84 protein-coding genes, 1 tRNA gene and 1 pseudogene are annotated in these 87,633 nt (G+C 66.0%); 27 read left to right on the top strand and 59 right to left on the bottom strand.

All coding sequences use genetic code 11. From position 1 onward, the window contains the following. Both AWC06_RS10325 and AWC06_RS10320 read right to left on the bottom strand, forming a co-directional pair. Positions 1-98 (bottom strand): annotated as a pseudogene (locus AWC06_RS10325) (WXG100 family type VII secretion target); the annotation flags it as partial. Between the two features lie 170 nt (positions 99-268). Then, the gene (locus AWC06_RS10320; protein ID WP_085197034.1) at positions 269-568 is read right to left on the bottom strand and encodes a PE family protein; all 300 of its coding nucleotides are present in this window, start codon (positions 566-568) and stop codon (positions 269-271) included. 380 nt (positions 569-948) lie between these two features. On the opposite strand from AWC06_RS10320, the gene AWC06_RS10315 reads away from it, so the two are divergent. Further along, entirely contained in the window at positions 949-2,577 is a 1,629-nt protein-coding gene (locus tag AWC06_RS10315; protein WP_085197032.1) for a serine/threonine-protein kinase, read from the top strand. A 1-nt stretch (position 2,578) separates the two neighbouring features. On the opposite strand, the gene AWC06_RS10310 is transcribed toward AWC06_RS10315, so the two are convergent. The 7 genes from AWC06_RS10310 to eccB form a co-directional block, all read right to left on the bottom strand. Further along, complete coding sequence (locus AWC06_RS10310; RefSeq protein ID WP_139820001.1) at positions 2,579-2,980, bottom strand: hypothetical protein; 402 nt, start codon at positions 2,978-2,980, stop codon at positions 2,579-2,581. 223 nt (positions 2,981-3,203) lie between these two features. Continuing rightward, a complete protein-coding gene (locus AWC06_RS10305; RefSeq protein WP_139820005.1) occupies positions 3,204-4,439 on the bottom strand; it encodes a PPE family protein in 1,236 nt (411 codons plus the stop codon). Between the two features lie 13 nt (positions 4,440-4,452). Beyond that, positions 4,453-4,752, bottom strand: coding sequence for a PE family protein (locus AWC06_RS10300; protein WP_085197026.1), 300 nt, complete (start codon positions 4,750-4,752; stop codon positions 4,453-4,455). Between the two features lie 318 nt (positions 4,753-5,070). Further along, positions 5,071-6,282 carry a PPE family protein gene (locus AWC06_RS10295; RefSeq protein ID WP_085197024.1) on the bottom strand — a complete coding sequence of 404 codons (1,212 nt, stop codon included), beginning with the start codon at positions 6,280-6,282 and terminating at the stop codon, positions 5,071-5,073. Positions 6,283-6,675: 393 nt separating this feature from the next. Continuing rightward, on the bottom strand, positions 6,676-7,911 hold the full coding sequence (locus AWC06_RS10290; protein ID WP_139820004.1) for a PPE family protein: 1,236 nt from the start codon (positions 7,909-7,911) through the stop codon (positions 6,676-6,678). A gap of 379 nt (positions 7,912-8,290) precedes the next feature. After that, entirely contained in the window at positions 8,291-12,478 is a 4,188-nt protein-coding gene (gene eccCa / locus AWC06_RS10280; RefSeq protein ID WP_085197018.1) for a type VII secretion protein EccCa, read from the bottom strand. Beyond that, complete coding sequence (gene eccB, locus AWC06_RS10275) at positions 12,475-13,995, bottom strand: type VII secretion protein EccB (protein WP_085197016.1); 1,521 nt, start codon at positions 13,993-13,995, stop codon at positions 12,475-12,477. The genes eccCa and eccB overlap by 4 nt, the downstream gene beginning before the upstream one ends. Before the next feature lie 291 nt (positions 13,996-14,286). Here eccB and malQ point away from each other — a divergent pair, with 291 nt between their 5' ends. Genes malQ through AWC06_RS10260 form a run of 3 tightly spaced genes read left to right on the top strand, consistent with a single transcriptional unit; the run spans position 14,287 to position 17,847 of the window. Continuing rightward, positions 14,287-16,455 (top strand): 4-alpha-glucanotransferase, encoded by a 2,169-nt coding sequence (gene malQ / locus AWC06_RS10270; protein WP_085197014.1) that lies wholly within the window; start codon positions 14,287-14,289, stop codon positions 16,453-16,455. Between the two features lie 43 nt (positions 16,456-16,498). Then, positions 16,499-17,380, top strand: a complete 882-nt coding sequence (locus AWC06_RS10265) for an LLM class F420-dependent oxidoreductase (protein WP_085197012.1) — start codon at positions 16,499-16,501, stop codon at positions 17,378-17,380. Then, positions 17,377-17,847 carry a nuclear transport factor 2 family protein gene (locus AWC06_RS10260; RefSeq protein WP_085197010.1) on the top strand — a complete coding sequence of 157 codons (471 nt, stop codon included), beginning with the start codon at positions 17,377-17,379 and terminating at the stop codon, positions 17,845-17,847. The genes AWC06_RS10265 and AWC06_RS10260 overlap by 4 nt, the downstream gene beginning before the upstream one ends. Here AWC06_RS10260 and AWC06_RS10255 read toward each other — a convergent pair. Continuing rightward, a complete protein-coding gene (locus AWC06_RS10255) occupies positions 17,844-19,031 on the bottom strand; it encodes a glycosyltransferase (RefSeq protein WP_085197009.1) in 1,188 nt (395 codons plus the stop codon). The two genes, AWC06_RS10260 and AWC06_RS10255, sit on opposite strands and share 4 nt — an antisense overlap. A 289-nt stretch (positions 19,032-19,320) precedes the next feature. Here AWC06_RS10255 and AWC06_RS10250 point away from each other — a divergent pair, with 289 nt between their 5' ends. After that, positions 19,321-21,099 carry a molybdopterin-dependent oxidoreductase gene (locus AWC06_RS10250; RefSeq protein WP_372458169.1) on the top strand — a complete coding sequence of 593 codons (1,779 nt, stop codon included), beginning with the start codon at positions 19,321-19,323 and terminating at the stop codon, positions 21,097-21,099. A 12-nt stretch (positions 21,100-21,111) separates the two neighbouring features. On the opposite strand, the gene AWC06_RS10245 is transcribed toward AWC06_RS10250, so the two are convergent. Further along, complete coding sequence (locus AWC06_RS10245) at positions 21,112-22,416, bottom strand: NAD(P)/FAD-dependent oxidoreductase (RefSeq protein ID WP_085197005.1); 1,305 nt, start codon at positions 22,414-22,416, stop codon at positions 21,112-21,114. Between the two features lie 26 nt (positions 22,417-22,442). Continuing rightward, positions 22,443-23,297, bottom strand: coding sequence for a maleylpyruvate isomerase mycothiol-dependent enzyme family protein (locus tag AWC06_RS23600; protein ID WP_227371112.1), 855 nt, complete (start codon positions 23,295-23,297; stop codon positions 22,443-22,445). Positions 23,298-23,398: 101 nt separating this feature from the next. Between AWC06_RS23600 and AWC06_RS10235 the strand changes: the two genes are divergently transcribed. Both AWC06_RS10235 and AWC06_RS10230 read left to right on the top strand, forming a co-directional pair. Further along, a complete protein-coding gene (locus tag AWC06_RS10235; protein ID WP_085197003.1) occupies positions 23,399-24,013 on the top strand; it encodes a TetR/AcrR family transcriptional regulator in 615 nt (204 codons plus the stop codon). A 50-nt stretch (positions 24,014-24,063) separates the two neighbouring features. Further along, complete coding sequence (locus AWC06_RS10230) at positions 24,064-24,282, top strand: hypothetical protein (protein ID WP_085197001.1); 219 nt, start codon at positions 24,064-24,066, stop codon at positions 24,280-24,282. Between the two features lie 8 nt (positions 24,283-24,290). Here the strand turns inward: AWC06_RS10230 and AWC06_RS10225 are convergent, their stop codons facing one another. The 3 genes from AWC06_RS10225 to AWC06_RS10215 are packed head-to-tail and all read right to left on the bottom strand — an operon-like array spanning position 24,291 to position 26,800. Then, positions 24,291-25,751 (bottom strand): aminotransferase class I/II-fold pyridoxal phosphate-dependent enzyme, encoded by a 1,461-nt coding sequence (locus tag AWC06_RS10225; RefSeq protein ID WP_085197054.1) that lies wholly within the window; start codon positions 25,749-25,751, stop codon positions 24,291-24,293. Between the two features lie 14 nt (positions 25,752-25,765). Next, positions 25,766-26,194 carry a type II toxin-antitoxin system Rv0910 family toxin gene (locus AWC06_RS10220; RefSeq protein ID WP_085196999.1) on the bottom strand — a complete coding sequence of 143 codons (429 nt, stop codon included), beginning with the start codon at positions 26,192-26,194 and terminating at the stop codon, positions 25,766-25,768. 42 nt (positions 26,195-26,236) lie between these two features. Then, positions 26,237-26,800 carry a hypothetical protein gene (locus AWC06_RS10215; protein WP_085196997.1) on the bottom strand — a complete coding sequence of 188 codons (564 nt, stop codon included), beginning with the start codon at positions 26,798-26,800 and terminating at the stop codon, positions 26,237-26,239. A 141-nt stretch (positions 26,801-26,941) separates the two neighbouring features. Between AWC06_RS10215 and AWC06_RS10210 the strand changes: the two genes are divergently transcribed. Continuing rightward, positions 26,942-27,967, top strand: a complete 1,026-nt coding sequence (locus tag AWC06_RS10210) for a DNA topoisomerase IB (protein ID WP_085196995.1) — start codon at positions 26,942-26,944, stop codon at positions 27,965-27,967. Positions 27,968-27,989: 22 nt separating this feature from the next. Here AWC06_RS10210 and AWC06_RS10205 read toward each other — a convergent pair whose 3' ends face one another. Next, complete coding sequence (locus AWC06_RS10205; protein WP_085196993.1) at positions 27,990-28,337, bottom strand: aminopeptidase; 348 nt, start codon at positions 28,335-28,337, stop codon at positions 27,990-27,992. Between the two features lie 243 nt (positions 28,338-28,580). On the opposite strand from AWC06_RS10205, the gene AWC06_RS10200 reads away from it, so the two are divergent. Both AWC06_RS10200 and AWC06_RS10195 read left to right on the top strand, forming a co-directional pair. Continuing rightward, positions 28,581-30,131: a DUF4407 domain-containing protein gene (locus tag AWC06_RS10200; RefSeq protein ID WP_085196991.1), complete on the top strand. Its 1,551-nt coding sequence runs from the start codon at positions 28,581-28,583 to the stop codon at positions 30,129-30,131. Positions 30,132-30,306: 175 nt separating this feature from the next. After that, positions 30,307-30,930: a peptidoglycan endopeptidase gene (locus AWC06_RS10195; RefSeq protein ID WP_372458167.1), complete on the top strand. Its 624-nt coding sequence runs from the start codon at positions 30,307-30,309 to the stop codon at positions 30,928-30,930. 4 nt (positions 30,931-30,934) lie between these two features. Here the strand turns inward: AWC06_RS10195 and AWC06_RS10190 are convergent, their stop codons facing one another. Further along, positions 30,935-32,179 (bottom strand): sulfotransferase family protein, encoded by a 1,245-nt coding sequence (locus tag AWC06_RS10190; protein ID WP_227371110.1) that lies wholly within the window; start codon positions 32,177-32,179, stop codon positions 30,935-30,937. 28 nt (positions 32,180-32,207) lie between these two features. Here AWC06_RS10190 and AWC06_RS10185 point away from each other — a divergent pair, with 28 nt between their 5' ends. The 6 genes from AWC06_RS10185 to AWC06_RS10160 all read left to right on the top strand — a co-directional run bounded on the left by AWC06_RS10185 (position 32,208) and on the right by AWC06_RS10160 (position 36,766). Beyond that, entirely contained in the window at positions 32,208-32,783 is a 576-nt protein-coding gene (locus tag AWC06_RS10185; RefSeq protein ID WP_085196987.1) for a TetR/AcrR family transcriptional regulator, read from the top strand. Then, a complete protein-coding gene (locus AWC06_RS10180; protein WP_085196986.1) occupies positions 32,780-33,895 on the top strand; it encodes a DUF1214 domain-containing protein in 1,116 nt (371 codons plus the stop codon). Before AWC06_RS10185 ends, AWC06_RS10180 begins: the two co-directional genes overlap by 4 nt. A gap of 87 nt (positions 33,896-33,982) precedes the next feature. Continuing rightward, the gene (locus tag AWC06_RS10175) at positions 33,983-34,825 is read left to right on the top strand and encodes an SH3-like domain-containing protein (protein WP_085196984.1); all 843 of its coding nucleotides are present in this window, start codon (positions 33,983-33,985) and stop codon (positions 34,823-34,825) included. Then, entirely contained in the window at positions 34,822-35,529 is a 708-nt protein-coding gene (gene scnC, locus AWC06_RS10170; protein ID WP_085196982.1) for a thiocyanate hydrolase subunit gamma, read from the top strand. The genes AWC06_RS10175 and scnC overlap by 4 nt, the downstream gene beginning before the upstream one ends. A gap of 17 nt (positions 35,530-35,546) precedes the next feature. Then, positions 35,547-35,918 (top strand): thiocyanate hydrolase, encoded by a 372-nt coding sequence (locus tag AWC06_RS10165; RefSeq protein ID WP_085196980.1) that lies wholly within the window; start codon positions 35,547-35,549, stop codon positions 35,916-35,918. 89 nt (positions 35,919-36,007) lie between these two features. Further along, a complete protein-coding gene (locus AWC06_RS10160; protein WP_085196978.1) occupies positions 36,008-36,766 on the top strand; it encodes a cutinase family protein in 759 nt (252 codons plus the stop codon). A 15-nt stretch (positions 36,767-36,781) separates the two neighbouring features. Here AWC06_RS10160 and AWC06_RS10155 read toward each other — a convergent pair whose 3' ends face one another. Next, the gene (locus AWC06_RS10155; RefSeq protein WP_085196976.1) at positions 36,782-37,996 is read right to left on the bottom strand and encodes a cytochrome P450; all 1,215 of its coding nucleotides are present in this window, start codon (positions 37,994-37,996) and stop codon (positions 36,782-36,784) included. A 165-nt stretch (positions 37,997-38,161) separates the two neighbouring features. Between AWC06_RS10155 and AWC06_RS10150 the strand changes: the two genes are divergently transcribed. Together AWC06_RS10150 and AWC06_RS10145 are read left to right on the top strand one after the other, a co-directional pair. Further along, positions 38,162-38,716 (top strand): TetR/AcrR family transcriptional regulator, encoded by a 555-nt coding sequence (locus AWC06_RS10150; protein WP_085196974.1) that lies wholly within the window; start codon positions 38,162-38,164, stop codon positions 38,714-38,716. A 37-nt stretch (positions 38,717-38,753) separates the two neighbouring features. Further along, positions 38,754-39,842: an NAD(P)H-dependent amine dehydrogenase family protein gene (locus AWC06_RS10145; protein ID WP_085196972.1), complete on the top strand. Its 1,089-nt coding sequence runs from the start codon at positions 38,754-38,756 to the stop codon at positions 39,840-39,842. A 3-nt stretch (positions 39,843-39,845) separates the two neighbouring features. On the opposite strand, the gene AWC06_RS10140 is transcribed toward AWC06_RS10145, so the two are convergent. The 5 genes from AWC06_RS10140 to mbp1 all read right to left on the bottom strand — a co-directional run bounded on the left by AWC06_RS10140 (position 39,846) and on the right by mbp1 (position 43,885). Further along, complete coding sequence (locus AWC06_RS10140) at positions 39,846-40,709, bottom strand: SDR family NAD(P)-dependent oxidoreductase (RefSeq protein WP_085196970.1); 864 nt, start codon at positions 40,707-40,709, stop codon at positions 39,846-39,848. 2 nt (positions 40,710-40,711) lie between these two features. Next, positions 40,712-41,788, bottom strand: coding sequence for an NAD(P)H-dependent amine dehydrogenase family protein (locus AWC06_RS10135; protein WP_085196968.1), 1,077 nt, complete (start codon positions 41,786-41,788; stop codon positions 40,712-40,714). Then, the gene (locus tag AWC06_RS10130; RefSeq protein WP_085196966.1) at positions 41,785-42,789 is read right to left on the bottom strand and encodes a 3-ketosteroid-9-alpha-monooxygenase, oxygenase component; all 1,005 of its coding nucleotides are present in this window, start codon (positions 42,787-42,789) and stop codon (positions 41,785-41,787) included. Before AWC06_RS10130 ends, AWC06_RS10135 begins: the two co-directional genes overlap by 4 nt. Positions 42,790-42,868: 79 nt before the next feature. Beyond that, positions 42,869-43,495 (bottom strand): TetR/AcrR family transcriptional regulator, encoded by a 627-nt coding sequence (locus AWC06_RS10125; RefSeq protein WP_085196964.1) that lies wholly within the window; start codon positions 43,493-43,495, stop codon positions 42,869-42,871. Between the two features lie 153 nt (positions 43,496-43,648). Continuing rightward, positions 43,649-43,885: a microaggregate-binding protein 1 gene (gene mbp1 / locus AWC06_RS10120; protein WP_085196962.1), complete on the bottom strand. Its 237-nt coding sequence runs from the start codon at positions 43,883-43,885 to the stop codon at positions 43,649-43,651. Positions 43,886-44,165: 280 nt separating this feature from the next. Between mbp1 and AWC06_RS10115 the strand changes: the two genes are divergently transcribed. Next, positions 44,166-45,959: a thiamine pyrophosphate-requiring protein gene (locus AWC06_RS10115; RefSeq protein WP_085196960.1), complete on the top strand. Its 1,794-nt coding sequence runs from the start codon at positions 44,166-44,168 to the stop codon at positions 45,957-45,959. A 77-nt stretch (positions 45,960-46,036) separates the two neighbouring features. Beyond that, entirely contained in the window at positions 46,037-46,621 is a 585-nt protein-coding gene (locus AWC06_RS10110) for a hypothetical protein (RefSeq protein WP_085196958.1), read from the top strand. Positions 46,622-46,628: 7 nt separating this feature from the next. On the opposite strand, the gene AWC06_RS10105 is transcribed toward AWC06_RS10110, so the two are convergent. The 8 genes from AWC06_RS10105 to AWC06_RS10070 all read right to left on the bottom strand — a co-directional run bounded on the left by AWC06_RS10105 (position 46,629) and on the right by AWC06_RS10070 (position 55,712). Beyond that, complete coding sequence (locus tag AWC06_RS10105; RefSeq protein WP_085196956.1) at positions 46,629-47,393, bottom strand: SDR family NAD(P)-dependent oxidoreductase; 765 nt, start codon at positions 47,391-47,393, stop codon at positions 46,629-46,631. 15 nt (positions 47,394-47,408) lie between these two features. Then, complete coding sequence (locus AWC06_RS10100) at positions 47,409-48,347, bottom strand: catalase family peroxidase (RefSeq protein ID WP_085196954.1); 939 nt, start codon at positions 48,345-48,347, stop codon at positions 47,409-47,411. Continuing rightward, on the bottom strand, positions 48,347-49,615 hold the full coding sequence (locus tag AWC06_RS10095; RefSeq protein ID WP_085196952.1) for an amidohydrolase family protein: 1,269 nt from the start codon (positions 49,613-49,615) through the stop codon (positions 48,347-48,349). The genes AWC06_RS10100 and AWC06_RS10095 overlap by 1 nt, the downstream gene beginning before the upstream one ends. A gap of 75 nt (positions 49,616-49,690) precedes the next feature. Then, the gene (locus tag AWC06_RS10090) at positions 49,691-50,464 is read right to left on the bottom strand and encodes a class II aldolase/adducin family protein (RefSeq protein ID WP_085196951.1); all 774 of its coding nucleotides are present in this window, start codon (positions 50,462-50,464) and stop codon (positions 49,691-49,693) included. Continuing rightward, positions 50,451-52,046 (bottom strand): class I adenylate-forming enzyme family protein, encoded by a 1,596-nt coding sequence (locus tag AWC06_RS10085; RefSeq protein ID WP_085196949.1) that lies wholly within the window; start codon positions 52,044-52,046, stop codon positions 50,451-50,453. Before AWC06_RS10085 ends, AWC06_RS10090 begins: the two co-directional genes overlap by 14 nt. Before the next feature lies 1 nt (position 52,047). After that, positions 52,048-54,288 (bottom strand): molybdopterin-dependent oxidoreductase, encoded by a 2,241-nt coding sequence (locus AWC06_RS10080; protein WP_085196947.1) that lies wholly within the window; start codon positions 54,286-54,288, stop codon positions 52,048-52,050. A 48-nt stretch (positions 54,289-54,336) separates the two neighbouring features. Then, positions 54,337-54,816, bottom strand: a complete 480-nt coding sequence (locus AWC06_RS10075) for a hemerythrin domain-containing protein (RefSeq protein WP_085196945.1) — start codon at positions 54,814-54,816, stop codon at positions 54,337-54,339. After that, positions 54,813-55,712 carry a Rieske (2Fe-2S) protein gene (locus AWC06_RS10070; RefSeq protein WP_085197050.1) on the bottom strand — a complete coding sequence of 300 codons (900 nt, stop codon included), beginning with the start codon at positions 55,710-55,712 and terminating at the stop codon, positions 54,813-54,815. The genes AWC06_RS10075 and AWC06_RS10070 overlap by 4 nt, the downstream gene beginning before the upstream one ends. A 214-nt stretch (positions 55,713-55,926) precedes the next feature. Between AWC06_RS10070 and AWC06_RS10065 the strand changes: the two genes are divergently transcribed. Next, positions 55,927-56,772, top strand: coding sequence for an SDR family NAD(P)-dependent oxidoreductase (locus AWC06_RS10065; protein ID WP_085196944.1), 846 nt, complete (start codon positions 55,927-55,929; stop codon positions 56,770-56,772). Positions 56,773-56,914: 142 nt separating this feature from the next. Then, positions 56,915-57,748 (top strand): alpha/beta fold hydrolase, encoded by an 834-nt coding sequence (locus AWC06_RS10060; protein WP_227371109.1) that lies wholly within the window; start codon positions 56,915-56,917, stop codon positions 57,746-57,748. 9 nt (positions 57,749-57,757) lie between these two features. On the opposite strand, the gene AWC06_RS10055 is transcribed toward AWC06_RS10060, so the two are convergent. From AWC06_RS10055 to AWC06_RS10025, 7 genes are all read right to left on the bottom strand, one after another. Further along, positions 57,758-58,843 carry a BTAD domain-containing putative transcriptional regulator gene (locus AWC06_RS10055; RefSeq protein WP_085197046.1) on the bottom strand — a complete coding sequence of 362 codons (1,086 nt, stop codon included), beginning with the start codon at positions 58,841-58,843 and terminating at the stop codon, positions 57,758-57,760. Between the two features lie 106 nt (positions 58,844-58,949). Next, positions 58,950-59,945 carry an alpha/beta fold hydrolase gene (locus AWC06_RS10050; protein ID WP_085196942.1) on the bottom strand — a complete coding sequence of 332 codons (996 nt, stop codon included), beginning with the start codon at positions 59,943-59,945 and terminating at the stop codon, positions 58,950-58,952. 150 nt (positions 59,946-60,095) lie between these two features. Then, a complete protein-coding gene (locus AWC06_RS10045; RefSeq protein WP_085196940.1) occupies positions 60,096-60,869 on the bottom strand; it encodes a class II aldolase/adducin family protein in 774 nt (257 codons plus the stop codon). A 10-nt stretch (positions 60,870-60,879) separates the two neighbouring features. Continuing rightward, a complete protein-coding gene (locus AWC06_RS10040) occupies positions 60,880-61,974 on the bottom strand; it encodes an amidohydrolase family protein (RefSeq protein ID WP_085196938.1) in 1,095 nt (364 codons plus the stop codon). A gap of 88 nt (positions 61,975-62,062) precedes the next feature. After that, positions 62,063-62,863, bottom strand: coding sequence for an MOSC domain-containing protein (locus AWC06_RS10035; RefSeq protein WP_085197044.1), 801 nt, complete (start codon positions 62,861-62,863; stop codon positions 62,063-62,065). A 77-nt stretch (positions 62,864-62,940) separates the two neighbouring features. Next, complete coding sequence (locus AWC06_RS10030; RefSeq protein WP_085196937.1) at positions 62,941-63,219, bottom strand: hypothetical protein; 279 nt, start codon at positions 63,217-63,219, stop codon at positions 62,941-62,943. Between the two features lie 97 nt (positions 63,220-63,316). Next, positions 63,317-63,958, bottom strand: a complete 642-nt coding sequence (locus tag AWC06_RS10025; RefSeq protein ID WP_085197042.1) for a VldE C-terminal domain-containing protein — start codon at positions 63,956-63,958, stop codon at positions 63,317-63,319. A 267-nt stretch (positions 63,959-64,225) separates the two neighbouring features. Between AWC06_RS10025 and AWC06_RS10020 the strand changes: the two genes are divergently transcribed. Beyond that, a complete protein-coding gene (locus AWC06_RS10020) occupies positions 64,226-64,405 on the top strand; it encodes a hypothetical protein (RefSeq protein ID WP_085196934.1) in 180 nt (59 codons plus the stop codon). 639 nt (positions 64,406-65,044) lie between these two features. Here AWC06_RS10020 and AWC06_RS10015 read toward each other — a convergent pair. Further along, a complete protein-coding gene (locus AWC06_RS10015; protein WP_085197040.1) occupies positions 65,045-65,383 on the bottom strand; it encodes a hemophore-related protein in 339 nt (112 codons plus the stop codon). Between the two features lie 1,003 nt (positions 65,384-66,386). Further along, positions 66,387-66,463 (bottom strand) — tRNA-Pro (locus AWC06_RS10010). Between the two features lie 117 nt (positions 66,464-66,580). Here AWC06_RS10010 and AWC06_RS10005 point away from each other — a divergent pair. Both AWC06_RS10005 and AWC06_RS10000 read left to right on the top strand, forming a co-directional pair. Then, entirely contained in the window at positions 66,581-67,030 is a 450-nt protein-coding gene (locus tag AWC06_RS10005) for a helix-turn-helix transcriptional regulator (RefSeq protein WP_085196932.1), read from the top strand. Between the two features lie 5 nt (positions 67,031-67,035). Then, positions 67,036-67,446 (top strand): VOC family protein, encoded by a 411-nt coding sequence (locus AWC06_RS10000; protein ID WP_085197038.1) that lies wholly within the window; start codon positions 67,036-67,038, stop codon positions 67,444-67,446. 21 nt (positions 67,447-67,467) lie between these two features. On the opposite strand, the gene AWC06_RS09995 is transcribed toward AWC06_RS10000, so the two are convergent. Next, a complete protein-coding gene (locus AWC06_RS09995; RefSeq protein ID WP_085196930.1) occupies positions 67,468-68,487 on the bottom strand; it encodes an NADP-dependent oxidoreductase in 1,020 nt (339 codons plus the stop codon). A gap of 80 nt (positions 68,488-68,567) precedes the next feature. Between AWC06_RS09995 and AWC06_RS09990 the strand changes: the two genes are divergently transcribed. Further along, positions 68,568-69,224, top strand: a complete 657-nt coding sequence (locus AWC06_RS09990) for a DUF3060 domain-containing protein (protein ID WP_085196928.1) — start codon at positions 68,568-68,570, stop codon at positions 69,222-69,224. A 16-nt stretch (positions 69,225-69,240) separates the two neighbouring features. Here the strand turns inward: AWC06_RS09990 and AWC06_RS09985 are convergent, their stop codons facing one another. Genes AWC06_RS09985 through AWC06_RS09955 form a run of 7 tightly spaced genes read right to left on the bottom strand, consistent with a single transcriptional unit; the run spans position 69,241 to position 75,280 of the window. Then, positions 69,241-70,023 (bottom strand): sulfite exporter TauE/SafE family protein, encoded by a 783-nt coding sequence (locus AWC06_RS09985; protein ID WP_085196927.1) that lies wholly within the window; start codon positions 70,021-70,023, stop codon positions 69,241-69,243. Between the two features lie 33 nt (positions 70,024-70,056). Then, positions 70,057-71,460: a ribosome biogenesis GTPase Der gene (gene der, locus AWC06_RS09980; RefSeq protein ID WP_085196925.1), complete on the bottom strand. Its 1,404-nt coding sequence runs from the start codon at positions 71,458-71,460 to the stop codon at positions 70,057-70,059. After that, a complete protein-coding gene (gene cmk / locus AWC06_RS09975) occupies positions 71,457-72,143 on the bottom strand; it encodes a (d)CMP kinase (RefSeq protein WP_085196923.1) in 687 nt (228 codons plus the stop codon). The genes der and cmk overlap by 4 nt, the downstream gene beginning before the upstream one ends. Next, entirely contained in the window at positions 72,140-72,895 is a 756-nt protein-coding gene (locus AWC06_RS09970) for a pseudouridine synthase (RefSeq protein WP_085196922.1), read from the bottom strand. Before AWC06_RS09970 ends, cmk begins: the two co-directional genes overlap by 4 nt. Further along, the gene (gene scpB, locus AWC06_RS09965) at positions 72,892-73,578 is read right to left on the bottom strand and encodes an SMC-Scp complex subunit ScpB (RefSeq protein ID WP_085196920.1); all 687 of its coding nucleotides are present in this window, start codon (positions 73,576-73,578) and stop codon (positions 72,892-72,894) included. Before scpB ends, AWC06_RS09970 begins: the two co-directional genes overlap by 4 nt. Next, a complete protein-coding gene (locus AWC06_RS09960; RefSeq protein WP_085196919.1) occupies positions 73,575-74,420 on the bottom strand; it encodes a segregation/condensation protein A in 846 nt (281 codons plus the stop codon). The genes scpB and AWC06_RS09960 overlap by 4 nt, the downstream gene beginning before the upstream one ends. Continuing rightward, positions 74,417-75,280: a ParA family protein gene (locus tag AWC06_RS09955; RefSeq protein ID WP_085196917.1), complete on the bottom strand. Its 864-nt coding sequence runs from the start codon at positions 75,278-75,280 to the stop codon at positions 74,417-74,419. Before AWC06_RS09955 ends, AWC06_RS09960 begins: the two co-directional genes overlap by 4 nt. Before the next feature lie 148 nt (positions 75,281-75,428). Here AWC06_RS09955 and AWC06_RS09950 point away from each other — a divergent pair, with 148 nt between their 5' ends. Further along, on the top strand, positions 75,429-76,181 hold the full coding sequence (locus AWC06_RS09950) for an O-methyltransferase (RefSeq protein ID WP_085196915.1): 753 nt from the start codon (positions 75,429-75,431) through the stop codon (positions 76,179-76,181). 25 nt (positions 76,182-76,206) lie between these two features. Here AWC06_RS09950 and xerD read toward each other — a convergent pair whose 3' ends face one another. The 11 genes from xerD to AWC06_RS09900 all read right to left on the bottom strand — a co-directional run bounded on the left by xerD (position 76,207) and on the right by AWC06_RS09900 (position 87,408). Next, positions 76,207-77,154, bottom strand: a complete 948-nt coding sequence (gene xerD, locus AWC06_RS09945; protein ID WP_085197036.1) for a site-specific tyrosine recombinase XerD — start codon at positions 77,152-77,154, stop codon at positions 76,207-76,209. Next, on the bottom strand, positions 77,151-77,774 hold the full coding sequence (locus AWC06_RS09940; protein ID WP_085196913.1) for an NUDIX domain-containing protein: 624 nt from the start codon (positions 77,772-77,774) through the stop codon (positions 77,151-77,153). The genes xerD and AWC06_RS09940 overlap by 4 nt, the downstream gene beginning before the upstream one ends. Beyond that, on the bottom strand, positions 77,767-79,524 hold the full coding sequence (locus AWC06_RS09935; protein ID WP_085196911.1) for a CTP synthase: 1,758 nt from the start codon (positions 79,522-79,524) through the stop codon (positions 77,767-77,769). The genes AWC06_RS09940 and AWC06_RS09935 overlap by 8 nt, the downstream gene beginning before the upstream one ends. A gap of 125 nt (positions 79,525-79,649) precedes the next feature. After that, entirely contained in the window at positions 79,650-80,600 is a 951-nt protein-coding gene (locus AWC06_RS09930) for a copper transporter (protein WP_085196909.1), read from the bottom strand. Positions 80,601-80,613: 13 nt separating this feature from the next. Next, positions 80,614-81,795, bottom strand: a complete 1,182-nt coding sequence (gene steA, locus AWC06_RS09925) for a putative cytokinetic ring protein SteA (protein WP_085196907.1) — start codon at positions 81,793-81,795, stop codon at positions 80,614-80,616. Positions 81,796-81,898: 103 nt separating this feature from the next. After that, positions 81,899-83,665 (bottom strand): DNA repair protein RecN, encoded by a 1,767-nt coding sequence (gene recN, locus AWC06_RS09920; protein ID WP_085196905.1) that lies wholly within the window; start codon positions 83,663-83,665, stop codon positions 81,899-81,901. 12 nt (positions 83,666-83,677) lie between these two features. Further along, positions 83,678-84,601 (bottom strand): NAD kinase, encoded by a 924-nt coding sequence (locus AWC06_RS09915; RefSeq protein ID WP_085196903.1) that lies wholly within the window; start codon positions 84,599-84,601, stop codon positions 83,678-83,680. Then, the gene (locus AWC06_RS09910; RefSeq protein ID WP_085196901.1) at positions 84,598-85,407 is read right to left on the bottom strand and encodes a TlyA family RNA methyltransferase; all 810 of its coding nucleotides are present in this window, start codon (positions 85,405-85,407) and stop codon (positions 84,598-84,600) included. Before AWC06_RS09910 ends, AWC06_RS09915 begins: the two co-directional genes overlap by 4 nt. A 7-nt stretch (positions 85,408-85,414) precedes the next feature. Next, positions 85,415-85,591 (bottom strand): hypothetical protein, encoded by a 177-nt coding sequence (locus tag AWC06_RS23285; RefSeq protein ID WP_169715331.1) that lies wholly within the window; start codon positions 85,589-85,591, stop codon positions 85,415-85,417. A 22-nt stretch (positions 85,592-85,613) separates the two neighbouring features. After that, the gene (locus AWC06_RS09905; RefSeq protein ID WP_085196899.1) at positions 85,614-86,618 is read right to left on the bottom strand and encodes an HAD-IIA family hydrolase; all 1,005 of its coding nucleotides are present in this window, start codon (positions 86,616-86,618) and stop codon (positions 85,614-85,616) included. 1 nt (position 86,619) lies between these two features. Next, positions 86,620-87,408: a hypothetical protein gene (locus tag AWC06_RS09900; protein ID WP_085196897.1), complete on the bottom strand. Its 789-nt coding sequence runs from the start codon at positions 87,406-87,408 to the stop codon at positions 86,620-86,622. Between the last annotated feature and the right edge of the window lie 225 nt (positions 87,409-87,633).

The following is an 87,633-nucleotide window of genomic DNA, read 5'->3' as shown; positions in this document are numbered from 1 at the left end:
ATCTTGCGGGCCTCGTCCTCCACCGTCTGGGCGTGCACATCAAAACGGCCCGCCATCGCCCGCATCTCGTGCGGGTCCGTCATAAAACGCGTGGTCACCTGAATGTCTCCTTAACTGATCGGTGATCGACTGCAATGGACGCGCGGATAGCCGGACCGGTTACGCGATGGCGTAACTGCCGACCTGAAACACAGCGACAGTTCCCCCTTCCCCGCTACCCGGCTGCCGCCGGTGGCGCCACATTGGGACGGACATCATCTACTCGCGCTCAGCCCATCGCGACGCCGTTGGCGCCCTCGGTGGCCGCATACGAGAGACCGCTGGTGGTAAGGGTGTTCACGAACATCTCGTGAATCGCCGTCGCCTGCGCGCTGACCGCCTGATACATCTGGGCGTGTGCGGCGAACTGAGCCGCCGTCAGTGCCGACACCTCATCTGCTGCAGCTGGAACCACCCCGGTCGTCGGCGCCGCCGCAGCCGCATTCTGGGCGCTCATTGCCGAGCCGATCCCTTGCAGGCTGCCAGCCGCCGACGCCAGGGCCTCCGGCTGTGTGGTCACGAACGACATTCAGCTTCCTCCTTGCTTAAGTCTCAGCAATCGTTCCAGGCATGAGAATAGATCCGCTCATCGCTTTGCGCCGCCGCCGACGCCCTGTGTTCGCAACTGTTCACCCGGCGGCAACGAGTGTTCACCTGCGGTAACAGCGCAGTAACAAGCGGTGTCCACGAGCTGGCCGGGGGCCCACCGAAAGCGCACCGACCTGCGCGAACCCTGCTGGCCCGGATCGGTGCGCGGCCCGGCATCGGCGAGCGCAGGTTAACGGCTCAGAAGGCACAAGGGCCGCAGCATCGCCACCCTGCATAAAAATCTTGCCGCAGATAACCCGTCGGCCGTTACTTGTACACGCGTCCAGCAACGATCGGCTAGACGGCAGCTAGTATCTGGGCATGCCGTTGGCCAGCGGCGCGACTTTCGCGGGATATACGGTCCTGCGACAACTGGGCTCCGGCGGGACGGGCGAGGTCTACCTCGCCCAGCATCCGCGGTTACCGCACTGGAGCGCGTTAAAAGTGTTATCCGCTTCGCTGTCAGTCGACCGCGAGTTCCGCGATAGGTTCATGCGGGAAAACGACATAGCGACAACGCTGTATCACCCGAACATTGTCGAAGTCCATTACCGCAGCGAATTCGACGGTCGGCTGTGGATTGCGATGGACTACATCAACGGCACCAACGCCGCGCACCTCACCGCCAACCGGTTTCCGACAGGCATGCCGGCCGGCGAAGTGCTGGCAACCGTCACCGCCGTCGCCGACGCGCTCGATTACGCCCACAGCCGGGGAATGCTGCACCGCAATGTCAAACCGGCCAACATCCTGTTCGCCAGTCCCGCCGGCGGTGAACCGCAAATTGTGTTGACCGACTTCGGAATTGCCCCCCCGCCCGATCTCACGTTTGACCCGTACGCCTATAGTGCCCCCGAGCAATTGACGGGATCCGACATCGACGGGCGCGCGGATCAATATGCGCTCGCGGCCACCGCATTTCATTTGTTCACCGGGGCGCCGTTCGACCGGATGAACCCGACATTGCGTGATCGGCACCGGGAGCTTGCGCGGGTAGACGAGGTGCTCTCGACAGCGCTTGCCCCCAACCCCGACGACCGGTTTGACAATTGCCGCGACTTCGCCGACGCGCTCAGCGCGCACGCCGGAGCCTGGAGCGGTGATCGCAGCCCGGAGGCCTACCTCGACGTCTTGGACTACCCGGACGACGAGGTGCGCGACGGACGGGCCCAGGCGCATGGACGTGCGCGGTCAACGGGATCGGGCCGCGTCGCGGCGTGGCCGACGGTGATGCAGCGTCGCAGACGGCGGCGTGCGCTCGAAGCGGCGCGTCGCAGAGCCCGGTGGCCGTGGATCGCGGGGCTGGCCGCGGCAGGCGTGATGCTGTGCGTCGGCCTGCTCACGCTCGGCATCATGATCGGCCGCAAGACCGACACCGCCACAGGGCCGGCCGGCCCCACGACCGGCAGCCACGCGTCGACTCCTGCCGCCACACCGACCACCCGTCCCCACAATGTTCCCGGCCCGACAGAGATGCTCGACGGGTCCTACCGCGTCGACGTCAATCGCGCGCAGCAGAGCTATAACGACACCCCTGACCCTCAACCGCCCAACGTGAGCACCTGGTGGGCTTTTCGCACATCCTGTGTGCCCGCCGGTTGTGTCGCCAGCGGGATCCTGCTCGACGACGTCGACCATGACCGGGTGAGCGCGAAAGCCGACGCCAAGCCGCTCGTGCTGGATTTCCGCGACGGCGCCTGGAAGTCGCGGCCTGAAACGGTGCCGTTCCCGTGTGTCGGGCCGAACGGAACAGCTGCCAAACAGAGCACCACGCAGGCGATTTGGTTGCATGAAGCACATGGTGCGCTGCGCGGCGTGATGACGGTCACCGTGGAAAGCGACGAATGCGGCCAGCAAGGAGCGACGATCCAGATCCCCGCGGTTGCTGCACGTGTCGGCAAGGTGCCCCCGGGGGTGGAGGTACCCACACCGCCGACGCCGGGCCGCTAGTTCACTCCGGCAGAAGTTCGCCGTCCCACCGGGGTTGTGGAAACCGGCCCTGCAACGCCTGAATAAGGCGATGAACTTCGTTCATGCGCTCACGTATTCGTAGTAAATCGCGAGGTGGCTCAGTAGGCTCGGCGCCGGGTTGCCGGTCCAGCGATCCCGCCATGCGGTAGGCGAGTTGGGTCAGTTCAGCGAACTCGGCTTGCAGAATCCCCTCGAAGAGCCGAGCCTGAGCTACCTCGGCGGGCTGCACCGCGCGCGCGAGCATGTCGATCCGATGGCCGTTTGTAGCTTTCGGCAGGATGCTGCCGCTGTTGTGTTCGACGGCTGCAACCCATGGTCTTCGATCGGTTGGGGATCGGTGCGGCTGAGTTAGAAAATCAGACGACTCTATGGGCTGCGCCACGTGACCCTCCTAACCCCGAACACCAGCTGTTCACCAAGCCGAAACCTACTCCCATGGCGCTCGACCTCGTAACGATATCCCCTAATCCCCCAAAGCTTTTCCAGTTGTTCACGGGGGCGACACTCTGGACGCGGACGATTTACCTTCGTCATGCCGCAGACAGGCAGGCCAAAGACCGCACTCGACGATTGACACGTCAAACGTCGGCCGTGCGCCGTGGGATCTAGCCGGCGAAGGGTGGGCGCGCCATCACAGTGGGCCTGAACCCGTAACGAGGCCCTGCGCTACCGGCCCCCCCGGCACCAGCGCCTGCCAGTGGCATGCCGCCCAACAGGTTTCCGGCGCCCGTGCCTTCCGGTGCCGCGGCAACACTACTGATTGGTAGCGGAGTCTGAGGGGGCGCCAACGGGGCTGATGCTCCGAGCCAGGAGGGCGGGACGGCCAATTTACCAACCGCACCTGCGTTGCCCAGCGCCGCCGATACCCCCGCGCCGCCGCCCAAGCCTCCTAGGCCGCCTAAGCCGCCGGCCGCGGCCCCGGCCCCGGCCGCGGCTCCCTCCGCAGCCCCCTTCGCGGCGGCGGCCGCCGGCGCCAGTCCCTTTGAGATTGACAGCATCGTGTTCGCCATACCGGTCGAGAAATACGGCAAACCTAGGACGTTGTATGCCGGGCCGGCGAAGTTTCTGAACGCGGTAATGAACCACTGCGGGCTTACGGTGCTGCTCCCGCCTATCCCGGTAAGGATCGACCCGATGATCGAGTCCGACGGGAAGGTGAAGAAATTACCTGATCCCGGGTCCGCGGGCCCCGCGAGGGCCGCCTGCAAGCCGTTCAGCGCGGAGATCTGTTGCGACAGCGTCGACTGCGCGGACGTGCCGGTCGCGGTGCCGGCGGCCTGGGTGACCGCAGCGGACTGAATCGCCTGTCCGGCCGGGTTGGTGGTTTGCGCGGGCGGGCTGAACGTTGCCATTTTTGTGGCGGCCGCCGACTGACCGGCATAGCTGTACATCGCGGCGGCATTCTGGGCCCACATCTCGCCGTATTGCGCCTGGAGCTGCGCGATCGCCGGAGTGTTTTGACCGAGAACATTCGTCGACATCAGCTGCGCCGTCTCGGCGCGATTAGCCGCGACGAGCGGCGGGGGCACCACAGCGGCGCGCGCGGTTTCATAGGCGGCGGCCGCCGTGCGGGCGCTGGTGGCTGCCTGCTCGGCCTGCGCGGCGGTTGTGTTCATCCACGCGACATACGGTGCGGCCGCCTGCGCCATCGACGCCGACGCCGGGCCTAGCCATTCCTCATTGGCCAGCTGTGTGATCACCGTGTCGTAGCCCAAGGCGGCTGAATTCAATTCGGCGGCAAGCCCATTCCAGGCCGACGCGGCGGCTTGTAGCGACGCCGAGCCGGGTCCGGCGTATATGAGGGCAGAGGTTATTTCTGGCGGTAACGCCCCGAGATCCAGCACTAAATCCTCCTTAGCCCATCGCGACGCCGTTGGCGCCCTCGGTGGCCGCATACGAGAGACCGCTGGTAGTAAGGGTGTTCACGAACATCTCGTGAATCGCCGTCGCCTGGGCGCTGACCGTTTGGTACATCTGGGCATGCATGGCGAACTGGGCAGCCGTCAACGCCGAAACTTCGTCGGCGGCCGCCGGAACCACCCCCGTTGTGGGGACTGCTGCGGCCGCGTTCTGGGCGGCCAATGCAGAGCCGATACCCGTCAAGTTGCCTGCCGCAGCCGTCAACGCTTCTGGCTGCGCCGTCACGAACGACATATGGATTCCTTCCTCAACAGCGTTCAGCCTCAACGACTTCAGTAAGTCGCTCGGTACTGAGATTAAAGGGCGAATGGCCGAACACGCGCTGCCCACGCCAAGTGTTCATTCCTGGATGACTAGTGTTCATCGGTCGGCACCCAATGTTCATCTGCAGTTGGCCTGTCGGCGTAATTCGGTGCTGCCAGCTGCCGAAACACCCTTTCGGCGGCACCAGGCGGAGGCCGCCTTCCGGATTCATCCGGTCGACTCCTGAGGCGGGCCGTGGATAAAAATCTGGTCGCGGATAAAGCGCACCCATTGCTGGCGTGCCTCCTGCTATCCGGCGGCCGGCGGCCGGGGCATTACGGTGTGGCGGAACCCGTACCGATGGACAAAACCTCCCGGGGCGCGTCCGCCCGTACCAGCCATCGGTATTCCGCGTAACAAGCCGCTGGGCGAGCTCCCCGACGCGGGGTTAAGACTGTTGACCGGCATCGCCGGCGCGGCGACCGGGCGCAACGCCGACGCCTCCGCGCCCCAGCCCGGCGGCACCGACAACCGGCCGATTGTGCCGGCCTGGCCCACACTCGCCGACACCGGTCCGCCAGAGCCCCAGGGACCCACCGTGGTACCCCAGGCGCCTATGGCTCCCGGGGGCGGTAGCGCGCCACCGAGCGCAGGACTGGGGGCAGGGGCGCCAGGCGCCAGACCAGCCGCGACCGCCAGTAGCGAATTGGTCGTCCCAAGGGAACCTTGGGACACGTCGTAGGTGAGCGCGTTCCAATATCCCGACGAAGCTCCAAACATGGTGGCGAGCAACCCATTTGGCCCCACGAGCCACGACGGAAGCGTCCCCGACGTTGTGGACGCCCCGCCGGATGTCGACGACGCGAGTGTGGTGGCCAGCGCGGACATCACGGGGGCAGTCGACATCGTCGGCGTGACCGTCGCCGACTGGCTGCTCGCCGCCATGCTGACGGCGCCGCTGACTGCGGCGTCCTGCGCGGCCAGCCCGGCCGCGCTAGTGGCGTTCGGCGGCGAGCCAAACGGCGTAACTGTCGAGGCGGTCGACGAGGCCCCGGCATAGCCATACATCGCGGCGGCGTCTTGGGCCCACATCTCCATGTAATGCGCCTCGGTCGCCATGATTGCCGGGGTGTTCTGCCCGAAAAAGTTCGTCGCGATCAACGTCATCAACAAGGCCCGGTTGGCGGCGATCACCGGCGGTGGCACCGTCATAGCGAACGCCGCCTCATAGGCGGCCACGGCAGCCCGGGCCTGCGTAGCGGTCTGCTCGGCCTGCAAGCCGGTCACGTTGAGCCATGACACATACGGCGCGGCCGCAGCCGCCATTGCGGCCGACGCCGGACCGACCCAGGGAGCACTCGTCAGTTCCGAGATCACCGAGGCGTAGCCGGTGGCCGCCAAATTCAACTCGGCTGCAAGCCCATCCCAGGCCTCCGCAGCCGCCAGCAATGGCCCTGGTCCCGGACCCGAGTACATTCGGCCAGAATTGATCTCCGGCGGTAACGCCCCGAAATCAAGCAATGAACACTTCCCTCGTCACCTGGCCGCGCAGGAACCGGCGTCGGCTTGGGCGGATTGCAAACTAGACGCTCGTTGGTGAGAAGAGTAGGAGGCGATGACCAAGCATGCCGCCGTCACGGCGTTGTCCACGTCTGGCGAGCTAGCTTTCATTCGCCGGTGACCAATGCTTCTCTCCACCTTGGTTACCGGCGCAACCCGCCAGCTGCTACCTGCGCAAATGACTCGCTATCGGGGTCCGCACCCGAACGGTCAGGGGTCGGAGCTAAGCGCGCTCTCTTGGGTAGCGCGGGATAAAAATCTCGTCGCGGATAAAAGGATTGAGCTGCGGCAGCGCCGAAAGCCGAATGTGGCCGGATGGCAGAGAAACTGGCACTGGCGGTAGCGGCGCTTACGCTATCCGGCGGACGGCGGGCGTGGCATCACGGCGTGCCGGAAACCGTAGCGGTGCACAAATCCGGCGCTGCGCCGGCTGCCCGCCCCGCCCATTGGCATGCCACGCAGTAAGGCTCCCGGCCCTGTGGCGGCGTTGGCGGGGGTGCCAACGAACTGCGCAGGGGCGGTTGGGTTTAACGCAGAAGATGCCGCGGGCCAACTCGATGGCACCGACAAATTCCCGATCGCGTTGGCCTGCCCAACACTCGCCGACACGGGCGCACTAGTCCCCCAAGGGCCCACCGTGTTACCCCAAGCGCCGATGGCTCCTGGGGGCGGCAACGCGCCACCGAGCGCCGGGCTTGGGGCAGGGGCTCCTGGCGCCATGCCAGCCGACCACGCAAGTAGCGAATTGGCCGTCCCTAGAGGGAAATACGCATAGTTGGTAACCGAGTTCCAAATATTGCTGGAATTCCCAAACACCGTGGCGATTAGTCCATTCGGCCCAACGAGCCACGACGGAATCGACGCCGACGATGAATCGAGCCCCAAAATCGACAATAGCGACCCCGATTGCGATGTGGATGCCGCAGCCGGCTCCTGTAGCGCCGGTGGAACCGTGGTCGTGGACACCAGCTGCGGGGTCATCGACGCCGTGGTCTGCGCGGAGGTGCCAGCCGGCGTGCTGGCGGCTTTGGCAACGGCCGCGGCCTGCCCGGCCACTCCGGCCGGATTGGTGGTGCGCGCCGGCGGCGTAAACGGCGACACTGTCGATGCGACCTGCGAGGCCGCGGCGTACCCGTACATCGCGGCGGCGTCTTGGGCCCACATCTCCATGTATTGCGCCTCGGTGGCCATGATCGCGGGGGTGTTCTGCCCGAAAAAGTTCGTCGCGATCAGCGCCATCAACAACGCCCGGTTGGCGGCGATCACCGGTGGCGGCACGGTCATCGCGAACGCCGCCTCATAGGCGGCCACGGCAGCCCGGGCCTGCGAAGCGGTCTGCTCAGCCTGCGCAGCGGTCGCGCTCAGCCACGACACGTATGGCGCGGCCGCCGCCGCCATCGACATCGACGCCGGACCTGTCCACGGCGCGCTCGTCAGCTCCGAGATCACCGAGTTGTAACCGGACGCCGCCAGACCCAATTCGGCCGCCAGCTCATCCCAGGCCACCGAAGCGGCCAGCAGCGGCCCCGCTCCGGGACCGGAATACATCAGACCCGAGTTGATCTCCGGTGGAAGCATTCCAAAATCCAGCACTGCTCCCCTTCTCAGCTGGCGGCGGTCGCTTTGACGGCGTGGGCGGGCGCACAGCAACTGACACCCGCTCGCGGCGGGGTCAAGAATCGGTCGTGAGTCGTCACGATGGGGTTGCCGGGTGCCTTGTCGAGGTCGGCGTGCGGAGCGCATTGTGCGGTCACGGACGAAAAACGCTTTCTTTCCTCGGTTAGCCTCAGCGTCAACAACATTGGGCACGATGCTCGTCACTGAACAATCGCTCGTTGGTGAGGTTAGATGGCTATACCGGCGAACGCCGCTGACGACGCCAACTATTCATTCCTGTACAACCAGTGTTCATCCGCCGACAACGGCTGTTCATCCGCCGTTAGGCGAATGGCCCACTGGCAACGGGGAATTATCGGCGCAGGTCTGTGGCCGCGACTTGGACGTACACACCGGTGTCCTCGGCCATCAGCAGGCCGCGACCACGTGGCAACGGGCCGCCCTTCATCTTGCCTCGGATGAAACCCTCGTCGGGGTCGGCGTCCATCACCAGCAACGGCGCATTGGCCTGATGCAGCGCCCGCAGCATCGGGTCGCTACCCGCCGAGGACCATCCGCCGAAGGTGCGGGTGATGATCACGTGCAAGCCGACATCGGTTGCCCTGGTCACCCACGGCGCGGCCTTGTGCAGCGGTGAATCGAAGCCAGGCGGCAGCTGCTGCACGTCATCGATGATCAGGAAGATCTCCGGTCCGCTCCACCACGCCCGCGACAACAGCTCTTCGGCCGACAGGCCCGGAGGCGGCTCGCGACGGGCCAGCACGGCCGCCAGCTCGTCCATCATCACCGAGACGCCGTCGAGGTTGTAGGCGAACTTCTCGACGTAGTCGTTGCCCAGCACGGTCAGCAGCTGACGCCGCGGGTCGACGAGCCACACCTGCGCCGAGCGTTGCGATGTCGGCGGCGCGACACTGGCTCCCGGCGCGTACACCCGCCCGATCTCGCACATGATCGTGGCCAGCGTCGTGGTACGGCCGCACTCGCGCCGGCCCGTCACCATCAGGTGTGCGTTTTCGGCGAAGTTGAGGTAGACCGGCTGCAAGTCCAATTCGTTGACGGCCCAAGCAATCCCGCCCGCACCCACGCCGTCGCGGCGATCGACGGCGGCCAGTGCGCGCAACTGCTCGAGCTCGAACCGCGCCGGCAGCCTGCGCACTGGACGCGCATGGCCGGTCGCGACCTGGCTGACCGCTGCGACGACGCTGTCGGATTCGAAGACCGTGTCCGCCGTGTTGCTCAGCGCGGGCCTGGCCACCAACGTGTGCAGACCAGACTGCGGATCGCTGTCCAGGCGCACATAGTTCACCGCGACCATGCCGCGCCCCGGCTTGACCGGGACGTCCTTGGCGAACCGCGACCGCACCAGCTTCGCGTCCTCCACGGCGGCCAGCCGCAGCTCCACGCGGGATCCGAAACCGCTGCGCACCGGGGGCCGGAGCTCCGATTCACGGTCGGCCGTGGCCATCACGTGCACACCGAACGAGGGCCCCTGGTTGATGATCTGATTGACCTGCTCGATCAGCACCTCGTTCTCTTCGGCCAGCGCCCGGTAGTTGTCGATCACCAGGTAGACATCGCCGAACCCGTCGTCGGGCACCCGTCCGGGCTCGCCGCCGAACTTGCGCCGCCTGAACACCTCCATCGAGGGAACGTCGAACTCCAGGAAACTGCGTTTGCGTTCGCGGACCAGCGCCAGCAGCTCGGCCACGGTCCGGCGAACGCCATACGGGTCGGTCGGGCCGGCGACCTCGCCGACGTGCGGCAGACGGGACACCGTGGTCAGCGCGGTGCTGCTGTAGGCCAGCACGTAGAACTGAACCTGCTGGGGAGTATGGGTCATCGCCGCCGAGCAGATCAGCGTCTGCAACGCGGTCGTCTTGCCCGCACCGCCGGCGCCCAGGATCAGCACGTTGGCGCCGGCCCCCGAGGTGTCCACCGTCCACGGCGGCTGGTCGTGCTTGTACGGGCGGTCGATGATCCCCAGCGGGAACACCAGGTCGCCCGGCCTGCCGTAGTCCTGCTGCCACGGCTTGCCGCGGAAGCGGTTCACCAAATCGTCGAGTGCCACCGGCACGTCCAGCGGCGGATGCCACAACCGGTAGGGCTCGAAGTCGATCCGGCGCAGCGCATCGATGATGACCGTGCCGACCTTCGGCGTTCTGATGGCCTCTTCTTCTTCGTCTTCGTAGCTGGCTTCGATCTCGGGCCTGCCGTCGAACACCTCGCCGTTCTCGGTGATCACTTCGCCGTTGGGCTGGGCATTGAAATCCGGCTCGCTGACACTGACCTCGATGGGCGTGAACCCCGTGGTAAACAGTTGCGGGCGAATGTAATCGACGGTGTGCGTCAGTTGTGCCTGGCCGTCATCGTCGAGCGAGGTGCCGCGACGGTAGTCGCGCCACAGGAACTCCGCTTGGAAACGGATGATCTCCTCGAGGCTCTTGCGGAAATAACCCAGCCCGGCCTGAGCGGGCAGGTTCACCGCGTTGGGCACCCCGGCGGCCTGTGCCGCGCCGGCGGTGCGCGCCTTCAGCACCAACCGGTAACCCATGTTCTCCATGAGCTTTTCGGCTCGGCTCTCGATGGTCTGCGAGGCCATCATCAAATGGATCCAGTAAGCGCGGCCCTGCCGGCCGATCGAGTCGAGGACGTCGACGGCCGTCGGCATGATCCGGAACCATTCGTAGAACTCGTCGATGACCACCACCAGCATCGGCAGCGGCGGCATGTCCTGACCGCGTGCGCGCATCCTGGCGCGCATCTCGTTGTACTCTTTGGCGTCGTCCACCCCGGCGTTGTCGCACACTGCCTTTCGCCGAGCGATTTCACCCCACAGCGCGTCCAGGAAGCGCTCCATCAACGCCTGGTCTTCTTCGAGGTCGGTGATGATTCGCGACACGTGCGGCACACCGGCGAACGGCTTGACCGCCGACCCACCCTTGAGGTCTGCCAACACGAACTGCAGCTCGTCGGGTGGATGCCCGAGCATCAGCGACTCGAGAACCGTGCGGACCAGTGTCGACTTACCCGAGCCGGTCGTCCCCGACATCACCCCGTGCGGGCCGTCGCCGCCTTCGTCGAGGGACTTCATGTCCAAGAACAGCAGTTCGCCGTTGTCCGAGCGGTTACCGAACGGAACCCGCAACCGCGACCGGCTGAGACCGTCGCGCCGGTTGCCCCACAACGCTTGGAAGTCGATGTCGGCGGGATCCTCAATCCCGTAGTAAGACAAGATGTCTCGGGCACCGATGTGCGTCACCCGCTGGCCGATCTCCTCATAGGCCTCGGCCAGTCGCCAGTGCGCCATGCGCTGGGCGAATTCTTCGGCCTCCGCCTCGGTGATCTCGTCGGCAAGAGCGAAGAACCACTTGTTCTCGTCGATCACCATCCAGGTGTCGCGGTCGCGGGGCAGCGCTTCGATGATCCCGACGTCGTTGGTGAACTGCAGCACCCGCTCCGGGTTACCCGTCCACAGCGCAGAGCCGGTCAGGTCGAAGAACGTCACGCCGTCGACGCCGTCGACACTGATGACGTATTCCCATTGCGGATCGTCCACGTCGGCGATGATCACGTGGTGCGGCGTCGGCGTCTCCGCCGACGAGCTGGCGTGCCGCGGCGTGAACGAGCCACGGCCGGCGAACAATTCGGCTTGGTCGGACGCGAACTCACGTACCGATCCGTACACCATCCGGGCGTTGCCGGCGGCGTCGCGGCGGCGTGGATCGCCGAAGTGTGGCAGCCACTTGACCCACTCCCAGTCGGCGAGATTGGAGGTGACGACGATCATCTGGATGTGGTCGGGTCCGTGTGAGAACGCCAGCTGGCAGACGATTGCCCGCATCAGGCCCAGCACTTGCTCGCGCCGGCCGACCAGCGCATACCAGGGTTCAACCAGAAGCGACACCATCTTCGGCAGGTTGTAAACCACGCTTTGATAGCGACCGAACTCCTGCAGCGCCTTACCGGTCACCGGCTCCAGCTCGATATCGGTGGGCATGTTCTGCGGCTCACCCCAGGTCACCTCGGGGCGGGTCATCCCCACCCCGACCCGGGCCACCCCGAAGTTGAGGTCCTTGCCATCCGGCTTGCGCTCCCACATCCGCGCCGATCCCACGGCGGCCGCCAGCGTCGTCGGCTCCGGGTGGAACCACCGGTAGTTGGCGTCCATGCTGTCGGCGGACTCCTGGGCGGTCTCGCGCAGCATGTCCAGCATCAGCATGAACTGGGCGCGCATGGCGTCCAGCTTCGGCCGGCTCATCTGCTGCTGGCCGCCGAAGCGGCCGCCGAACATCATCATCGCGACGCCGCCGATCATGAAGATCGGGAAAATCGCGCCGGCACCCAGGAACAGCCGCGAACCGCTGGCGACCGTCATACCCACCATGCCGACCAACAAGCCGACCACCAGGACGCCGACCACGACCAGCCACCACGGTTTGCCTTCGGGCGGCGGAACGCTCAGCGGCGTCGGTAAGACGATGTTCTCCGGCCTGACTGCCGGTGCCCGGTCAGGCGTCGGGCGCGCAAAGCCACGTTTCACTTCGGTACCACCAACTCTGCTGGGTTCATATCAGTCGGAAGGGTGTCGTGGCGCACCAGCGCATCCGCCTTCGACAGCGTCGGGCCCGGCGCCAGCAGCCGCAACGCCACCCAGGGCGCCGGGCTCGGATCAGAGGTCAACCCCAGCGCCGAGCGCGCGTCGCGGTTGTTGTCCACGCCGAAACGCACACCGGAATTCGTGAGCCACCACAGTGATTCGGCTGTCGACGCGGCGGGGTCGTTGCCGGTGACCACGACGAAGTTTCCGTAGTTCGGGCCGAAATAAACCCGGTCGGCTTCCCGGCCGGAATTGTCCGCCTTGACCAGCGACACGATCCTTTCGGTGTCGTGAGAGGCCACCGGAATCGTCGGGCCGGAGACCACCTGGACTCGGGCCCGTTCCTCACCGGTGGTCTTCTCCCACCACCAGCAGGTCGACGGGTTGTCTTTCATGTCCACCACGTTCAGCGGCCCTTCCGGATAGGCCGACAAATCCAGCCCCTTGACCACCGGCATTTTGGCCAGTGCGGCCGGCGCGACGGTCACAGGCTGAGCGCCTGGGGTGGCGCCGGCGTTCTGCAGGATCTGGGCGACGACCGGGGTCACGGTCTGCACACCGCCCGCCAAAACCACCGAATACTGTTGCGGCCCACTGATTTGCGGCGTCACGATCACCGTTCCCACCGGCCCCGGCGCACCCGGGAAGTCCGCCTTGGAACCGGCATCCGGCACCTTCGGCACCGACAACTCGGGGCCCACCGGCAAGGCGTCGTAGAGCGCCCGGCTCATCGGCCGGGCCTGGCTGACGTCTTCAGGCGCCAAACCCAGCGGCAACAACACCGCCCGGTTCTTCGCGTCGATGCGGGACCGGCGCCCCTGCCGGATGACATAGGTGTCCTTCTCGTAGCGCAACACCACCGCGTCGGACCCGCTCAGCACATGCCGGCGACCGGACAGGTCTGGCGTGCCGTCGATCACGGTGACCGTCACCGGCGACGGCGCTCCCACCCCCGACGTCGACGTCACCGTGTCGCACACCAGCCACGACGACGACGCCGGGTGGGTCGGGGAAAACTCCGAGGGCGCCCCGGGGATACCCACCAGCGGCCCGTGCGGCTGCTGGGCGATCTGGCTTCCCCGCACCTTGTGCGGGTTGTCCGCCCGACCGGTGATCAGCCGGGCCGACGCCAGATTCAACGCCGGGTACAACGTGTCACCGACCCGAACGTACAAGGCGCCAGAGTCGCGGTCGGCGATGATCGGCGACGCGTTCATCTGTCCGGACGGGTTGAGGAACGACCACAGCAGCGCGCCCAGGCAAATCACCGCCGCCGCCGAGACCGAGGCCACCACCGCCAGCGTCTGACGTCGCCCCGGCTCGATCTCCATCCGCACCCGCCAGCGGGTGAGCGCCATGGCGGTCCGGCGCGCCAAGAACTGATATCCGGTTACCTGGGTGCGGGTGGACAGCCCGAGGCCGTACCCCGAGCCGCGCTGGCCTCCGTCCTGGTCAGCCACGATTAATCACGCCCATGCCACGATTCACAGGGATAACCGTAAGGCACCCTGACCTGCCGCGCCACGCGAGCGAGTTGCCATCGGGCCCGGCAAAAGACGCGCTCGACGTGAGCTGCCACACAGTGCCCCCACCTGCCATCGGATTGCTGAAGTCTCCACTGCATCGTAGCGGCGGATAGCAAAGTCGGCGCGCCGCAAACGGTCGCTTTCCCGTTTGTTCACCAAGCAAGATGGCGGGATGACCGCGCCGACGACGATGCAGAGCGCAGCGATGAGGAGGAGTGGCGCCATATGACCACGCCGTCATTGGTCGAACTCGCGGGGCGGTTCGGGATAGCCGCCGACTATGAGGACTGGACGGGGCGGCGCGTGGTCGTCCCGGAGAGCACGCTGGTGGCCGTCCTCGCCGCGTTCGGGGTGCCCGCCGGAACCGAGCCGGAGCGAACCGCGGCGCTGGCCGCCTCCGACCGGGCGTACTGGTCTCGCCCGCTGCCCGCGACCGTCCTCGGCCGCGCCGGTGCGCGGACACCGTTTTGGGTGCATGTCACCCACGGCCACCCTGCCGAGGTATGGGTGCAGCTAGAGGACGGGACGGTGCACGCCGGAGTGCGGCAGCGCGACAACTTCACCGCGCCGTTTGATCTCGACGGCCGCCTGGTCGGTGAGGCCAGCTTCGAGCTCCCCGACGACCTGCCACCCGGCTACCACCGGGTGCATCTTCGCTCGGGTGCGCAGGAAGCCAGCGCCGCGCTTATCGTCACACCGGATTGGCTGGGGTTCCCGGAGCGGCTCGGCGCCCGCCGCGCGTGGGGACTGGCGACCCAGTTATATAGTGTCCGGTCCCGGCAGTCGTGGGGCGTCGGCGACCTTGCTGATCTCACCGACCTTGCGGTCTGGTCGGCCTCGCGGCATGGCGCAGGCTATGTGCTGGTCAATCCGCTGCATGCGGCCGCACCGACCACACCGATGGAGCCCTCGCCCTACCTGCCGACGTCGCGGCGCTTCGTCAACCCGCTTTATCTTCGGGTCGAAGCCATCCCGGAATTCGCTTACCTGCGCAAGCGCGGGCGGGTGTGGCGGCTGCGCGACGACGTGCAGAAGCGCGGGGGGAAAGCGGTCCCCGAGGCCCAAGCGATCGACCGAGACAGCGCATGGGCAGCCAAGCGCGCGGCGCTGCGGCTGGTCTACCGGGTGCCCCGCTCGGCGGGTCGCGAACTGGCCTACGCGGCGTTTTGCGCCCGGGAGGGCTCCGCTCTGGACGACTTCGCCACCTGGTGTGCGCTGGCCGAGAAGCACGGCGGCGACTGGCATCAATGGCCCGCATCGCTTCAACACCCGGCCGCTGACGGAGTCGCCGATTTCGTCGCCAAGCATTCCGCCGCCGTTGATTTCCACCGCTGGATGCAATGGCAGCTCGATGAGCAACTCGCCGCCGCACAATCCCGCGCTGTGGGAGCCGGCATGTCGCTGGGCATCGTCCACGATCTCGCGGTCGGCGTGCATCCCAACGGTGCCGACTCGTGGGCGCTGCAGGACGTGTTGGCGCTCGGCGTCAGCGCCGGCGCGCCGCCGGATGAGTTCAACCAGTTGGGCCAGGACTGGTCGCAGCCGCCGTGGCGGCCCGACCGGCTGGAAGAGCAGGAGTACCAACCGTTTAGGGCACTGATCCGAACCGTGCTGCGGCACGCCGGCGGTGTGCGCGTCGACCACATCATCGGCTTGTTCCGGCTGTGGTGGATTCCCAGCGGAGCGGCGCCCACCGAGGGCACCTATGTGCGCTACGACCACGAGGCGATGATCGGCATTCTCGTCCTGGAGGCGCACCGCGCCGCCGCGCTGGCGGTCGGCGAGGACCTCGGCACCGTCGAGCCGTGGGTGCGCGACTACCTGCGGGCGCGGGGCGTGCTGGGCACGTCGATTCTGTGGTTCGAGCGCGATCGCGACGGCGACGGGGGCCCCCTGCCTGCCGAACGGTGGCGGGAATACTGCCTGTCGTCGGTCACCACCCACGACCTGCCGCCGACCGCGGGTTATCTGGCCGGCGAGCATGTGCGGCTGCGGGATTCCCTGGGCTTGTTGACCCGACCCGTTGACGAGGAGCTCGCAGCGGCGGAGAGCGAGCGGACGGCCTGGATCGCCGAGTTGCATCGAGCCGGGTTGCTCGGCAAGCACGCCGATCTCGATGAGACCGTGCTGGCGCTGCACCAGTATCTGGGCCGGACGCCGTCGCGGCTGTTGGGACTCGCGCTGACCGACGCGGTCGGTGACCACAAGACCCAGAACCAGCCGGGCACCACCGACGAATATCCCAACTGGCGGGTCCCGCTGTCCGGCCCGGATGGTCGACCCGTGCTGCTCGAGGACGTCTTCACCGATCCGCGAGCAGCCGCGCTGGCCGAGGCGCTGCGCGCTAACGTAAGCTCCGCTGACTCTGCGTCCACGGCGAAGAAGTGCGAGTAGCGCGCGCCCTAGGCGCAGAGTCAACGCGGTGAGAGAGGGTGCCATGAAGTTCGCGGTCGTCGCCCCGGTCGCGGCCGGGGTCACCGCCGCCCCGGAATGGATGGCCGCCTTCGCGCGGCATCTCGAAGTGTGCGGCTTCGAGTCGATCGTTGCCGTCGAGCACGCCGTGTTGGCCACCCGCTATGACAGCCTCTACCCCTATGACAGCTCGGGGCGTGTCGAACTCGCGGCCGACTGCCCGGTCCCCGACCCGCTCGATCTGCTGGCATTTCTGTCCGGTCATACCGATCGGCTCGGGTTGGCCACCGGAGTTCTGGTGCTGCCCAACCACCATCCGGTCGTTTTGGCCAAACGCGCGGCGACCGTTGACGCGCTGTCAGGAGGCAGGCTTCGGCTCTGCGTCGGCGTCGGCTGGCTGCGCGAGGAGATCGAGGCGTGTGGCACCGAATTCGAAAGCCGGGGCCGGCGGGCCGACGAACAGTTGGCGGTGCTGCGTGCGCTCTGGGACGACCGCCCGCAAGGCGTCACCCACAACGGGGAGTTCTTTCGGTTCGCGAACGTGATCTGCTCCCCGAAACCCGTTGCGGGAGCAAAACTTCCGGTGCACATCGGCGGACACAGCCGGGCGGCCGCTCGACGGGCCGGCCGCCTCGGTGACGGCTTCCAGCCGCTGGGAGTAACCGGTGCTCAGCTGGACGCCTTGCTGGCACTGATGCGCGACGAGGCGTTGGCGGCCGGGCGCGACCCCGCCGATCTCGAGGTTTCGCTCGGCCATGCGGTCACCAAGGTCGACGCCGACCGCGCCGGCAGGCTGGCCACCCAGGGCGCCGACCGGGTGGTGCTGGCCATGCCGCCGATCACCGACATCGAGCAGGCCAAGGACACGTTGTCGGCCTGCGCGCAACGTCTGTCGCTGCCAGCGTGATGCTCTCCGCAACCGATCGAGCGGCTCTCTCCGACTTGGTCCACCGGTATGCCGCCGACATCGACGACAGGCAATTCGACGCTGTGGTCATGCTTTTCACGCAGGACGCTGAGCTGGCTCTGCCCGACCCGCCGACGACGCTGGAGCCGATCCGTCAACATCACGGGCGGGCGGCCATCAGCACGGCGATCGCCGCCGTCGCCACCACGATCCGCACCGAGCACGCGATCGTCGGCGAGGTCTACGACGCCGGTCCGCGGCCCGACCATGCGCGGGGCCGAATCGCCGCCGTCGCCCACCACTGGATTCAGCACGACGACGAAATCCGCGATGTGGTCTGGCATCTGCGCTACGACGACGAATACCGGCACGTCGATGCCGGCTGGCACATATGCCGCCGCGTGTTGACGATCAACGCCATCGAAAACCGTCCGGTCAGCCGGTTGCGGGCCGGCGGTCCGGCCTAAACCGGTGACAGGCGGGCGGTGTCTTCCAGGAGATCGGCAGCGCGGGCAGCGCTTTCCGCAGGCTTTGTCATCCGGGTGGCGATTTCGCGCGCTCGCGTGCGGTATTGCGGGGCGAGAATGCAGCGGAGGTCCGCGATCAGCGATTCTGTGGTGGCGGCCGCGAAGGGCTGGGCGGATCCAACGTTCAACTGCTTCACCACATCCGCCCAGATCGACTGATCGGCCCCCATCCAAAGGATCAACGTGGGAATTCCCGACCGCATGCCTCTGGCCGTGGTGCCGGCGCCACCGTGATGGACCACCGCGCGGCAGGAGGGAAAGATGGCCGCGTGGTTCACCGCGCCCACCACCTTGACATGGTCGAAATGCGGGGCCTGGGTGAAGTCATTGGCGCCGGTGCAAATCAATGCTCGCTCGCCCAGCTGCAGGCAGGCCGTGCTGATCATGGCCAGCGTTTCGGCGGGAGATGCGACCGGCATGCTGCCGAAGCCGAAGTAAATCGGAGGTGTTCCCGCCGCCATCCACGACGCGACCTCGTCATCGGCGTCCGTCGGCACCTCCATCGCCAGCGCGCCGACGAAGGGGCGTCGGCCATCTGCTTTCGCCCATTCGGCCGCCAGCCCGGGAAAACAGAGCTCGTCGTAGGCCTGAATCTCCAGCGATCCGGGTCCCGCCATCCGCGCCTCCGGCAAGCCGAGTGCACGGCGTTGGGCGTCTTCAGCCTCATTCGTTATGCGCGACTGCAGCCATCCGAGCTGCGGCGGCAGCATCGGAACGAACTCCTGCATCGGGTAGCAGTGCAGCGCAGCCAGCGGAATGCCGTAATACTCTGCGACGTTGGTGGCGAGTCCCTGCTCGAACATGCCCGCCAATAGAAGGTCGGCGCCCTTTGCCAGCGCGGCCAGCTTCATGCCCATCTCCAGCCAGACCTGGGTGGCGTACTGGACAAGCACGCTGATCGGGTCATGTGTCTGCGAGAATTTGCGGGCGAAATCCTCGTCCGGCGGCGCCTGCCAGTCCGGGCCGTAGGCGACGGCGGCAAGCCCCGCCGACTCGACGAAGTCAAGCATGTTGGTCGGGACCGCCATCCGCACGTCATGCCCGCGGCGCACCAGCTCCAGACCGAGTGCGGCGCAGGGCTCGATATCGCCGCGAGTTCCATGGCTTGCCAATACAAGCTTCATCGGCGAACCTAACTCGGGGTGATGTCTGCGTGGTGATGGTACGCGTGACCCGCAGAATGTGACGAATCTCACTACAGGACACCGATTTCCGCCGGTCGACAGCTTGACCCGTGACCTACAACGGCGGGTTCGTTCGCGGACGCCGTCGGGCCTCGTTGATCCGGCCGATTACCAGCCGTTTCCCAGCAAGTGTTTCCCCGGTGTTAAAAGCGCTGATCTGGCCCGTTCGTGTATCTTCGGCCGCGTGACGACCACGGACGCTAACAATGCTGACGGCCATGCTAATTCGATCGGCAATTCGATCGGCACCACGACGTTAGCGGTAGGCACGCCGCTGGAATCCGACCCCGACTTCCGCAGCGAGATCCATACCGCCGAGGACACTATCGACGTCGAGACGTACGGCGGCGGATTCGACCTCACCAGGCGGGCCAGCGCTCCCAAGTTGCGGGTCGGCCGGGACAAGTGGTTCAACCTGCTGTGGCTTATCCCGATCGGCTTTGCCATCTTGGTTGTGGCGGTGGCCATCGGCAAAGGCCTCTACAACATGCCCTCGGTGCAGGCCTTCATCCAACGCTATCCCGGCGCCGATATCCCCCAGAAGACTCCCGGCGTCCCCGCGTGGCTGGGGTGGACCCACTTCTTCAACCTGTTCGTGATGATGTTCATCATCAGGTCCGGGATCCAGATCCTCTGTGACCACCCGCGGCTCTACTTCAGCCGCAACGCCACCCCCGGCAAGGACGAGTGGCTGCGGGTCGGCCCCCCGGTGCCTGACGACGAGCTGTGGACCGCTAACGCAGATACCGTCGCCTTGCCCCCTCAGTTCGGTCTGCCCGGGTTTCGGCACTCCATCGGACTGGCCCGCTGGTGGCATCTCGGCATGGATGTCTTGTGGCTGCTCAACGGGGCCGTGTTCTACGTGCTGTTGTTCACCACCGGGCAGTGGCGGCACATCGTGCCGACCAGCTGGGACGTGTTCCCCAACGCTTTGTCGGTGGCCATTCAGTATCTGTCGGTGGAGCACTGGCCGGCGGATAACGGCTGGGTCGCTTACAACGGCCTGCAGGTGCTGGCCTACTTCACCACGGTCTTCATCGCCGCCCCGGCCGCGTTGATCACCGGGCTGGGCATGTCGCCGGCGCTGTCGCAGCGGGTCCACTGGCTGAGCAAGCGGTTGAGCATCCAACACGCGCGTTCACTGCACTTCCTGGTGCTGGTGTACTTCTTGTTCTTCATCATCGTCCACGTCACGCTGGTGTTCGCGACCAGCGCACTGCGCAACCTCAACCACATGTTCGCCGCCCGCGACGACAACAGCTGGATGGGGTTCTGGATCTTCGCCGCGGCCATGGTGGTGTCGGCGGTCGCCTGGGTGTGGGCCACCCCGTTCACCATCAAGCATCCCCGCGTGGTGCAGCGGGTCGGGTATGCATTGGTCGGCCCGTTCCAGCGGGTGCTGGAGAGGCTGGACCCCAAGCCCGGCGCCTTCACCGAAGAGGACATCTCGCCGCATCACTGGCGCAATGGCCGGCTCCCGGAGACCGTGGAGTACAAGGAGTTGGAGGCCAACGACTTCAGAGACTGGCGGCTGAAGGTTTACGGGCTGGTCGAGCACCCGATGGAGTTCTCGCTCGACGACCTCAAGGCACTGCCCTACCACGATCAGATCAGCCAGCACTTCTGCATCCAGGCTTGGTCGGGCGTCGCCAAATGGGGTGGGGTGCAGATGAAGACGATCATGGACATCGTCAAACCGCTGCCCGAGGCGAAATGGGTCGTGTTCTACTCGATGGGCCTCGGAGCCACTGGCGGCATCTACTACAACGCCCACCCCGTTGACCAGATGGGCCACCACATGACGATGCTGGCCTACAACATGAACGACCAGCCGCTGCCCTACATGCACGGCAAGCCGCTGCGCCTTCGTAACGAATTGCAGCACGGCTTCAAACTCGTCAAATGGATCAAGGGGATCGAGTTCGTCGCCGACTACCGCGACATCGGCAGCGGCTACGGCGGTTACAGCGAAGATCACAAGTACTTCGGCCGCCACCAAACCCTCTGACGGCGAACGCTTTTAGTCGGTCTTCGGCAGCGGAATGCCTTCGCTGGTCGAGAACTCGGCGTCGCTCTGCGTCGACAACCCCATCGAAACCAGGGTGCGTGCGAAAAGTACGTCGGTCAGATAGGCCAGCGACACCGCCCACCGGTTGACGGCTCGCGGAATGGCATACAGGTGATAGCCGCGGGTCACGAACTTCGCCGGGTACCCGGACAGCCGGACATTGAGCGGGTTGGCCACCGCCTGACGGGGTCCGAGGTCCACCACCAAGCCCATGTTGCGGTGCTTGTAATCTCGCTTCTTCCCGTGTCCGAGACTGGCGGACACGTTGTCCGCCAGCACTTTTCCTTGCCGGGTGGCATGCTGAGCGGTCGGTGGTGTGATCTTCCCGGGCTGGGTCACGTCCGGCACCGCGGCCGCGTCGCCCGCCGCGAACACGTCGGGATGGCCCGGGACTTGTAGATCGGTCTGCACTTTCAAGCGGCCCTTTTCGGTGGGCAGCCCCAGCGTCTCGATGAGCGGCGCCGCGGTCACCCCGGTAACCCACGCGACGGTGCGGGTGTCGACCCGCGAGCCATCGCTGAGTACGACGTGGTCGGCGCGCACCTCCTTGAGCGTCAGCCCGAGTCGGACATCGACTCCACGGCGTCGTAGCACGCGCATTGCCTTGTCGCCCAGCTTTTCTCCGACTTCGGGCATCACCTGTTCGGCAAGGTCCAGCAGCAGAAAATTCACGTCGGCCGCGTCGAAGTTCATCTGCTTGGCCGCGGCGTCGGCCAGCGCGCGAAGCTGGGCGGTCAGCTCCGTCCCGGAATACGACGCCCCGACGACCACGATCGTGCGCCGCCCGCGCGCGGTTTGGCCGTCCTCGTCCAGACAGGCCAGCTCCAACTGTTCGAGCACATGATCGCGCAGATACAGCGCTTCGGCCGTCGACTTCAAACCCCTTGCGTACGTGGCCAACCCGGGAATGTCGAAGAGCCGGGTGACCGACCCCGGCGTCAACACCAGCCGGTCCCACGACAGTTTGCAGGAGCGCTGTTCGAGATCGGTGAACGTGAGCGTGTGCTGATCCAGATCGACGCTGTCGACGCGCCCGCGCACCTTGCGCACCCCGTTCAGCGTTCCCGCCAACGGGATCGTCACAAACCGCGCGTCGACCACTCCCCCCGCCACATCGGGCAACAAAGGCGTGTAGAGCATGTAGTCGACCGGAGACACGATCGTGATCTCGACATCCGACTTGCGTAATCGGCGGGCCAGTCGACGTGCACACTCGAAGCCGGTGAACCCGCTGCCCACGATCACGACCGATGTCATCGTCCCCAGGGTAGTGACCCGTCGTATTACGGGCTGGCCAGCAGGGTGCCGAACTTGGCGGCCAGCCAGGGCTTGCGGCCGCCGGCGAGCAGATTGCCCCGGATGATCTGAGACCATTGCCCCACCCGGCCGTATCCCACCAGCAGGAAGGTGACCGGGTCGGCGGTGATGACGCAGTCGGCCTTCTCGCCCGCCGCCGTGACCACGGCGGTGCCGTCGTCAACGACCAGCCGATACCGGCCGCCGCCACGCATCCGCAGTTCGAAGCTGGCGTGCATGCCCCGAGTTCGCGACTGCCGCAGGTAATTCGGCGCCAGCGCGAGCGCCGTCGGCACCACCAGCAGCGCGTCATCGCGGTTGATCGTCCACGGACGCCCGCCGGCGCGGGCGATGTCCAACCCGTGGACCAGTTGCTCGCCCAGCAACAAACAGGTCATCAGCGCGGGCTCCAGGACGAGGCCGTCGGCGGTGACGATCGCGGTGCCGTCGACGGCGGCGGCCGCGGCGAGGTAGCTCGCGGCGGTCTCCTGCAGCATGTCGGCAAGCCGGCGCAAGTCACGCTCGCAGACGTCGACCAGGTGGCCGTCGTTGACTGCGGTTCTGGCCCGGGCCGGGGACGCGTCCGGGATCTGGATCTCGGTGCGATCGCCGTTGAGCTGGCGGGTCAGCGCGTCAGTGTATTCATGCATGTCGGCGACGACGTGAGCCGCCGTCTCAGCCGCCGTCCAGGTCAGACCGGGCACCGGCGCACTCGGATCGGTGATGCTGCGCCACAGCCGGCCGGTGCGAGCGACCGCATCGGCCAGCGCCGCTCGTGCGCGAGGATCGGCGCCGCGGATCTCGTCGAGCAGCCCGGCGGACGGTGCGTGGGCAGTTTTCATGGAAGCCAACCTCCTGTCGACGAACTTGAGATAGTGTGACTATGCCACATAGTATCGCTATGTCAATAGGCTGGTGCGGTCTTGGCACGAGAGTGAGGGGCATGTCCGAGTCGACACCGCAGCCGACGTCGCTGCGCGCCCAGCAGGTCGCGCAGACGCGCGATGCGTTGGTTCGTGCGGGACGGGAGTTGTTCGGCCAGAAGGGCTTTCGGGCGACTTCGGTCGACGACTTGGCGCGCGCGGCCCGCGTCACGACCGGCGCCCTCTACCACCACTTTCCCAACAAGACCGCCCTTTTCGAGGCGGTTTTCGAGCATGCCCACGCCGAACTGATGGCCGCGTCGATGGCCGCCGCTCAGGAGGCTTCCGACGACCTCGACGAGGTCGCGCGCGGCTTCGAGGCATTTCTCGACGCCGTGTTGGAACCGGACTTGCAGCGCATCCTGATCCTCGACGGTCCGGCGGTCCTGGGCCCCGCGCGCTACACCGAACTGGACGAGCGCTACGCGTTCGCCGTCATCGCCGCGGCGCTTCGGGCCGCCACCGAGGCCGGCACTCTGCGGGTCGATGATCCGGAGACCGTCACCCGGCTCTTGCTGGGTGCGCTGACTCGTGGCGCGATGCTGATCGCGAACTCGCCGGATCCCGTCGGGACCAGGCATGAGGTCGCGTCGTCGATGCGGGCGCTGCTGAACGGTTTCGTCCCATCGCCCTGATGCTCGACGAACCAGTTTTTTCGCCGAGGGATGCGGGTAGAGAGAAGCCCATGGGAGACACGAAGACGCGCGGGATCGTGCTGCTTGCGTCGGGCGTCGTGGCTCTGGTCGTCTGCGTGGCCGCGTTCGCTCTCGGAGAGGTCGGCGTCGGAGTCGGCGCGGTCGTCATTGCGTTGCTCGCCGCGGGCGCGGGCATGGCCTGGTTGGGCATGGAAGGAAGGCGGGCCCGCGAAGTCGAACGGGGCGGGGCGGACAACCATCGCGAGTAGCGATCCGGTCAGGCGACGACACGGATGTGCTCCAGCAAAGGGTCGGCGAGATCCGGTAGCGGCATACCGGCTTTCAGGCCCGACCGCAGATAGTCGATGACGGCGTCGTTGAGCAGTTCGCCGGGCACCACCACCGGAATGCCGGGCGGATACGGCGTGATCTGTTCCGCGGCGACGCGGCCGGCGGCCTTGTCCGCGGGTACCATTTCGACCGGCCCGAAAAACGCATCGCGTGGCAGCATCACCGTCTCGAGTTGTAGTTCCTCCGGTGAGGGCAACCGGGTTTCCGGTGGCGGGTCGATGGATTCGGTGGCTTCGCCCCAGGCCGCCAATGCGTCGACAAGTCGGTCAGCGGTGCTCTTGTCGTCGGCATACGACAATGTCGCCAGGATGCGGCGGTGGTCGGCCAAACCAACGTCGATGCAGCTGTTTTCGCGCAGCCAGTCGCGAGCCTGATAGCCCGACGTGCCGGTCGCCGAGACGTCCATCAGTAGCTGCAGGCGATCCAGGTCATGCGATGCCTCCGCGCCGAGTAGCTCCTCCTCGAGTACCGCGATACCCGGAATCCGGCTGGTGCGCTCGCGCAATTCATTTGCCAAATCCAGTGCGGCGCCGAGTAACTCGTGTCCGCGTTGCACCATGTGCCTGCGCCAGCCGTCCAGCGCGGCATAGATCATCACGTTGGGGCTGGTCGTCATCAAAACGTCGGCGCACGCCGAAAGCCGGTCTTTGTCCACCAGGTCACCCTGCACGTGGTACACCGAGCCCTGCTCGAAGCCGGCGCCCATCTTGTGCACGCTGACCACGCACACGTCGGCGCCGGCGTCCATCGCCCACGTCGGTAGGTCATCGTGAAATGGCAGGTGCGCTCCCCACGCCTCGTCGACGATCATCGGCTTGCCACGGTCATGACAGATCTCGGCGATGCGCTGCAGGTCGGCGCAGGTGCCGTACGGGGACGGGCTGACGATCAGCGCTCCCGCGGCGTCGGGATGCTCTGCCCAGGCCTCGCTGACCCGCTCGGGTGAGGGCGGGTGCGACAGGTGGCGGTCGGTGTCCCACCGCGGGACGATCCAGCGCGGTTGGATACCGGAAAAGACCAGCCCTCCGACGATCGATTTGTGGCTGTCCCGGGGAACGAGCAAGCCGCCCTCGGATCCGCCGGCCACCGCCATCATCGCGGCCCGAACCGACAGCGAGCTGCCGCAGGTCGAGAAGAACGCCGACGAAGCGCCGACCGCGTCGGCCATCAGCTCCTCGGCCCGCTCGAGGTACTCACCACTCGAGCGCCAGTCATCCAGGCCCCCGCTGGCCAGCACGTCGGCGTGGAATGGCTCGTGCCCCAGCACGTTCAGGACCTGCTCGTCGACCCCCCGGCCCTGGCGGTGCCCGGGCGGGCTGAATCCGTATCGGTTCTGCCGGTGATAGTCGGCCAGTGCATCCAGCAGCGGGGCCCGGCTATGGTCCATCACCCGGCGCTTGGTCATTGCAACGCAGCGAGATTGCAAACCGACCGATGCACGTCGGACTTGATGACGCGTGCCACAAGCCGGCCGATCGGCCCGTTGAGCAGACCGCCGTGCAGATCGGCGGTCAAGTGAAAAGTCGAGCCCGGGTGCTCGTCGGTGACCGTCATCGTCACCACGATCCGAATTCCGCCGCGGCCGCGGCCCTGCAGTTCGATTGCCTTCGGCTCTTCGTACCGGGTGACTGTCCAGTGAATGACGTTGCGAAAACCCTTCACCTTGATGCACGACGACACCTGCGTGCCCTTTTCAATCGCGGAGGGCACCGGACTGCGCCAGCCGGCAAATATCGTCATCCAGTCACCGAACCGGTTGAGGTCGCACGCCAGCTTCCAGGCTGATTGCGGCGCCATATCGGACGAGGTCGAAACATCTACTCGTGCCATCTGGTATCTCTACCCGGATGCGACGACCCGGTAAACCGGTACTCAGCCGCCGGTCCAGCCGGTATCGAGGTGCTCGGCCACATTGATGACCTGGGCCGCTTGCGATTCCGGCGTGTCGATTTCGTCGGCGACGTACTGCGCGATGAAACGCCGGATCTCGCCGTCGACTCCGGCGATGATGCGCAACACCTCGCCACGGATGGACTTCGACGACACGTGGACGGTGATGTCCGAAGGCCGCGGTTTCTCCACCGCGACGATCACCAAGAGGGGTTCCGCGGCGCGCGCCGTGGCTCGTAGCGCGATGTCGCCGTCGACGTTGAACCGCTGCTTGTCCAGCCGTAGGTCGACGAGCAGGTCGATGGCGAGTGGGACGTGGATATCGAACGTGATGCTTTCGCCGATCTTGCGGGTGACCTGTGGGTCCTGAATGGCTACCTTCGCGCTGACCTTCGCGATCTTGCCCGGCCCCTGGCCGATGGGAGCCATCTCGAACTGGTTTCCGGCGATCGCGGCGAAGGCGGCACCGACCCGATCCTCGGTCACGGCCACCTCGAAGAAGCGCCGTCCGAAATCCTCGTAGCTCACGTAGTCGTAGCTCTGCATAAGTTGATACCGTCTCACGTCCGTTGCCGACACCGGGGCTGATCCGTTTGTGTCGGCCCGAACCGCTCGTGCCCGTGGTGTTGCGCGAATCCGCCTTGGGTAAACCCGTGCGGTGAGTATTCGATGCTTCCAGGCACCGCAATGAGGCTGCGCAGGAGTACCGTCGGCGGCCAAGGATTTCGGCGCCTTCGACGTGGTCGGGGCTTTTGCTATGTCTCAAATGTGGGGTCCCGGCAGGAACCCGTGCGCGATGCCGAGACGCTGGAGCGGATCGAGGCGCTGGTGATACCCCCGGCGTGGAAGAACGTGTGGATTTGCCCGTACCCCAACGGTCACATTCAGGCGGTCGGCACGGACGCAGCGGGTCGGCGTCAGTATCTCTATCACGAGCGATGGCAGACCGAACGGGCCGAGGAGAAATACGACCGGACCCTGAGCCTGGCCAAGCGCCTGCCGGACTGGAGGGCCGGGCTCCTGGCAGACCTGCGTGCGCGCGGATTACAGCGCGATCGGGTGCTCGCGGTGGCCCAGTACTTGATCGATCAGGGCTATTTCCGCGCCGGTGGCGAGGAGTACGCGCAGGAGAACGGCAGCTTCGGATTGGCCACTCTGCTGCGTGACCACGTTCGCTTGCGTCGCGACTGTGTGGAGTTCGACTATCCCGCCAAAAGCGGAGTGCGCCGGACGGTCTCGCTGGACGATCCACTGGTGGTGCGAGCTGTGCGATCGCTGTTGCGGGCCGAAACGCGGATCCCCCGGTTGCTGGTCTACCGCAAGTCAGATGGTTGGTGCGAGGTCCGCGCCGACGACCTCAACGCGCGGTTCCGCGAGCTTGTCGGTGAGGAGTACAGCGTTAAGGATTTGCGGACTTGGCACGGCACCGTGCTGGCCGCCGAGGAATTCGCGGGCGCGCGAGAGCCGACGTCGAAAACCGCTCGGCGGCGGGAGGAAGCGGCCGTGATGCGTGCGGTCGCCGAGGAATTGGGCAACACGCCGGCGGTGGCTCGAAGCTCCTATGTCGATCCTCGCGTCGTGTCGGCCTACGAACAGGGCATCACCATCGCCCCGGCACTGCGCCGGGCCAAACGTGAGCGTACGGCGTTGGGGCGGCGGAATTTGGTCGAGCGAGCCACTGCGCGAATGATCAGACGCGTCGACCGAACCTGATCGTCGATTCCGAAAGCGACTGTCAGACACCGCCTGCGGGGGCTCTTCGGCCTGGACGCACGAAGAATGCGCCGACCACCGCGATCGCGCCGATCACCGCCACCGGGATGGTCCACGACCGCCGACTGGAGAGCGCCGACTGACACTCGGCCACGAAATCGGTATGCGGGACAATCTGATTGAGGATCGGAACGTTTGCCACCGACTTGTTGTTCGCTTCGCGCGCGCTGGACAGATCGGATACCAGCGCGTTACCGCAGCCGATACTGCCACCGTTCGCGTCCGAGACCTTCACCGGCACCAACAAGCCGATGATGCCGATGACCAGGATCACCGCACCAGCCACCAGAACCAACCGCCGTACCGTCACAGCGTGCTCCTTTGCCCGTCGTCAATTGGGGTGAAGCTACCCATTTCGCGCGGTGTGAAAACCTGCGACGGCCGACGCGGCCGGGCGTCGCGGTTGTGAGAGAATTCCACGGTCGCACCGGCGCGATCCGGGCTGGGCGATTCCGGTTGCGTCGCGAACCGCAGCACAGAACAAGCCCGTGAAGTCTCCTAACCCGGCCGTAGCCTGCCAGGCCGACCAGAACCCGGAGGTGTTTTTCGGTCCATGTGCGCCCACAAAGTAGCTGAACCGCGCTCGTTTGCCTCGTCGACCGAGGCCATGCTGACCTGGGTCGGCGGCGGAGAGCGCCGCGAACTCGGCGAGCGTCACGAGCGGTCCGCGCATGCCCTCGTCGGGGTGGTCGTGATCCTCGATGCCGCGCTGGCTTGGTTGGTGACGACCCTGGCCATCGCGCAAGCGGCACACTGGCCGGTCTGGGGCGTACTGCCGTTGACCCTGGTACTGGGCCTGTTGGTCGGTGCGACGGCCCGTGCCATCGCCACCGGGTCGGCCGGCGGCCTACGCGCGATCGCCGGACGCGGCGCCGTGGCCGTAGCACTCGGGGTAGTCGTCGGCGAGTTCGCCGGGCTGGTGCTGTTCTCCGGCTCGATCGACCACCGCCTCGAGCAGCAAGCCGCCCGCGACGCCGACACGGCGCCTACGGTCGTGCAAGCGTCGGCCACCCTTCAGCAGACTCGCGCCGCGCGCAGCGCGCTCGACCAAGCCGTCGACACCGCCCGCGTCCATCGTGACGAGGCCCTGGTTGTCGCGCGCTGCGAATACCACCCAACGCCGGCCTGCCCGCAGACCCATATCACCGGAGTGCCCGGCGTCGGGCCGGAAACCCGGACGGCCAACGAGCTCCTCGCCGAGTCGCAGCAGGAACTGGACAACGCCGTCGCCGCTCGCGATCGCCGGGCCGCTGGGTTGGACTCCCAAATCAACACCGACCAGCAGGCTTTGGACCAGGCTCGCCGCAGCGCGATGTCGGACACCGACCGCGGCCTGGGCGCACGGTGGGTTGCCATGCAGGACATCACGTTGGCCAGTGGCGGCGCACTCCTGTTGCGGCTGTTGACAATCGGGTTTTTCGTGCTGCTCAGCCTGCTGCCGTTGATACTGAGGCTCTGGCGCGGTGAGACGAGTCATGATCGCCACGCCGCCGCCCGCGCCGAGCGCGAGCGTGTCGAGCTCGAGGCAGAGACGGCGATCGCTGTCAAGCGCGCCGAAGTGCGTGCGGCTGCCGAAACCATGTGGGCCGAACACCAACTCGCTCAAGCCCGCCTGGCCGTGGCGGCACAGACCGAGATCGACCGCGGGGCCAGCGGGCCCGCCGAATTGCCCGCTGCCGCAGAGGACGCCGAAGTTGTCGAGACGGAAAATGTGCCAGCGGTGGTCGAACCACGCCTGACGATCCCGGATGTCAGCAGGACGGCGGCGCGTTGGCTGCGTCCACTGGTGCCGACGTTTGTGGCCCGTGCAGTCGACGCGACAACCCAGCCGGTGCGTACGGCGCGCAAGGTGTTCCAGGAGGTGGAGGAGATCACCTTCGCGCTCAAGCGCACTCGCACGGTGACCATGCATGTCGAGGACAGCGGCGCGGAGGAAGCAGGCGATGCGTCCTCACCGCACCAGGCGGTCATCGATTGCGAGGACGCCGAAGACCTCTCATTGCCGCCGAGTGCGTGGCAGCCCGAGCGCGGCCTGACCGAACGAGATGACCCACGCCGATTACGTGCAGCTGATGCCACACGGCAATTGCCCCCGGCCGAATGACTCCCACCAAATACGCCGCATAAGTTATTGCCACGCAATATCGTTCAATATGCGCAAGGCCAAAAATAAGGAGCCAGTTAACCTTTCGCACGTCAAATAGTGAGCCTGAAAACCCTTATCTACCAGGTCTTTTACCGGCATTTGTTGCGAGGCTCATTGTGTCCCATGCAAAGTGATGGCTGCCACAAATTTTGGTTGCCTACTGATCTTGTTGTTAGTGTCCCGGCCCGTGTTTGTTTTAGCAACGCTGATGACCTTGGTTCAGCAGGTCTCAGGCACGCCGTATGTCACCGGTGGCGATTCTCCGGCCGGCACGGACTGCTCGGGGCTCGCGTCCTGGATCTCGAATGCGGCAACTGATAGACCAGTTTTCGGAAGTAGGTTCAACACCGGAAATGAAGAATCGGCGCTATTGGCGCGGGGCTTCCAATATGGAACCGCGCCCGGCGCGTTGGTGATCGGTTGGAACGGTGGCCACACCGCAGTGACCCTGCCCGATGGGACTCCGGTCTCCAGCGGTGAAGGCGGTGGCGTGAAAATCGGTGGCGGCGGCGCATATCAGCCGCAGTTCACCCATCACATGTACTTGCCGGTGGAACCCGAGCCGGCAGACGCGGCCCCGCCGCCACCGCCAGGAGCAGTTCTGGTGGACGCCGTGGCCCCTGAGCCGCTCGCTCCCGAGCTGCCGCCCCCGCCGCCCGCGCCCGAGCCTGCTCCGGTCGAGCCGGTGGCAGACGAATTGCCTCCCCCGCCGCCTGAGCCGGCGCCGCCCGCTGGCGACCCGGCTGAGGGCATCTAGGCGTTCACGCCAAGAAGCGCTGGCAGTACCCGCTGAAGCGCGCCCGCAGGTCGTCCTCGTCGAGCCCGAACATCTCGGCCGATGTCGCGATCTGGCCCAGCCGCCCGCGCTGGTGACCCGCCAGGTATTCGGCCATCGCCGCGCGCGCCGCGTCGGGCAGCGGCTCGCCCGCAAGGTTGTAGACCCGTTCGGCGACGCCAGACTCGTCGGCCATGAAGTCGTCGAACCGGACGTCGATGGAGCGCTCCGGCGGGATCACGCCCCGGTCGCGCACCAGCGCGGCCAGCATCAGCTGCAGCCGGTCGACCCACGAGGCGGCGATCTCGGCCACCGGCACCGGGGAGCGGTGCATCCGTGCGCTGTAGGCGATCATCGCGATCATCGACAGCGCGACCGGCACCGGATCGCGGTGGGTGCATACCACGATCACCCCGGGGAAGACGGCGTCGAGCACCGGTAGCTGCTCGAGGTGCTGGGGCGACTTGAGCAGCCAACGCCGCCCGCCGCGCAGAAACTGCAGCGCCTTCAACTGGACGGCCAGGTGCCGATACGACGGGCTCTGGTCGTGTGCCACGTAGTAGTCGCGCCAGCGCGGCACATGCGCGAGGGTCTCGAACAGCATCGAGGAGAAGTCGTTGGCCAGCAGCTGGATCTCCTCGTGGACGTGGTCGGTGGTCATCTCGTGCATGAGCCGGAAGTGCGGCATCGTCGCATTCATGAACTCGACGGCCGCATTCATCCGGGTCCGGCGCGGATCGGGCTCGATGCCGGCCTCGACGGGCAGCGGAAAGGGTTCGACGCTTTCCCAATAAGGAAGGGTGCGGAACGTCGGCGCCGCGGCAAGCAGGTTGTGCAGGTGTGTGGTGCCGGTGCGCGGCAAGCCCGCGATTACGACCGGAGGCGCCAGCTCGATGTCGTGGATTTCAGGGTGGCGCGCCAGCAGGTCGTTGAGCAGTAGCCGGTTCTTGAGCCATTGCAGCAGCTGCGTGTGGAAGTTGACGATTCCCGGGCCATGCATCCCGTCCACCTCGCGCAGCGCCGCCAGGTAAACGTCCAGACGCCCCCGGTAGTCGTCGGGCCCGAAATCGGTAAGTCCCGTTTCGGCGATGGCCTTGGCGTGCAATGCCTCGGCGTCCAGCGGGCAGTCCTGCGCCATCGCCGCCATCAACTCGCGGATCGGTTCGACTTCGGCACTGAAGCGTGGCTCATCGAGATCGTCCAGATGCACCAGGGCTGCGGCGTCGGTCACGCCGACTTATGTTACTTTGAGTTCCGTAATGACGACAGAAATTGGCCGACCCCGCGACAAGCGGATCGACGGCGCGGTCCTGCGGGCCACCGTCGAACTGCTCGCCGAGACCGGCTATGCGGACCTCTCGGTCGACGCGATCGCCCGGCGTGCCGGCACCAGCAAACCGGCGATCTACCGACGCTGGCCGGGCAAGGCGCACCTGGTGCACGAGGCGGTGTTCCCGATCGGCGACGCGACCGCGCTGCCCGACACCGGGTCGCTGGCCGGCGACGTGCGTGAGATGGTCCGTCGCACGGTGGCCGTGCTGACCACCCCGGCCGCCCGGGCCGCGCTGCCAGGCCTGGTCGGTGAGATGGCCGCCGACCTCACGCTGCACTCCGCGCTGCTGGAGCGCTTCGGCGACATCCTGTCGCGCGGGCTGTCGCAGCGGCTGCGCGACGCGGTAGCGCGGGGCGAAGTGCGGCCCGATGTCACCGCCGCCGAGGTGGTCGAGGCCGTCGCCGGCACAACGTTTCTGGCGCTGCTCACCCGTGGCGACGCACTCGACGACACCTGGGTGGATCGCACCGCCGCCCTCATCACGAGAGGAATCGAAGCATGACGCACCAGTCGACGGCGGCCTGGCATGAGCTGCTGGAGACCCTGCGCGGGCTGGATCGATCTTTCCTGGAAGGCGAGCGCGCCGTCACCGACGCACAGCACGTCGCCGACGGCTACCGGATGCTCGCGACCACTCTCGGCGTGGCCTTCGACACTTACCTCTTCGCTGACCCCAGCAGGCCCATCTTTGTCGAAGTCAATACGCCCTTCCGGCGTGACCGGCGCTGGGGAGGCGACAACACCGACGCCTACTACTGCATCTGCCCGGTCGACCCGCGGCGGCGCTATCGCATCAGCGGCAACCGGGGCGACAGTGTCTACTTCTCGCTGACCGCCTACAACGAGCCTTCGCCCGGCGCATGGTCGGACCGGATCGTGGCGATCCTGCGCGACGACGACGTCGACTTCGACGCGGCCGGCAACTTCTCGTTCGAGCTCGGGCCGACGCCCGACGCGGCCGTGCTGATGACCCGCGACTATCAGGCCGACCCGTTAACCGGTCGCCCGGTCACCTGGCGCATCGAGGCGCTCGACGAGCCCGAGCCGATCCGGCGCGGGGACGCCCCAACCGCCGCGGCCCTACAGGCCAGCGCCGCCTGGCTGCGCACCATGTTCTCGATCATTCCGCTGGCCGTCGGAGCGCGCGTCGACGACGCGCACGCGCTCGGCCACGAGATCGCGCATGCCGCCAATCAATTCGCCGACCCGTATCAGGTGCCGGACGCCAACTTCGGCTGGTCGGCGCGGGATGCCTGCTATTCCTACGGCAGCTTTGTGCTCGCCGAGGACGAGGCCCTCGTCATCACCCACAGGCCACCGCCGTGCCGGTTCTGGAACCTGGTGGTGTGGAACCAATTCATGGCCACCCACGGCGTCACCGACGCGCGCAGCTCGGTCAACGGCCACAGCGCGGTGCTCAACGCGGACGGCTCGGTGACCATCGTTGTCTCGCGCGGCATGACCGCGCACCCCAACTCCTTGACCACACTTGACTATCCGCGGGGCAACCTCGCCTTCCGGTGGTTTCTTGCCGACGAGGTCCCGGCCCGACCGGAGGTGCGGCTGGTCAAGGTATCTGAGGTCCCGACGAGCGTGGCCAGCACCTCGGCTTGAATCACCTTGGGCCAAGGGCCCACTGGGCCCACATTTCAATCGAATCCGCGTAACGGCCCCACGGATGGGCATAGATTGGGTCACCAGATGACCACTCCTTTCGACCGTGTCTCCCATCTGGACCTGATGGCCCGGCTGAAGTCCGCATTCACCGATCTCCCGGACGCGCCGACTCCGGATCTGATCGACCACGAGCGCTTCCTCGCATACATGAAGACCCCCCACGACGTCGGTGGCGAGCCGGATGCGCCCATAAAATTCGAGAACAAGCAGTATGAGATGTGGGAGCACAACACCTATGTCTTGTGTGAGGTGCTGGGGTGGCGCGGGATCTGGGTGTCGGAGGAGCGGCGCCGCATTCAGAACGTCGACATCGGCCGTACCAACTACTTGGGGCTTCCCTACTACGGCCGCTGGCTTTTGGCTGCCGCCCGGATCCTCGTGGACAAGCATCACATCACCCTCGGTGAGCTGACCGATCGCTTGGCTGAGGTCAAGCAACGCTATGAGGGCGGCCTGCAGGGAAAGACCCTCGACGCCAGCCCGAAGTGTGCGGGCGACGGCTCTCAGGTCACACGCAACCTTCACCACACCCACGCGGTCGGCACCGGCGACCCACAGGTGTTTTCCGGCCGAGCGGGCGACCCGAAGTTTCGAGTCGGTGACAAAGTGCGCGTGCGGGAGCTGCCGGCACTGTTCTATACACGCACGCAGGAGTACATCCGGGGCGTCAGCGGCGAGATCGCCGCGGTCACCTACGAAAGCCTTGCGGCCGAGGACGAGGCGTGGGACCGCCAGGACCAGAAGCCGGAATGGTTTTACATCGTCCGGTTCAACCTGGCTGAGCTGTGGCATGGCTATACCGGGACCGCGAGCGACAGCCTGCAGACTGAGCTTCCCGAACGCTGGCTTGCGGCGGTGATCCCGTGACCGGACACGAGCATGACCATGAGCGCACCGCCGCGCCGATGGTCGACGAAATCACCGACTTCGAAGTCCTCGAGATCGCCATCCGTGAACTCTGCATCGAGAAGGGTCTGTTCACCGCGGAGGAGCATCGCCGCTTCACCGAGTTCGCCGAGCAGATCGGCCCGACGCCGGCCGCACATCTGGTGGCCCGCGCGTGGCTCGATCCCGAGTTCAAGAAGCTCGCCCTTGCCGACGGGATCGCCGCGAGTCGGGAAGTGGGTGTCGATTGGTTGCAGCCCACCGGTTTTGGCACACCGAGCGACTTCACGGCGCTGCATGTGCTCGAAGACACGCCGACTCTTCATCACGTGATCGTGTGCACGTTGTGCTCCTGCTACCCGCGACCGATCCTGGGTAACTCACCCGAGTGGTACCGCACACCCAACTATCGCCGTCGCATTGTGCGCTGGCCTCGCCAAGTTCTTGCCGAGTTCGGGCTCTACCTGCCCGAAGACGTCGCGATCCGCGTGGAGGATTCCAACCAGAAGCACCGCTTCATAGTCCTGCCGGTGCGCCCGGAAGGAACGGAGGACTGGGATGAGGACCAGCTGGCAGAAATCGTCACGCGCGATTGTCTGATCGGGGTCGCGTTGCCGAAGGTCGGCGTGACCTCCAATGCGATCACCGACACCCGTCCGGCCATCCACCCGGCAAGCCAACACTGACCATCCTGACGGACCGCATGAATACTCCAGCAGAGTCACGACCGACCGGGATCACCGACATCGCGCCGTTGCGACGGATCGTTCAACGCAACCAGGTGTGGACGCGCATGGCCGCGAAGTACGGGGTGGACAATCCGGTGCCACCGTGGAAGTCAAGCCTCGACGGCATGTGCGACGCTCTCGATCACTCCGCCTGCGGGACAACGGTGCTCGGATGTGCTCAGCGACGTCGCGAGGAGGACCGGCTTTCCGCGACGGTCTACGCCGAGGTGCCCTACCCGGAAAACCAGCTCGTCTCCCTCGCGCACTCCCTTGTCGTCGGCGGTGTCATTGACGAAACGGAACTCCAGAAACGGATCGCCAGTGTCCGAGCGAGGCTGGAGACCTGACCGCTCCCGCCGTGTCGCCCGGGTGCGTCGCGCCCAAGGGACTTATGCTCAACTTTGTGCGAAAAATCTCTGTTTGGAGCAGCGCTCGCATGGGAACCTCCTGCGGCATGATTGCACGTCACGTCATTCGCCTGCTGGGTCCCGCGGTACTCGCAGCGTGGGGCCTGAGCGTTTCCACCGGTTCTGTCCCTGCCCTTCCCTCCGCCACCGCCGCGTCATGTCCCGGCAGCCAGGTGGTGTTCGCCCGCGGCACCGGTGACCCGCCCGGTGTCGGCCCGGTCGGACAGGCCTTCGTCGACGCCCTGACGGCGCGCGTCGGTCACCCGCTGGACGTGTATGCGGTCAACTACCCCGCCACCGAGCAGTGGGAGACCGGCCTCGACGGTATTCGGGACGCCGGCGCTCATGTCCTCGACATGGCCAACACCTGCCCCCAGACCAAGATGGTGCTCGGCGGCTACTCCCAGGGCGCGGCCGTGATGGGCTTCGTCACCTCGGCGGCAGTACCGGACGGGATCGACCCCGCGACCGTGCCCAAGCCGCTCTCCCCTGATGTGGCCAACCACGTCGCGGCCGTCGTGCTCTTCGGAATGCCGAATGTGCGGGCCATGAACTTCCTCGGTCAGCCGCCGGTCGTCATCGGCCCGGCCTATCAGTCGAAGACCATCAAGGTCTGCGCGCCAGAGGACCCGATCTGCTCTGACGGGATGAATTTCTCCGCGCACGACGCGTACGCGGCGAACGGCGACATCATCAGCCAGGGTGCGGATTTCGCCGCTGCCCGGCTGCAAGGAATGCCTACCCCGCCGGTGTCAGCGGCATCTGGCGGTCAAGGGTTCGGCAGCTGACGCTTGCCGGCACGACTACTTGACCGCTAGCTCGAGGCATTCGAGGCGACGCACCAAGAGGCTCGGCAGCCAATCTCCGATGTCGGCTGCTTCGATCACCGATGTTCGATCAAGCAGCAGGCGCAAGACGATGCGGGCCTCGAGGCGCGCGAGCGCGGCGCCGACGCAGAAATGCGCTCCTTTGCCGAATGCGATGTGTCCCTTGCCCTCGGCGCGGTCGAGCCGGAATTCGTCGGGGGCTTCGAAGTGGGCTGGATCCCGGTTGGCGGCCCCCCATAACAGGAGCAGGTGCGATCCGGCCGGCAGCGCCGTGCCGCACAACGCTGTGTCGGCGACGACGTGCCGGTAATGTCCGCGGAACGGCGGTTCGTAGCGGAGCGTCTCTTCGATCAATGCGCCCAGCAGCTCAGGGTTTTCGCGCACCTGGTCCTGAATATCTCGGCGGGTCGCCAGAATCCAGGCCGCGCTGCCGAGCAACGACGCGGTGGATTCCCCGCCCGCGGCGAACAGTGTGATCATGATTCCGAGGGCCACGGTGGTGTCCAGCTCGCCCGATGCGCAGGCGGTCGCAAGCTCGCCGAGCAAGTTGTCCTGCGGATCGAGGGCGGCCCGCCGGAAATGATCGGTGATGTAGCCGCCGAGCTCCATCACCGACACCCCCGCCGCGGCCAAGTCGTCGGCGGAGACCAGCCCTTCGAGGAGCTGGGTCCCCGCGTACCCCCACTTCACGAGCTGGTCGACGTCCTCGTGGGGCACGCCGATCAGGCGAGCCACCACCATCATGGGCAGCCGGTTGGCCATGGCGCCCATCCACTCCATGCGCCCGTCATGCAGGCCTTCGGTCCACAACCGTTCGGCAGTCGCGGCCACGAACGCCTCCAGGGCGCGGATCTTCTTGGCCGCCAACTGAGGTACCAGCAGCCTTCGGTGAGCGGCGTGCACCGGGTCATCGGCGACGGCCAGCGCGTGGGACGGATCGCCGAGCGGGGCCATGTTGAACGCGGTGACGGTGCCATCGGACTGGTACACCATGGTGGCGGTCAGGTTCGACGAGAATTCCTCGACGCGGGCGATGACGTCGATGATCGCATCCCAGCTGCACACCGCATAGAACTCCGAATCACCGATCCGGCGAACCGGCCCGGCGGCGCGCATCCTCTCGTAGAGCGGGTACGGATCTTGCAGGGATTCGGCGGCGAATAACTCGATCGGATCGTCAATGACGGCCATTTGTCCAGGCTGATCGGCTATTCGTGGCGCCGTCAACGTTCTGCGCGAAGTTGAAAAACCGCCGTGAAGGCGCGCGACCGTCGCTCGTCTCACCGACCGGGCAGACCTGCAGCGGCGAAGAGATAAACGGTTACATCTGTCTCAAATTGAGAATAAACTCGACCAATGCCTCGGAGCGACTGGCTTGTCGGCGGCGACCGCCGCGACATCGCCACCGAACGGATCTACGACGCGGCCACCGAACTGATCATGCGCGAGGGCGCAGATGCCTTCGACATCGACACGCTGGCCACCCGCGTGCACTGCTCACGCGCCACCATTTATCGCCATGCCGGAGGCAAGGCCGAGATCCGCGACGCGGTCCTCGCCCGCAGCGGTGCCCGGATCATCGAAACGGTGCGTCATACCGTCGAGGATCTCCGCGGACCGGAGCGGGTCGTCACCGCAATCACCGTGGCACTCAAGCTCATCCGATCCGACCCACTGAGCGAGCTGATGTTCAACTCGATCCGGGCCAACGAAATGGCCTGGCTCACCGGGTCTCCGCTGTTGGCCGGCTTCGCCACCGACCTCACCGGACTCAACGAGCGTGACCCGCAGGCCGCACTTTGGGTGGTCCGGGTCGTGCTGTCGCTGTTGTACTGGCCCGTCGGCGATGCCCGCACCGAACGCCAGATCGTGCATCGGTTCGTGGCACCGGCATTCGCCGACCAGACCTGATAGTTTGTCCGCTCGTAGCCAGGGATGGAGGACACCCATGACGATCCGTGTCGCCCACGTCGGTACCGGAAACGTCGGTCGTCTGGCGTTGACCGAGCTGGTCACCAATCCGCAATTCGAGCTGACCGGGCTGTGCGTGTCGGCCACCGAGAAAGTCGGCAAGGACGCCGGAACGCTCGCCGGGGTCGACGTGTCGACCGGCGTCAGCGCCGTCAACGACCTCGACGCGGTGCTCGCCACCGGACCGGAATGCGTCGTGTACTGCGCGATGGGCGATACCCGCCTGCCCGACGCGATGGAAGACGTCAGGCGCATCCTGGCCGCCGGCATCAACGTGGTGGGGTCTTCGCCGGGTCTGCTCCAATACCCGTGGGGTGTGATGCCCGACAAGTACATCGCCCGCATCGAAGATGCTGCCCGGCAAGGCAACTCGAGCATCTTCATAAGCGGCGTCGACCCGGGATTCATCAACGACCTCATCCCGTTCGCGCTCGCGAGCACCTGCCAGCGCATCGAGCAGGTGCGCTGCATGGAGATCGCCGACTACGCCACCTACGACGGCTCCGAGGTCATGTACTACATGGGATTCGGCAGGCCCCTCGACGAGAAGCCGATGCTGCTGCAGCCTGGTGTGCTCAGCATCGCCTGGGGGACGGCGATCCGTCAGCTGGCGGCTGGCCTGGGCATCGAGGTCGACGAGGTCACCGAGTCGTATCAGCGTGAGCCGGCGCCGGAGGACTTCGACATCGCGGTAGGGCACGTTCGGCAAGGCACAATGGCCGCTCTGCAGTTCGAGATCCGCGGCATGGTCGACGGCCACCCGGCGATCGTCGTCGAACACATCACCCGGTTACGGCAAGACCTGCGACCGGACTGGCCGCAGCCCGCCCAACCCGGCGGCTCGTATCGGGTCGAGATCGTCGGCGAGCCGTCCTACGCCGTGGACATCTGCCCGAGCAGCCGCAAGGGCGACCACAATCACGCCGCGATCGTCGCCGCGGCCGGCCGGATCGTCAACGCGATCCCCGCGGTGATCGCGGCGGCGCCCGGAATCAGGACGACGCTGGATTTGCCGCTGATTACCGGGAAGGGCGTCTACGCACGCGAGGAGATCGCGGCGATCTAGCCGTCACAACAGGTCGGTGATCGTCTTGAGGCCGGCCTCGTAGAGCACGCCGGGCAGCATCCCGCCGTCCATCTCGATGGTCGTGCCGTTGACGAAGTCGGCGCCGCCGCCGGCCAGAAACACGCAGATGCGGCCCACCTCGGCAGGCTCGCCACCGCGGCGCAGCGGCACGTCCGCGAAGTAGTTCTCCCCCGTCGGATCGTCTTTGGGCAACACGAATGAGCGAAAATTCTCGGTGATGGTCGGGCCAAGCGCGATGCAGTTCACCCGGACCCGCGGACCCCATTCCTCGGCCAGCGATCGGGTGAGGTGGTTAAGGCCCGACTTCGCGGCTCCATAGGAGACCAGCGTCGGCGAGCCCGCGGGATGTCCGGCGCCACTGGAGATGTTGATGATGCAGCCCATGCCGTCCTGGCGCTGCATCTGTCGATACACCCGGATCGCGAACCACAGCGGGCTGATCAAGTTCATCTGAATGGCGAACGCGTGAAACAGCACGGTGCGTTCGAAGCCGTCGTCGCTCGCCGGCGAACCCTGTAGCTTTTGCACCAACTCGGGAACATCTTCGGCGTGCGGCGTGGGAACCGTGCCGCCGGCGTTGTTGACCAGGATGTCGATCCGCCCATAGGTCTCGACCACCTCGGTCACCAGCGCATCGATCTGGTGATAGTCACCTTGATCGCACACCAACTGTGCGGAGCGCTGCGCCCACCCCGGCTCCTGGTCGACACCGGGGATGGCGTCGAGTGGCCGACGCGAACATCCGACGACGACGGCGCCGGCACGAAGCAGTTCGTGTGCGATCCCCACCCCGACGCCGCGGCTGGTGCCGGTGACGACGGCGACTTTGCCGTCGAGTACGCCCACGGCTAGTGCTTGAAGCGCCCGGCGAACCCGCGCAGCGGCAGGTCGGCACTGGTCAGCAGACCGGGAGGGGCGGCGACGACCGCCGGAATGGCGTTCAGGGCGGGCATGCCGGTGACGGTCATCCCGATCGAGGCGAACGAGTCGGGGTTGGACAGATCGGTGCCCGGTTTCGGGAAGATCATGTGCTTGTTGTAGATATTCGGATCACCCTTGATCTGAGTGATGTAGCAGCCCTTGATATCCCAATTCGGATCGGTGTGCGGCGTCATCTGCCATTCGAGGTGAGTCTCGACCCTGGGCACGCCGTCGACCATGCCCTGGTATTTGATGTAGTTCCCGCCGAGTGATCCCTTGGGCAGCCGGTACCAACCCAGGTCGATGTCTTTGGTGCACACTCCCAATTCATAGCTGAACGTCACCTCGTCGAGCTCGAGGTCGAAGCAGTCGGCCATCATCAGCACGCTGTCGGCGAACACGCGGGTGTACTTCTCGAGCTTCGCCGGGATCTCGGGGTCGTCGGCGGGCAGACCGTAGCCGACCTCGATCCAGGTGTCGCGGGAGTGATGGCATGACACGTCAACGGATTCGATCGTGGTGATGTTCTCGATCTCGGCGACATCGGCCGAACACACGATCCCGAGGATCTGATTCAACCCCGGATTCATGCCGGTGCCATAGAACGTCGCCCCGCCCCGCTCGCACGCCTCCTGCAGTATCTGTGTGGTGGGCCGACCGGAGGGGTGAGGGTGGTTGGTGTCACGGTGCCAGCCGGTGATCCAGTCCGCTGTGGTCACGATATTGATCCCGGCCTCAAGGACTTTCACGTACAAGCCCTCGTCGGGAAAGACCCCGTGGAAAGTCAGCACATCAGGCTTGGCGGCGATGATGTCATCCACCGAGCCGGTGGCGGTGACACCGATGGGCGCCAGCCCGGCCAGTTCGCCGGCGTCACGGCCGATCTTATCCGCTGTGTAGCAATGCAATCCGACCAGTTCCAGGCCGGGGTGGCTGCCGAGGCGTTTGATCATCTCGGTCCCCACGTTTCCGCTGGCTACCTGGAAAACACGGATCGGGGTCATGCGGTAACGCCTTTCTGCAGCTCGTCTTCGGGATAAAACTGGGTGGCCCACTTGCGAATTGCGGTGAAGCCCTGGTTTTCGGCGGACGTCAACGCCGGCGGATCCGAATAACGCTGATGTGACCAGATGTGAACATCGGCCAGAAACTGGTCGATCACGTCTTGGGCGAATGCCCGCGCCCTGTCCTGCGCCTTCGGCGAATCGTCGCCCGGGTTTCGGCCGATGTAGACCATGAACCTCACATCCGAGGTGCGGTCATCGACCGGCGTGATCGCGGAGATGGTCCGGTTGTCCACCATGCCCCAGCTTTTCGTCACGGCCACGCCCAGGCCGCCGTTGATCGCTTCGACCCCGCTTCGGACGTCCTCGATCGACTGGCCTTCCTCGCCTTCGAAGGTGATGGTGAAGTCGACGTAGGACACTGGCTCGGCGAAATCGTGTCTGGTGAACACCGGCACGATGGGGGTGTTGTGCACAAATTTGAAATGCGCGAAGTCGACGCCGTTTTCGAGGACGTACTGCGGATGCAGCTCGAGACCGGCACGGTACATCGTGACCTGCGGGTAGTAATCGTCCGCGCTGCGGCCGTCATCGAAGCTTGCGAACACGTCGGGGACGTCGAAGAACGGGTCGCGGCCCTCGACGTCGTGCCAGATGTATGCGGACTCGTTGCGCTCCACGACCGGATAGGTGTGAATGCGCCGGCCGCGGTTGGGGCGATCCTGATACGGGATACAGACGTTACGGCCCTCGTGACTCCACTGCCAGCCATGGAACGGGCACTGGATGACGTCGCCTTCGACATGACCGCCATAGCCGAGGTGAGCACCGAGGTGTTCGCAGTAGGCGTCCATCACCGTGAGCCGCCCGGATTCGCCGCGCCAAGCGACCATCTCGCGGCCGAAATACGTCATTCGATGGACCTCGCCCGCGTCGATCTCGCTAGACCACGCGACTTGGAACCATCCGGTCGGCTTCATCGACAACGGCGGCTTCGCCATCGCTGCTTCCCCTCGCTACGGACGTTTCATAGTAGTTTCACAGTACCCTCTGTGAAACTAGCGCAGCGGGGTGCGTGGATCAACCGGAGCGCGAATGCTCGAGGTAGGCGACGATCGCGTTGGTCAGTCCACGTCGCGCCTCATCGAGATCGGAGTAGGTGCCCAGCTGCTTTTCTGAGGTGATGCCCCGCATCGCTCCCGGAATGAAGGCGGCGACTTCCCGCACCCGGTCCGGGTCGACGTCCAGGTCCTCGAACGCTTTTTGGCAGGCCTTCACCCAGCTGTGCAGCCATGATCTGAGTTCGGCGGCCGTGCGCGGATACAGCCGATCGAGCTCGGCGGGATCGTGCGGAAGTGCCCTGCGCAGGTTCTCGATCGCCAAGGAGTCTCTGGCCGTCAACCCCTCGTAGAGGGTGTCGATGATGACGGCGACACGCTGCTGAAGCGGGGCGTTGGCGACGGTGTTCGACGGCAACTCGCCGCGGCGCTCGGCGGTGCGGTGCAGCACGGCGGCCCAAAGCCCGTCGATGTCGCCGAACTGGTATTTGACCGCTCCCCAGGTCGCTCCGCTCGCCTTGGCGATGCGGTTGGCTGAAGCCGCTCCGGGATCGCCGGAGGCCAGCGACATCAGCGCGGCCTCCAAGATGCTTTCCCGGGTCGCCAGACCGCGCCGATTGGCCCGCCTACTGATGCCCGCGTCGGCCATTCCCCGGATGGTAGCCGCCGGCTAACCCGCCATGGCGCGGTGGGCTCAGTAGCCAGTGAAAGTCACTTGGCCGCGGGGTATTTCGCGTTGCGATTGCATTAATAGTGGTCCGGCCCGGAAACCACCGGGCCGGACCATCCTTCAGGAACGAATCTATTGGTGTTGCTGTTCGCGCTTTTCGGCGGCAGCTGCGCCGCCGCGCGCGGACTCGGCCTGGGCTTCCTTCTTGGCCGCGTCACGCTCGGCGTCGGCCTTGTCCTGTTGGGCCCGGCCCTCCCGGACTAGGTCATCGCGACCAGCGACGGTTCCGCCAACCTCTTTGGCCTTGCCCTTGACGCCCTCGACGGTGCCCTTCACGGCTTCTTTCGGTCCGCTCTTCTGATCCCCCATGGATCGATCCTCCCTTTCGTGGACTGCGGCTTGCGCCGCCCGTAGCCGACGCTCCCTACCGGCTTCCCAGGCTGGCGGCGGGTCAAACGGCCCGCCCCGGGTTCACGGGGGCGTGCTCGCCGAATTGATGCCGCTGAAGAGGCATAACGGTCGGGAATGCGGGTATCAGGAGAGCTGTGGGAACTGCCAATGCGTCCCTGTCGTGCCTGGTTGTCCTCGTCGCCAGTGCCAGCGGCGGTCTCGGTCGCATTAAGAGGTGTCCGGCTTAGGAAGGATTGGAATGTCCAAGCAAGATGTCGCCGATTACCTGCTGGAACGGTTGCGGACGTGGGGTGTGCAGCACGTTTTCGCGTTTCCCGGCGACGGGATCAACGGAATCCTCGCCGCGTGGGGCCGCGCCGACAACCAGCCCGTGTTCATCCAGTCGCGCCACGAGGAGATGAGCGCGTTCGAAGCCGTGGGGTACGCCAAGTTCACCGACCGCGTCGGAGTGTGCATGGCCACGTCGGGCCCCGGCGCGATCCATCTGCTCAACGGCCTCTACGACGCCAAGCTCGACCACGTGCCGGTGGTGGCCATCGTGGGTCAGACCAATCGCAGCGCCATGGGCGGGTCCTACCAGCAAGAGGTCGACCTTATGAGTCTGTTCAAGGACGTTGCCAGCGAATACGTCCAAATGGTCACCGTCCCAGAGCAATTGCCCAATGTGCTGGACCGGGCGATCCGGGTGGCGTTGAGCGAGCGCGCACCGACGGCGTTGATCATCCCCGCCGACGTGCAGGAGCTGCCGTATTCGCCACCCACCCACGAGTTCAAGATGGTGCCGTCCAGCCTGGGCATCGAGTGGCCGGCAGTATCCCCGGACGACCAGGCCATTGCCCGCGCCGCCGAGGTGCTCAACGAGGGCAAGCGGGTGGCCATGCTGGTAGGTGCCGGCGCTCGCAACGCCCGCGAGGAACTTGTCGAGGTCGCCGATTTGCTCGGCGCGGGAGCAGCCAAGGCGCTGTTGGGCAAGGACGTGCTGTCCGACGAATTGCCTTGGGTCACTGGGTCTATCGGGTTGCTGGGCACGCGGCCCAGCTACGAGCTGATGAATGATTGCGACACGCTGCTGACGGTGGGTTCCAGCTTCCCTTACACGCAGTTCATGCCCGAGTTCGGGAAGTGCCGCGCGGTGCAGATCGACATCGACGGGCGGTTCATCGGCATGCGCTACCCCTACGAGATCAACGTGGTCGCCGACGCTAAGGCCGCGCTGCGGGCACTGATTCCTCATCTGCGACGCAAAGAGGACCGGTCATGGCGTGAGGGCATCGAGAAAAACGTGGCTCGGTGGTGGGAAACCATGGAGATGGAAGCGCACGTCAGCACCGACCCGATCAACCCGCTGCGACTGTTCTCCGAGCTGTCCCCGCAGTTGCCCGACAACGCCATTGTCACTGCCGATTCCGGCTCGGCGGCCAACTGGTACGCACGCAACCTTCGGTTCCGGGGCGACATGCGCGGTTCGCTGTCGGGCAACCTCGCGACGATGGGGCCCGGTGTCCCATATGCCATCGGCGCCAAATTCGGCAACCCGAAGCGACCGGTCATAGCGTTCGCCGGTGACGGCGCCATGCAGATGAACGGCATGGCCGAGCTCATCACGATCCACCGGTACTGGCGGGATTGGGAGGATCCGCGCCTGATTGTGGCGATTCTGCACAACAACGACCTGAACCAGGTCACTTGGGAAATGCGTGCCATGGCGGGTGCACCGAAATTCGTGGAATCTCAAACACTTCCCGACGTCGACTATGCCTCGTTTGCAGCCAGCCTGGGCCTGAATGCGTTGGCCGTCAAGGATTCCGAGGAACTCGGGGACGCCTGGCGCGACGCCTTGTCAGCCGACCGTCCCAGTGTGCTGGACGTCTACACCGACCCCGACATGCCGCCGATCCCCCCGCACGCCACCTGGGAGCAGTTCAAGTCCGCAACGGCCGCCGTGCTCGCCGGAGACGAGGACCGGGCCGGGTTCGTCAAGAAGGGCATCAAGACCAAAGCCCAAGAGTTCCTGCCGCACAAGAAGAGCTGACTTGTTACCGTTTTCCGGTTGCCTCGACGTGCTCGTGACCACGAGCATGTCCAAGGCTTCGCCGGAAAGGAGCTCGGATGCGGATTTCTGTGACGGTGATCGCCGGAGTGGCTGCGGCGACGATGCTGGCTGGCGCATCGGTGGTCGGTTGCAGCAGCAATTCGAAGCCACCGACCGCTTCGTCGAAATCGAGCACGTCGCCGCGGACCCAACCGGACGACTACACCGGGCTGTTGATCAAGGCGAGTGACATCAAGGCACCCGAACCCTTCACAGCCAGCCCGCCGGTGAAGAACCCGAACGGCCAACTGGGAGCGGCGACGACGTTCAGCGACGATGACCGCACCCATGTGATTGTTGACACCATTCACATCTTGCTGGACCCGGCCGCTGCTGCGAACGCCCTGGATTCGGCCAAGGCGGCGCAGAGCGAATCGCTGCGCGGAAAGCCCGTACCCATCGACATCGGGGCCAGCGGAACGACCATCTCGGGAACATCGCCGGACGGCTCCAAGGGGGTGACGGTGTTGCTGTTCACCGAGGGCAAGGCGTTCACGACGCTGGAATTCGACGGCCCCAACTACGCACTGGCGCCCCCCGAGTTCGTCACCGACGTCGGCCGCAAACAAGACGCGGCCATCAAGAAGGGGCTCGCTCACTGACCGGCGCTCAGCCGCCGACCATGGCGAGCCCGCCGTCCACGGGGATCAATTGCCCGGTGATGAATCCGGCCCCCTCGCCGGCGAGGAATACCAGCACCGGCCCCAGGTCGGCGCCGGGGTCGCCGAGCTTGCCGCCGAGCGGGATCGACAATTTCATCTGCTGATCGATGAATGCCGCGGCATCCGGGCCCAAGAACTCCCGGAACCGATCGGCGCCTGCGGTTTGGACAGCCGGCGCCAGCGCATTGACCGTGATCTTTTCCGCGCCCCAGGCCTTGGCCGCCGACCGGGTCCAGGCTTGCACGGCGCCCTTTGTGGCGGCGTACACCGCGGCGATGGGGCTGCCCATCACCGCCTCGGCGGATCCGAAATTGATGATCCGTCCACCCCTGCCGCGCATCGCCGCATGCGCGGCCTGGTTGGTCAGGATCGTTCCTTTGATGTTGGTTTCCATCAAGAAAGTGATTTCGTCGCCGGTGATCTGCCCGGGCACTCCCCCCTGCCACAAGCCCGCGGCGTGGACAAGGACATCGAGGCCGCCGAGGGCCTGCAACGCGCCGCGGAAGGCGGCGTCGACCGCCTCGGCATCACGGACATCGCAGCGCAGCCACGTCACGTCGGAAACGTCATCGGCGGGCGGGGTTCGATGGTACGTGGCGGCGACGTTTGCTCCCGCGGCGTGCAGCACCCGGACCGCGGCGGCGCCGATGCCGGTGGCGCCGCCGGTGATCAGAATGCGTCGACCACGTAGCGATAGATCCGATGCCGTCATGCCCGCGAAGTCTATTCACGGCCGGAGGCCGGGGCCGCGATCCACTCCGGTACGCAGCTTCACCGAGGCCGAATACGCGTACGTTCGGAACCGAAGCACCGGGTCGTCGGAGGGTTCGATGCCGTCGGTCACCCGCATGGGGTCGAACACGACGATGTCGTCACCGCGCTCGCGCTCGGTGTCCAGGCCGGTGATGTCGAGCGTCCCGACGGTGACGGTGTCGGTGCTTTGCCAACGCGCCGACGGGTCGATGGTCGAGTCCTTCGGCCCGGCGAGCTGGACGCGGAAGGAGAACTGAACCGGCCCGGAGGCCAGGCGGGTGTTCAGCTCGTCGGTGAGAAAGTCAGGATCCCTGCCTTTGGCGGCCGGTGCCGACAGATACTCCTCGCCCGCTGCCGGGATCAGGTGGTAGCGAACGAATCTCGCGTTGCCGTCGGCGCTGAGCCAGCGGAATGCGTGCAACCCGTGGTACTCCGTGGCGGCGTAGCTTGCCGGGACCCTGCTGGCGTCGCGCAGTACGGGCAAAGCCCCGAGCAGCCGAGGATGGGTGACGAAGTATCTGGCCAGACGCAGCGGCGTCGTCGGGCTGGGCCGCATCGCCTTGAGCAGATCGACGAATCCGTCCGGTGTGCTCGAAATGAACAGCCGCGCCGTCTGCGCGGACAAATCAGTGGTCGACCCGTCGGGCAGGGTGAATTTCACCGCCATCCCTCGCACCCCCGGCAAGCCGTCACGCTGCTCCGGATTACCGGATCCGTTGGAGAAGCGAATCAGCGCCGGGATCGCGGAGCCGTCGAGATGCTTTGCCCGGGAAAGCTTCGCCGCCTCGGGGGTGGCGGTGAACGTGCCGCCGTAGAGGGTGCCCTTCGCGTGCAGCGCCCGATAACCGGGCCGCGCCCCACCGGTGCCTCGGATCGCGTCGATGGCGTCGTCGGGAGTGACCGTGTCGCCCATCAGAATGCCTCCGGATCTCGTTGTATTTCGGCCGGCACGGGATGCTGGTACAAGCGTGCAGCGTTCTTCCACGTGATCTTGCCGATCACGTCCGGCGGCAAGTCGCCGATTTGCTCATGGATCGCTTGTTGGGTGTGCGGCCAGGTGGAGTCGCAATGCGGGTAGTCGGATTCCAACATGATGTTGTCCACGCCGATTCGCTCATACTGCACGAACGACGACTTGTCCTCGACTGCGCAGAACCAAAAGTTCCTGGTGAAAACCTCTGCGGGAGTCAAGCTTTCACCCAGCGCCTGCCAGGTGCCGTACATGGCGTGGTAGCTGAGCATGTGGTCGAGTCTGTCCAACAGGCCCGCGACCCAGCCGATTCCACCTTCGGACAGGCAGATTTTCAGATCAGGGAACCGGCTGGGCAGCCCGGAGTACAACCAGTCAACCGCCGCCGAAATGGCGTAGGCGAAGAACAGCACGCCCTGAACATCCGGTGGCGCGTCGTCGGTGGTGGATGGCGACGAGCCGGACGATCCGATGTGTAGGTTCACCACGGTGCCGGTCTCGGCGCACGCCGCAATCATCGGATCCCAGTGACCCGAGTGAATGCTCGGCAATCCGAGCATCGCCGGGTTCTCGCTGAAGCTGACGGCGTGAAATCCACGCTCGGCGTTCTGATAGATCATCTTTGCGCCGAGGTCGGGATCCAGCAGCCAGGGGAGTTGGCACGGAATGATGCGGTCGGGGTATGACCCGGCCCAAACCTCGAAGTGCCAGTCGTTCCATGCGCACACTGCGGCCAGCGCCAAGTCGCGATCCGGGGTCATCTGTTGCAGCCGCTGGCCGGCGAACCCCGGCAGGAAAGACGGGAAGTTGAGCGAGGCGTATATGCCGTTGAGATCCATGTCCTTGATCCGCTCATGGATATCCCATGCACCCCTGCGCATCTCGTCGAATCTCACCGGGTCGAAGCCATACTCCGACACCGGCCGGCCGACGACGGCGTTGAACCCGACGTTGGGTAACTCCTGGCCGTCATAGACCCATGTCTGTCCGCCGTCATCGGTGTCGACGACCTTGGGGGCGCGGTCGGCGAACTTGCGTGGCAGGCGTCCCGCGAAGGTATCCGGAGGTTCCACGATGTGATCGTCGACGGAAATCACCGTGTAGCGCCGTTCGGCGCGGGGCGGGTCGGGCAGAAATGTGACCGAACGATCCGCGCCGGTCTTGGCGGTCGTGAAGTTCGGGTTGGCGGCCAGCTCGTCGATCGATTTCATGCTCGGCAATCTGCTTTCAGTGTGCATCCATGGCGGAAATCCGGGCCGAATTGCGCCCTGAGCGCACGCTCGTGGTCAATTGAGCACATCGGGGTCGGCCTTGATGGTCATCCGTGCGGCCCCCGCCCAGTACACGTCGGCGGCCCGTTCGATCAGCGATCGCTGCATGCCGGCCATGTCCGACCAATCCATCGTGACGGGTTCCTTGCCGGTCAGCATGACGTCGTAGGCCAGCTTGCAGACCCGTTCGATCGATGCGGCTCGGTAGACGGCCTCGGCCAGGTTGCGACCGGTTGCGATGACACCGTGGTTGGCCAGGATGGTCAGGTTGGCGCCCCCGATGTGGGTCGCGAGATCCGCTGCGCGGGCGGCGCTGTCGATTTCGCCGTCGTAGCGCTCGACCAGGCACAAATCATCTAAGAACAGCGAACCGGTCTGATGCACCAATTCGGGCAGCCTGCCCAGCGCGGCGAGCACGCACGCGTAGTAGGGGTGGTTGTGAATGACGATCCGGGCATCCTCGCGGATGCGGTGCAATTCGGTGTGAATGTGTATCGCGGGAGTGACGTCCCACCGTCCACGCACCACCCGCGCATCGGCATCAACCACGCAGATATCCGATGCGGTGAGTTCGGCCCACCACAGACCCCACGGGTTGACCAGCATCTCGGTTTGCCCGTCGAGCTGCCAGGTGATGTGTCCGGCCATGTTCTCGGCGAACCCGATGGCGGCCAGATGGCGGAAGGCCACGGCCAGGGCCTGCTCGTTGGACAGCTCGACGCCGATCGGCGGCATCACCGACGGGGCCCAGACTTCCAGACCACCCGGCCGTGCGTCAGGAGAGTTCATGATCGACCTCCATCCTGGCTCGAATATCTTCGCGGAGCCGGCCTTTGGCAATCTTTCCGCCGGATGATCGGGGCAGTTCGTCCACCACGATGAGGCGTTCGGGCAGCAGCTCCTGGGAAACTCCCAAGGCCGATAGATACTCGGTGAGCTCGGGCAGGTCGATGGTGTGGGAATCGGCGAGTTCGGTATAGAGGCAGACCTTTTCACCGAACACCGGGTCGGGCATCGCGACGGCCGCCGCTACCGCGATCGCGGGGTGAGCCGTGGCGGCGTCCTCGACTTGCGCTGCGCTGATGTTTTTGCCGCCGCGCAGGATGAAATCGGAAGTTCGGCCGGTGACGGTGAGATAGCCGTCCGCGTCGATCTCGCAGATGTCGCCCATACGCATCCAGCCGTCGGGGGTGAACAGCTTGTCGTGGTCGGTTCCGCCGAGATAGCCGAGGCTGGTCGCCGGACCTCTGCATGCGGGCTGGCCCCGGCCCGTCGCGGTGACGTCGCGATCGCCGTCGAACAGGCGGACCGACATTTCGGGGACAATCCGGCCTCCGGTGTGCAGCCGTCGTGACTGCGAATCGTCGACGGTGGTCCCACTGAGCAGCCCGGTCTCGTTCGAGCCGTAGAACTGCAGAATCTTCGCCCCGGCGAGTTCCTCGAACTCGACGGCGGGACGATACGGCAGCGTCTCGCCTCCGGCGAACACGACTCGCAACGAGCTCAGGTCGTAGTCCCGGCTCGCGTTGTCGGCCATCAGCATTGTCAATTGTGTACTGACACAGCACAACACGGTGACCTTGTGTCGGGCGATCGCCTCGCATGCCGCGCTCGGCGTGAACCGCTCGACGATCACCGCGGTGGCCCCCAGGTAGATGGGGGTGGTGTGGCTGGTCCAGATCCCGAAGCCGAATGGGGTGGGTATGACGGGCAGGAATATGTCGTCGGCGGACAGGAGGCCGTTGGCCACCGCCTTCTGATGGAAGTAGTACCAACGGTTCTGCGTGTGCACGACGCACTTCGGCAGTCCGGTGGTTCCAGAAGTGGAGTTGATGAGGAAGACGTCGTCGGCGCCGACCTGCGACCCGCGGGTTGGAGTCCTGGGCGCGGCGTCGGTGTTCAGGCGGGGCACGCCGCCGTCGCGGTCCAAGACCAGGGAGGCGGCAAACACAGCTGCGGCGGCGGTGCTGCGCTGCCGATCGCTGATCAGCAGAATCGGCTGCGAACTGCGCAGAATTTGCGCGACCTCGCGGGTGCCGGCGCGTGCACCGATGCCCACGACGACCGCCCCGCAGCGTTCGATTGCGACGAACATCGCGTGGATGGCAGCGGAGTCGCCGTGCCATACCGCAACCCGGTCTCCGCGCGCCACCCCTAAGCCGGCCAGTTGTTGCGCCAGACCGGTTGCCACAGCGTCGAATTCACGCCAGCTCAGCGCCCGCCCCGGGTGGTCGATATACGCGGCCCGGTCCGGCGAGCGTTCGGCATTGCGGGATACCGCGTCGGACAGCGTCGAATCCGACCACCACCCGGCCGCGCGGTAGCGGGCCGCATCCTCGTCGGTGAATGCCGGCGAGCCCACGGTGTCCAGCCTAAGGATTTCGCGCGCCAGCGGGTCGAAACCGAGCTCGGTCGTCGATGATCGTCACCGGGATGCCGTTGAGCGCTCCGTTTCCGGACGGCTCGTCGATAAAGGTCGGCGGGGAGAGCGCGTTGGTGTTGGCACCCGGTGAGCTGTTGGCCACCGACATGCGCGTACCCGGCTTGCCATGTCCCCATCCGTGCGGCATCGAGACCACGCCGGGTTTGATCGCGTCGGTGACCTCGACGGGGACCTTGATCTCGCCGGCTTCCGACTTCACCGTGACGATGTCGTCGTCGGCGATGCCCCAGCGGGCCGCGTCGACGGGGTGGATCAGCAGTGTGCAGCGGTCCTTGCCCTTCATCAGCGCAGGGACGTTGTGCATCCATGAGTTGTTGGAGCGCAGGTGTCTGCGGCTGACCAGGACCAGCGGATCGGCCGGGCGCTCGATGCGGGCGGCCAGCCGCTGCAAGTCGTCGAGCAGGTATGGCGGGGCGAGCCTGATTTTCTTGTCCGGCGTGCCGAGAATGTCTGGCAGTTGCGGGACCATCGGCCCGAAGTCGATGCCGTTCGGATGGGCCTTGAGCATGTCCAACGTGAGCCCACCCGGGTTCTGGCCGTAGCGGTCCCCGAACGGTCCGGTACGCAAGGTGAGATCCAGGATTCGCTCCGGGCCGCCCTGGTCATACAGCTTGCGGATCTCCGCGCCGTCGACTCCCTGGGTGAATGCCAGGTAGTCGAAAAAGCCATCGTCGATCGCCCCGACGTCGACGTCCTCGGCCGGCGTGCCGGTGCACAAGCCGGTCAGCCGGATCAGGATTTCCCACTCGTGCGGGCGATCGCCCGGGTCGAACACCGGCGCCGAGTAGTTCGCGAAGCTGCGGATCGCGAATTGCAGCACGAGGTCGTCGTGGTGGGGCTGTTCGAGCGGCGACAGCCCGGGCAGGATCACGTCGGCGTGACGTGTTGTCTCGTTGAGCCAAAGGTCAACTGAGATCATCGCTTCCAGCATCGGCAGAACTTCGTCGAGCTTGTCGCCACCGGGCGTGGACAACACCGGGTTGCCCGCGACCGTGATCAGTGCCTTGAGCTGTCCGTCGCCCGGCGTGGCGATCTCTTCGGCCATACAGGACACCGGCGCCTGGCCGAGGACCTCCTTGGCGCCGCGCACCCGGGTGCGCCAACGACCGAATTCGGGGGCGCCGCCCTCCAGCCCGGGCAGCGGCTGCGTGGTGATGGACCAGGCCGCCGGGCGTGGGAACATCGCGCCGCCGGGCGTATCGAAATGGCCGGCCAAGATGTTGATGACGTCGACCATCCAGCTGGCCAGGCTGCCGAATTCCTGGTTGCACAAGCCGATTCGGCCGTACACCACGGACTTTTCGGTTCCTGCCAGCTCGCGGGCCAGCCGTTGGATGCGGTCCTCGTCGATGCCGGTGACGGCGCTGACGCGGCTCGGCGGCCAGGCCGCGACGACTCTGCGCATGGTGTCGACACCGTCGACGTGCGGTCCGGGGTTGACCAGGTTCTCGTCAAAGAGCGTGTGCGCGACCGCTAGGAGCAGCGCTGCGTCGGTGCCCGGGACGATCGGCAGCCACTCGTCGGCGTGGGCCGCGGTGAGGGTACGCACCGGGTCGATCACGATCACCTTGCCCCGCTTGCGAATTGCGTCGATAAGCCCCATCACATTGGGTGCGGCCAGCAGTGAGCCCTGCGAGGCGGCGGGATTGGCGCCCATGATCACCAGTAGGTCCGTGCGTTCGATGTCGGGCACCGGAAAGGACCACCAGCCGCCGTACATCAGGTGCGACGACAGGTTCTTCGGCCATTGGTCGATCGTCCCCGGCGAATAGGTGACGGGCATCCCCGACATACCGAGCAGCACACCCGAGTAGCGGGCCAACGAAAACGAGTGCGCCAGCGGGTTACCGGTGTAGGCGGTGACCGCGGCGATCCCGTACTTTTCGATCACCGGCGTGAGCAACTCGGTGCAGCGGCGAAAAGCGGCGTCCCAGCTGACTTCCCGCCAGCGCCCGTCGACCTTGATCAGTGGGCGGCGGATGCGGTCCGGGTCATCGTGCAGCGCGGCCAGCGACACACCCTTCGGGCACAGGTGTCCGCGACTCCACACGTCGTCGCGGTTGCCGCGGATGCTGGTGACCCGGCCGTTTTCCACCTGGATCTGCAATCCGCACATGGCTTCGCACAGCGGACAGGTGCGCAGATGCGTGCCGTCTTGGCCGGTCGTCATCCGCTCACTCTATTCCGCTACTCGCAGTATCGGAAGTGGGCACAGGTCTCAGAATGCGCGCAGTAGCGCGGCGCGAGCCCTGACGTGCAGCCTTTCGAGCTTGGATTCGCGCAACTGATTCATGCGCTCAAGCATTTCGTCGCCTAGCTCGTCGAGCATTTCCCGGCTCAACTCCACTGGCGCCGGACATAGATCGCGTTCTTCCTCGGTGGCATGCGCGTCTAATACAGAGACGAACGAATGCCATTCCCGCTCGTAGTTCGGTGCAGACGGCGGTGTGCGAAGAACCACCGCAAGTTGCTCCCAGACTTGGCGATGCTCGGCATGGGCGATCGCTACCAGTTCGCCCGCCGCCTCAACGGCCGGATAGAACAAGTCGTCCTCGATGCGCATGTGGATGTCCAACTCCATCAACAGCTCATTGAGCACGTCCTGACGATCGTCGGAGGCGGCTGGCATCGCCGTGATCGTCTCGCAGAGATGACGCAAAACCTTGTGGTGCTCGAACAGCACGTCATAGGCATTCATTTGGCGACCGCTTTCACCGCGGGCGAGTTCTTGCCGCGCACTTCTACCACCCCGTCGCGGATGCGGGTCGGGTAGGACGGCAGCGCCGCGGTTGCCGGCCCGCGCAACACCTCGCCGGACGGGCACGCGAAACGGGAACCATGCCATGGACACACAAGTCGGCCATCGTCGATCCAGCCATCGCACATCGGCGCCCCCAGGTGCGGGCAATGCTCGCCGACCGCCAGCACCTGACCGTCGTTTTGGCAGATGACCACACCAACGCCGTCTACTTCGACCCGTTGCGGTCGCCCATTGAGGGCCGTCACCGGCAGTACCGGTGTCCAGCGATCGACTGTCAACACAGCACCCGAGCGATCCACACCAACGCCGGACCCGTACACCAGAGCGCCGCCCAAATAGCCACTGGCAAGGGTGATCCCGTAGCCGAATGCACTGGCGGCTATTCCCCGGACATGCCGGCCGCGACGGCGATCCCGCCATGACGACAGATAGAGCGCAGTGGCGACCAAATTCGCGACACCATGTACCAAGCCGATTCGCCGGGATTCCTGATGGGTGTGCTGCCAATCCGTCACGCCGCTAGCCAGCGCCCCCAAACTTCCGATGATGCCCACCGTCAACGCAGTGCGCGAGGCGCCGCGAAACGCTTCGGCCCTGCCTGGCAAGGCGCTGGCCGCGTCCAACGCCAAACTGGTGGCCACCGCGCCAGTCGGCAACGACGTCAACGCCGGATGCAACGGATGACCAAGCCATGTGCCATGCATTGCATTGGCGACCCGTTCCCGATTGCGACCAAACAACGCGAACGCAAACGTCAAGGCGTGCTCCAGGCGATAAGTTGGTCGATCCAGCCACGTCTGGCGCCCCAGAGTGGCTACCACCTGTGACTGCATTCGGCGGAGCCATTTCTCGTCATTCGGCAGTTCGGCCACAGCACTCTCCTTATTCGGAACCGCCGACCCTCGTCGGCGACAGTGCACACATCCGACCCCCGCGGCCGCCGACCGATGGTTCTGAATCGGCGCGCGTCCCCAATGGATGGCTCCCTGATTTGCGGGGTGCCATGTTCGTGGCACGATTTCGCGGCGAGGTCGGTTCAATAGGTCCATGGACGAGGCACGACAGCCAGGCCCGTTACTGGCAGACCGAATAGCAGTGGTGACCGGCGGTGGTGGCGGTATCGGCGCGGCAACCGCGCGGCTGTTCGCCCAACACGGCGCCCAGGTGGTCATCGCCGATATCGACGCCGAGCTGGCCCGACGCACCGCCGACGAGATCACGACGGTGGGTGGGTCGGCGCACACGGTCGTCACCGATGTCCGCGACGAGGGCCAGGTCGCCGGCTTGGCACGGACGGTGCTGGATCGCTACGGGCGGGTCGATGTGCTGGTGAACAACGTGGGCCACTGGCTGCGCCACCCGGGCGACTTCGTCGAGACCGACCCGCAGCTGTGGGACGAGCTCTACCGGATCAACCTGCACCACGTATTCCTCGTCACCCACGCATTCCTGCCGGCGATGATCGACCGACACGCCGGCGCGATCGTCAACGTCTCGTCGGTCGAAGGTTTGCGCGGCTACCCGGAGGATCCGGTCTACGCCGCCTTCAAAGCGGCCGTGATCCACTTCACGCGAAGCCTGGCCGTCCAAGTCGGCCGAGATGGTGTGCGAGTCAACGCGATCGGTCCCGATGTCACCGAGTCGCTACAGGTGCCTTACTCGCATTGGCTGTCGGCCGAAGAGCAGATGCAGTGGCCGCAGTGGGTTCCGGTCGGGCGGATGGGGGTTCCGGAAGACCAGGCCCGGGTGATCCTGTTCCTGGCCTCGGACCTCTCGGCGTTCGTCACGGGCCACACCATCCCGACTGACGGGGGGACCGGTGCAGCGGGCGGTTGGTTCCGCTCGTCGCGCCGAACCGACCGGGAATGGACGAATCGGCCCGTCGCGCCATAACCGCTAGGCGCCGTCTGCGTTTCGGTCGCGGCCGACGCGGGAATGACCCGAGCATGGACCTGGTGGTGCTCGATCGGTGAGACTTCCACTGCCGCGGCTTCCCGCAATGTCCCGCCAGCTGGGGTTTCCGCAGGTAGCGCCTGTGCGCAATCTCCCGCCTTGCCGGACCGTCGAGTTACCCGGCCGGGGCAAGACCTACGTGGCTGATTCGGGGCCCGTCACCGATGCGCCGACCTTTCTGCTACTGCACTCGGTGGCGTGCACCGGGCTGATGACGTGGTATCCGGCACTCGAGATGATGCGTGGCTATGGACGGGTCATCGTTTTCGACCAGCGCTGGCACGGCCACGGCATCCACTCGCCAGGATTTGCGCTTGAAGCGTGTGCGGACGATGTCGCCGCCTTGGCCGACGCACTTGGCGTAAGCAGGTTCGTCGCCGTCGGCTATTCGATGGGATCGCTGGTGGCCCAACTTGTTTGGCGCCGTCATCGCCAGCTTGTCGATGGGCTCGTGCTGTGCGCCGGTGCGGCGACATTTGCGCGCGCGAGACTCGAGCAAGTGGCGATGAGGCTGTTCGCCGCGGCAATCGAGGGCCTCAGCCCTCGCCCCGGATTACCCACTGTTCCGCCGACGGCGGTCGGTACTCGTGTTCGCTACGACCGGGAATGGCTGTGGGACCAGTTCAGAAGCACCAGTCCGGTGGCGGTGGCCGGCGCGGTCGCGGAGTGCGCCAAATTCGATTCGAGGTCGTGGATATCCGAGGTTGACGTGCCCACATCGGTGGTGATCACGTTGCGCGACTGGGTCATTAGTGCAGAGCGTCAGCAACGCTTGGCCGGTCGCATACCCCATGCCCATGTCGTTGCCGTGGACGCCGGTCATGCCAGCTGTACCCTGCAAGCCGACCGGTTCGTGCCTGCCCTGGAAGAGGCGGTCGATGCGGTCTGCCAGCTCATCTCGCCTCCACCGACATGACGGCGTCGTCTACTGCCGCATCTCGAAGACGAATTCGTGGTTGCAGATGCGAATCCGATCGCCATCGGTCAGCGCGACGCTGCCACGGATTCGCTCACCTTCTACGTACACGCCGTTCGACGAGCGCAGGTCGGTGATCACGAAACTCATGCCCGTATCGCTGACCACGGCGTGGTGGCGGCTGACCTCGACCTCGTCGAGAACGATGTCGTTATCGGCAAGCCGACCGATCCGGGTGGCCGCCACGGTCAACGGATAGCTTTGCCCCGTTACCGCACGTAGGCGCGCGGCGGCCGGCAAGGCCGACACCGCGGTACGCCTATTGAGGATGCTGACCGTGTCCTCGGCGGTAAGACGCGCGGCCCGTTTGATGTCCAGCTCCTCTTGGCGCAGGATCCGCTCGTGCAGAGCCCGGACGTTTGGGCCGGGGTCGATGCCCAGGTCCTCGGCGAGCGTCGCCTTGAGACGACGGTAGGCGTCGAGCGCATCGGATTGCCGTCCGGCCACATAGTAGGCCGTCATCAATTGGCCCCACAATGGTTCGCGATAGGGGTGTTCGGTCGTCAGCGCCTCGAGCTCACCGATCACGGCATCGCCACGCCCACAGGCGATTTCGACTTCCGCCCGCGCTGCATGTGCAGTCACCTTGTCCTCGGCGAGCGCCGCGGCAAACGCTTCGACGAACCGGAAGTCGCGCAGGTCTTCCAGGACAGGTCCACGCCACTGCGCCAGCGCGGCCGACAGGTGCCGGCTGGCCTGATCAAATTGGCCGATCGCCGCCGCGCGCATGCCGGCGGTTTTCTCGGCGACGAATCGACCGATGTCACAGTTGATGTCGGGCGCACTCAGCCGGTAGCCCGGCGGGGTTGCGGCCAGCAGGGCGCGGCCATCGACGCCGCTGCTGTTGAGCAGCTTGCGCAGGTTGGACACATATGAGTGCAGGCTGGCGCGTGCCTCCGGCGGGGGCCATTCCTCCCAGGCCGCGTCGATCAGCGCGTCACTACCCACGGCTTGATTGCGGTTGATCACGAGCATGGCCAGCACCGCCCGCTGCTTCGGAGTGCCCAAGGGCACCGGGCGGCCGCCGACCGTCATCTGCAACGGGCCCAGCACGCCGAAATCAAGTCCGGTCGAACTCACGACGTCATTGTCCGCTACGGACAGGCAGCCTTCGCGTCCGATAGCTGAAATGACGTGGCCGTCACGCAACGGGTCGGGCGTCGAGCGAGTCGGAAGCGGCGTCCTCGTGGTCCTCGCAGACGCCAGTCCGCAGCAGCGACTGAACGCGGTCTTGGTCGTAGACGGCTGGATGAGTCGAGTCGATGAACCGTTCGACGACTTCCACGAAACGATCTGGGTGGTCGCTGAAAGGAATGTGCCCGGATTTTTCGAAAATCTCCAGACGCGAGCCCGGCAGCGCCGCGTGGGCCATCCGAGCATGGCTTACCGGGATGATGAGGTCTTCATCTCCCCAAATAAGTTGCACCGGAACGGATTGGACGAGATAGCTGCGATCCAGCATGGTGACGAACTGGCCACGCCCGTCGACGACCGACCGCAGAGTGCGTGCGAACGCCGACAATGCGCGGGGTTCCTGGAAGCCCTCGAGCAGGCTCACGACGTCGGAGGCGTCGCGCCCCAACTTGGTGGAACCCAACACCGTTTCCACAGCGCGGCCAAAGAATCGGATCGCGGGCATCACGCCCGGCACGCGCAGCACGCCCAGTGCCTCGCTGCCCATCGGCATCGCCGCCAACCGCAACGCGAAGCTCACGTCCTTGGAGACGCCGCCGGTGCTAACCAGCACAAGGCGCTCGACCAGTTGCGGAAACTGATAGGCGAATTGCATTGCGACTCCGCCGCCAAACGAATGACCGACGACGGTGACACGCTCGATACCGAGGACGGCGAGCAGGTCGCGCATGCCATTCGCGAAGGCGGCCAGCGAGTAGTCGGCGCGTGGTTTGTCGGACTCGCCGTGGCCCAGCAGATCGGGTGCGATGACTGTGAACCGTTGCGCAAGTTTGGCGTGCACGGGCTCCCATGCGGTGGAGTTGTCGCCCACGCCGTGGATCAGCAGGAGCGCGGGGCCGGACCCGGCGACCCGGAAGGCACGGCGGTATCCGTGGATCGTGCGGTATTGCAGTGACGGAGGGACGACATCCCGTACCGGCCGGAGGTGGGAATGGTTGCGCATCGTGTTCTCGCTTCCCTTGGGTGGTTTTTACGCCCCTCTGTGGGCGTTCGAGGGAAGTCTCTCGGGGTGCGCTTGATAAATCCTTGGAAAGCAGGATCGTCGCGACGCGGGCGCATAAAGCCCGCGTTTGCGCTGGTCAGAAGCGTGTGATCAGTTCAAGACGCCGGGATCCCGGCGCAACTCGCGACGGACCATCGCCTCGAACAACCCGGTGAACGGGTGGGTGTTGAAGAAGTCACCGTAGGTGCGGGCCGCGTCGCGGTTCATCGGTACCCCGCCTCCGGCGGCCGCGATGTGCCAGGCCTGGCGGCAGCGCCACTCGAATGCCATCGCCCGCAGATAGGCCTGCGGGATGTCAGCGCCGAGCACGACGACGCCGTGGTTGGCGAGTAGACCCACATTGCTGTCCCCGATCGCGGCGGCGACCGCGCGAGCGTTGCCGGCGTCGTCGACGGATCCCCAGTATTCGTCGTACACAGCTACCCCACCGTGGTAGAGCGCACCGGTCTGGTCGTATATGTCCGGGGCGCGGCCCAGGTCGGCCCACACCGTTCCCCACTGCGAATGGTTGTGGATCGCCACGCCGATATCGTCACGGGCGCGGTGTAATTCGACATGCAGCGTGATGGCCGGAGTGATCGTCCACCGCCCGCCGATCTCGTTGCCGTCGGAGTCCATCGACATGATGTCGCTGGCGGTTACCTCGTCCCAGGTCAACCCGAAGGGGTTAACCAGAAAGGTTCCGTCAGGTTGCTTGTTTGTGATGTGGCCGGCGAGGTGGTCGTTGTACCCCTCGGCGAAAAGACAGCGACACAGCAGCGCCAGTTCCTGTGCGGGGCTGAGGTCCGGCAGCGCAGGGGCGATGGGTTTGGTGACGGTCATGGCCCGCATCGGTGTCGGGCGGTTGGTTTCGGTGCTTGTCATGCTGCGCTCCTCAGTCGGCGAGGATCTGTCGGAGGCGATCGCCGTAGAAGGCTAGGGCGTTGTCTGCCAAGACTTTTCGCTCTAGCACTTCGCCGAGCCCCCGCTCCTTGACGCTTTTGACGGCTCCGGGATAGACGGCGTCGTGATGCGGGTAGTCGGAGGCGAACATCACGTTGTCGGCCCACCCTTGCTCGAGCGTCGACGTCAGGCCCGGCTCCTCGATCTCGAAGGTGAGCCATGAGCGGGTGTTGACGCTGCCGCTGGGGTCACCTCCGCGGTAGTCGCCGGGGGCCAACTCGTAATGCTCCTCGATGCGGTCGGCCCACGTCGGAGCCCACCCGCAACCGGCTTCCAGAAATCCCAGCCGTAGCCTCGGGAATCGTTGGAAGAGCCCGGCCAAGGTGACGTTGACCATCGCGGTCATCTGCTCGAATACATGGCTGACGATGTGGCAGCCGGCATAGCTGGACATGCGGTCAAGGCCGACGGTGTCGATGCCCGACAGATAGGCCTCGTGGAAGGACACCGGGACGTCGAGCTGCTGGGCCTTGTCCCACAACACGTCGAAGTCGGAATGCTCCACGGTGCGGCCGCCGATCCGGTTGGGCCGCATCACCCCGCCGACGAAACCATGGCCCGTGACGGCTCGCTCGAGTTCGGCCGCCGCCAGGCGCGGGTCCTGTTGCGGCAGCAGCGCCACCCCGATCAGACGCTTGGCGTCGGCGGCACAGTAGCGGGCCAGCCAGTCGTTGTAGGCCGCGCAGAGGGCGGCCGCAATGTCGGGATGTTCGAGCAAGCCGAACATCAGCCCGACGCTCGGATACAGCACCGCGGCGTCGATCCCCTCGTCGTCGAGGACTTTAAGCCGCAGCTTGGGGTCGCGGCCTCCCTCGCGTCGCACGCCTCCGGCGGATACGTGGTTCTGCATGCCGCCGGGGAAGGGATACTTCGAGCGCCAGAGCTTGCCCTCGATGCGGTAGGTGACGAAGCCGCCCGCTTCGGCGATGAACTGCATGGAACTGTCCCGCATCGCCGATGGGATGGCATCGACCAGTTCGGAGAGCGTCTCCTCCACATGCCCATCGGCGTCAATTACCAGCGTCATGGGACCCCCTTCACGAGGTGGCCAGACATAAATCCTTAAATTACTAAAATAGAAATAATTCGGAGGCGCCGTCAAGCAGTGCACCTGGTTAATCCAGAGCGACCCGGTCCCCGACGCGGATGGTGCCTTCCTTCAGCACCTCGAGGTACACCCCGGCACACGGCACCATTCCGGATCCCGCTGTCTCCAAGCGGTTTTCGGCGATCAGCGTGCGAAGCGCATGCGGGGCCCGTGGCAGGGTGCCGTGTTCGAGCGTGGGCACCGCGCACCGCGACGTGGATTTGAGCACGCGCAGCCGCGTCGCACCCACAGCGAGTTCGCCGCCCACCCAGTCGTTTTCCGCGTAGGGCGGGTATCCGGGTGGTGTGGCGATTATCAGGTTCGGCCGATAACGCAGCACCTCCGTGCCGATCCGCTCGACGGTGGCCGTGGTGATCGCATGCAGCGGAGCGAGGTCGGTGAACGAGTCGCCCGGCGTCGCGCCGGCGATCTCGACGATGCGCGCCTCGACCTCGGCGTCCTCCCCCAGCTCGAGCACCTTCTCGGGGTCGGGCCGTTCCAAAGTCGCTCCCTGCGGCCGGTGGCCGACAAGTTGGACGGACCGCCCCAACAACCGGGAGAGCAGTTCATCGATATCGGGGTCGTCGGCGGCCACGCACGTGTCGTCGGGCAGCTGAATGCGCACCCGGCCGTTGTCCCCGCTGGCTTTGAACTGCAAGAGCCGGCGCCACAATCGGGGCTGCTTGGCACTGGCGACCCGCCCCGTCGCCGCGTCGACCAACGCCAGCCGCCGGTCTCCGTCGGCGCCGCACTCGTCGACGAACAGTTCCGGCACAGTTTCGCCGAGCATGGACTTCACCGGGTAGCGGCACAGGCTGTGCACCTGCATCTGCACGTGGCCCTCGGGATGGCGGCCGTGCGTTGTCACGGGCCTAAGTATGCGCGGTTGTGGGATCGCGCGATCGGTCAGCCGTGCGGCGATTCGGAGATCTTGCTGTCTGGTTTGCCGACCGTTTGGCAGTAGGCCAACGCCGACATGCGCGTTGCCGAGACTTCCAGATTGTTGGGTTCAGCGCCGTTCTTGTCTTTGAGCATCTTGCTGACTTCTTCGTTCTGCTTCTTCTCGTCTTGCGTGATGAAGTCCTTGCACTTTGTGTCGCCACCGGTGTTGATGATCTGTGAGGCGGAGCATCCGCTGAACATCAGCGCGGCGATCGCGAGCGCCGCAGGTGCAATTCGCTTCATCGTTGGCCTTCCTGGTCGGAGTAGTAGGTACCTGTACACCGCAACGTCACACCTCAAACACGGGCAGGCCCGAACGGCGGCGGCGCCGGGCGCAGCATCAGATGTAATAGGTTTCGTGCCCGGTCGGGTATCCGCCGCCGTCGGTGGCGATGTGCACGTGGTCATAGTGGTTGGCGGTTTCGGAGCCGAGGTTGGCCGTCCAACTCGGCGCCCCGACGCCTGGATAGAACGCCTGCCTCCAGATCACGTGGATCACTCCCCATCGCTTGGCATTTGCCAGTGCCATCCCCGCGATCTGGTTGCCCAGCTCGATGCCCTCGGGGCTGTGATAGTTCGGGATCATCACGTCGATGGCCAACCCGTTGGGATGCCATTGCAAAGCATCCTGGCGAAATCCGCCGATCGTAGTGATCTCGGGAAACAGCACGCTGATTGCGCGGGCCGCCCGGATGGTATGGACCTGCAGCCCCCCTTCGGGTGCGACGCCGGGGGGTAACGCGAACTGGAATTGCTGGGCAGCCGTCGGCGCGCTTGCTGCAAGCAATTCCGCCTCCGCGGCAGTGGCGACGCGCGGCGCCTTGGCCGCCACGGGTTTCTGGGTTGTGGGAGTGGGCGCCGGTGGCTTGACGCAGCACCGATGCTCTGTGCTTTGGGCGTGCACCATACCGACCGAGATGGCGACCGCAGCCACGAGCACCAACCAGCGGCCTCGACCGTTGGCTAGCAGGCGTTTCCCCACGGACAGCACCTTACTGTTTGTGTCCGGTGTGGTTTGGCAATTTGCGCAGGGTGTTTGGTTCTCCGCTGCAGCGCTGAGGAGCCCGACGTTCTCCGAGCCTCGGCGAGCGCTATCGGCTCAGGACGTCGTGCGAACAGCCTTTTTGCAGGTTAGGATTGTCTGCGTTGTACCCCGATTCGGCGGGACGCCGGTGTCCGGGATTGGGTCTAAGCCTGGCAGGACGTGAGCGTCCGCGGGCTCATATCGAACCCTGGCTAAGAAGGTGCCATGAAACAGCTCGCCGATGACCTACGCCATTTTGCCATTCAGGTGCGTCAGCTCGGATATTCCCTCGACGGGGGCCTAGGAGAGCGGGTGTGCCTCGACCTCAGTGAACGCATGCTCGCCGCGGTTAAGCAGGCTGAGGCCAGGATGGCCGGCGTTGCATCCACCCCGCTCTCTGGCTGAGGCGTAAACGCCACCACGACGAGTCGTCGTGGAGAACAATCCCAGGTTTATGGAGCGACTAACACGACTAGTCGTGGGGCTTGCAACGGCGGTGCTGCTCTGGGGGAGCGTCGCGGGGGTGGTGGGTCCAGATGCCGCCCAAGCCCGGCCCGGTCCCGCGCCGCTAAACGCCTGGCCCGGTTGCCCGGACGACCACCCGGAAGGGCCGTGTCACTGGTGCCCGGGAGATCCTCCGGTGCAGACCGGCAACCTTCGGGTGAACCCGGGCGTGTGGGATTCGACTGTGTGCCACACCTACTGGTACGTCCGACCTGGGCAGGGCAATGTCCCGTCGAATATTTTTGAGGGCGAAACGCCGCCACCGCCGCCCCCACCGCCGCCGGGGCTCAATATTCTGTCCGATACCGCCTTGGTGTCCGTGATCTCGGACACGAGGACGGTTAGCACGCAGTCAAAGGCGGTTTCTGTACAGCGGCGACGCCCGCTACACCCGGGTTTTGGCATGCCGTACATCCGCGTAACCCAGCAACAACAGAGCAAATCGGCGATCATAGATGAAATATCCCGGCGACAGCGCGCCCCTGGCTGCCGACGCACGGGCGCTTCGGCTTAAGCAAGCAGTTCGCCCCAAAAAACCGCTCAGAAATTATTGCAGGTGTTGAAGACTTTTTGAAGCGTTGGCACATACTGTGCATTGCCTGGTGCGGTCATAATTTGCTGGGCCAGCTGCAAGCGTTGATCGGGCGGTGCGGCGAGGAACGTACGCAAAAAGGCCGTCTGCTGCGGGTCCGAATTGATTCGCTGTGCTCCTGCTGGATCCGCAGCGCTCAGCGCCGCCTTCACCTGCCCTTCAGTGCAGGTCGTGTTGACGATCGGACCCAGGTCAGGTTCTGCCGACGCGACCCCGGCCAGCGCGGTGAACGACAATCCCAGACAGCCAACCGCTACACCCAGTCTGGTCAAAACCAGTTTGATCATGTGCACTCCCTCCCAATAACTGATTGGACTGACTCTAGGCGCCTGACTCGAATCTTGCGGCGAGATGAGCGACTCGATCTGGTCACCGGCGACATGGATGGTGATGCAGCAGAAGCGATCACCGGGGTCGACTGTATTGGGGTTCCACTTGCGGACTTGACCGCTCCCTTGGATCACCTAGCTTCGCGACCGGGCTATCAACGTCGTTGAGCAGTACTTTCCGGAATTCCAAGTGCTCTGTTGGAATGACAGCAAGCAGGTAAGCTCACGAATCGCGCTGCGAGTTGCGCTATTTTGCGTGAAAACACCAGTCGCGGCCTCCGCAACATGTAGAACCGGGCAAGAGGAGTCACCCGAACCACCGGCTGCATCGCTTGGGCACTCACCCTCTATGCCCGTGACCAAGATGACCGCGCTCAGAGAGTCTCAAAGAGTCAGGAGGAAAGATTGAACGACACCTTTCACTATGCCGCGGGGGTTCTTCCGGCAACAACGCTGTTGGTATTTGCGGTAATAGCGGCAATAGCATCAATTCATAAGAAACGGCGCCCCCGGGGCTGGGGAGATTCCTTTCGACACGATGATATAGACGAAGAGGTAAACGAATGAGTGGCGTAAACGTCTTCGATAGGACGGCGACTTGACCTGATGGTTCAATCCCGAATTGTGCTTGCGGGCAGCGACGCGCACGTTCCATCTCCGAGAGCACCGTGGTCAGCCGTCGAGTTGCCAGATCGAACGAATTGCTCGATGAGCGCCATGGCACGGATGTTCGAGTGTGTAACTGTGCTGCAGTGCGCTGGTTGGGGCCCGGTGTGCACATTAAGGCCGTCGCGGATCTGCTCGGCACAGCTCAATCAAGCATCACCTGCGACATCTACGGGTACACGTCCGACGATGCGGCCCGCGTGCCGTCGAACGCTTGAGCGGCGCCGAGTGAGCTATGAAACTGCTGTCGAGGGAAAGCTCCAGCGGGTTGCTAGTCGCCTACCTGCGGAAAGTCTGGTCGGGCTGACAGGATTTGAACCTGCGACCACTTGACCCCCAGTCAAGTGCGCTACCAAACTGCGCCACAGCCCGGTGCTCGGCCGGTATCACCGGCGGCAGGTCGAAAGCCTACAGCAGACGACGAGGGTCACCCCAACGGAACGCCCGCGGCACTGGGCAACTCCGGGGCGACATGGCACGATCGCGCAGGTGGCCAACAGATCCGTCGCAGCACAGCAGCTGAGCGACCTCGCGCGACTGCGCCGCGTGCGCGACCGGATCGACCGCGAATACGCGCAGCCGCTGGACGTCGAGGCGCTCGCCCACGGGGTGAATATGTCGGCCGGGCATCTCAGCCGCCAGTTCAAAGCCGCCTACGGCGAGTCGCCGTATTCCTATCTGATGACGCGGCGCATCGAGCGGGCGATGGCGCTGCTGCGTCGCGGCGACCTCAGCGTCACCGAGGTCTGTTTCGCTGTGGGCTGCTCATCGCTCGGCACCTTCAGCACTCGCTTCACCGAGCTGGTCGGTATGCCGCCCAGCACCTATCGGGACCAAACCGCTTGCGTGCAGGCGGGATTGCCGCCGTGCGTGGCCAAGCAGGTGACCAGACCGATCAGGAATCAAGAAGCGCCGATCGCCGATCCGCACCTACTGTGACCGCCATGGACATCAGCATTCACTCCAGCTTCCTCCCGCACGACGACCCGGACGCCTCGCTGGCGTTCTACCGCGACACTCTGGGCTTCGAGGTTCGCCTCGACGTCGGCAAAGGCAAGATGCGCTGGATCACCGTCGGCCCGCCCAACCAGCCCGGCACGTCCATCGTGCTGAACCCGCCGGCCGCCAACCCCGGGATCACCGACGACGAGCGCCGCACCATCGCCGAGATGATGGCCAAGGGCACCTACGCCATGCTGCTGCTGGCCACCAAGGATCTCGACGCGACCTTCGAGCAGCTGCAGGCAAATGATGTCGACATCGTCCAGGAGCCGACCGACCAGCCCTACGGCATCCGCGACTGCGCCGTCCGCGACCCCGCGGGCAACCTGATCCGCATCCAGCAGTTGACCTGAACCGAACTGCCCCAAGCGGTTTCAGGCCGACGTCGGCTCGCTGATCTTGACCAGCGTCTTTCCGATGTTGGCCCCGGTGAACAGTCCGTTGAGCGCGTCGACGCACGATTCGATGCCCTCGAAGATGGTCTGCCGGTGTCGGAGCCGTCCCTCGGCCTCCCACTGGCGAAGATGGGCGAACGCCTCGTCGAAGCGGCCCCACTGGTCGAGCGCGTTGAATCCCTGCATCAACGCGGTTTTGGACAGCAGGTTTACGTAGTTGGCCGGCCCGGGATGCTCACCGGTCAGATAGCTGGAGATCACGCCGCAGAGTACGACCCGCGCCTTGGGGGCGAGCCGGCCCAGCACCGCGTCGAGGATCGCCCCGCCGACGTTGTCGAAGTAGACGTCGACGCGTCGCGGGCAGTGTTCTTTGAGCGCGGCCGCCAGGTCATCGTTCTTGTAGTCGATACACGCATCGAATCCGAAGTCCTCGACAACCGCCCGGCACTTCTGCGGGCCGCCCGCAATGCCGACCACCCGGGCTCCGGCGATCTTGGCGATCTGGCCGGCCACCGATCCGGTGGCGCCCGCCGCCGCCGAAACCACCACCGTCTCCCCTGGCTGGGGCCGGCCGATGTCGGTCATCCCGAAGTACGCCGTGGCACCGGTCGGGCCGTAAACCGACATGATCGCCAGCTGGTCATCCTCGCCCGGGATCGGTGTGCTGAAGACGTCGTCGCTGATGATCACATACTCCTGGAAGCCGGTCAGGGTGGTGACCACGTCGCCGACGGCGTAGGCGTCGCAGCGCGACGACACCACCTCACCGATCCCCGCCGCCCGGATGACCTCGCCGAGCTGCACCGGCGGCAGGTAGCCCTGCTGGTCGTCGAGCCAGGTGCGGGCCGCGGCATCGATACCGACGTAGGTGGTGCGCAGCAGCGCCTCACCCTCACCGGGTTCGGGTGCTTGCGCGGTGACCAGCTCGGTGTCATCGGGCTGCACCAGCCCGGTCGGGCGACGCCGCAGCAGAATCTGGCGGTTGGTTAAGTCGGGCACGACGCCGAAACTACCGAAACCGCCGAAACCACTTAAGGGATTGCCATATTCGCCGCGATTCGGTATGGGAGCATCGGTTGATGGATCCTCAGGATGACCCGGAGGCCAGGATTCGGGAGCTGGAGCGCCCCCTGGCCGACACGGCACGCGCCTCCGAACTCGGCGGTACCCAGCCGCCGGGCGGTTACGCCAACCCAGCCAGCCCGCCGCTCCCGCCGACGCCGGAACCGTACAACTACGGCGGGCCGTTCCCCGGGACCTCGCCGAGATCACCGTCGTCCACGCGGGTGTGGTGGATGTTGGCCACGTTCTTCGTCATCGGCATGGTATCCCTCGTCGGCGGCATCGCCGCCCACAGCGCGCACCGCATTTCTCGCGGCGGCTTTGTCACCCTGTCCCCCTCCCCCAGCGTCGCACCGAATAGCCTGGGCCCCAACGGAACTCAGGAGCCTACGCAATCCGTACCGCCGCCGGGTGGCAACCTCACCGTCTCCGGCATGAACGAGAACAAGAACATGGTCTGCAACAAAAGCGCGGTCGTCGTGAACGGGATTTCCAACACCGTTGTGATCAGCGGTCATTGCGCCAGGCTCACAGTGCTCGGCGTGCAGAACTCCGTGACTGTGGATGCCGCAGACACCATCGAAGCCTCCGGCTTCAACAACCACGTCACCTTCCATTCGGGCTCACCGAGCGTCACCAAAACCGGCGACTCGAACGTCGTCCAACAGGGCTGACCGCGAATAGGGCCCGCTACACGGTCAATAACCGGTAGAGCCCGATGAGACCGACGACGACGATCGCGGTGCGGAGTGCATACGGCGACAGCCGACGACCGTAGTGGGCACCCAGCCAACCCCCGATCAGCGAGCCAGTCGCGATGAGACCCGCCACCTGCCAGCTGATCCTGTCGAAGGCCACCAACGTGTAGGCCAGCGCAGCAACAATGTTCACAAGCAGTGTCGCCAGATTCTTCGCCGCGTTCATCCGCTGCACCGATTCGGGCAGCAGCGCGCCCATGGCACCGACCAGCAGGATGCCTTGCGCCGCAGTGAAATAGCCGCCGTAGACGCCGATCGCGAATGTGCTCGCCACCAACGCGGCCATCCGTCGCGGCGACACGTGGTGAGCGGAGCGGCCCTCTCGTTCAGCTCGCTCCCGCGCCCACGTTTGAATCCACGGCCCGATCACCACCAGGATCAGGGCGGCGATCAGCAGCACCGGCACCACGTCGGCGAACACCTGCTCCGGAAGATGCAGCAGCAGCCAGGCACCGAGGCCAGCGCCGGCCAACGACGCCGGCAGCTGCCAACGCAGTCGGTTCCATTGACCGCGCAGCTCACGCCGGTAGCCCCAGGTTCCCGTCGTGCTGCCCGCCACCAAGCCGACCGCGTTGGACATCGTCGACGTCACCGGCGGATAACCCAGGGCGACAAGCGTGGGAAACGTGATCAACGTGCCCGACCCAACCACGGCGTTGATCGCTCCCGCCCCGAAGCCCGCCAAGACGATCACGAACGCGTGTGATACGGGCACCGAAAGACCCTATCGACCACGAATCTGACGCTCTTAGCGGGACTTGGCGCCCCTCTTCTCGCGGACCCGCACGTTGATTCGGATCGGGCTGCCCGCGAAGCCGAACGTCTCGCGCAGCCGTCGCTCCAGGAACCGGCGATAACCGGCCTCCAAGAAGCCGGTGGTGAACAGCACGAACGTCGGCGGTCGGGCGGTGGCCTGGGTGGCAAACAGGATCCGCGGCTGCCTGCCACCGCGCACCGGTGGCGGTGTCGCGGCAACGACTTCCTTGATCCACGCGTTCAGCCGACCGGTGCTGATCCGGGTGTCCCACGACGCCAGTGCACGCTCCAGCGCGGGCACCAGCTTCTGCACCGCGCGGCCGGTCTTCGCGGAGATGTTGACTCGCTGCGCCCAGCGCACCTGCACCAGCTCCCGGTCGATCTCGCGCTCCAGCAGGTAGCGCCGGTCCTCGTCGACCAGATCCCACTTGTTGAACGCCAACACCAATGCCCGGCCCGCCTCGATGACCATCGACAGCACCCGCTGATCCTGCTCGGTCAGCGGCACCGAGGCGTCGATCAGCACGATCACCACCTCGGCGGCATCGATGGCGCCATGTGTCCGCACCGACGCGTAATACTCGTGCCCGCTGGCCTGACCGACCTTGCGGCGCAACCCTGCGGTGTCGACGAAACGCCAGACCTTGCCATCCATCTCGATCAGCGAGTCCACCGGATCGACTGTGGTGCCGCCGACTTCGTGCACCACCGAGCGTTGATCGCCGGCCAGCCGGTTCAGCAGCGAACTCTTGCCGACGTTGGGTTTGCCGACCAGTGCCACCCTGCGCGGGCCGCCCTCGGCCGAGGCCGACTCCGCCACCTCGGGCAGCGCGGCGACCACTTCGTCGAGCAGATCGGCCACCCCGCGACCGTGCATCGCGCTGATCGCATACGGTTCCCCAAGCCCCAAGGACCACAGCGCGGCCGCGTCCGCTTCACCCTTCTCGCTGTCAACTTTGTTGGCGGCCAAGAACACCGGCTTACCGGACCGGCGCAGGATGCGCGCGGCCGCCTCGTCACCGGCGGTCGCGCCCATCACCGCGTCGACCACGAGAATCACCGCGTCGGCGGTGCGCATGGCCACCGACGCCTGCTCGGCCACCAGTTGCTGCAAACCCTTGGCGTCCGGCTCCCAGCCGCCGGTGTCCTGAACGACGAACCGGCGCCCGGTCCACAGCGCGTCGTAGGACACCCGGTCACGGGTGACGCCCGGAACATCCTGGACCACCGCCTCGCGGCGGCCCAGGATCCGGTTGACCAGCGTGGACTTGCCGACATTCGGCCGGCCCACCACCGCGACCACCGGCGGTGGGCCAGCGGCCTCGTCCGCGGTTGGCTCGACGAACTCGACTGATTCCCAATCGCTTTCGTCCGTCCAGATGCCATCCTGGCTCACCGAATCGCCTCGCTTCGCTGCTTCACCAGCGACAGCAGGTGTGCGATCACCTCGGCCTCGGTCATCTCGCTGGTGTCGACAACCAGCGCATCCGACGCGGCGCGCAGCGGCGAGACCGCTCGCGTCGAATCCAGGTGGTCGCGCCGACGCACGTCGGCCAGAACGGCGTCGTAGTCGTCGGGTAACCCGGCGGCGACGTTCTGATCGTTGCGCCGCCGTGCCCGGGTCTCGGCCGAGGCCGTCAGGAAGAACTTCACGTCGGCGTCGGGCAGCACGACGGTCCCGATATCGCGGCCTTCCACGACGACGTTGCCCGGACCGCGAGCCAACGTCCGCTGCAATTCGACGAGCCGGGCCCGCACGGCGGGAACCGACGACACGGCCGAGACGGCCTGGGTGACCTCGTCACGGCGGATCTCCGCCGAAACGTCTTCCCCGGCAAGATAACAGCGATCCACGTCGGGGTCCGAGCCGACCGACAATTGCACCGCCTCCGCGGCGGCGCCGACGGCCGCCGCGTCGGATGGGTCGATCCCGGCGCGCAACACCGCCAGCGTCACGATGCGGTACATGGCCCCCGTATCCACGTACCGCGCACCCAGTGCGCGCGCCAATCCCCTTGACACCGAGGACTTTCCGGTTCCCGCCGGGCCGTCCACCGCGACGACTGTCGAGCCCGTCACAGCCCTACCGCTTTGTACAGGTCCCCGATCTCGTTGCGGCCCAATGCGCGGATGCTGCCCGGCCGCTGCTCACCCAGCGACACCGCGCCGATGTCGGTACGGACCAGTGCCTGCACCGGAAATCCGGCGGCCGCCAGCAGCCGGCGCACAACGCGTTTGCGTCCCTCGTGCAGCGTGACCCGCACCAGCGTCCTGCCGGGAATGGCGTCGACCACAGCGAAATCGTCGACGGAAGCCGGCCCGTCGTCCAGCTCGATGCCGGCACGCAGTTTTCTGCCGAGCCCGCGCGGCACCGACCCGGCCACCGTCGCCACGTACGTCTTGGGCACCTCGTAGGAAGGGTGCGTGAGGCGGTGCGCGAGCTCGCCGTCGTTGGTCAGCAGGATCAAGCCCTCGGTGTCGGCGTCCAGCCGCCCGACATGAAAGAGCTTGTGGTTGCCCCGCACCCGGTGTTCGACCAGGTCGCCGATGCACGGCCGGCCACGGTCATCCGACATCGTCGAGTGCATGCCCCGCGGCTTGTTCAATGCGAGATAGACCAGCGAGTCGTCGAGGATCACGCGCACCCCGTCGACGCGGATCACCGACGCCTCGGGGTCCACCCTGGTGCCCAGTTCGGTCACCAGCCGGCCGTCGACCTCGACACGGCCGTCGGTGATCATCTTCTCCGCGAGCCGCCGCGACGCAATCCCGGCCTGCGACAAGACTTTCTGCAGGCGCACCCCGTGGGTCTCGCCGGTCTGGACCATCATTCCTGGTCCACGTCGATGGACATCGGCTGGTCAGGCACCGGCGTGCCGGAGAGTTTGACGAAACGTGGCTCGGCGTCCAGGGATTCGCTCAGGTCGTCGATCGTGTCGACGTCGGGAAGCAGCGGCGCGATATCCGGAAGATCGGCCAGCGACGACAACCCCAGCCGTTCCAAGAACAGCTCCGTCGTGCCGAATGTCACCGCGCCCGTGTCCGGGTCGGTGCCGACCTCGGTGATCAGGCCACGCGCCAGCAACGTGCGAATAACGGCGTCGACGTTTACACCCCGCACGGCGCTGACCCGTGCCCGCGTCACGGGTTGGCGGTAGGCCACCACGGCGAGTGTCTCAAGGGCGGCCCGAGTGAGCTTCGTTCTGGACCCGTCCAGCAGCAGCCGCTCCACGTAGGGCGCGAACCGGGCGCGGGTGTACATCCGCCATCCGCCTCCGGCCTCGCGCACGTCGATGCCGCTATCGCGTTCGGTGAGCGCGTCCGCCATCAGTCGCAATTTGGCGGCCACCCGATAGGCCGGCTGTTCGGTGGCCGCCGCCAACGCCTCGACGGTCACCGGGGTGTCGACCACCAGAAGCAGTGCCTCGAGCACCGAGCCCAGTTCGGCGTCGTCGAGCTCCTCCTGCGCCGAGCCGTTGATGCCGAGGTCGGCGTCGGGCATTTCTTCGCTCATGAGGGTTCTCGCACTTCTGGCGCTTCGAGTTGGGCTTCCAGCGTCTCGGTTTGCAGCAAGTCTTCGCTGGTCGGCCGTTCTCCGGTCCACGAGACCTGGAGCACACCAAGCGGTTCTGACTGGTCGAATGCTACCGCCCGGGCCCGATACAGTTCGAGCAGCGCCAGGAAGCGCCCGACGATCTCGATCGACGCTTGGCAGTCGGCAACCAGCTCGGCAAACGTCGCCCATTGCCCGGCGCCGCGGGCCGCCAGCAGCGACAGCAACTGTTCGGCCTGTTCGGGGACCGACACCATCAGCTCGTGCAGATGTTCGGTGGCCACCGTCGGCACGGGTCTCGGGGTGAACGCGATGGCCGCGATCTCAGCGAACCGCTCGGCGTCGACGCCAAGCATGACTTCGGGCAGTAGGTCGGCGAACCGGTCCTCCAGCGACACCGCGCGGGGGTAGCTGCGCAACGCGGCGGCCTCTAGCTCGGCGAACATCTCGGCGACGTGCTTGAACGCCCGGTACTGCAGCAGCCGGGCGAACAGCAGGTCGCGGACCTCCAGCAGCGCCAGATCCTCCTCGTCCTCGACCTGCCCGGACGGCAGCAGCCGCGCCGCTTTGAGGTCGAGCAGCGTCGCGGCGATCACCAGGAACGCGGTGGTCTCCTCCAGCTCGAGCTCCGCTCCGATCGCTCGGGTGTAGGCGATGAATTCGTCGGTGACGTGGTGCAGCGCCACCTCGGTGACGTCGAGGCGGTGCGCGAAGATCAGCTGCAGCAGCAGGTCGAACGGCCCCTCGAAATTGGTCAGCTTGACCTGAAAGCCGTTCTGGGTCGCGGTGTTTGGACTGGTCACGCGCCGAACCGGTCGATGACCTCGCGGGCCAGCGAGCGGTAGGCCTGCGCGCCGCTCGATCTCGGTGCCCACGTGGTGATGGGTTCGCCGGCGACGCTGGTTTCCGGGAAGCGGACGGTGCGGGTGATGACCGTGTCGAACACCAGATCGCCGAAGCGCTCCAGCACCCGGGTCATGACCTCGCGGGAGTTCACCGTGCGGGGGTCGAAGCGGGTGATCAGGATGCCGCTGATCTCCAGCTTCGGGTTGAGCCGGTCGCGCACCTTGTCGACCGTGTCGGTCAAAAGCGCCAGACCCCGCAGCGAGAAGTACTCGCATTCGGTGGGGATGATCACCCCGTCAGAGCCGGCCAGACCGTTGACGGTAAGCAGGCCCAGCGATGGCTGGCAGTCGATCAGCACGTAGTCGTAGCGGTCCAGCACCGGATGTAACGCCCGGGCCAGTGTCTGCTCGCGACCGACCTCGTTGACCAGCTGGATCTCGGCGGCCGACAGGTCGATATTGCTGGGCACCAGATCCATGTGCTTGACGCGGGTGTGGATCAGCACGTCGTCGATCGACACCCGAGGCTCGACCAGCAGGTTGTGGATGGTGTGCTCTAGCTCGTAGTGCGGCACGCCCAGCCCGGCGGACAGCGCGCCCTGCGGGTCCATGTCCACCAGCAGCACCCGTCGACCGTAGTCGGCCAGGGCGGCGCCCAGGTTGATCGCCGAGGTGGTTTTGCCGACGCCGCCCTTCTGGTTGCACATCGCGACGACCTTGGCCGGCCCGTGCGCGGTCCGTGGCTTGGGTTCGGGGATCTTCCGCGGTGGCCGCCCGGTCAGGCCGACCCCGGTGCCGCTGTCGGCGTCGCCAGTCATACCCGGTCGCGGCTCGGTGTCGAACGGTGAGGCGTTCGGGAAATGGCGGACATCGCAGGAAAGTCTAACGGGTATACGCGCTCGCGCAGGCAGACCCGCAGCAACGTAACCAGCCAATATTCAATGCGGGCCACTAGGGTGATGCCATATGAGTCTGAAGCAGCGAATTCCCCTGTTGCGGTGGTCGGTGTGGCGGATGGCGGTCGGCAATCGAAACATCCTCAAGACCGGACAGATCGGTGACGGGCGCGAGGCCGCGGCGGTCGACTACGTGCTGAAACACGCCCGGGCGGGCGATATCGACGACGTGCTGGCCACCATCGACCGGTTCGCCTACGAGAAGTCGATGCTGATCAATGTCGGCGACGAGAAAGGCGCACTGCTCGACGCCGCGGTCCGACGCGCCGATCCGAAGCTGGCGCTCGAGCTGGGCACGTATTGCGGCTACGGCGCACTGCGGATCGCCCGGGCCGCGCCCAGCGCGAAGGTGTACTCCGTCGAGCTCGCCGAGGCCAACGCCGTCAACGCCCGGCAGATCTGGGCGCACGCCGGCGTCGCCGACCGGGTGACGTGTGTGGTCGGCACCATCGGCGACGGCGGGCGCACGCTCGACGCGCTGGCGGGCGAGTACGGCTTTTCCGCCGGCGGCCTGGATTTCTTGTTCCTCGACCACGACAAGGACGCGTACCTGCCCGATTTGCAGAGCATCCTCGACCGCGGCTGGCTGCATACCGGCTCGATCGTGGTCGCCGACAACGTCAAGGTGCCCGGCGCGCCGAAGTACCGCGAATACATGCGCCGGCAGCAGGGCACGCTGTGGAACACCGTCGAACACAAGGCGCACGTCGAGTACCAGACGCTGGTCGGCGATCTGGTGCTGGAGTCGGAGTACTTGGGGTAGTCGCGCCTATGCGCGCTCGCCGAAGTTAGTGTGCGCGAGGATGGGCGCCGGCCCAGACTTCACGCAGCGCGTGAATGGTGACCAGCGTGTAGATCTGCGTCGTGGTCACCGACGCGTGGCCCAGCAACTCCTGGACGACGCGGACGTCGGCCCCGCCGTCGAGCAGGTGCGTGGCAAACGAGTGCCGCAGCGTGTGAGGCGATACCCCCGAGGTGATGCCGGCGCGCTCGGCGGCGTCCTGCAGCACCTGCCACGCGCTCTGCCGCGACAACCGCCCACCGCGGGCGTTGAGGAAGATGGCCGGCGTTCCCCGGCCGCGACGCGCCAGCTCCGGACGACCCCGGACCAGATACGCGTCGAGCGCCTGGACGGCCGGGCGTCCCACCGGCACCAGTCGCTGCTTGCCGCCCTTGCCGCGCAGTAGCACCGAACGGTCATGGGTGTCGATGTCGTCGACGTCGAGGCCGACGGCTTCGGAGATCCGCGCTCCGGTGGAGTACAGGAGTTCCAGCAGCGCCCGGTTACGCAGCGTCAGTGGCCCGTCGGAGGGGCTGTCGCCGCCGGCGCCGTCCAGCAGGGCCAGCACCTCGTCGACCGAGAGGCTTTTGGGCAGCCGACGCCCTGGGGTCGGCGGCTTCACCGCCTGCGACACGTCGAGTTCGGCGAGCCCCTCGGCGGCGGCGAACCGATGCAGGCCACGCACCGCGACCAGTGTCCGCGCCGCCGACACCGCCGACAGCGGCGATATCCCGGAATCCGGATCTCCGCGCCGCAGTGCGACCAGGAATTCGCTGACATCGTCCTCACTGACCTTGGCCAGATCATCGATGCCGCGCATCGCGAGGTGCTCGGAGTAGCGGCGCAAATCGCGCCGATAGGAGCTCAATGTGTTTGCCGCCACGCCTCTTTCGATCGTCAGATGGTCGAGGTAACCCTGCAGCTGTGTCTCCAGCGGCGGCGCCAGCGTGGTCATCGCCGGGCCTGTCGCGCGGCGAATGCCTTCGGCCGGTCGATCCATGGCGCATCAACCGGCCGCGGCTGGGCCAAACCTTTCCGGACCGCGTATGCCGCCAAAATGCCCGAAACCGCAAGGGCATTGACGATCACTCCGCCGAACACCCGGCGGACGGCGTCGTCGATGGAATACCACTGCAAGGTCATGTCGGCTTCCTCGTCGTGCGCTTCGGGCCGGTCGACTTGCGTCAATCCGGTGGCCAGATACACCCGCACCGATTCGTCGCTGAAACCCGGTGTGGAGTCCAGGTCGACTAGCACTTGCCAATTCTCGGCCTCTAAACCCGCCTCCTCGCGCAGCTCACGCGCGGCGGTCAGATGCGCCTCCTCGCCGCCGACGTCGAGCAGCCCGGCGGGCAGTTCCCACAAGCGTCGACCGAACGCATGGCGATATTGGTAGACCATTGGAATGTTGCCGTCGTCGTCCATCGCGACGACGCCCACTGCGCCATAGTGTTCGACGACCTCACGTGTCACGATCTTGCCGCCGGGCATCCTGACGCGGTCGGTGCGCAAAGCGAAAATTTTTCCGGTATGCAGGGTTTCGGACGACGTGGTCTCGAATACGTGCTCACCCACGAGCAGCGGGTTCAGGTTTGGGCAGCGACTGTTCGATGCCGTCGCGATGTTCGTTGCCGTTCGCCCGCTGCTCCGGGATTTCCACCGGCAGCCGCTCGGCCGCCTTGTAGTCCATCGCTGCCCCGACGAACGCGACGAACAACGGGTGCGGGCGCGTGGGCCGGCTCTTCAGCTCGGGATGGGCCTGGGTGCCGACCACGAAAGGATGTATCTCCGGAGGGTATTCGACGAACTCCACCAGATGGCCGTCCGGGGAAGTCCCCGAGAATTTCAGGCCGCTTTCGGCGATCTTGTCGCGATAAGCGTTGTTGACTTCGTACCGATGCCGATGCCGCTCAGACACCTCGGTTGATTGATACGCCTGAGCGACAATCGAACCCGGCTCCAATACGGCGGGATAAGACCCCAGTCGCATGGTGCCACCGAGGTCCGCTTCGCCGGCGACGATATCCTGCTGATCGGCCATGGTGGAGATGACGGGATCGGGTGTCGCCGGATCGAATTCCGCTGAGTTGGCCTGTGTGAGCCCGACCGACCTGGCGGCCTCGATCACGATGCACTGCAACCCAAGGCACAGCCCGAGCACTGGTAGGCCCCTGGATCGCGCGTACTGGATGGCGCCGATCTTGCCCTCGATCCCGCGGATACCGAAGCCGCCGGGGATCAACACGCCGTGCACATCGTCCAGCGCCGCCGCCGCACCGGTTGCCGTCTGGCAATCATCCGATGCCACCCAGCGCATCTCCACCTTTGCCCGGTGCTTGAACCCTCCGGCGCGTAACGCCTCGGCGACCGACAGGTATGCGTCCGACAGGTCAACGTACTTGCCCACCAAGGCGATTCGTACCGTCTCCTGTGGGTCGTGCACCCGTCGCAGCAGGTCGTCCCATTCAGTCCAGTCGACGTCGCGGAACGGCAGGTTGAGTCGGCGCACCACATAGGCGTCAAGCTCTTCGCGATGCAGCACCTTGGGAATGTCGTAGATCGAGGGCGCGTCAGGAGTGGAGATGACGCCATCGATGTCGACGTCACACATCAAGGCGATCTTGTTCTTCAGCGGCTCGGGAAGGTCGCGGTCGCAACGCAATATCAACGCGTCCGGGGTTATACCGATGCTGCGCAGCGCCGCCACCGAGTGCTGGGTCGGCTTGGTTTTCAACTCGCCCGACGGCGCCAGGTACGGCACCAGCGACACGTGCAGGAAGAAAACGTTTTCTCGGCCGAGATCGTGACGGACCTGCCGCGCGGCTTCCAGGAAAGGCTGCGATTCGATATCGCCTACGGTGCCGCCGATTTCGGTGATGACGACGTCCGGGCGGTTACCGTCGGCGTCCGGCTTGGCCATCGCCAAGATCCGGCTCTTGATCTCGTCGGTGATATGTGGGATCACTTGGACCGTGTCACCGAGGTACTCGCCGCGGCGTTCTTTGGCAATGACCGACGAATACACTTGTCCGGTAGTGACATTCGCTGATCCGGACAGGTCGCGGTCGAGGAAACGCTCATAGTGGCCGACGTCGAGGTCGGTTTCGGCGCCGTCCTCGGTGACGAAGACCTCGCCGTGCTGAAACGGGTTCATGGTGCCCGGGTCGACGTTGAGGTAGGGGTCGAGCTTCTGCATCGTCACCTGCAACCCGCGTGCGGTCAGCAACTGGCCCAGGCTGCTGGCGGTTAGCCCTTTGCCCAGGGACGAAACGACGCCGCCGCTGACGAAGAGGTGCTTGGTAGCGGTTTGCGGATGCTTGCGCAATTCAGCGACCTCCGTGAAGACGGCGCAGGGCGAAGCTTGCCTGGCTTCGTTGGGCCTGCCGACCCACGGAACCCCACCCTAACACCGACGCTGCCGGGTCGCGGCTAACACGCCCTGTGACGGGGCTACTGTACGACGGTGATGCCGGTGGCGCCGTGACCGGTGCCGTACTGACCGGGATGGCCGCCGTTGACCAGGTCCGCCACGCCCAGCACCGCGGTGATGCGGCCCGATTCGGCATCCAGGTCGTCGACCGTGCTGATCGCCGACGTCACTGCTGCATCGGCGCGGGCCACCGCGACCGCGGCCGTTCCCGTCGACGAGCCGTCGCGGCCGGAGAGCAGCACACCCGCGCCGTGGGGCGCGAGCGCGGCGGCGAACCTCGCGACGCTGACGCCCTGGTTGCCGGCGTCGTCGCCGAGGGCGCCGCCGGTGATGACCACCGCGGCGTTCGCCGCGCCGATGTGTTCGGTGCCGTTTGCCTTGAACGTGACGAAGCCGGTGTCGCGCAGTGCCGCCAATACGGTATCGCGCTGCGCGTCGTCGACCGGCGCAACCGCGGGATCCCGGTTGATCAGCAAGGCGATTCCCAGCAGGTCTCCGGCCTGCGAGCCTTGGTCGACCAGCTTGGTGCTCAATTGGGCACCCGCCGGCACGATCGAAGAGTTGACCACCGAACGCAGTTTCTCCGCGGAGTTGGCGTCGACGAACTCCTGGGTCAACGACACTGTCCCGGTTACCGTTCCGCCGGCCTGCCCGATGAGTTTTGACACAGCGTCGGCATCGTCATCCGCTGCGTCCGGGGCGCGGAAGACCACCACCGACTTGCCGGCCAGTGCCCCATGCACGATGCGGACGGCCATCTGGGTGTCGAATGCGTTTGCCGAACCCAGCTTTTCGTTCAACACATTCTTCTGGTCGTTGAGCGCGTTGATTTGGCCGTGCAGATTTCGGGATTCGTCACGCAAGCTTGACAGCAAGGTGTCAGAGAGCAAGCCGGAGCCCAGCGCAACCCCGACCGCCAGCGCCAAAAACACGGCGGCCAGCGAAATCGCGTGCTGGCGTAGGGATATCACGTCGTGTGCCGTCCTACGGAAGCCAGTGCTGCACCCACAGCGAGAAGCGGTTCCAGTACTCGACGATCCAATGCAGGACCACAGCGTCGGTGCGCGACACCCATAGCGCGACGATGACCGTGATCAGCATCGTCAGAATCAACAAGGCAATGGCGCCGGCCGAGATCCGGTTGTGGTACAGCGTGGCAACCGCCTTGGCGTCCACCAGTTTCTCCCCCACGCGCAGCCGGGTGAGGAACGTCGAGGGGTTGCTCTGCTGGCGCGTCCGGTCGAAGAACGTCTCGATGTTGGCGCTGTGCCCGGCGGTCACCAGCAGCGCGGCGCCGTGGTGATCGGCCAGCAGCAGCGCCAGGTCCGTGGGTGAACCCGCGGCGGGAAACGTCATCGCGCCCACACCCAGATCCTGGATGCGTTCCAGGCCCGGCGCATGGCCGTCGGCGTCGGCGGGGAGCACCACCTCCGCGCCGCATTTGAGGACTTCGGCACTCAGGGAGGTGGGATCGCCGACGATCAGTTGCGGGCGATACCCCGCTTTGCGCAACACATCTGCGCCGGTGCCGACCCCGACCAGGACGGGCTGATACTCCTTGATGAACGGTTTGAGTCGCTTGAGGTCATCAGCGGCATGCGGCTCGTCGGAGACCACCACGACATGACGGCGGCGCAAGTCGGTGGCGACGTCCGGGATGCCGATCCCGTCGATCAGCAGCGGGCTCTCGCTTCGGATGAACTCGATGGTGTTGCCGGCGAACGCCTCCAGGTGGGCGACCAGGCCGCTCTTGGCTTCCTGCATCAGGTCTGCGATGTCGTGGTCGGTGCGCTCGGTGCCGTGGATGAGCCGCCGGTCGCCCGAGTACACCCCGCCGTTGTAAAGCCGGACTTTGGCGCCGTCCTTGATCTTCTTGAAGACCTCGGGCCCGGTCTCGTCGATGAGGGTGACGCCGTTGGCCACCAACACTTCCGGGCCGAGGTTGGGATAGCGGCCCGATACCGACGGGGAGGCGTTGATGACAGCTGCGATATCGGCGTCGACGAGCGCATCGGCCGTGATCCGGTCCAGGTCCAGCACATCGAGGACCACGATGTCGCCGGGGCTCACGCGTCGCAGCAGGCGGTCGATGTCGCGGTCAACCCGGGCGGTGCCGACCACACCGGGGCGCGACGTATTACGAGATAGAAGCGCTGACATCTTCATGGGGGCGATTCTGTCGGTGAACCGCCGCCTCGCCGGGGAGGCGCGCCGTAACAACAGCCTCAGAAGTTATATCGTGTCACATTTGTCACAGGGTGGGAACGATTTAGGAGGTTGCGATCCGATCACCTCGAGCGGCCTCGAGCAGTTCGCGCGCGTGGGCCCGGCCACTGTCGGACTCCCCCAGGCCGGCGAGCATCCTGGCCAGCTCGGCCACCCGCTCCTCGCCGTCCAGCCGTTGCACGCTGCTGGCACCGCCTCGTGCTGCGCTGTCCACCATCAGATGCACGTCGGCGTAGGCGGCGACCTGCGGCAAATGCGTGACCACGATGACTTGGCGGGTGCGGGCCAGCCGCGCCAGCCGCCGTCCGATCTGCACCGCCGCGCGGCCGCCGACGCCTGCGTCGACCTCGTCGAACACCATGGTTGTGCCGGGTATCGACGCCGACAGCACCACTTCCAGGGCCAGCATCACCCGGGACAGCTCACCGCCCGATGCGCTCTTGGACAGCGGCAGGACCGCCGTGCCGCGGTGCGCGGCGAAGCCGAACTCGACCTGATCGACACCGTCGCCGCCGGCATGGACAACCGCGCCGGAGGGCAGCGCCAGGGCGGCGGGGTCGTCGTCGTTCGCCTGCATGGTCGTGACCGTGACGGTGAACTCGGCGTCGGCCATCGCCAGGCCGGACAGCTCATTTGTGATGTCTTTGGCCAGTCGCTTGGCCGCCTGGCTGCGGGTCTTGCTGAGTTCGGTTGCGGCATCGGCTAATTGGGCCGCCAGTTCGTCGACGCGGCGTTGCAGCCCGGCCAGCGCTTCTTCGGATACGTCTAAGCGAGCCAGTCGATCTCGCGATTCACCGGCCCAGGCCAGCACGCCGTCGATGTCGGCGGCGTACTTGCGGGTGAGGGTGCGCAGCTCGGCTTGCCGGGCGAGCTTGGCGTCCAGTGCGCTGGCGTCGGCAGGCAGCTCGTCCAGGTAGTCGGCGAGCTCGCGGGCAACGTCGTTGACCATCGTGAGCGCCTCGCCGAGTTGACCCCCCAGACCCCGCAGCGTGACGTCGTCCGTCGACTCCAGCGCCGTCTTCGCCCGCCCCAGACTGTCGGCTGCTGAGGGCGGCGCGGATGCAGCGCTGTCGTCGCCCGCCCCGGACAGCGCCGCGCGAGCCTCGGCCGCCGCCTCGCGCAGCGCGTCCAGCTCCGAGAGCCGGCGGATGTCGGCGATCAGCGCGTCGTCCTCGCCGGGCGCCGGGTTGACGGTGTCGATCTCGTGGAGCGCGAACTTCAGCCGGTCGGCCTCCTGAGCCAATTCGCGCGCCCGCCTGCTGCGGTCAAGGAGATCCCGGCGCGCCAACTGCCATGCGTCCCGCAGTTTCCGGTAGCGCTCCAGCCGGGCGCCGACGCCCGCGAAGCGGTCGAGTGCGCCGCGTTGCTCGTCGGGCCGCATCAGCCTCAGCTGGTCGTTCTGCCCGTGCAGGGTGAGCAACTCGGTGGTGAATCCGCTCAGCGATTTGGCGGGCACGCTGCGGCCCCCCAGGTACGCCCGGGACGGCCCGTCCCTATTGACCGAGCGCAGCGCGATGATGCTGCCGTCCTCGTCGCGCTCGGCGCCCGAGCTCGCCAGCATCTCGTCGATCTGCGCGGCCGCCTTGTCGTCGAGATCGACTGTGGTGAAGCGTCCTTCGACGACGGCTCGGTCGGCCCCGGAGCGCACCCGGGCGGCGTCGGCGCGGGCACCACCGAGTAGGTGCAGTCCGGTGACCACCATGGTCTTGCCGGTACCGGTTTCGCCGGTCAGCACCGTTAGCCCGCGGTCGAACTCGGCCGTCGCGACGCTGATGGAGCCCAGCGACTCGATCCGGATTTCACTAAGCACCGGGCAGCACCGTTATTCACCGCGCCAGCCGGCCACGGGCAAGCGGAACTTGCGCACCAGGCGGTCGGTGAACGGCGCACTGTCCAGCCGTGCCCATTTCACCGCGGTGTCGCAGCGCGTCACCTCCAGCCGTCCACCGGCGGGTACCAGCATCTGCCGGCGGCCGTCGCAGAACACCAGTGCGTCGTGCCCGTCCGCTTCGATTTCGATTGCAATCGCGGCGTCGGGGCTGGTGACCATGGGCCGGGCGAACAGCGCGTGAGCGTTGTTGGGCACCACCAGGATCGCCTCGAGATCCGGCCACAGCACCGGCCCGCCCGCGGAGAATGCATACGCGGTGGAGCCGGTCGGGGTTGACACCAGAACCCCGTCGCAGCCGAATGTCGACACCGGTCTGCCATCGACTTCGACGACCACCCCGAGCACACCCAGCCGCGGTCCCTTTTCCAGGCTGGCGTCGTTGAGCGCCCAGCCCCGGTCGATGACCTCGCCCTGGAGTCGCACCGCGACGTCGAGCGTCAACCGCTCTTCCACCCGGTAGCTGCGGGCGACGATGTGCTCGAGCACCGTGTCGATGGCCTCCGCCTCTGCCTCAGCCAGGAAACCGATCCGGCCCAGGTTGACACCCAGCACCGGAATGCTCGCGTTGCGTGCGAGTTCCGCGGCCCGCAGAAAGGTGCCGTCCCCGCCCAGTACCACCACGAGCTCGCAGCCCTCCGCGGCGTGGGGATCCGCGTCGACCACCTCGATGTCGACGCCCAACGCCCGCATGTCGTCAGGGGCCAGATGCAGCGAGCCCCGGTCGACGGCCTCCGCTGACAGCACTCGCAGGCCAATCCCGTTGTCGCCCAGCACTTTTTCCACGCGCCGGGCAGTGTCGGTGGCCTCCTCACGTCCGGTGTGGACCACCAGCAGGACGGTGCGTTCACGCGTCATTGCGGTCCCTCGCTGACCGCTTTGTGCACCGCATGCTCCAGATCAGCACCGGAGAAACCGCGATCGGTGTCGGTGCGTAGCCACAGGAAGTATTCGACGTTGCCCGACGGACCGGGCAGCGGGCTCGCGGTGACGCCGACGGTGTGCCACCCCAGCTGTTCGGCGCGACGCGCGACGGTGAGCACCGAGCTGGCGCGCAGCTCGGGATCGTGCACCACGCCGCCCGCACCCACCTGTCCTTTGCCCACCTCGAACTGCGGCTTCACCATGGGAACAATATCCGCGTCCGGCGACGCACAGCCAATCAACGCGGGCAACACCGTGGTCAGCGAGATGAACGACAGGTCGGCGACTATCGCCTCGACGGGACCGCCGATCACATCAGGTGACAGCTCGCGGACGTTGGTCCGCTCGATGACCACCACCCGAGGATCGGATCGCAGCGACCAGGCCAGTTGGCCGTAACCCACGTCGGCGGCAATCACTTCGCGAGCGCCGCGATCCAACAACACTTCGGTGAATCCACCCGTCGACGCGCCCGCATCCAGGCACCGCCGACCCCGCACGCTGATGCCGAACGTCTCGAGCGCCCCGACGAGCTTGTGGGCGCCGCGCGACACCCAGCTGCGGTCGGCGTCGTCGGCCACACGAAGTGCCGCGGTTGCCGCGACAGCGGTGGCCGGTTTGACCGCCGGCATGCCGTCGATGCTCACCTTGCCGGCGCCGATCAACTCGGCGGCCTGCTGGCGCGATCTCGCCAGCCCGCGCCGGACCAGCTCGACGTCAACACGGGTACGCCGGGGCACGGCGCACTCACCCCTTCTCCGCCGACTCCAGGGCGCGCACCAGCATGTCGTGCGCCTCGGAAAGACGGCGCGCTATCTCTTCGAGTTTGGCCTCGTCGAGCTCGTTCTCATGGTCGGCAGCATCGGGTAGCTCGGCGAGCAGCTCGTCGATCTGAGCGCGAATCTGGTCGGGATTGGTAGTCATGGCGCTCCTTACGCTATCCGATTTACGCCAGAGACCAGCGCTGCAGGGCATCCTGCGCGGTGTCGTCACCGGCCTTGATGCGCAGGGGTCGGTCGTCGAGGTGGGCTTCCCATACAGCACTGGCGATGGCGCGCACCACCGACAGCCCGTCGCCGGTCTCCTCGTCGCGACCGCTGCTGACCGTGATCGACGCATCATCTGTCTCGACGCGCCAGGCCGGCTGCGGGCCCACCGCGAGCGCATCGGCGGGCTCATGCAGGGAGCGCAGGTCGTAGCCGATATAGGTGGGGCGTTGGCCGTCCTTGGCGTGCACCACATCCCGCGTCGAACTGGCACCGGTGAGCACCACCATGCTGGGTAGCCCGGCGGCGTTGGCGGCGGCGATATCCGTGTCCAACCGGTCACCGACTACCAGCGGTGTGCGAAATTCACCGCGGCCCAAGGCATCCGTCATCAATGTCGGCGAGGGTTTACCCGCCACGCGGGGCTCTTCGTCGGTCGCGGTTTTCAGCGCGGCCACCATGGACCCGTTGCCGGGCAGCAGGCCGCGTTCGGTCGGCAACGTGGGGTCGACGTTGGCCGCCACCCACAGGGCGCCGGCCCGGATGGCCAAGGCGGCCTCGGCAAGATTGGCCCACGCCGTTTCGGTGGAGTGGCCCTGCACCACGGCGTCCGGTTTGTCCTGCCACAGGCGCACAGGCCGTAGCCCGACGGCGGCGATCTCGTCGGCCAGCGATTCGGTGCCGACGACCAACACTCGCGACTTGGCAGGTAGCTCGGCGGCCAAGAGGTGGGCGGCGCTTTGGGCGCTGGTGACGACGCAGTCGGCGGTCGCGGCGAGGCCGAGGTCGCGCAAATGGGCAGCGACCTCCTCCGCGCTGCGCGATGCGTTGTTGGTGATGAACAGCTTGCGGCTGGGCGCCTTGTCCAACGATTCCACGGCGCCCTCAGTGAGCTCATGCCCGCGGAACACCGTCCCGTCCAGATCAAGAAGCAGGCAATCGTGTTGCTGCGCAAGTGTTCCCACGTCAGCTCAGCTCGCTGACCCGGTCTTCGGCATCGGTGACGCCGTCGACGTCGGCGGCGGCGGCGCGCAGGAACCATTGCAGCGCCTCGTCTGCGCGGTCGAGTGCCAGCAGCGTCTCGGCGTAGGCGTAGGACAGCCGCGCGGCGGTGGCGCCGATTCGGCCCGGGTCCAGCTGCGGCGTGGACAAGATGGTGAGGGCCTGTTCTAGCTGACCGAGGTCTGCGCGGGCACCGGCGACGACGATGCGCAATTCGTCGGCTTCGTCGCCACTGAGTCGGGCTGCCTCGGGTCCGCGCGCCAATTCCAATGCCCGCTCTGGCCGGCCCAGGCCGCGTTCACAGTCGGCGATCAGCGGAAGCAGTGGCGACTTACTGCCCATCCGACGGGCCGCCCGCAATTCGGCCAGCGCTTGCGCCCAGTCGCCGCACTGGTAGGCGGCAATCCCGACGGCCTCGCGGACGGCGGCGATGCGGCCCGACCGGGCGCGGGCAGCACGCGCGTGGCTCAGCGCGGCTTCGGGGTCGTCGTCGATCAGCTCACCGGCGGCCACCAGGTGGCGGGCTACCGCGTCGGCGGTTGCGCGATCCAAAGTGCTGAGCTCCCGCCGGATTTCGGGTGCCAACTGGCTTGCCTCGAGGCCTGGCGGAATGGTCGGGGCGCCGCGATCGTCGCCGGACGAATGCTGGGGCTGCGCTCTGCGCGCCCGGCCCGGGCCCGACTGAGGTACGCCAGAACGCGGCCCCCGCTTCGGTCGCCGCTCGCCGTTTCCGCCGTGCGCGTTCTCGACCACTCGTACCGTTCCCTCGAATCGATTTGCCGTTCCCGTATCAGAGGATACGGGCACCGCGCTCACGCTGTTCGGCCACAAATTCATTTTCAAAAATGTGCATTTTTTGTGTGTTAAAAAAGGGCACCTTGTGGGTGCCCTTTTTTGGTGTGTGTTCGGCGGTGTCCTACTTTTCCACCCGGGTTGGGTAGTATCATCGGCGCTGGCAGGCTTAGCTTCCGGGTTCGG

The sequence above is a fragment of the Mycobacterium fragae genome, from assembly GCF_002102185.1.
GTDB lineage: Bacteria > Actinomycetota > Actinomycetes > Mycobacteriales > Mycobacteriaceae > Mycobacterium > Mycobacterium fragae.
The sequence above is the reverse complement of the archived record's forward strand: the minus strand, read 5'-3'. Positions and strand labels throughout refer to the sequence as shown.

What these genes read in the sequence shown, in the direction of transcription:
- AWC06_RS10320 (WP_085197034.1), bottom strand. Translation starts at nt 568, where the DNA reads ATGTCGTTCGTGACCACACAGCCGGAGGCCCTGGCGTCGGCGGCTGGC.
- AWC06_RS10315 (WP_085197032.1), top strand. Translation starts at nt 949, where the DNA reads ATGCCGTTGGCCAGCGGCGCGACTTTCGCGGGATATACGGTCCTGCGA.
- AWC06_RS10300 (WP_085197026.1), bottom strand. Translation starts at nt 4,752, where the DNA reads ATGTCGTTCGTGACGGCGCAGCCAGAAGCGTTGACGGCTGCGGCAGGC.
- malQ (WP_085197014.1), top strand. Translation starts at nt 14,287, where the DNA reads ATGACCACGCCGTCATTGGTCGAACTCGCGGGGCGGTTCGGGATAGCC.
- AWC06_RS10265 (WP_085197012.1), top strand. Translation starts at nt 16,499, where the DNA reads ATGAAGTTCGCGGTCGTCGCCCCGGTCGCGGCCGGGGTCACCGCCGCC.
- AWC06_RS10255 (WP_085197009.1), bottom strand. Translation starts at nt 19,031, where the DNA reads ATGAAGCTTGTATTGGCAAGCCATGGAACTCGCGGCGATATCGAGCCC.
- AWC06_RS10245 (WP_085197005.1), bottom strand. Translation starts at nt 22,416, where the DNA reads ATGACATCGGTCGTGATCGTGGGCAGCGGGTTCACCGGCTTCGAGTGT.
- AWC06_RS23600 (WP_227371112.1), bottom strand. Translation starts at nt 23,297, where the DNA reads ATGAAAACTGCCCACGCACCGTCCGCCGGGCTGCTCGACGAGATCCGC.
- AWC06_RS10235 (WP_085197003.1), top strand. Translation starts at nt 23,399, where the DNA reads ATGTCCGAGTCGACACCGCAGCCGACGTCGCTGCGCGCCCAGCAGGTC.
- AWC06_RS10230 (WP_085197001.1), top strand. Translation starts at nt 24,064, where the DNA reads ATGGGAGACACGAAGACGCGCGGGATCGTGCTGCTTGCGTCGGGCGTC.
- AWC06_RS10225 (WP_085197054.1), bottom strand. Translation starts at nt 25,751, where the DNA reads ATGGACCATAGCCGGGCCCCGCTGCTGGATGCACTGGCCGACTATCAC.
- AWC06_RS10220 (WP_085196999.1), bottom strand. Translation starts at nt 26,194, where the DNA reads ATGGCACGAGTAGATGTTTCGACCTCGTCCGATATGGCGCCGCAATCA.
- AWC06_RS10215 (WP_085196997.1), bottom strand. Translation starts at nt 26,800, where the DNA reads ATGCAGAGCTACGACTACGTGAGCTACGAGGATTTCGGACGGCGCTTC.
- AWC06_RS10210 (WP_085196995.1), top strand. Translation starts at nt 26,942, where the DNA reads ATGAGGCTGCGCAGGAGTACCGTCGGCGGCCAAGGATTTCGGCGCCTT.
- AWC06_RS10200 (WP_085196991.1), top strand. Translation starts at nt 28,581, where the DNA reads ATGTGCGCCCACAAAGTAGCTGAACCGCGCTCGTTTGCCTCGTCGACC.
- AWC06_RS10195 (WP_372458167.1), top strand. Translation starts at nt 30,307, where the DNA reads ATGGCTGCCACAAATTTTGGTTGCCTACTGATCTTGTTGTTAGTGTCC.
- AWC06_RS10185 (WP_085196987.1), top strand. Translation starts at nt 32,208, where the DNA reads ATGACGACAGAAATTGGCCGACCCCGCGACAAGCGGATCGACGGCGCG.
- AWC06_RS10180 (WP_085196986.1), top strand. Translation starts at nt 32,780, where the DNA reads ATGACGCACCAGTCGACGGCGGCCTGGCATGAGCTGCTGGAGACCCTG.
- AWC06_RS10175 (WP_085196984.1), top strand. Translation starts at nt 33,983, where the DNA reads ATGACCACTCCTTTCGACCGTGTCTCCCATCTGGACCTGATGGCCCGG.
- AWC06_RS10165 (WP_085196980.1), top strand. Translation starts at nt 35,547, where the DNA reads ATGAATACTCCAGCAGAGTCACGACCGACCGGGATCACCGACATCGCG.
- AWC06_RS10160 (WP_085196978.1), top strand. Translation starts at nt 36,008, where the DNA reads ATGGGAACCTCCTGCGGCATGATTGCACGTCACGTCATTCGCCTGCTG.
- AWC06_RS10155 (WP_085196976.1), bottom strand. Translation starts at nt 37,996, where the DNA reads ATGGCCGTCATTGACGATCCGATCGAGTTATTCGCCGCCGAATCCCTG.
- AWC06_RS10150 (WP_085196974.1), top strand. Translation starts at nt 38,162, where the DNA reads ATGCCTCGGAGCGACTGGCTTGTCGGCGGCGACCGCCGCGACATCGCC.
- AWC06_RS10145 (WP_085196972.1), top strand. Translation starts at nt 38,754, where the DNA reads ATGACGATCCGTGTCGCCCACGTCGGTACCGGAAACGTCGGTCGTCTG.
- AWC06_RS10135 (WP_085196968.1), bottom strand. Translation starts at nt 41,788, where the DNA reads ATGACCCCGATCCGTGTTTTCCAGGTAGCCAGCGGAAACGTGGGGACC.
- AWC06_RS10130 (WP_085196966.1), bottom strand. Translation starts at nt 42,789, where the DNA reads ATGGCGAAGCCGCCGTTGTCGATGAAGCCGACCGGATGGTTCCAAGTC.
- AWC06_RS10125 (WP_085196964.1), bottom strand. Translation starts at nt 43,495, where the DNA reads ATGGCCGACGCGGGCATCAGTAGGCGGGCCAATCGGCGCGGTCTGGCG.
- mbp1 (WP_085196962.1), bottom strand. Translation starts at nt 43,885, where the DNA reads ATGGGGGATCAGAAGAGCGGACCGAAAGAAGCCGTGAAGGGCACCGTC.
- AWC06_RS10115 (WP_085196960.1), top strand. Translation starts at nt 44,166, where the DNA reads ATGTCCAAGCAAGATGTCGCCGATTACCTGCTGGAACGGTTGCGGACG.
- AWC06_RS10110 (WP_085196958.1), top strand. Translation starts at nt 46,037, where the DNA reads ATGCGGATTTCTGTGACGGTGATCGCCGGAGTGGCTGCGGCGACGATG.
- AWC06_RS10105 (WP_085196956.1), bottom strand. Translation starts at nt 47,393, where the DNA reads ATGACGGCATCGGATCTATCGCTACGTGGTCGACGCATTCTGATCACC.
- AWC06_RS10100 (WP_085196954.1), bottom strand. Translation starts at nt 48,347, where the DNA reads ATGGGCGACACGGTCACTCCCGACGACGCCATCGACGCGATCCGAGGC.
- AWC06_RS10095 (WP_085196952.1), bottom strand. Translation starts at nt 49,615, where the DNA reads ATGAAATCGATCGACGAGCTGGCCGCCAACCCGAACTTCACGACCGCC.
- AWC06_RS10090 (WP_085196951.1), bottom strand. Translation starts at nt 50,464, where the DNA reads ATGAACTCTCCTGACGCACGGCCGGGTGGTCTGGAAGTCTGGGCCCCG.
- AWC06_RS10080 (WP_085196947.1), bottom strand. Translation starts at nt 54,288, where the DNA reads ATGACGACCGGCCAAGACGGCACGCATCTGCGCACCTGTCCGCTGTGC.
- AWC06_RS10075 (WP_085196945.1), bottom strand. Translation starts at nt 54,816, where the DNA reads ATGAATGCCTATGACGTGCTGTTCGAGCACCACAAGGTTTTGCGTCAT.
- AWC06_RS10070 (WP_085197050.1), bottom strand. Translation starts at nt 55,712, where the DNA reads ATGCAGTCACAGGTGGTAGCCACTCTGGGGCGCCAGACGTGGCTGGAT.
- AWC06_RS10065 (WP_085196944.1), top strand. Translation starts at nt 55,927, where the DNA reads ATGGACGAGGCACGACAGCCAGGCCCGTTACTGGCAGACCGAATAGCA.
- AWC06_RS10055 (WP_085197046.1), bottom strand. Translation starts at nt 58,843, where the DNA reads ATGACGGTCGGCGGCCGCCCGGTGCCCTTGGGCACTCCGAAGCAGCGG.
- AWC06_RS10050 (WP_085196942.1), bottom strand. Translation starts at nt 59,945, where the DNA reads ATGCGCAACCATTCCCACCTCCGGCCGGTACGGGATGTCGTCCCTCCG.
- AWC06_RS10045 (WP_085196940.1), bottom strand. Translation starts at nt 60,869, where the DNA reads ATGACAAGCACCGAAACCAACCGCCCGACACCGATGCGGGCCATGACC.
- AWC06_RS10040 (WP_085196938.1), bottom strand. Translation starts at nt 61,974, where the DNA reads ATGACGCTGGTAATTGACGCCGATGGGCATGTGGAGGAGACGCTCTCC.
- AWC06_RS10035 (WP_085197044.1), bottom strand. Translation starts at nt 62,863, where the DNA reads ATGCAGGTGCACAGCCTGTGCCGCTACCCGGTGAAGTCCATGCTCGGC.
- AWC06_RS10030 (WP_085196937.1), bottom strand. Translation starts at nt 63,219, where the DNA reads ATGAAGCGAATTGCACCTGCGGCGCTCGCGATCGCCGCGCTGATGTTC.
- AWC06_RS10020 (WP_085196934.1), top strand. Translation starts at nt 64,226, where the DNA reads ATGAAACAGCTCGCCGATGACCTACGCCATTTTGCCATTCAGGTGCGT.
- AWC06_RS10015 (WP_085197040.1), bottom strand. Translation starts at nt 65,383, where the DNA reads ATGATCAAACTGGTTTTGACCAGACTGGGTGTAGCGGTTGGCTGTCTG.
- AWC06_RS10000 (WP_085197038.1), top strand. Translation starts at nt 67,036, where the DNA reads ATGGACATCAGCATTCACTCCAGCTTCCTCCCGCACGACGACCCGGAC.
- AWC06_RS09990 (WP_085196928.1), top strand. Translation starts at nt 68,568, where the DNA reads ATGGATCCTCAGGATGACCCGGAGGCCAGGATTCGGGAGCTGGAGCGC.
- AWC06_RS09970 (WP_085196922.1), bottom strand. Translation starts at nt 72,895, where the DNA reads ATGATGGTCCAGACCGGCGAGACCCACGGGGTGCGCCTGCAGAAAGTC.
- scpB (WP_085196920.1), bottom strand. Translation starts at nt 73,578, where the DNA reads ATGAGCGAAGAAATGCCCGACGCCGACCTCGGCATCAACGGCTCGGCG.
- AWC06_RS09955 (WP_085196917.1), bottom strand. Translation starts at nt 75,280, where the DNA reads ATGACTGGCGACGCCGACAGCGGCACCGGGGTCGGCCTGACCGGGCGG.
- AWC06_RS09950 (WP_085196915.1), top strand. Translation starts at nt 75,429, where the DNA reads ATGAGTCTGAAGCAGCGAATTCCCCTGTTGCGGTGGTCGGTGTGGCGG.
- xerD (WP_085197036.1), bottom strand. Translation starts at nt 77,154, where the DNA reads ATGACCACGCTGGCGCCGCCGCTGGAGACACAGCTGCAGGGTTACCTC.
- steA (WP_085196907.1), bottom strand. Translation starts at nt 81,795, where the DNA reads ATGAAGATGTCAGCGCTTCTATCTCGTAATACGTCGCGCCCCGGTGTG.
- AWC06_RS09915 (WP_085196903.1), bottom strand. Translation starts at nt 84,601, where the DNA reads ATGACGCGTGAACGCACCGTCCTGCTGGTGGTCCACACCGGACGTGAG.
- AWC06_RS23285 (WP_169715331.1), bottom strand. Translation starts at nt 85,591, where the DNA reads ATGACTACCAATCCCGACCAGATTCGCGCTCAGATCGACGAGCTGCTC.